At 66.7% G+C, this 115,343-nt stretch carries 80 protein-coding genes and 1 pseudogene (2 of these 81 cut by a window edge); 44 read left to right on the top strand and 37 right to left on the bottom strand.

Annotated features, from left to right (window positions below):
- The 8 genes from ACZ48X_RS03695 to ACZ48X_RS03660 form a co-directional block, all read right to left on the bottom strand.
- Positions 1 to 21: the beginning of a TOMM precursor leader peptide-binding protein gene (locus ACZ48X_RS03695; protein ID WP_336351740.1), read on the bottom strand. Its footprint begins 1,119 nt before the window's first position; 21 of the gene's 1,140 nt are visible here — the first part of the coding sequence; its start codon is at positions 19 to 21; its stop codon lies beyond the left edge, outside the window.
- A complete protein-coding gene (locus ACZ48X_RS03690) occupies positions 18 to 1,034 on the bottom strand; it encodes a SagB/ThcOx family dehydrogenase (protein WP_336351741.1) in 1,017 nt (338 codons plus the stop codon). Before ACZ48X_RS03690 ends, ACZ48X_RS03695 begins: the two co-directional genes overlap by 4 nt.
- Positions 1,031 to 1,933, bottom strand: a complete 903-nt coding sequence (locus ACZ48X_RS03685; protein WP_336351742.1) for a phytanoyl-CoA dioxygenase family protein — start codon at positions 1,931 to 1,933, stop codon at positions 1,031 to 1,033. Before ACZ48X_RS03685 ends, ACZ48X_RS03690 begins: the two co-directional genes overlap by 4 nt.
- 145 nt (positions 1,934 to 2,078) lie before the next feature.
- Positions 2,079 to 2,573, bottom strand: a complete 495-nt coding sequence (locus ACZ48X_RS03680) for a hypothetical protein (protein ID WP_336351743.1) — start codon at positions 2,571 to 2,573, stop codon at positions 2,079 to 2,081.
- A 3-nt stretch (positions 2,574 to 2,576) separates the two neighbouring features.
- The gene (locus ACZ48X_RS03675) at positions 2,577 to 3,272 is read right to left on the bottom strand and encodes a nucleotidyltransferase domain-containing protein (RefSeq protein ID WP_336351744.1); all 696 of its coding nucleotides are present in this window, start codon (positions 3,270 to 3,272) and stop codon (positions 2,577 to 2,579) included.
- 77 nt (positions 3,273 to 3,349) lie between these two features.
- Complete coding sequence (locus ACZ48X_RS03670; protein WP_336351745.1) at positions 3,350 to 4,246, bottom strand: radical SAM protein; 897 nt, start codon at positions 4,244 to 4,246, stop codon at positions 3,350 to 3,352.
- Complete coding sequence (locus tag ACZ48X_RS03665) at positions 4,243 to 4,389, bottom strand: hypothetical protein (protein WP_336351746.1); 147 nt, start codon at positions 4,387 to 4,389, stop codon at positions 4,243 to 4,245. Before ACZ48X_RS03665 ends, ACZ48X_RS03670 begins: the two co-directional genes overlap by 4 nt.
- A 113-nt stretch (positions 4,390 to 4,502) precedes the next feature.
- Complete coding sequence (locus tag ACZ48X_RS03660) at positions 4,503 to 4,649, bottom strand: hypothetical protein (RefSeq protein ID WP_336351747.1); 147 nt, start codon at positions 4,647 to 4,649, stop codon at positions 4,503 to 4,505.
- Between the two features lie 98 nt (positions 4,650 to 4,747).
- On the opposite strand from ACZ48X_RS03660, the gene ACZ48X_RS03655 reads away from it, so the two are divergent.
- The 3 genes from ACZ48X_RS03655 (at position 4,748) to ACZ48X_RS03645 (ending at position 9,149) form a co-directional block, all read left to right on the top strand.
- Positions 4,748 to 7,228, top strand: coding sequence for a hypothetical protein (locus ACZ48X_RS03655; RefSeq protein ID WP_336351748.1), 2,481 nt, complete (start codon positions 4,748 to 4,750; stop codon positions 7,226 to 7,228).
- Positions 7,229 to 7,384: 156 nt separating this feature from the next.
- A complete protein-coding gene (locus tag ACZ48X_RS03650; protein WP_336351749.1) occupies positions 7,385 to 8,353 on the top strand; it encodes a biotin synthase BioB in 969 nt (322 codons plus the stop codon).
- An 88-nt stretch (positions 8,354 to 8,441) separates the two neighbouring features.
- Complete coding sequence (locus tag ACZ48X_RS03645; protein WP_336351750.1) at positions 8,442 to 9,149, top strand: hypothetical protein; 708 nt, start codon at positions 8,442 to 8,444, stop codon at positions 9,147 to 9,149.
- 67 nt (positions 9,150 to 9,216) lie between these two features.
- On the opposite strand, the gene ACZ48X_RS03640 is transcribed toward ACZ48X_RS03645, so the two are convergent.
- A complete protein-coding gene (locus ACZ48X_RS03640; protein WP_336351751.1) occupies positions 9,217 to 9,987 on the bottom strand; it encodes a creatininase family protein in 771 nt (256 codons plus the stop codon).
- Positions 9,988 to 10,096: 109 nt separating this feature from the next.
- Between ACZ48X_RS03640 and ACZ48X_RS03635 the strand changes: the two genes are divergently transcribed.
- The 4 genes from ACZ48X_RS03635 (at position 10,097) to ACZ48X_RS03620 (ending at position 12,790) form a co-directional block, all read left to right on the top strand.
- A complete protein-coding gene (locus ACZ48X_RS03635; RefSeq protein WP_336351752.1) occupies positions 10,097 to 11,209 on the top strand; it encodes an aminotransferase class V-fold PLP-dependent enzyme in 1,113 nt (370 codons plus the stop codon).
- A 120-nt stretch (positions 11,210 to 11,329) separates the two neighbouring features.
- Positions 11,330 to 11,902, top strand: a complete 573-nt coding sequence (locus ACZ48X_RS03630) for a hypothetical protein (RefSeq protein ID WP_336351753.1) — start codon at positions 11,330 to 11,332, stop codon at positions 11,900 to 11,902.
- 5 nt (positions 11,903 to 11,907) lie between these two features.
- Entirely contained in the window at positions 11,908 to 12,060 is a 153-nt protein-coding gene (locus tag ACZ48X_RS03625) for a hypothetical protein (protein WP_336351754.1), read from the top strand.
- A 70-nt stretch (positions 12,061 to 12,130) separates the two neighbouring features.
- Positions 12,131 to 12,790 carry a hypothetical protein gene (locus ACZ48X_RS03620; protein WP_336351755.1) on the top strand — a complete coding sequence of 220 codons (660 nt, stop codon included), beginning with the start codon at positions 12,131 to 12,133 and terminating at the stop codon, positions 12,788 to 12,790.
- A 39-nt stretch (positions 12,791 to 12,829) separates the two neighbouring features.
- Here the strand turns inward: ACZ48X_RS03620 and ACZ48X_RS03615 are convergent, their stop codons facing one another.
- From ACZ48X_RS03615 to ACZ48X_RS03600, 4 genes are all read right to left on the bottom strand, one after another.
- Complete coding sequence (locus ACZ48X_RS03615; RefSeq protein WP_336351756.1) at positions 12,830 to 17,542, bottom strand: HEAT repeat domain-containing protein; 4,713 nt, start codon at positions 17,540 to 17,542, stop codon at positions 12,830 to 12,832.
- Positions 17,543 to 17,740: 198 nt separating this feature from the next.
- A complete protein-coding gene (locus tag ACZ48X_RS03610) occupies positions 17,741 to 18,631 on the bottom strand; it encodes a DUF5794 domain-containing protein (protein WP_336351757.1) in 891 nt (296 codons plus the stop codon).
- 207 nt (positions 18,632 to 18,838) lie between these two features.
- Positions 18,839 to 21,400 carry a hypothetical protein gene (locus ACZ48X_RS03605; RefSeq protein WP_336351758.1) on the bottom strand — a complete coding sequence of 854 codons (2,562 nt, stop codon included), beginning with the start codon at positions 21,398 to 21,400 and terminating at the stop codon, positions 18,839 to 18,841.
- Positions 21,401 to 21,535: 135 nt separating this feature from the next.
- A complete protein-coding gene (locus ACZ48X_RS03600) occupies positions 21,536 to 22,387 on the bottom strand; it encodes a poly-gamma-glutamate hydrolase family protein (RefSeq protein WP_336351759.1) in 852 nt (283 codons plus the stop codon).
- 55 nt (positions 22,388 to 22,442) lie between these two features.
- Between ACZ48X_RS03600 and ACZ48X_RS03595 the strand changes: the two genes are divergently transcribed.
- Positions 22,443 to 23,633, top strand: coding sequence for an outer membrane protein assembly factor BamB family protein (locus ACZ48X_RS03595; protein ID WP_464379805.1), 1,191 nt, complete (start codon positions 22,443 to 22,445; stop codon positions 23,631 to 23,633).
- A gap of 16 nt (positions 23,634 to 23,649) precedes the next feature.
- Here the strand turns inward: ACZ48X_RS03595 and ACZ48X_RS03590 are convergent, their stop codons facing one another.
- The 3 genes from ACZ48X_RS03590 to ACZ48X_RS03580 form a co-directional block, all read right to left on the bottom strand.
- Positions 23,650 to 24,978 carry a hypothetical protein gene (locus ACZ48X_RS03590; protein WP_336351761.1) on the bottom strand — a complete coding sequence of 443 codons (1,329 nt, stop codon included), beginning with the start codon at positions 24,976 to 24,978 and terminating at the stop codon, positions 23,650 to 23,652.
- A gap of 127 nt (positions 24,979 to 25,105) precedes the next feature.
- Positions 25,106 to 25,732 carry an SIMPL domain-containing protein gene (locus ACZ48X_RS03585; protein WP_336351762.1) on the bottom strand — a complete coding sequence of 209 codons (627 nt, stop codon included), beginning with the start codon at positions 25,730 to 25,732 and terminating at the stop codon, positions 25,106 to 25,108.
- Between the two features lie 76 nt (positions 25,733 to 25,808).
- Positions 25,809 to 26,255, bottom strand: a complete 447-nt coding sequence (locus tag ACZ48X_RS03580; protein ID WP_336351763.1) for a hypothetical protein — start codon at positions 26,253 to 26,255, stop codon at positions 25,809 to 25,811.
- 296 nt (positions 26,256 to 26,551) lie between these two features.
- On the opposite strand from ACZ48X_RS03580, the gene ACZ48X_RS03575 reads away from it, so the two are divergent.
- The gene (locus ACZ48X_RS03575; RefSeq protein WP_336351764.1) at positions 26,552 to 27,232 is read left to right on the top strand and encodes a hypothetical protein; all 681 of its coding nucleotides are present in this window, start codon (positions 26,552 to 26,554) and stop codon (positions 27,230 to 27,232) included.
- Positions 27,233 to 27,356: 124 nt separating this feature from the next.
- Positions 27,357 to 28,037, top strand: a complete 681-nt coding sequence (locus ACZ48X_RS03570; RefSeq protein ID WP_336351765.1) for a metallophosphoesterase family protein — start codon at positions 27,357 to 27,359, stop codon at positions 28,035 to 28,037.
- Between the two features lie 31 nt (positions 28,038 to 28,068).
- On the opposite strand, the gene ACZ48X_RS03565 is transcribed toward ACZ48X_RS03570, so the two are convergent.
- The 3 genes from ACZ48X_RS03565 to ACZ48X_RS03555 all read right to left on the bottom strand — a co-directional run bounded on the left by ACZ48X_RS03565 (position 28,069) and on the right by ACZ48X_RS03555 (position 31,577).
- Positions 28,069 to 29,991: a hypothetical protein gene (locus tag ACZ48X_RS03565; protein WP_336351766.1), complete on the bottom strand. Its 1,923-nt coding sequence runs from the start codon at positions 29,989 to 29,991 to the stop codon at positions 28,069 to 28,071.
- On the bottom strand, positions 29,988 to 30,563 hold the full coding sequence (locus tag ACZ48X_RS03560) for a hypothetical protein (protein WP_336351767.1): 576 nt from the start codon (positions 30,561 to 30,563) through the stop codon (positions 29,988 to 29,990). The genes ACZ48X_RS03565 and ACZ48X_RS03560 overlap by 4 nt, the downstream gene beginning before the upstream one ends.
- Positions 30,564 to 30,659: 96 nt before the next feature.
- Positions 30,660 to 31,577 (bottom strand): hypothetical protein, encoded by a 918-nt coding sequence (locus tag ACZ48X_RS03555; RefSeq protein ID WP_336351768.1) that lies wholly within the window; start codon positions 31,575 to 31,577, stop codon positions 30,660 to 30,662.
- Between the two features lie 440 nt (positions 31,578 to 32,017).
- Between ACZ48X_RS03555 and ACZ48X_RS03550 the strand changes: the two genes are divergently transcribed.
- The 7 genes from ACZ48X_RS03550 to ACZ48X_RS03520 all read left to right on the top strand — a co-directional run bounded on the left by ACZ48X_RS03550 (position 32,018) and on the right by ACZ48X_RS03520 (position 40,678).
- Positions 32,018 to 32,812, top strand: coding sequence for a M14 family metallopeptidase (locus ACZ48X_RS03550; RefSeq protein WP_336351769.1), 795 nt, complete (start codon positions 32,018 to 32,020; stop codon positions 32,810 to 32,812).
- Positions 32,813 to 33,066: 254 nt separating this feature from the next.
- Positions 33,067 to 34,122, top strand: coding sequence for a tyrosine--tRNA ligase (locus tag ACZ48X_RS03545; protein WP_336351770.1), 1,056 nt, complete (start codon positions 33,067 to 33,069; stop codon positions 34,120 to 34,122).
- Between the two features lie 139 nt (positions 34,123 to 34,261).
- Positions 34,262 to 38,320: a serine/threonine-protein kinase gene (locus tag ACZ48X_RS03540; RefSeq protein WP_336351771.1), complete on the top strand. Its 4,059-nt coding sequence runs from the start codon at positions 34,262 to 34,264 to the stop codon at positions 38,318 to 38,320.
- A gap of 177 nt (positions 38,321 to 38,497) precedes the next feature.
- Positions 38,498 to 39,037 carry a hypothetical protein gene (locus ACZ48X_RS03535; RefSeq protein WP_336351772.1) on the top strand — a complete coding sequence of 180 codons (540 nt, stop codon included), beginning with the start codon at positions 38,498 to 38,500 and terminating at the stop codon, positions 39,035 to 39,037.
- 81 nt (positions 39,038 to 39,118) lie between these two features.
- Positions 39,119 to 39,592, top strand: coding sequence for a hypothetical protein (locus tag ACZ48X_RS03530; RefSeq protein WP_336351773.1), 474 nt, complete (start codon positions 39,119 to 39,121; stop codon positions 39,590 to 39,592).
- A gap of 337 nt (positions 39,593 to 39,929) precedes the next feature.
- A complete protein-coding gene (locus ACZ48X_RS03525) occupies positions 39,930 to 40,181 on the top strand; it encodes a hypothetical protein (protein ID WP_336351774.1) in 252 nt (83 codons plus the stop codon).
- A complete protein-coding gene (locus tag ACZ48X_RS03520; RefSeq protein ID WP_336351775.1) occupies positions 40,181 to 40,678 on the top strand; it encodes a hypothetical protein in 498 nt (165 codons plus the stop codon). Before ACZ48X_RS03525 ends, ACZ48X_RS03520 begins: the two co-directional genes overlap by 1 nt.
- 33 nt (positions 40,679 to 40,711) lie before the next feature.
- On the opposite strand, the gene ACZ48X_RS03515 is transcribed toward ACZ48X_RS03520, so the two are convergent.
- The 4 genes from ACZ48X_RS03515 to ACZ48X_RS03500 all read right to left on the bottom strand — a co-directional run bounded on the left by ACZ48X_RS03515 (position 40,712) and on the right by ACZ48X_RS03500 (position 49,342).
- A complete protein-coding gene (locus ACZ48X_RS03515; protein ID WP_336351776.1) occupies positions 40,712 to 43,372 on the bottom strand; it encodes a hypothetical protein in 2,661 nt (886 codons plus the stop codon).
- A 122-nt stretch (positions 43,373 to 43,494) separates the two neighbouring features.
- The gene (locus tag ACZ48X_RS03510) at positions 43,495 to 44,883 is read right to left on the bottom strand and encodes a hypothetical protein (RefSeq protein WP_336351777.1); all 1,389 of its coding nucleotides are present in this window, start codon (positions 44,881 to 44,883) and stop codon (positions 43,495 to 43,497) included.
- Between the two features lies 1 nt (position 44,884).
- Positions 44,885 to 46,477, bottom strand: coding sequence for a hypothetical protein (locus ACZ48X_RS03505; RefSeq protein WP_336351778.1), 1,593 nt, complete (start codon positions 46,475 to 46,477; stop codon positions 44,885 to 44,887).
- Between the two features lie 123 nt (positions 46,478 to 46,600).
- On the bottom strand, positions 46,601 to 49,342 hold the full coding sequence (locus ACZ48X_RS03500; protein ID WP_336351779.1) for a hypothetical protein: 2,742 nt from the start codon (positions 49,340 to 49,342) through the stop codon (positions 46,601 to 46,603).
- 130 nt (positions 49,343 to 49,472) lie between these two features.
- Here ACZ48X_RS03500 and ACZ48X_RS03495 point away from each other — a divergent pair, with 130 nt between their 5' ends.
- From ACZ48X_RS03495 to ACZ48X_RS03480, 4 genes are all read left to right on the top strand, one after another.
- Positions 49,473 to 50,156, top strand: a complete 684-nt coding sequence (locus tag ACZ48X_RS03495; protein ID WP_336351780.1) for a hypothetical protein — start codon at positions 49,473 to 49,475, stop codon at positions 50,154 to 50,156.
- Positions 50,157 to 50,184: 28 nt separating this feature from the next.
- Entirely contained in the window at positions 50,185 to 51,459 is a 1,275-nt protein-coding gene (locus ACZ48X_RS03490) for an ATP-binding protein (protein WP_336351781.1), read from the top strand.
- Positions 51,460 to 51,547: 88 nt separating this feature from the next.
- A complete protein-coding gene (locus ACZ48X_RS03485; RefSeq protein ID WP_336351782.1) occupies positions 51,548 to 51,733 on the top strand; it encodes a hypothetical protein in 186 nt (61 codons plus the stop codon).
- 71 nt (positions 51,734 to 51,804) lie between these two features.
- Entirely contained in the window at positions 51,805 to 53,706 is a 1,902-nt protein-coding gene (locus ACZ48X_RS03480; RefSeq protein ID WP_336351783.1) for a hypothetical protein, read from the top strand.
- Positions 53,707 to 53,850: 144 nt separating this feature from the next.
- On the opposite strand, the gene ACZ48X_RS03475 is transcribed toward ACZ48X_RS03480, so the two are convergent.
- Together ACZ48X_RS03475 and ACZ48X_RS03470 are read right to left on the bottom strand one after the other, a co-directional pair.
- The gene (locus tag ACZ48X_RS03475) at positions 53,851 to 54,486 is read right to left on the bottom strand and encodes a CAP domain-containing protein (protein ID WP_336351784.1); all 636 of its coding nucleotides are present in this window, start codon (positions 54,484 to 54,486) and stop codon (positions 53,851 to 53,853) included.
- Positions 54,483 to 54,929: a hypothetical protein gene (locus tag ACZ48X_RS03470; protein ID WP_336351785.1), complete on the bottom strand. Its 447-nt coding sequence runs from the start codon at positions 54,927 to 54,929 to the stop codon at positions 54,483 to 54,485. Before ACZ48X_RS03470 ends, ACZ48X_RS03475 begins: the two co-directional genes overlap by 4 nt.
- A 237-nt stretch (positions 54,930 to 55,166) precedes the next feature.
- On the opposite strand from ACZ48X_RS03470, the gene ACZ48X_RS03465 reads away from it, so the two are divergent.
- Positions 55,167 to 55,508: a DUF6176 family protein gene (locus ACZ48X_RS03465; protein ID WP_336351786.1), complete on the top strand. Its 342-nt coding sequence runs from the start codon at positions 55,167 to 55,169 to the stop codon at positions 55,506 to 55,508.
- Between the two features lie 82 nt (positions 55,509 to 55,590).
- On the opposite strand, the gene ACZ48X_RS03460 is transcribed toward ACZ48X_RS03465, so the two are convergent.
- Complete coding sequence (locus ACZ48X_RS03460; RefSeq protein ID WP_336351787.1) at positions 55,591 to 60,486, bottom strand: DUF4011 domain-containing protein; 4,896 nt, start codon at positions 60,484 to 60,486, stop codon at positions 55,591 to 55,593.
- 231 nt (positions 60,487 to 60,717) lie between these two features.
- On the opposite strand from ACZ48X_RS03460, the gene ACZ48X_RS03455 reads away from it, so the two are divergent.
- From ACZ48X_RS03455 to ACZ48X_RS03440, 4 genes are all read left to right on the top strand, one after another.
- Positions 60,718 to 61,299 (top strand): hypothetical protein, encoded by a 582-nt coding sequence (locus ACZ48X_RS03455; protein ID WP_336351788.1) that lies wholly within the window; start codon positions 60,718 to 60,720, stop codon positions 61,297 to 61,299.
- 771 nt (positions 61,300 to 62,070) lie between these two features.
- Complete coding sequence (locus ACZ48X_RS03450; protein WP_336351789.1) at positions 62,071 to 65,094, top strand: hypothetical protein; 3,024 nt, start codon at positions 62,071 to 62,073, stop codon at positions 65,092 to 65,094.
- Between the two features lie 138 nt (positions 65,095 to 65,232).
- Positions 65,233 to 68,001, top strand: coding sequence for a hypothetical protein (locus ACZ48X_RS03445; protein WP_336351790.1), 2,769 nt, complete (start codon positions 65,233 to 65,235; stop codon positions 67,999 to 68,001).
- 62 nt (positions 68,002 to 68,063) lie between these two features.
- Positions 68,064 to 68,570, top strand: a complete 507-nt coding sequence (locus tag ACZ48X_RS03440; protein ID WP_336351791.1) for a hypothetical protein — start codon at positions 68,064 to 68,066, stop codon at positions 68,568 to 68,570.
- Between the two features lie 27 nt (positions 68,571 to 68,597).
- Here the strand turns inward: ACZ48X_RS03440 and ACZ48X_RS03435 are convergent, their stop codons facing one another.
- From ACZ48X_RS03435 to ACZ48X_RS03425, 3 genes are all read right to left on the bottom strand, one after another.
- Positions 68,598 to 71,945, bottom strand: coding sequence for a hypothetical protein (locus ACZ48X_RS03435; RefSeq protein WP_336351792.1), 3,348 nt, complete (start codon positions 71,943 to 71,945; stop codon positions 68,598 to 68,600).
- Between the two features lie 312 nt (positions 71,946 to 72,257).
- On the bottom strand, positions 72,258 to 73,184 hold the full coding sequence (locus ACZ48X_RS03430; RefSeq protein WP_336351793.1) for an ADP-ribosylglycohydrolase family protein: 927 nt from the start codon (positions 73,182 to 73,184) through the stop codon (positions 72,258 to 72,260).
- Between the two features lie 376 nt (positions 73,185 to 73,560).
- Positions 73,561 to 74,757, bottom strand: a complete 1,197-nt coding sequence (locus ACZ48X_RS03425) for a Cdc6/Cdc18 family protein (protein ID WP_336351794.1) — start codon at positions 74,755 to 74,757, stop codon at positions 73,561 to 73,563.
- Positions 74,758 to 75,481: 724 nt separating this feature from the next.
- On the opposite strand from ACZ48X_RS03425, the gene ACZ48X_RS03420 reads away from it, so the two are divergent.
- Complete coding sequence (locus ACZ48X_RS03420; protein ID WP_336351795.1) at positions 75,482 to 78,199, top strand: hypothetical protein; 2,718 nt, start codon at positions 75,482 to 75,484, stop codon at positions 78,197 to 78,199.
- 69 nt (positions 78,200 to 78,268) lie between these two features.
- Here the strand turns inward: ACZ48X_RS03420 and ACZ48X_RS03415 are convergent, their stop codons facing one another.
- A complete protein-coding gene (locus ACZ48X_RS03415; protein WP_336351796.1) occupies positions 78,269 to 79,663 on the bottom strand; it encodes a HEAT repeat domain-containing protein in 1,395 nt (464 codons plus the stop codon).
- Between the two features lie 63 nt (positions 79,664 to 79,726).
- On the opposite strand from ACZ48X_RS03415, the gene ACZ48X_RS03410 reads away from it, so the two are divergent.
- Complete coding sequence (locus tag ACZ48X_RS03410; RefSeq protein ID WP_336351797.1) at positions 79,727 to 80,158, top strand: hypothetical protein; 432 nt, start codon at positions 79,727 to 79,729, stop codon at positions 80,156 to 80,158.
- A gap of 364 nt (positions 80,159 to 80,522) precedes the next feature.
- On the opposite strand, the gene ACZ48X_RS03405 is transcribed toward ACZ48X_RS03410, so the two are convergent.
- Positions 80,523 to 80,717: a hypothetical protein gene (locus tag ACZ48X_RS03405; RefSeq protein WP_336351798.1), complete on the bottom strand. Its 195-nt coding sequence runs from the start codon at positions 80,715 to 80,717 to the stop codon at positions 80,523 to 80,525.
- Positions 80,718 to 81,020: 303 nt separating this feature from the next.
- On the opposite strand from ACZ48X_RS03405, the gene ACZ48X_RS03400 reads away from it, so the two are divergent.
- Both ACZ48X_RS03400 and ACZ48X_RS03395 read left to right on the top strand, forming a co-directional pair.
- Positions 81,021 to 81,461: a hypothetical protein gene (locus tag ACZ48X_RS03400; protein WP_336351799.1), complete on the top strand. Its 441-nt coding sequence runs from the start codon at positions 81,021 to 81,023 to the stop codon at positions 81,459 to 81,461.
- Positions 81,462 to 81,558: 97 nt separating this feature from the next.
- Positions 81,559 to 81,996 (top strand): DUF1810 domain-containing protein, encoded by a 438-nt coding sequence (locus ACZ48X_RS03395; protein WP_336351800.1) that lies wholly within the window; start codon positions 81,559 to 81,561, stop codon positions 81,994 to 81,996.
- Positions 81,997 to 82,216: 220 nt separating this feature from the next.
- On the opposite strand, the gene ACZ48X_RS03390 is transcribed toward ACZ48X_RS03395, so the two are convergent.
- The gene (locus tag ACZ48X_RS03390; protein WP_336351801.1) at positions 82,217 to 82,783 is read right to left on the bottom strand and encodes a hypothetical protein; all 567 of its coding nucleotides are present in this window, start codon (positions 82,781 to 82,783) and stop codon (positions 82,217 to 82,219) included.
- Between the two features lie 221 nt (positions 82,784 to 83,004).
- On the opposite strand from ACZ48X_RS03390, the gene ACZ48X_RS03385 reads away from it, so the two are divergent.
- Together ACZ48X_RS03385 and ACZ48X_RS03380 are read left to right on the top strand one after the other, a co-directional pair.
- Complete coding sequence (locus tag ACZ48X_RS03385) at positions 83,005 to 83,619, top strand: hypothetical protein (protein WP_336351802.1); 615 nt, start codon at positions 83,005 to 83,007, stop codon at positions 83,617 to 83,619.
- A gap of 314 nt (positions 83,620 to 83,933) precedes the next feature.
- Positions 83,934 to 84,440, top strand: a complete 507-nt coding sequence (locus tag ACZ48X_RS03380) for a hypothetical protein (protein WP_336351803.1) — start codon at positions 83,934 to 83,936, stop codon at positions 84,438 to 84,440.
- Positions 84,441 to 84,679: 239 nt separating this feature from the next.
- On the opposite strand, the gene ACZ48X_RS03375 is transcribed toward ACZ48X_RS03380, so the two are convergent.
- Positions 84,680 to 85,735, bottom strand: a complete 1,056-nt coding sequence (locus tag ACZ48X_RS03375; RefSeq protein WP_336351804.1) for an alpha/beta hydrolase — start codon at positions 85,733 to 85,735, stop codon at positions 84,680 to 84,682.
- Positions 85,736 to 87,082: 1,347 nt separating this feature from the next.
- Here ACZ48X_RS03375 and ACZ48X_RS03370 point away from each other — a divergent pair.
- Complete coding sequence (locus tag ACZ48X_RS03370) at positions 87,083 to 88,462, top strand: Cdc6/Cdc18 family protein (RefSeq protein ID WP_336351805.1); 1,380 nt, start codon at positions 87,083 to 87,085, stop codon at positions 88,460 to 88,462.
- Positions 88,463 to 88,603: 141 nt separating this feature from the next.
- Here ACZ48X_RS03370 and ACZ48X_RS03365 read toward each other — a convergent pair whose 3' ends face one another.
- From ACZ48X_RS03365 to ACZ48X_RS03355, 3 genes are all read right to left on the bottom strand, one after another.
- Positions 88,604 to 89,839 carry an RNA-guided endonuclease InsQ/TnpB family protein gene (locus ACZ48X_RS03365; protein ID WP_336351806.1) on the bottom strand — a complete coding sequence of 412 codons (1,236 nt, stop codon included), beginning with the start codon at positions 89,837 to 89,839 and terminating at the stop codon, positions 88,604 to 88,606.
- Positions 89,836 to 90,225 (bottom strand): IS200/IS605 family transposase, encoded by a 390-nt coding sequence (gene tnpA / locus ACZ48X_RS03360; protein WP_336351807.1) that lies wholly within the window; start codon positions 90,223 to 90,225, stop codon positions 89,836 to 89,838. The genes ACZ48X_RS03365 and tnpA overlap by 4 nt, the downstream gene beginning before the upstream one ends.
- 257 nt (positions 90,226 to 90,482) lie before the next feature.
- A complete protein-coding gene (locus tag ACZ48X_RS03355; protein ID WP_336351808.1) occupies positions 90,483 to 91,307 on the bottom strand; it encodes an alpha/beta fold hydrolase in 825 nt (274 codons plus the stop codon).
- 700 nt (positions 91,308 to 92,007) lie between these two features.
- Between ACZ48X_RS03355 and ACZ48X_RS03350 the strand changes: the two genes are divergently transcribed.
- Entirely contained in the window at positions 92,008 to 93,069 is a 1,062-nt protein-coding gene (locus ACZ48X_RS03350) for a GNAT family N-acetyltransferase (RefSeq protein WP_336351809.1), read from the top strand.
- A gap of 122 nt (positions 93,070 to 93,191) precedes the next feature.
- Here the strand turns inward: ACZ48X_RS03350 and ACZ48X_RS03345 are convergent, their stop codons facing one another.
- Positions 93,192 to 96,839: a transcriptional regulator FilR1 domain-containing protein gene (locus ACZ48X_RS03345; protein WP_336351810.1), complete on the bottom strand. Its 3,648-nt coding sequence runs from the start codon at positions 96,837 to 96,839 to the stop codon at positions 93,192 to 93,194.
- A 238-nt stretch (positions 96,840 to 97,077) separates the two neighbouring features.
- Between ACZ48X_RS03345 and ACZ48X_RS03340 the strand changes: the two genes are divergently transcribed.
- From ACZ48X_RS03340 to ACZ48X_RS03295, 10 genes and pseudogenes are all read left to right on the top strand, one after another.
- Positions 97,078 to 98,556 carry an AMP phosphorylase gene (locus tag ACZ48X_RS03340; protein WP_336351811.1) on the top strand — a complete coding sequence of 493 codons (1,479 nt, stop codon included), beginning with the start codon at positions 97,078 to 97,080 and terminating at the stop codon, positions 98,554 to 98,556.
- 321 nt (positions 98,557 to 98,877) lie between these two features.
- Positions 98,878 to 99,279, top strand: a pseudogene (locus ACZ48X_RS03335) (zinc ribbon domain-containing protein); the annotation flags it as partial.
- Positions 99,280 to 99,507: 228 nt separating this feature from the next.
- Positions 99,508 to 102,354, top strand: a complete 2,847-nt coding sequence (locus ACZ48X_RS03330) for a hypothetical protein (RefSeq protein ID WP_336351961.1) — start codon at positions 99,508 to 99,510, stop codon at positions 102,352 to 102,354.
- 392 nt (positions 102,355 to 102,746) lie between these two features.
- Complete coding sequence (locus ACZ48X_RS03325; RefSeq protein ID WP_336351812.1) at positions 102,747 to 103,013, top strand: hypothetical protein; 267 nt, start codon at positions 102,747 to 102,749, stop codon at positions 103,011 to 103,013.
- On the top strand, positions 103,010 to 103,495 hold the full coding sequence (locus ACZ48X_RS03320) for a hypothetical protein (protein WP_336351813.1): 486 nt from the start codon (positions 103,010 to 103,012) through the stop codon (positions 103,493 to 103,495). Before ACZ48X_RS03325 ends, ACZ48X_RS03320 begins: the two co-directional genes overlap by 4 nt.
- Positions 103,496 to 103,825: 330 nt before the next feature.
- Entirely contained in the window at positions 103,826 to 105,646 is a 1,821-nt protein-coding gene (locus ACZ48X_RS03315) for a DUF8186 domain-containing protein (RefSeq protein WP_336351814.1), read from the top strand.
- Positions 105,647 to 105,650: 4 nt separating this feature from the next.
- On the top strand, positions 105,651 to 106,559 hold the full coding sequence (locus tag ACZ48X_RS03310) for a hypothetical protein (RefSeq protein ID WP_336351815.1): 909 nt from the start codon (positions 105,651 to 105,653) through the stop codon (positions 106,557 to 106,559).
- A 3-nt stretch (positions 106,560 to 106,562) separates the two neighbouring features.
- Positions 106,563 to 108,341, top strand: a complete 1,779-nt coding sequence (locus ACZ48X_RS03305; RefSeq protein ID WP_336351816.1) for a hypothetical protein — start codon at positions 106,563 to 106,565, stop codon at positions 108,339 to 108,341.
- Positions 108,341 to 112,111, top strand: coding sequence for a VirB4 family type IV secretion system protein (locus ACZ48X_RS03300; protein ID WP_336351817.1), 3,771 nt, complete (start codon positions 108,341 to 108,343; stop codon positions 112,109 to 112,111). The genes ACZ48X_RS03305 and ACZ48X_RS03300 overlap by 1 nt, the downstream gene beginning before the upstream one ends.
- Positions 112,111 to 115,343: the 5' portion of a hypothetical protein gene (locus ACZ48X_RS03295; protein WP_336351818.1), read on the top strand. 820 nt of this gene lie beyond the right edge of the window; 3,233 of the gene's 4,053 nt are visible here — the first part of the coding sequence; the start codon lies at positions 112,111 to 112,113; its stop codon lies off the right edge, out of view. Before ACZ48X_RS03300 ends, ACZ48X_RS03295 begins: the two co-directional genes overlap by 1 nt.

Raw genomic sequence — 115,343 nt, 5'->3', positions numbered from 1 at the left:
GGGATGGGTCGTGTCAGTCATGAGTCTGCGAACTGGGTCTCGTCGCGGGTGTCTGCGTCGCCGGTGCTCTGGTCGCTACTGGCGGGGTGGCCGAGTGCGAGCGGGTAGAGGGCGGCTTCGTCGGTGCCGTCGACGCCGAGGAACGCGTCGAGGGCGTCGTCGAGGAAGCTCCCGAGCGGGACGCCACCGAGGTCGAGCGCGGTCGCGGCGAGCAGGAGGTTCTGGGCGACGTGCCCGGCTTCCTCCAGGGCGAACCGGTAGCCGACGGGGCCGTACTTCGCGGCGACGCGACTCAGACACCCCGAGAGCACGACCGTCACGGGCGCGCCGCGGACGACGCCAGCGGCGAACGGTTCGTCCATGAAGCACTCGGTGAACCCCTCGCCGCTCCCGCCGCGTTCGAGGACGCGGAGGGCGTGCTCGCGGGGCGCGTAGTAGTACGTCCCCGCGTCGAGGTCCACGCCGTCGCGCACGACGACGTACGCCTCGATGGGGAACAAGCCACCCGCAGAGGGATACGGACGCGACGTCTCGGTGACGACCCCGGTATCGCGCTCGCGGGTCGGCGCCATCGCGTGCCCGAGTAGCGTCGACAGCGTTTGCAGGGAGATGCCGCGGTCCGCGAACTCGCGGACGCTCCGCCGCCGCGCGAGCGCAGCGCCGAGACCGCAGTCCAGCGCGTCGGGCGCCGGGAGCGACACCGTCTCCCTCCCGGGGTAATCCTGCTCGATAGCGCCGAACCCGTCGGGGAGGTCGCTCGACGTCATCGCGGACCGCGCGAGGTGCGCGCGGTCGAACTTCGAGTTCTCGTGGAACAGCGCCGCGACGCTCCCCTCGCGGAACCCGCGCTCGCGGAACGATTCGACCTGGGACGTCGTCCCCGCCAGGTCCACGCGGCCCGCCGGATGCTCCTGAGCCGCCAGCGACAACCGCGCCTCGCGCTCGGCTCGGTCGGCGCGGCCCCCACGCCCACCGTGCTCGCCGCCGGGGTCGCTGCCGCGGTGCTCCTCGCGCTCGCTGCTATCGCCCGTCATAGCCCCCACTCCGCGCGACGTTCGGCGATCGGTTCGAGGTCCGCGGGCGCCCAGTCGTCGAGGTTGTACTGGCCGACGGGGTCGGCGCCGACCCACCGCGGGTCCGCGGGCTCCTCGATGGACTGGTAGCGCGTGTCCACGCTGATGCGGAACCTATCAGTGCGGTTCGTCAGCGACCCGTGGAGGAGGTACGTGTCGAAGATGAGCGCGTCCCCGGGCCGGAAGTTCGCGGTCGCGAGCGGCCCGCCGATGGTGTCGATGACGTCGCGTGCGTCCCGCGAGAAGAACGGCTCCACCTTGTCCCGGTCGACGTCGAGCTGGCCGTACGTCTCGCGGAGGCGGTCGTGGCGATGCGACCCGGGCGCGACGACGAGCGGCCCCATCTCCACCGGGCACGCGCCCACCGGCCGCCAGCACGTGTACAGCGACTCCGTGCCGCGCCCCATGAAGATGCGGTCCACGTGGAACCCCGTGAAGTACCCCGTCGCCTTCGCCCGCCCGCGCTTGCGGTCGAGCACGAACGGCTTCGCGTCCAGGAACCGCTCGAAGAACCGCATCACGCCCTCGCCCGCGATGAGACGCTCGAGGTTCGGGTACATCGTCCAGTCCGCCCCGCTCATGTCGAACTCCTCGGTCCCCCACTCCGGATGCACCTTTCCCGCCTCCACCGGCGCGTCCGGGTCGAGCAATCCCTCCGCGTCGAGATGCGCGAGGACGTCCCGGCGCGCTCGCTGTACGAGGTCCTCGTCGTGGAACCCCCGGATGAAGAGGTAGCCGTCCTCCGCCAGACGCTCCCGGAGCGTCTCGACGTCGTCCAGGCAATCGCTGCTGTCCCGGAGCGCGACCAGCTCGCTACCACCGAACTCGAACTCGCGCTCGCCGATCTGAACCGTCGTCATCACCACCAGCTACCCCACCACCACACAAAGCCCCCGTCGAGCGATTACGAGACGTGTAAACGACGATACGAACGGGAGAATTAACGGAGCGAGCTGCGTTTCAGAGATTGTAGGAAAACGCCCACGACTTCAGGCGCGGGAATGGTCAGTTGCAGAGATATTCATGACGAACCCCAGTCAAGTTGATAATTTGATGATGGATTCGGTTCGCGAGTGCGATAATAGCCGTCGCTCGTTCTTCGGTGGCGATACCGTCTTGGTAGTACGTCTGGGCTCGGTTCTCGACCCAGAGTTCTTCCAGTCGCGTTGCCACTGGTTGGCTGAGGAATCCGACTTCCTCACTCCGTTTGATTGCCGTCGTGTGTGACTGTGGCGGGTTCGACGGGTCTTGATGCCCTTCGTCGATCAGCCAGAAGAGGAACGTCTTCTCGATGGAGGTGAACGCAGCTTCGATTGTCAGCGTGTAGTAGCCGCTTTCGAGTAGTTGGTCAGCCCCGGTCAACGACCGGCAGGCCTTCCGGAGTTGCACGAGTCCAGCATCGGCAACGTCCAGGCCCGTTTCTGCGGTCTGCCCACCGAATCGAAACGCGTCTTCAGCTGCTTCGAGTTCCGACTCGATGTCGTCGATATCGATTGGCATCGGTCAGGAACCCTCCTCCTCGTGTTCTTGCTCTTCGAAGAACAACCCATCACGAACCTGTTTCAGTCCGTCAGTGCGTTTCAACACGATACCGTCTCGGAACAGCTCTCTAAGTTGGTCGCCGTGTGATAGTGCAGAGTCGGGAGTCTCGACGAGTACTTCGAATTCGTACCGTTCACCCTCGAACTTGCGGTCTTCGAGCTCTCGTGCGGTCTTAGTGCCGAGCCGGCGGGCGAGCGTCAGATCACCGTCCACGACGAGGAGGAGGTCGATGTCACTGCTTCTGTCCGCAGTCCCGCGAGCGACGCTCCCGAAGAGGACGACACCGAGGAGTTCTGCGATCTCATCGGCTTCCCCGATCTCTGATTCGAGTTCGTCCAGAAACGCCTGAAGCGGCGCCCGGAATTCTTCTTGCGGGACCGAGAACAGCGGGTCTTCGCGTTCGAGGTGGTCCTGACTGATCCGGATTCGTGTTGGAACGCCTTCTTTGATCTCGAGGACGCCGAGTTTTTCGATGAGGTCGACAGCGCGGGAGACTGAAGAGATATCAGCGCCGGTCATGCCTGCGAGTTCCTTCTGCGTGAACCACTCTGTGGGGTTGTTCACGAGGTGATGCAAGATGTCTTGCATCGCCTGATACCGGAACACCCGCTCCTCGGGGAACGGCAACTCGAGCAACAATCGCGCCTTGGTTTGCATGATATGCAACTTATTGTGTGATATGCAAAAGGATGCCGGTCGGTGTTCTTCACCCCACACTCACCGAGACCCCACCTTCACTCGAAGAAGCAGACGCAGGAGGCGTTGAAGCACTCTTCGTTCCGGATGGTGGCGCCGCGGTCGACGACGCGGTCGAGGACCTTGCGGGGTGGATGGTCGGTGACGTTGCCGGCGGCGAGGTCGGGGCGGTCGAAGCACGGTTGGACGCGGCCGTCGTGATAGAGGACGAATCGGCTCTCGCCCATCACGCAGCGCTCCTCGGGGATGCCGCCGTCGAGGAGGCTGTCGGCCATGATCTCGAGGTTGCGTTGGCAGTCGAACTCCTGGGCCCACGGTTCGAGCGCGTCGAGGAGTTCGTGCGTTTCGGCGTCGGGGAGGTCGGTGATGGCGAGGTCGCCGTCGTCGTGGGGGATGTACGCGGGCTGGAAGAACATGCCGTCGACGTCGAGTTCGAGGAGTGTGTCGAAGATTTCGCCGACGTCCTCGTAGTTGTTCTGCGTGAGGACGCACGTGACGCGGACGTCGACGTCGCGGTCGACGAGGTCCTCGAGGGTGTCGATGACGGCGCCGAACCCGCCGCGCTGGCCGTCGTGCTGTTCGGCGTGGACGTGGTCGATGGACGTGTTCACTTGTGCGACGTGGTCCTCGAGGAGCCCGTACTGGTCCTCGCGGATGGGGATGAGGTTCGAGTTCACGACCGGGGTGGCGCCCTGGGCGTCGAGGTACCGGATGATCGCCTCGATGTCGGGGTGGAGGAACGGTTCGCCGCCCGTGATGCTCGGGCGGTCCCCGAGCTGGCTCCACCCGGACTCGTACACGGCCTCGATGACGTCGAGGTCGATGTACTCGGGCTGGAAGTCGGGGAACTCGTCCATCTGGTCGGTGTAGTAGCAGTAGCTACACCGGAGGTTGCACTCCGGGGTGACCTCGATGAGCGGCGAGAACTCGGTCATGTGAACGCGAGCACCTCGCCGCAGTCCGGGCATTGCTTGATCGCGGTGGCGGTGCTGAGCGGGTGGGCGCCCCCGGCGTCGATGACCTGGAAGTCGGGGACGACCCGCACCTGGCAGCGGTCGCACGTGAAGTCGTCTGACATACCTCGACCGACGCCTTCGGCCCTCTAAATCCACCAGTAGCGGTTACAGAGCTCGTGAACCGGGTCTAGGAGTGTTCTGCGTGCCTGGGCTCGGATGGCGATGGAGCGATGGTTCACGTCGCGATGCCACTGGTTCCGACGTCCCTGAAGCGGGCTGTGGAGCGCTTCGAGGGAATCGTCGCGATCTCCTCCAGGACCACGAACGGCAGGTCGAACGCGCGATGCACGAGCGTTACCCGGCTCCACTCGGCTAGCTTCACGACGAACCGGCGTGTGTGGAGAGGCGGTGAGTGCCACGCCGACGCAACCCCAGTAGTGAAACCGGCTCCGGCCGTGGAGGGTCGCTAGAGGAGAAGCCATGACTGGTTCGACGCCCGACTGGGAGAGTTCGCTGGCGGACCTACCCGCTGCCCTCGAGGGAGAACTGTCGGAGCGAGAGCGAGCGGCGCTCCTCGCACCGGAAGGTGGCGACCTGGCTGGGCCGTCAGTCGTATTGTATCGACGTCAGGCGACTGCGACGCTGCTGGCTATGCTTGAGCGGGACGGAGCGCCGGTCGGTCGGCTGGTTCCGGTTCTGGCGTCGGTACTGGCTCGAGAGTTCGACCAGTCACGCCAGCAGCGTGTCACGGACCTGTTCAATGTCGGGACGGTGTCTCGGCAAATCTGTACGGAGATCGTGGAGTCGTTGGCCGGCCTGGACCCTGATGCAGTGATTTCGACGGTGCAGCGACGACACGCGGAACAGCTCTTTTTGGCGCTCGTTCCCGGGACGGCGCCGGACAGGTGCAGCGCCCTCAGGCGGGCAACCATGGAGGTCCTGGTCGCACTGACGAGGCAGCATCCCGACCTGATAGCGGAGGTATCGGTCACCCGGCGGCGCGAGGTCCTGCAGAATGCCGTCGAGCAACTGACGGCTATCGGGGAGCTGCCCGAGGTGACGGCGAACGAGGCGCAGCGACCGACCGACTACTTCGTCGTCAAACTCGTCGGCGGCGTCGCCGTCCGCTCTCCCGAGCGCGTGCTCACAGAAGCGGAGCGAGACCGAGTGCTCTCCATCGCGTCGGACGTGAACTCCATCGAAGTGCAGGCGTGGGGGCTGTTGAGCAGACTCGGAGCGACAGCGGGCGACGCCACGACTGATTCAGCGACGGTCGAGCGGGTACTCGTCGGTCTCTGCCCGCCAGCACCAGGCCGAGACGTCTCGTACTACGACGCCTCGCTTCGTGTCTTCCACGAACTACTGCAACTGGACGTGGTCCCACCCCAGTACGTCGATGCGATCGTGAGCGCCGTTCGGACGAGCGTGGTCGACCGACCAATCGGTAGCTACGGGATCGTCCGCGTGCAGTGGGCGCTTACCGTTCTGGTCGAGCTCGCCACGCACGAGGAGGCGACCGCCGGTCACGTCGACGTGATGCGGTCGTTCATGCTCGAACTGGCGAGGGAGTCCGGGGACTCGGACGGTGACACGACCCGCGAGGTCGTGGCCTCGAAACTCGAAGCGCTCGAGGCGGCGACAGACGGTGGTGACGCGTGGTACGCAGACACCGTCGACTCGATACTCCAGGAGCTTCGGGTCGACGATGGCGAGCGCCAGCGGCGCGCTCTCAGGGCGGGGAGCGTGCTCGCGCGCGTCCAGTGCCTCGACGACGAGAGCCGAACCAGGCTATTGGAGCGGTACTGCGGGCTATTGGAGCTTCCAGACGCCCCCAGAGCGGCTGTCGCGGTCGGGATTCGGGAGGTGGTCGGGTCGGGCGCGCTCAGGGCCGCGCAGTTCCGGCTGGTATTCGATGTGGTCCGAACGACCGTTCACTCGCTGCCAGCGGACGTGGCGGAGCACCTCTTCGCGGTCTATCAGCGAGCAGAGCAACTCACGGACGAACAGGCGAGTGCCGCGTTCGACGACCTCATCGAAGCCATGGAGCGCGAAAGCCAAGCGCTCCGGGACGTCGCGGTCACCACTCTCAGGACGCTCGTCGACCACGGACGAGTCCCGGTGGAATCTCTCGGCCCGCACATCGAGGCCCTGTGCACCGCATCGCGTGATGGCATCCGGAAGCCCGCCCGGTTCGACCTCGTCGACCGGTTCGTCGCTACGGTCACGCTCGAGACCGACACCGTCGAGACCATCGAGCATGCGGTCTGGCAGACGATACGGCCAGCCACGCAGGACGAAGCGTCCGCAGCAACCCATATCGAGGTCAGGGACGGTGCGGGGCAAGCGTGTAGTATCCTGTCGAGGCTACTGCTCGCGGAGCACTCACTGACGGTCCCGAGAAGCGAACTCGTCCGGGGCATCGCAGCGGTCTGCGCTCATGCCAACGATCAGCGGGGCGACGACGCCGCCTCGCACGCGATCGACGCGGCGAACCGACTGCTGTGCGCCGGTAGCCTCTCCGAGTCCGAGTGCAGGGAGGTGGTCTCGGGGCTCGTCGCTGCCCTCCGTGCTGGCGGCGCACGAAAAGCAGGGGCCGCCGCCGAGGCACTACGAGCCGCCGTCGATTCGGGGGTCGATACGACCACGATCGTAACCGACCTGCTGCCCCTCGACACGTACCACTTCACCGATTACGCCTCGCACACGAATGCGCTCCTCGTCTCGAACCGACCACGGGGACGTGACAGCCCGCCAGATCCGCCACAGGAAGACTCCGAGAAGTGGGATGCAGTCGTCCCGTTGCTCGAGACACTGACGCGAGAGGACGGAGAGCTCGCAGCCGACCTCGACGACGACCTCCGCGGGGTGCTCGCCGACGTCGGTGTCGCGCCGAGCACTCGACTGGACTGCGTCTCGGTTCTCTCCAGGACGCCTGCTGGCGCCGCTGGACACCGACCGTGACGAGCCGCCGCGGCCGCTCGATGGCCCCTGGCCGACGGCGACAGTCGACGGCCTTCGGCAGACCACGGAGTCGAGGACTGTAGCGACGGGAGTAGGCCTTACAGGGTCTGTGGAGGCGTGCGGATGCCCTTTACGACCGATGCCATCCGTACTGGTATGTCCCAGTGGACGGGTAACGAGACGGTCGACGAAGCGGTCGCACGAACGCTCGCGGGCGAGGCCCTGACTCGCGAGGAGTGCCTGGCGCTCCTCGACGAGTCGGTGGACGCGCTCACCGAGGGCGCGGCGGTCGTCCGCGACGAACTGGCGGGGGAGGGCGTGACGACGCGCGGCCTCGGGTACGTGACCCGTGGTATCTGCAGTCAGGACTGCGGATTCTGCGCGTACTCGGCGCGGCACGACGCGGACGTCGAGCAGCACGGCGTCATCGAGCGCGAGAAGCTCCGGGACGCGGCGAAGCGCGCCGAGCGCAAGGGCGCGGAGCGGTTCAATATCGTGTCGACGCGCCGGGGCGCGGACAGCGCGCTCCGCACCGACGAGTGGCAGGAGGTCCTGGGCGCTATCGAGACCATCCGCGAGGAGACCGACCTCGAGGTCGACGCGTGCCTCGGGTTCCTCGAGCCCGACGAGGCCGAGCGCCTCGCGGGCGAGGGCGTAAAGCACTACGTGCACATGGTGGAGACGTCGCCGCGGTACTTCGAGGAGATCACGAGCACGCACACGTTCGAGGAGCGCCGGCGGACGCTCGAGGTCGCGCGCGAGGCCGGCATCGACCTCATCTCCGGCATCATCGTCGGCATGGGCGAGACCCCAGTGGACCGCGTGGACGCGGCGCGCGAGCTCCGCGACATCGGCATCGACGTGTTCTCGCTGAACGTCCTCTCCCCGGTCGCCGGCACGCCCGTCGCCGAGGAGGTCGGGACGACGCCCGACATCACGCGCGAGGGCATCCTCCAGACGCTCGCGGTCGTCCGGTTCGTCCACCCCGAGATCCGCATCGACACGAACACCGCTCGCGCCCCCATCACGCGCGAGGAGTTCCTCGAGGCCAGCGGGAACAGCATCCAGCTCGGCGACATGATCCACTACGGCGACTACCCCGTGAGCGAGCGCGAAAGCGCCTGAATCGCGACGTCGTCATCGACCGATGGCGGTGCGGTACAGGTCCTGTAGGCCTCGAATCTCCTTTTTGCGTCGGTGCTGCGTGCTACCGATGAAGATGTTCGCGAGGACGCTCTCGACGATGCAGGCGCGACTGTTCGGGGACGCCGACGGCGTGGACGACCTGAGTGACGTCGATAGGGAGACGGTCGCGCGGCGACTCCGCGAGGTCGAGCGCGAGAAACGCGAGGTACGCGAGGAACTCGAGTCCCTGCACGCTCGCTACCAGCGGGTCGTGGCCAGGGCCGAACGCGCCGACGAGACGGCGCTGGACGTGGTCCGCGGTGACCTGTCGCGGGTCGTCGAGGCGGCCGCGGTGGCGCGAGCGAGGCACCGGCGGACGAGGCTGCAGCATCGGTTCCTGTTGTTAGTCGCAGCTCCCGACCGCTCGCCGCGCTCGCTCGCGGACTTGGACGTCGACCTCCACGACGAGTCCACGGGCGTTCGCGCCCCGCTCTGGGTGGCACCGGGGCACCTGGACCCACCCCGAGTCAGGAACGACGACCCAATCGACGGCGACGACCTGGCCGCTCGCGTTCGTGGCGAACTCGGCGACGTCGACGCCGCGGTCGAAGCCGTAGTGACGGCCGGGCGGACCGACGCGCCGGTGCCGACGCTTCCCGAGCTCCTCGACGCGGACGCCGGCGACGACTGCGACGAGTACCTGATTACGGAAGCAGCCGGGAGCGTCGACGACGAGGAAACCGAGGGGGCGCCGAGTCGCGTGCTGGCGTCGCGTCAGGACGAACGCGAGTCGTAGGTGGCCCAGACTCCGAGTCCTGGGACGTCGGTGACGAGCGTTCTGGCGGTGAGCGGGAGCCGAGCTCTCAGCGGTGCGGTTCGGGCATGAGCGCCTGGAACTCCTGGGCGGCGAGCCAGTCGCAGAGGTCGACGAGTTGCTCGGTCGCGGCCTCGAACAGCTGTTCGCCTTTGGCGGCGGTGGCGTCGGTCTGGTCGCCGATGACGCCGTTGGGGGTGTTGTCGATGGCGTCGTAGTACGTGCGGGCGCCGTTGACGATGGTGTCGTTGGTGGTGACGTCGACGACGCCGCCGTCGCGGGCGTCCGCGAGGCGGTCGTCGTGGACGAGGTCGGGGGCGAGGTGCTGGACGAGCGCGGTCTCCTTCGGGCCGCCGTGCGGGCCGGGGTGCTCGAACAGGTCGTCGACGAGGTCGGGGATGCTCTCGTTCCACATCCACTCGATGGCGTAGAGGGCGTGGTCGTCGCGGAGGCGGCGACCGACCTCGCGGAGCGGGTCGACGTTGCTCCCGTGGGCGTTCACGTAGACGACGCGGTCGACGCCGTGCTCGGTGAGGTTGCGCGTGATGGATTCGACGTAGTCGCGGAACGCGGGGGCGTCGGCCCACATCGTCCCGTGGAACTGGCGGTGGTGCGTGCTGACGCCGACCGTGACGGGGGGCGTGCAGAGGTAGCCGGCGCGGTCGGCGGCCTCGCGAGCGAACGCCTCCGCGATCAGGTGGTCGGTCGACTCGGGGAGGTGCGGGCCGTGCTGTTCGGTCGAGCCGACCGGCACGAGCGCGAGCGATTCCGTCTCGAAGTACGACTCCAAATCCGGCCACGCCTCGTCACCCAGGTACATACACGGAGCACGCGTCGGCGTCGGCTTCAACACCGCCCGGCGGGTACAGGTCGTGTACGCGGCGTCGGGCGTCCTTGTGGGCTGACGTCCTGCGTGCGGTCGAGAGACGATGGACACAGCGGAACTGCGGGAGTCGATTCCGGCGGTGGAGGCGGCGACGTACCTGAACACCGGCGCGAGCGGGCCGTCGCCGCGACCCGTCGTCGACGCCGCCGTCGACGCGCTCCGCGAGCACGCCTACCGGGCGCCCGCCGAGGACGGAATGTACGCGTTCGGCGAGCGCGTGTTCGACGCGGCGCGCGAAGCGGTGGCCGACCACCTGGGGACGGTCCCGGGGAACGTCGCGCTCACGAACAGTACGGGCGACGGGCTCGCGCGAATCGCGGCGGCCGTGGACTGGGCGCCCGGCGACGTCGTGGTCCGCCTCGACCACGAGCACGCCGCGAACGTCCTGCCGTGGGCGCGCCTCGAACGCGAGGCCGACGTCGAGGTCCGAGTTGTGGAGACGCACGGCGGGCGCGTCGACCGCGGCGCGTTCGCGGACGCGGTCGCCGACGCCCGACTGGTCGCGTTCAGCTCTCTCTGCTGGACGAACGGCGTCCACCTCGACGTCCCCGAGCTGACAGCTATCGCGCAGGCGTCGGGGACGCGGGTGGTCGTGGACGCGGTGCAGTCGGTCGGCCAGCACGCGGTCGACGTCACCGAGTGGGGCGCGGACGCGGTCGTCGCGTCGGGCCACAAGTGGCTGCTCGGGGACTGGGGGAGCGGGTTCGTCTACGTCGACCCCGGGTTCGCCGACGAACTCCACCCCGCGGTCCTCGGGTACTTCGGCGTCGAGTACCCGCCGACGGCGGACTACGACCTGAAATCGGGCGCGCAGCGCTTCGAGACGGGGACGCGATCGGTCGCGCCGTACGCCGCGCTCACCGAGGCCATCGCGACCATCGAAGCCGTCGGTATCGACACCATTGAGGCCGAGATCGAGCGCCTCACCGACCACCTCAAGGCCGCAGTCCCCGTGGACGCGCTGCACTCGCCGCCGCCGTTCGAGTCCGGGCTCGTCGCGCTCAGCGTCGACGACCCCGCCGCGACCGTCGCGCGACTCGCCGCGAACGACGTCCACGTCAAGACCGTCCCCGGCCCACGCGGCGAACTCGTCCGCGTCTCGCTGCACGCGTTCAACACCATTCACGACGTGAACCAACTCCTCGCCGCGCTCTGAGCGTGATATCTGACCGCAACCGACGGGAGCACCCCCGCTGGCGAGGATGGAAACATCTCCGACCTACACGCGTCGGCAGCCGCCCCGAACGGTTTAGTCCGTCTCTCCGGACGTCGACGTATGGTCGACTATCTCGTCTCGGACCTCCACCTCGATCATCGGAACATCGTCGAGTACTGCAATCGCCCGTTCGACTCCGTCGAGGAGATGAACGACCAGCTCGTGTCGAACTGGCAGGCCGTCGTCGACCCCGACGACGTCGTGCTGTTCGGTGGCGACCTCACCATCCGCGAGTCCGCGAGCGCGCTCCTCAACTGGCTCGAGGCGCTCCCCGGCGAGATCGTGTTCGTCATCGGGAACCACGACGGCACGCTCCTCAGCGAACGCGATGACGTCTACTTCGTGGAGGAGTACCGCTTCGAGCACCGGAACGTCCCGTTCCGCGTCGTCCACGACCCCGCCGACGGCCCGTCGAACCAGACCGGCTGGCTCCTGCACGGCCACCACCACAACAACCACCCCGAGCAGTACCCGCTCGTCGCGCACGACACCAGGCGCGTGAACTTCTCCGTGGAACTCATCGACTACCGCCCGCTCGCGATGGACCGCCTCGTCGACTACCTCGTCTGCGGCGAACGCTTCGCGGACAAGGCCGCAGCCGAGCGCGCGCTCGACGCCCAAGACGAGGCGTAATCTGGATGGGGATTCCGACGCTTCACTGCCCGGAGTGCGGCGCGTACGTGCCGTGCTACAGCCAGATACCGGCCGACGTCGGCGACCCGACGGCCGAGGAGATAGAGAAGCGATGCGGCGACTGCGGGAACCGATTCACGGTCGCCGAGGGCATGTAGCCCGACGACTGCCAGGACGGCTACAATCGACGTGAGGCGGCTCCCGGTTTCAATACCGTCGCGTCCGTCGATGGCGGTACCTGGAGACATCTGGATGGCGACGAAACGCGAGTTGCAGGATATCTGCGTCGACGCGGCCGAACAGTTCCTCGAAACGTACGACGTCCAAGAGCGCCTCGCGGACTGGGAGGTGACCGACAATTTCCCGGTCGCCGCCATCGACGCGGGCGCCGACGAGCGGTTCCAGACGCGCTTCACGGTCGGCTCCGCGACCGACTCCGAGCCGCTATCGTTTTCTGCGAGGCGGTCGCGGGCCGACTTCGCGGTGTGGCTCGACACCGGCCACACGTACGGCGAGTTCGACGACGGCGCGTTCCAGCCTGACCGGGACGCTCCGGTCAGGGAGCCACTGCTGGTCGCGGAGATACTTGGCGATGACTACGTACAACGGAACTTCCAGTCGGCGGACGCGGACCCATTCGACGAGGCGGAGTCCCCGTACAGCCGTCGCACGAGCCTCCCACACTTCCAGCACCGGACGTCGTCGGCCGGCCTGCTCTTCATCAGCGACTTCGAGGTCGAGTTCGTGCCGGCGCACGCCGAGGCCGCCATCCTGGCGTCCGACGACGACATCACCGAACCGGACGTCAGGGACACCATCCGATTCTCGCTCTCAGAGGTCCTGTTCCGGGTCAGCGGCCGGGAGTTCGACGTCAGAGACGACGCGTAGCGGTGGTTCCGGGAGCGGATAGGGCGCGGCGGTTCCTCGTCACTGCGGCGTGGTGGCTGCGGTCGTGTCGGTGGCTGCGAGGAGGTCGATACCGACGACCCTCGTGCGCTGGTCGGCCTCGGTGGATAGCGTCTCCTGAACGACTGCGCGCTCGCCGGCGGTCAAGTCCACTGCGTCCTTGCGGGCTTGGAGGCAGTGGATGGCGGACCCGGCGGTCGTGTAGTCGTCCGCGGTGAGCAGGTCCCGGATGGGCTCAATCGGGACTGCGTCGGGGGTGTCCTTGGCGATGGCAGCGAGCGCCGCGGTTGCCTCGCCCCGGCGGTCGGGGTCGCCGGACTGGGTGGCGTCGAGGAGGACCGGCACCGTCTCCTCCGGTCTAGTGGCTTCGGTGTGGTAGACGGCGCCTTCGAGGAAGTCGGCCGCGGCTTCGCCGACGTCGGGGTCGTCGTCCGCGACGAGTGCCGTGGCGGTCGGGCGGACCGCTTGGATGGGGACGACGTCCGCGTAGACGAGCGCGGCGAGGAGGTCAAGTCCGCGCTTTCGACGGGTCGCGTCGACGGATTCGAGCGCGGTGACGGCCTCCTCGACGGTGCTGGCAACCGCGTCGGGGCGTTCGGTGGCAATCGTCTGCAGCGCGCCGCGGGCAGCGTGCACGGCGAGGGGCATCTCGTCGGCCGCCGTCTCGAAGAACACCTCGGCCAGCTCGGGGACGACGTCGACGGCGGCTGTTGGCTTCTCCTCGGCGATGGATTCGAGTATCGACGAGGTCACCCGGTTGGGATGACGGAGCCCGAGCTCCGTATTCTCGAGGCGGTTCCGGTGAAGTCGCATCCCCAGGGCCGGAACTAGCGATTGAAGCGCCGCCGGGACGTGCTCGGCGAGTTCGTCGACGACCCGGAGTGCGTCACCTGCCGAGTCGGTGTCGGGTCGCTGCAACTCGTCGCGGATGGGGTCCAGGCCGGCGTCGACGACGTCCTGCGGTCGGTTCCGAGCGATGACGGCAAGCAAGGAGAGCGCGGGGGCCGTGACGGCGTCGTCGGCGTTCGCGACGGCGTCGATGAGCGCCGCGGCGTCGAGGTCGCGGTCTGATGGCTCCGAGTGGAACTCGAGGGCGTCGGTCGCTGCCTGCCGAACGGTCTCGTCGTCGCTGGCGAGCGCTCGCGCGAGCCCTGGGAGCGCCGGGTCGAGCGGGTCCAGCTGGCGGGGCGCGTGCCCGATCGCTCGTGCGGCTTCCTCGCGGACGTCGGACGCGGGGTCGGTCAGGACCTTGCCGACTGCGGCGGTCGCCCGCTCGTTGCCCGTGGTTCGTGCTATCGCCCCAAGCCCGCCCACGGCTCCGGCGCGGACCGCTGAGTCCTGATGGTCGGCGCCGGCGAGGAGCGCCTCCACGCTCCCGGGGGTCGCGGCGAGCGTCTGAGTGCTGTCGTGAGTGACGAGGGTGAGCATCTCGATCGTCTCCTCGGCGAACGGGTGGGCCGGCTGCTCCAGGATCTCTCGTAGTACGGGTAGGGTGTCGGGGAGAGCTGTCTGGAGGCCCGTGAGTGCGAAGGCGGCGATCTGGCGTTCGAGGTCGGTGCCGTCGAGGAGCGACCGGAGCGCGGGTTCGGCGTCCTCGAGTGCGTTCGCGAGGCCGTCGTGGTCGGGCGCTTCGGTCCGTGCGACGGCGACCATGGCGAGGTAGGGGGCGCTTTGAACCCGTTCGCCGCGTGTCGGCGCGTCGAGCCCGTAGTGGACCCGGTCGACGAGCGGGATGACGCGTTCGGGCCTGGCGATGGTCGCTTCGACGAGCGCGTCGACGAGTGGGAACGCGAGGGCGTCGGTGAACCCCGACTCGGCGACGGTCGGCGTCGGACCCGTCGTGAGGACGCCGTCGACCAGTGCCGGGAGCGCCTCGGAGACGGGGTCGGGGTGAGATTCGGCGAGCATGTCGACGGCGCCGTAGAGCTGGAGGCGCGTCAGTCGCGGTTCGGTCTCGACGTGTGCGACGACGGCGTCGAGGAGCGAGACGGCGGCGTCCGGGTCGTCGGCTGCGAGCGTCCGGTACGCGAACGCGGCCTCGAAGCGCTCGGTGGCGTCGGTGGCGGCGAGGCCGCGCCGGACGGCGTCCGACGCGACGTCGGCGGTGAGGTCGACGTCGAGAAGGTCGACCGGGGAGTCGGTCGCCGAGGTCGGCAGCGCCGCTCGCGTCGCCGCCGGGTGGGCGGCGACGAGGTCCGCGAGGGCCTCAACCGCGGCGGTCGCGGCGGGTGTTTCGGTGGTCTCGAACAGGACTTCGACGGCGACCGGGACGACCGACTGGACGGCCGATTCGTCCGCAGCGGCGACGGCAGAGAGGGCGTCGAGTGCTCGAGCGACGAGCGCCGTGCGTTCGTCGAGGTCTTCAGTCGCAGCCACGTCGCGGAGCGCGGGCACGGCGACGGATACCGCCGCTGGGCGGCGCTTCGCGCACGCCGCGAGGGCATCGATGCGGTCGGTGGTCTCGAGGTCGCGCTCGCAGAGGCGTGGGACGAGTGCGTCCGCGGCCGCCGGCGCCTCCTCGACGACGGTCCGGACGTAGGTGGCAGCGGCGTTCGCCGCCATCGGCGTGCCGCGCTCGTAGACGGTCAGGAGGGCATCGCGAGCGGCCTGGGACTCCGTTGCGGCGACGCCAAGCGCCTCGAGCGCGTCCGAAGCGGTCTGGTCGAACTGGTGAGTCATCGTTCGACCGAGCGCCGCGAGCTCCTCGGTCACTGGCACGACGACCGTCGGGTCCGCGTCGACGACGTTCGACAGGACCGCCGCGAGGTGCCGGGTCACGTCGAGGGTGTCGTCGGGGTCGGCCGTCGGGGTGGTGTCGGCGAACGCTGTCAGGATGGCCTCGCGTTCGTCCAGGACTGCCGACGGCGCGTCCGTCGAGACGTTCGATAGGACCTGGGCGGCGGTGCGTCGCGTGTCGTCGTCATCAAGGCAGGCGGCGACGGCGGGCAGGAGCGGCGTCACGGCTTCGTGGTGTTCTGGCGTGACCTCGCTGGCGACCTCGAGCGCTGCGTTCACGACGACCGGGTCGTCGTCTGCGAGGCCGCGCTCGATGGCGTCCTCGAACGCGAGGACGGTGGTCGAGCCCTCGCTGGCGGCGGCGGTCACGACCTCGTAGCCGGCGACCCGGACGTGGGATTCGGTCGCGGTCAGTGCGTCCTCGACGTCGTCGTGGACGAACCGGAGTGCGTCCGGGTTGCGACCGAGTGTCGATGTGAGCGTGTCGACGGTGAGCTTGTGTGTCGACGACCCGAGCGCGTCGACGAGCGCGTGAAGGAGGCGTCGGTACGCGGGCGCCTCCTGGCGAGCGAGGTCCGTGCTGCTGGGAGCGTTGAGTATCGAATCGATCGCCTCGAGCGCGCCGACGCGGCGTTCGACGGGGTCCGCGTCGAGTCGGTCGACGAGTGCGTCCAGGATAGCGTCGAGGCGACCGGGGTCCCACTCGAGGACTGCTCGGAGGACTCGAGTGGCGTGGAGTTGCGTGAGTCCACCGGGGTCGCGGGTCGCGAGGTCGACGAGGGCCTCGACGGTGTCGGGGGCTGCGAGGGCGGGCGCGTGGTCGAGCGCGGCGTCGGTGTCCGCGACGGTCTCGAGGAACCCGGTCGCCGGCTCGAGGATGTCCGCGTCGGTCGCGTCGAGGACTGCGGTGACGCTGTCGACGACGTCGAGTACCGCGTCCGGGACCGCATCGGGGGAGTAGGCATCGCCCTTCGCGGCACTCGAGAGGACCTCGAGTGCGGGCGCCGTCCCTCGCAGGTCGTCGATGACGACGGCTGCGACGGCTGGGAGGATTTCCAGGACCGCCCCTTGCTCGCGGTATGCGACTGCCGACAGCGCTTCACCCGCGGTCTCTCTGACCCGCTCGTCGGAGTCGGTGAGGGCGTCGACGAGCGTCGACCGGTATGACGTGAGCGCTGCCGGTCGAGCAGTGGCGAGCGCGGCGAGCGCGTTCAGGAGCGGGGCACGCAGGTCGGCGTCCGAGGCCGTCCGGACGGCGTGAGCGACCCAGGGCGTTCCGGGGAGTGCGGCGTCCGGCGCCGCCCGCGCGACGGTGGCGTAGGCGCGTGCGGCGGCCTGACTGTCGGGGGCGTCGGCGTCGACGGCACTCACGGCGGCGGTGGCGACCGCGTCGACCGCCGCTGCGTCGCGGACGGCCGGTGGGGTCTCGGGCACTGATTCGGCGTCGCCGGCGTACGCGGCGGAGGGCTCCGTGGCGGCGTCCGACGGGAGCCAGGTCGTCGTCAGCTCGACGAGGTCTGCGACGAACGTGAATGCCGCGCTGCGCGCCTCGGCCTCTCCGTCGTCGACGACCTCGGCAGTGGCGCGACAGCAAGCCGCGAAGGCTGCGGGGTGCTCGCGCGCGAGGCTAGAGAGCGCCATCGCGGCGTCGTTCAGCGACCCGTCCTGCTCGATGGCGACCGCGGCCAAATCGCGTGCGTGGTCGAGAACGAACGACGGGCGCGAAAGAGAGATTTGCTCCAGCAACCTCGCTATCTGGTACTCGATGGCGTTCGCCCGCGACGTGTCGTGGACGAGCGCGTCCGCCGTACTCACCTCGCGGACCTGTCCAGCAAGCACGTCGACGAGAGCGCCGACGAGCGCTTCGGCCTCGTTGGCGTCGGCGCCGATACGGTCCGCCGCGGCCTCGACGGCGGCCTCGAGGTCGTCGTACTCGCCTCTCCTCGTCGCCGCCGCGTTCGCACGCAGCCGCTTCGCGATGTCGTCCGTCGCCGTCATCGACGAGTCGTCCTCCGGTTCATGGATGCATGTGTCGCGCGGTCGCTGGCGTTTCTGTGAGGCGTCTTGGTTGGAGCGTCCGCGAGCGCTCGCAAAAAAGCACCCGGCCGCTGGCTCGATTCGTAGGTCGCCCCACGGGCGTCGCCGTCGTCGTGCGACGACGACCGCTTCGACCGTGGACGACCCCGGTGGCTGGGGTCAGGTGTCGTCGCCGGTGTCGATGGCGAACGCGAGGGCGAGTGCGAAGACGGCGAGCGACGAGAGGCTGGGGAGGACGCCGGCGATGCTGAGCGGGACGAGCGCGAGCGCGATGCCGGCGCCGGTGCGGAAGGCGTCGCGGTCGAGGTGGTCGTCGACGCGCGGGCCGACGAACGCGCCGACGAGGGCGAGCGTGGTCGCGATTCCGGCGGCGCCCATCGCCTGCGCGACCACGAATGGCTCGACGATGACCGTGAGCGTAATCGGGGCTGGTTCGAGGAGCCGTGCGGCGACGCTCGCGACGAGTCCGGCGGCGAGGAGGTACTTCGGGGCGACGAGTTTCGCGGCGAGGACGTCGTTGGCGATGCTGGCGCCGACGGTGAGGACGATGAGCGCGCTGAAGACGTGGAAGACGCTCATGTCGAGGAGGCTCGCGAGCGTCGGCGCGGCGACCGCCTCGAGGCCCGCCGCGGGGACGACGAGGGCGGCGACCTTGAGGACGCGGAGGAGGCGAGTGCGGCGGTCGTCGCCCGCCATCTCCTCGAAGATGATGGTGAGCATCCACGGGCCGCCGAAGATGGTGCCGCCGACGACGAGCAGCCCGGGGACGGTGTCGAGGGCGCCGCCGAGGACGAGCGCGGGGAACACGCCGTCGACGAGCGGCAGCCCCATCGCGAGGAGGAGTGCGCGCGTCGCCGCGTTGCGCTCGGAGTCGGTGTAGTAGCCGTACGCCGCAAGGAGCGGCGCGATGAGTGCGAGGAGCCCGCGATACCCGCGACCGACCGCTTCCTCCGTGCCGCGATAGGCGCTCGCCGCGACCGCGACCGGGAACGGCGGCGTCTGGTCGGTCGACGATTCCGCCCGCGTCTGGAGTGGGTCTTGTTGACTCATACCAAGACGATGGACCCGACACTCCGGAGTGGCGGTGTTGGCAGATACCTAATCTCTCTGTTTATACCAGGGAAGATACTTGGAACGCGCGAGGGAACGACGGCTTCCCACAGCGCCCCACGTGCAGCGTGCTCCGCCCACGGACTGGGCGGACTCGTGGAGTCTGGAAGCCCGGTAGCTACGAGGGAGTCACGTTCGCGAACGCCGTCAGCGCTCGTGGCGCTCTCCGTCCCGAGTGCTGGTCGCCGCCAGGGTCTGCGTCGTCGCGAGACGGTCGACGACGTCCACGCGTCGTCGCCGGTTCGATGGCAAGCGCGCTCGCTCTATCAGGGACTCCCGCCAGGCCTCGACCGGATCCGCAGTGGTCCCAGCGAGACCCCCGAGGGCATCGAAGACGGTCTCGTACGTGTCGCGCTCCCACTCGTCGATGACGCGAGTGCTCGCCGCCGTGTGCCAATCGAGCGAGGGACGTATCGCGTCGGGGTCGTGGAAGCGATCCAGGGCTCCTGGCGTGCTCTCGCAGCCGGCCAGTTCGTCCTGGTTCGCGGCGTACCCCGCAGTGACGAGCGCGTGCAGCGCCGTCGCCGCAGCGGGAGCGGCACCGTCCGACCGACCGCGGACGAACTTCTCGACGCCCATCCGAGCCTCGGGTGGCGACTCCAGGAGGAGAACCCCGAGAAGCTCCCAGAACGCGGTGGGACCGGCCTCTCGGGGCAGGAGCGAGCCGGAAGCCAGTGCCTCGATCGCCTCGACTGCTGCCGTTCGCACGTCCAAGTGCGTGGCCCGAGACCCGTACACGAGGACTGGAACGAACTCGCGCACCGACGCCTCGGACATCCCGCCTGCACGGGCACAGGCAGCGAGCGTCCGGAACGCCGTCGCCCTGTGCTCGGGGTTTGGACTTCGGACGCTCCAGGCCAGCGGCGACCGGAGTCGCCGGGTGTCGACGGGCACGTCCGCGGCGTCGTCGAGGAGTGCCGAGAGCGTCTCGAATGCCCGTACTCGCGACGCTCCACGGGTCTCGACAGCGGCGCGCTCGAGAGCGGCGACGACCGCCCGTATCCTCACCTGGCTGCATCGAGCGTCCCCGTGGAGGACCGTGAGACACGTCGCGACGCCGTCGGGCACGTACGCGTCCCCGTCGTCGATGGCGCGTTCGAGCGACCGGAGCACGGCCTCGAAGAGCGCGTCGGTCGGCATCCCCGCATCGATGAGCGCCTCGATTGCCGCGTCGAGGAATCGCATCGCGAAGCCGTTGAGGCCGTCCTCATTGACGATCAGGGCTTCGACCAGGTCGACGACCGAATCAGTGCATTCGGCTATCGTCGCCGGCGGGGTCGTCTTCGCGAACGTCTCGAAGGCCTCGGCGGTGACGTCGGAGTACTCCGTCGACGCGGCCACTTCGGTCAGGATATCGAGAACGTCCCGGATTCGGGGTATCGAGAGGTCGACGGCCGACAGGAGACCCTCGGCGGCGACGGCCACCTTCACCGGTGCGCGGGTGTCGTGCGCGGTGACGGCTTCCGCGAGGAGGTCGACGACGCGCGACCCGTGTCCGGGAGCGAGTGCCTCGTTCGAGACGACGTCCACGAGCAATCTGGCGACGTAGAACGCGTCTTTCTCGGGCTCCTCGGTCTCGAAGGCGTCGAGGTCTTCGAGAATGGCCGAGAGGTGTGCGACGGTCAACTGCTCGGATTCGAGGAGCGTCGTATAGCACTCCTGGACGGCCCGTCGGTCCCGCTTCGTCGAGTTCGCGAACCCGAACGAGGGCGTCTCGAGTATCGTATCGACCACGGTCGGCGGAAGGATGCCCGCCGCGAGCAGGCTCTCCAGTCCGGTCGCTGCGACCCACTGGTCGCCGTCGTCCCGGCCGCCGCTCCCCTCGAGGAGCGAAGTGGCGACGCCTCGCAACGTCTCCGCTGAGACGTCGTTCAGCGACTCCAGGTCCGACAGGACCCCGACGGCACCCTCGCGGATGCGCGGGTCGGGACTCGTCGAGGCGCGCTCCGCGAGCAACGCGACGACCTCGTCGGTTCCTTCCGGGACGGGTGCGTCGGACGGGCGCGCGTCGACGCCCGTGCAGCGAGTCAGGAGCGCCCACGCGTATAGTTGCGGGTACTTCGACTCGGCCGCCGCCGAAAGCAGCGGCGAGAGGTCGTCGAGCGGCGGGAGCTTCTCGGGCGCTTTCCGGGCGACGATTGCCAGCAGTCGGACGACCGCCGAGCCCGTGGACGTGTGCTCGTCGGGGTCGATTCGCGCCCAGCATTCGAGCGTCCGCGCGAGCACGTCGGGGCTGACCGCGGTGGCCGTTTCGGTCGGTGCCGCGACGGCGAGGTCGGCGAGCCCTCGAATCCCGACGTGGTCCACGCGATGCCGCGACACGGTACCCTCGACGTTCACGCTAACCGCGAACGCTCGCACGAGCGCCCGCACCGCGTCTGCGTCCGCGGGAGTGTCGAGGAATCTCGGGAAGTCGAGCGCCGCCAACGCCCGGGTCGCGTCGAGTTGTACCTGGCGGACAGCCGACCCGACGCCGAACACGTCCGTCCCCGTGCTCCGAGAGAACGCTGCCGTGTCGATGAGGACGCCCGCGAGCGACGGAACGAGGCGTCCGGCAGCAGTCGGTTCGTCCTCGACGACTGAGCGGGCGTCCGAGACGGCGCGTCTGGTCTGCAGCGTCGCCGAGGGCGTCGTACCGACGGCTGGCAACGCCGCTAATCGCTCGCGAACGTCCGCGACTCGGTCCTCGTTCCTCGCGTTCGCGGTCATGGCACGATTGTCAGCAGGGTCACGACCATCGCCGTCCAAGCCACGTCCGTACCTACGGAACCCATGGACAAGTATCCGTGCGACGGACGATGGGACGGCCGGTACTCGGTGAGGCGTCCCCGATGTCGCGGAGCGTCAGTCAACATAGACGTCGAGGATGGCGCGGGCGACGCGCTTCCGATACCGGTAGCACGTGACGGGGGTGAGTTCGAGGTGGAGGCCTCCCGATTGGGCGAGGTAGTTGACGGAGTTGGTCGTGCTACGGCCGGCGAGTTTCATCTCGTCGAGGTCGGTGACGACGCGCTTGGAGTCGGGGAGGCGCTCGCGGAGTGCGTCGCCGACGGCGTGCCGGACGTCGTCGTCGACGCGCCCGCCGACCCCGACGTGGTCGGCGTTCTGCATGTGGACGCTGACGGCGTGCTCGAACCGTCGGTCGATAATCTCCGAGAGTCCCGGATAGGACTCGGGCGACTGGCAGGGTTCGGGGACGTGCCAGCGGTCGAACGCGTCCGGCTGGAAGCCCTGGCACGCCCAGAGCGTGCACGGCAAGCCGGCGTCTCGGAGGCCGCGGTACACGCGGATACCGGCGTCGACGGTCCCGAACTCGACGTCGCCGCCGTGGCACGCGGACACGAGGAAGCGGTCGCTGTCGCCGTCGTCCCAGAGGGTCTCCGCGAACCCGCCGACGCGACGCGCGGTCATCACGTCCTCGCGGGGCACCAGCCCCGAGACGTACACCGGACTGCGCTCGCGGACCTGTAGGCGGTCGCGCCCCGGTTCGGCGAGCGCGAGCGTCGGCCGCTCCCCGCGGTAGATGTCCTCGACGACGACGAACGCCCGCGTCGCCTCGCTCTCCACCCGCAGATGGCGGTCCGTCGAGACGTCCAGGCGGTCCGCGAGCGCAGTCGAAACCGCACACCGATACGCCGGGTCCGCGAGCGACGCCTCGAGCGCGTCCGGCGGGGCCCGTACGACCGCTCCGATCACGGCTGGTTCACCGACATACCCCTCCCGGGGCGTCGAACGCGCAAAAGGGAGCGCGTTGACCTACACGCGTTGGAGACAGTCACTCGCGGAAAGATATTTAATAGCGACAGTCCAGTGTGGTTACAGGACTATGGATGGAGACCAGTGGCCGATGTTCGGACCCGATCCGTCGAACACCGGCTACACAGATTCGACAGCGCCGACGGCTCCGGTGACCGAACGCTGGCGGTTCGAGACCGACTACCGCATCAGTTCGTCGCCAGCAGTGGTCGACGGCACCGTCTACCTCGCTGACGACGCCGACACTGCCCTCCCGGAGCGCGAGCAGAGTCATCTCCACGCGCTGGACGCCGAAACCGGAACCGAGCAGTGGCGCTACCCGTCTGGGTCAGTGACGTTCTCGTCGCCGGCGGTCGTCGACGACAAGGTCTTCCTGGGGGAGAGCTTCGGCCCGCACGGCGAAGAGACGGGGTCGCTCACCGCACTCGATCGTGCGGACGGATCGGTCGTCTGGCAGTTCGACGTCGACGGCGTCGTCTTCGGTGCGCCGAAGGTCGTCGACGGAACGGTGTATTTCGGTAGTCACGACAGGCGACTGTACGCCGTGGACGCCGAATCAGGTACCGAGAGGTGGCGGTTCCAGACCGGCTCAGAAGTCTGGACCGCCCCAGCAGTGGCAGATGGCACGGTCTACATCGGCAGCGGGTTCCAGGACGGGCACGTCTATGCCGTGAGCGCAGACGACGGCGAGGAACAGTGGCGGTTCAAGACAGCGGACCACGACGGATACGATCAGTTCGATGAGGGCGGCGTCTTCGACGGTATCGCCGTCTCCGACGGCACCGTCTACGCCGGGAGTCACGACGGGCGGTTGTACGCGCTCGATGCGACGGACGGAACGGAGCGCTGGCACTTCGAGAACGAAGGCGTCCCCGCGTCACCGGCCGTCCACGACGGAACGGTGTACGTGGCAACCTGGGACGACGCTCTCTTCGCGCTCGACGCCGCCGACGGGACCGAGAAGTGGCAAGTGTCGGTCGGCCGCGTCGACCACACGCACCCCGTCATCGCCGAGCATACCGTGTACATCGGGACGAGGAAGTTGTACGCGTTCGACGCTGCGACCGGCACCGAACGATGGTCCGCCGACATCGATAGCAACGCGAAATCCGCTCCCGTCATCGTGGACGGTACCGCGTACATCGGCACGATAGGCAAGACCCTGCACGCGTTCGAAGCGGAGTGAGACGGTCGGTTCCCGGTCAGCGACCCACGGTCTGGACGGCGTCGACGAGTGCGGGTGCGCGGTCGCGGAACGCGGCGAGTTGGTCGGCGAACGCGCAGTCGTCGCCGCCGCAGCGGTCGGTCGAGAGCGCGCACAGCGGACAGGTGAGGCGTTCGTTGCCGCGGCCGATGTCGGCGGCGCGGTCGAGGAGGCGCGCGGTGAGGCGGTCGGTGACGAACGCGCGCTCCCAGACGGCCGCGTAGGACTCGCCGCCGTGGACGGCGTCGCTGGCGACGTAGGGGCTGACGAGCCAGTTCGGGTCGCCGCCGCGGCGCTGGTAGAGGACGGCGCCGAACCCGGCGGCCTCGTACGCTTGCGCGAACAGCCACGCTTGTCCGGTGGGGTAGCCGACGCTGTCCTGGTGGTCGCGCGCGGTCCGGTCGTCGGGGCGAGCGCGGTGCGGTTCGGCGAGCAGCGGGAGGTCCGCGACGGCGGTCTGGGTCGCCCAGCTCCCCGCCGCAGTGGCCGGTGCGAGGCCGCCGTCGGCGGGATCCCCGATGGCCTCGCGGAGGCCGGTGTGGAAGGCGGCGAGTGCGCGGTCGGCGCCCGTCTCGGTGTCCAGATCGGCGACCGCGTCGAGCACGCGATGGGCGCGCGCCTCGAGGTCGTGCGTCGAGAGGACCCTGGGAGCGCCGGGGCCCTCGCGGTCGTGGCTCGCGCGTCGTCCGTCCGCCGGCGGGTGCTCGAGGCCGGTGGTGGACAGCGGTGGGTCGAGCGCGACGTCGATGGCGGTCTCGAACGCGCCGAGACCGTGGCGGTCGAGGACGTCGCGGTACTCGCCGGCGAGCGTGGCGACGGCGCCGCCGCGGCCCGCGCCGCGGCCGAGGGTCTCGATGGCGTCGCGGAGCGCGTCAGGTTCGGCGAACGAGTCGTTCTCTGCGTAGCTGTCGACGTACCAGTCGACGTACGCCTCGTCCTCGACGAGCCAGGAGAGGAACGCGTGGAGGCCGGCGCGCGTCACCGTACTGAACCCGGCCTGGAGGTCGGTGAGCGCGCGGTCGTGGCCGACGAGTCGCCGCGCCCCCGAGTCGAGCGGTTCGTCGCCGTCGACCACGGCGCGGGCGGTCCGGCAGAGGTCGCGCTTGTGAACGCGGAACGCAGCGCCCGCGGCGGTACGCGACCGATACCCCGCGAAGACGACGGGGAACTGGAGGACGCCGACGGTGTTCCCGAGCACGTCCTGGACGCGCGGCGGGACGCTGAGCGCGTTCAGTCCGGGACTCACCTGGACGCGCGCGTCGGTCTCGGTACTCGCCTGCGGGAGCGGGAAGCCATGCCGGTCGTGGAACGGATACTCGAAGCTCATATTGATTGGTGCCGTCAGAGCGACGGCCCGTTCGACACCTGGACGGCCGACCGCCCAGCGGCGGCGTTGCCGTCGCGACCGAACGGTGGATTCAAGTATGGAACGAGGACGCCCGCGGCGGGCGGCGTCAGGCGTCGTCGCCGGTCGGGGTGATGGCGTACGTCACGTCGACGGCGACGCCGATCTCGACCACCCCCGCCTCGTGCTCGAAGCCCCCGTCGAAGAAGCCGTCGTCCCCGCCGAGCGCGTCGAACGGCCCCGACTCGCGCGTCTCCATGGCGTCCAGGCCGGCGATCTCGTGGCCGGCGGCCGCCGCGGTGCGTTCGGCGTCCTCGCGAGCGCGCTCGGTCGCCGCCTCGAGGAGGTCGCCGCGGACCGCCGCTCGCGTCGTGCTCGACGCGGCCGGGTCGACGTCCTCGAGGAGCGCGCCCGACTGCACGCCCGCCGCGACGACGTCCTCGACGACGTCGGTCGGGCAATGCACCTCGACGGTGCGTCGCGCCACGAACGCCGCGTCCTCGTCCGCGTCGAACATGCTCGCTGACTCCCCCACGAACCCCGAGCGGAGGTCGACCGACACCGCGTCCGAGACCGCCTCGATGGCGTCGGTCACCGTCCCCTGCCGGTCGTTCGCGCGAGCCCGCGCGTCGTTCGCCCGGTCGGCTTCGGCCTCTATCTCGAACTCCAACTCGTACGACTCCGCCTCGACGTCCTTGCGCGCACGTCCAGTCACCTCGATGGTCGGATTCGACATACACCACACCCCGAACCCGGGGCGTAAAAACACCTACACCCACCTACAAGACCCGGAGGCGACCGCAGCGAGGCCCTCAGATCTCGTTCGACCCGGCGCCGTTGCACGTGTTGCAGCGGTGCTTGCGCTTACTGTGCGTCTTGCCGTACCCGGGGTACTTCTGGCCGGTACCGTCGCAGTTCCCGCACTCGAGGCGGCCGGTGGCGAGCGCGAGCACGCCGTGCCCGCTACACGTCGGACACTGGTACTCGCGCTTGCTATGCGTGCCGCTGTACCCGGGGTACTTCTGGCCGCTCGCCCGGCAATGCTGGCACTTGAACAGGCCCTCGCCGCTGCCGACCGAGATGCGGTTCGCGCCCTTCCCACCGCACGTCGGGCACTCGTACTTCGACTTGCTGTGCGTGTCGCTGTACCCCGGGTACTTCTGGCCGCTCCCCCGACAGTGCTGGCACTCGACGATCCAGTCCGTCGACCCCTTCTCGATGACGACCTTCGTGTACGTCGTGACCTTCCGTTTTCCCATTGCACTCGATCAGTCTCCCAGTACCACAATGGGTCGAGCGTTGGGCTACAGTCCCTGTAGCCCGCGATTTCGTTCGTGGCGCTCGCTGCAGGGGCATTCGAGAGAGGGGACTGCCCTGTGACCGCGCCGGACTGGCGTCGCGTCGGTCCCGTTGTCACTCGGTTTGACGTCGGTGAACGAGAAGGCGCATACCCGGACCCTGACGGCGCACCCGCCGATAGGTGCCGGCGGCGAGTTACACGTTCGGTACCTCGGGGTCGCCGTTCATACTCGCTCGACGAACTGGAACGACTAGGATGCTCGCTTCGATACTCTCGAAGGCGAAGGCGTGGCTGTTCGACGACCCCGAGGACACCGACGACCTCACCGATCTCGGCGAGATGGAGCTCCAGCAGCGGATCAGGGAGCTCGAGCGACGGACGACCGGCCGCCGCGAACAGCTCGAGTCGCTCCGGGACCGCTACCGGTCGGCCGTCGACAGGGCCGGGCGCGTCGAGGAGCCCGAACTCGTTTCGGTTCGCGCGGACCTGACGGCGGTCCTCGAGCGGACCGCGTTCACGCGAGCGAAGTTCCTCCAGGCGATACGTGCGAAGGGCTTCCTGAGTCGACTCGCGCTCGCGAAGCGCTCGGACGCGTCAATCGAGGGATTCGACTTCGACCGGGATGCGGTCCCCACCGTCGTCCGCGACCCAGTCGGGAACGGCCTGCAACCTGACGGCCGCACTCCGACGGTCGGATTCGACCCGCCATCGGACCCCGAAGACCTCGACGCGTGGGGGACCCGCGAGCTCGGTGACGTCGAATCGTACGTCGATGACGTGGTGGCGGCAGCGCGAGGCGACGACCCGGTCCCGGCGCTGCTCGAACTGATCGAGACGGACGAGGACGAGGAGTTCGACGAGTTCCTTGACGACCAGACCGACGACGACAGTGGTGAGGCACCCGGACCGGAGGGGAGGGCTCCGGTGACGGACTGACAACGGCGAGTCGAGCGAGACCGACGGGAACGCGACTGCAGCGGCGACGGATTGAGGACTGCGACGCTACACGACGTGTGGCCGTGCCCCGTTCTTTACTTGTGGGACGGTCGACCGTGTGCGTATGCGAATAGCGTTGATCTCGGACGTCCATGGGAACCTGCCGGCGCTCGAGGCGGTGCTCGACGACGTCGACGACGACGACGCGGTGGACGCGACGGTGTGTGCCGGGGACGTCGTGGGGTACGGGCCGTGGCCGAGCGAGTGCGTCGAGCGCGTCCGCGAGACGTGCTCGGTGGTCGTGCAGGGGAATCACGACCGGACGGTGGAGACGCCCGCGGAGTACAGTCACAACGAGATGGCGATGCGGGGTCTGGAGTACGCGAAGCGCGAACTCTCCGACGCGCAACGCGAGTGGCTCGCCGCGTTGCCGCCGCGGACGACCATCGCTCGCGACCGGTTCCGCCTCGTGCACAGTCACCCGGACCCCGACCAGCTCGGTCGGTACGTTCGACCGCGCGGGTTCCCGGAGATGCGACCGTACCTCGACGACCACGACGGCCTCGTGCTCGGGCACACGCACCTCCAGCATCGCGCCAAGGTCGATGGGAAGCTCATCGTGAACCCGGGAAGCGTCGGCCAGCCGCGCGACGGCGACCCGGACGCGGCGTACGCGGTGCTCGACGTCGAGGACGCGACCGTGGAACTCCGGCGCGTCGAGTACGACGTCGACCGCGTCATCAAGCGCGTCGAGGACGAGGGGCTGCCGCGACGCATCGGGACGCGACTGCTCGACGGGAGCTGAAACCGTCCACGCGAACCGAAGTCGAGAAGCCTTACTGGTGGCCGGCGCGCTCCAGCCGGAGGTATTCGTCGAGGAGTGCGGGGAGGTGCGCGTCGTAGGACGCGCGGACGTCGGCGGTGACGCACGCGTCGCCGCCGCAGGGGTCGGCGATGATGGCACACAGCGGACACTCGACGTCGTCGAAGGCGTCGGCGTCGATCGGTATCGGCTCGACCTCGTCGAGTTGGGCCGCGGCCGTCCGGAGTTCGTCGAGCGAGTACGCGTCGAGGACCGCGTTCATCCGAGCCGCGGCGTCCGGGTCGTCGGCGGTACCCTCGCCGTTCGTCTCTCCGTCGTCGCTCCCCCCGATGTCTTGCTCGGCGAGCCCTTCGCGGAAGGAATCGTCGAGGCCGTCCAGGTTCTTCGCGGCGAGCCCGGAGTCCGGGCCGAGCGCGGCCGTCGGGTCCTCGGCGGCGTCGGGCGTCTCGACGGCGTCGTAGTCGACGGAGTCGAGCGCGGCTTCGAGCGCGTACTTGTCCGGGAATCCGTCGCGGAACGCCTCGCGGACGCGGTCCTCGTACTCGTGCCGGCGGATGAATAGCGTGTTCAGGAGTTCCTTCCCGACGAAGTAGTGCTCCCAGAGCGCCTGATAGCTGTCGACGCCGTCCGGGACGCCCGGATGGTCGACGAGGTCGTCGGTGTCGACGGCGTGATAGTTGAGTTGGCGTTTGGTCTCGTCGCTGGTCGGCTGGAAGACGACCGCGCCGAACGACCCGTGCTGTTCGAACGCCTCGATGAGGACCTTCGGCAGCGGTTCCTTCTCGACGCCGATGAGGTCCTGGTCGGGGACGTCCGTGGTCGCCGCAGCGGGAACCTCGAGGAGTGGCGTCGGTCGGTCGAGCATCGTCTCGGCCGCGTCGATGTCGACGCCGTGCACGCGCTCGCTCAATCGCTGGCGGAGGTCGTCGGCGTCGAGCTCGTGGACGCGCTCGTCGATCTCGTCGTCGAGCGCTTCGAGCGCCTGGAGCGTCGACACGAACACGTGGTCGAGCCACGTGTCCGCGTACGCGTCCACGTCCGTCCCGAGCGCCGCCTGGACGTCGTCGTCCTCGATGGCGTCGGCGTGCGCGAGCAGGTACTCGTCGATGTCCTCGTCCGCGACCCGGTAGCGGTCCTCGAGCGCGCCGGGGTCGATGGGGTCGACGTCGAGACCCTCGACGCAGAGCGCGTCGAAATCGGCGTCCGGGCCGAGCGGCGCGATGGGGTAGGGGACGTCGAGCGTAACCTGGGCGACGGTCTCGGCGACGCTCCGACGCTGCGAGAGCCGGTTGAGTTCGCGCTGTGCGTCGCTGGCCGCCGCGTCGTCGCTGTCGGTGCCAGTGGCGTGACTGAGCGCGTGATAGTACAGGGGGTTGACGTAGAGCGCGCCGTCGCTCTCGGCGTGAACGGCGCCGCGAGCGATCGCCGTCTGCGTCTCGATCTCCGAGAGCAGGCGGTCGTGTATCTCGTCGGCGTCGTGCTCGTCGCCGTACACGGCGTCGAACGTGCTCTGTATCTTCGCGGGGAACTCGGCGTCGTCGTACACCACCGAGAGAATCTGGAGTTTGTCCACGGCCTCCTGGAACGGTTCGACGGCCGCCTCGACGGTCTGAGCGGTGAGCCAGGCGTCGTAGAGCGTCCGCAAGCGGTCCGCCCTGACCGTCGGGTCGTCGAGCGCGTCGTAGAGCGCGTCGATGCTCGCGAGTTTCAGCCGCGAGAGCGAGTTCACGAGGCCGACGGACCACTCGCCGTGCATGAACTCCTCGCGGGAGACGAGCGCGTGGATGAGCGTCATCCCGATGGGGTCGTCGGCGGCCTCGTGCACCCGGAGCGTGTTCGTGGTGTAGTCAGCGCGCGCCATCACGTGCTCCTCGCCGTCCTCGGTGAGCGTCTCCGCCTTGAACGCGTCGCGGAACGCGGCGAACTCCTCCGTCATTCCGTCCGCTCCTCCTCCTCCAGGCGTTCGAGCGCGGCGTACAGGTCCGCGGTCTCGAGTTCATACTCGGTCATGACGTCGTCGAGGACGGTCGCGATCCGGGCGATGTCGTCCTCGTCGAGGCTGCTCTCGGCGGCGCGCGCCGCCGCCGCGGACTTGTACGGTTGTGCGAGGTCCGGTTGGCCGACGCCCCGACTCGCCCCTGCAGTACCCTCCTTCCCGTTCCCGGTCGCCGTGACGCGGTCGTACGGCTGGTCGAGGGTTGCGTCGGGGAGCGCCGCCGGCCCGGAGTGGACGCCGCGGAGGGCGTCCTCGAGCGCGCCGACGAGCTGGTGTTCGACGCGCGCCGGGTCCTTGTCGTCGTCGAGGTACGTCTCGAACTCGGTGTTGGCGAGGGCGTCCTTGGCGATGTCGGGGACGTCCTCGATGTCGGGGATGTCTCGCGTGAGTGCGGGCGTTCCGAACGTGAGCGTCACGATGTCGTCGGCCTGGGCCTCGCTGACGCCGTTGCGCGCGAGGATGTCGCGCCAGACGTCCTCGATGGACCGGTCGTGGTCGTTGTCGGTAGTCATTGGCATACTGTGTTGGTTTCGTGGGGTGACGTGGTGTGATGGCGTGGCGTCGTGTGGTGAGCTGGTGGTGTGTCGTTCGGTTGCGTGGTCGTGCGGTCAGTTCTTGTCACGTTGGTAGAGTGCGGCGAGTTGGACGTGATTCGCGTCCGTGTCGACGGTGACGACGCTGTCGTAGAACGTCATCCGCGCGCTCACGGCCGGGTCGTCGACGCCCTCGGTGTCTGCATCCTTGCGTACGTGGTCTTTGCGTGTGGCGTGACTCGCCTCGGTCGTGAACTCCGCGTAGTCGTCGTAGAGCGCGGCCGCGAGGTACCCGACGAGTTCCGACTTGAACGCGTCCGCGAGTTCGTCGGGTGCATCGACCTCGAGGTTCCGGTACTCGACGTCGGCGAGGACGGCGAACTCGACGTACTGTTTGTCGAACTCGCCGAGGAGGAGCGGCGGCGAGTCGAACGGGTAGTCCGCGAGCCAGTCGGCGTCCTCGTCCGCTGGAGGCCGGCCGAACTGTCGGAACCGAACCGCGACCGCCGGGTCCTCGGCGTCGTCCTCGAGGGTGGCGTGCGACCGGAGTTTGGCGTACAGGCGTGCGGCGCGCGGGTCCGGGTCCTCGTCGTCGAGGACGGCGGACCCGAGGTAGCGCGTCTTCCGGCGGACGTCGTCGCTCGTCGCGTGCTCGAAGTAGCCCGGGGCGAGCGTGCGGATCATCGCGCCGTCGAGCTGGAGTGGGCGTCGGCTCTCGTTCCCGACGGCCTTGACCTTGTTCAGGGCGCCGGCGGTCCGGAGGTCCAGGGCGTCGCTGTCGGTGTTGAGGTACGGGCTGAGGTTGGTGTCGCCCCAGTCCGTGTCGATTCGGTCCTCGAGCGCGCCGAGGACGTCGCTCCCGTCGACGGTGAACTCGCGGTCGTCGACGAAGTCGACGAGGACCGAGAGGACGTCGAACGGCCGACCACCCCCTGGTCGGAGGTGCCAATCGTAGTATTCTTCTCCCTCGTCCCGGACGGTCACGAACCCCATGGCAGCGTCTTGTCGACGGCACGACCTAAAGCTACCTCCCGGTTCGGAGCCGACCGACGACGCGGTCGACCACGCGCTCCGGGACGGGGCTTTTCGGGTCGCGTCGCTCGGTGAGCGCGCACGCTTGGACGGGCCGCGTCCACCTGTCAGTTCGAGCTTGTGCATCGTGTCGAACCATCGCGTCCCCACGACACCCCACCTGGCGTCCACCACCCGACCCAACACAACCATTAAGTGCGGGCCGCTGTCGAGAACGGAAGCGCGACCTGCTCGTCGCCGGACGCCCGAGGTACTTGAACCGAGCGTTGGGGACGCGAGCGAACGCCGGAGCGGTGAACGCGGCGCGTCGACCACGACACGATGCCAGCACCCGACTCGAACCCACGACCGGCCGTGACCCAACGAGCGCTCTCGACGCCGCGTCCGGGGGTGCGTCGCTGATGTACTGCCTCGAGCGCGGCCCCGTCGACGACCGACGACCCATCGCAGTCGTCGCGGCGCTGCACGGCGACGAACCCTGCGGCGCGTACGCCATCGCGGACCTGCTCGCTACCGACCCCGCGTTCCAGCGGCGCGTGAAGTTCGTCGTCGCGAACGAGCGCGCGATGGAAGCCGGCGAGCGCTACGTCGACGACGACCTGAACCGCGCGTTCCCCGGCGATCCACACAGTCGGTCCCACGAGCGCCGGCTCGCCGCCAGGCTCCGCGAGGAACTCGCCGACGCCGAAGTCATCACGTTCCACTCGACGGACGCAGAACCGACGCCGTTCGCGCTCCTCCAGAACCCCAGCGAGACCACCGACGCGGTCGTGCGCGCCACCGGCCTCGAACAGATCGTCGACATCAGCTACGTCGACGGCGGCCTCGAGGACGTCGTCGACGGCGTCGCCGTCGAATGCGGCCCCATGCGCACCCGAGGCGCCGCCGAGAGCGCGCGCGGCATCCTCGAGCGATTCCTCACCGCCCGCGGCGCCCTCCCCGGAGCCGTCGAACCCGTCGACCTCGACGTCTACCGCGTCGACGGCGTCGTCGACCGCGGCGACCTCGCGTTCACCGGCCGGAACTTCCAACGCGTCCACGCCGGCGACGCCTTCGCCGTCGACACCACCGGCGACGACGGCGAGATAACGGCTCCCGAACCGTTCACGCCCGTCCTCATGGCGACCGACGGCTACGACGACATGCTCGGCTTCCAGGCCACGAACGTCGGGCCGCTCAGCGAACTCGAACCGTAGCCGCGTCGGTCGCGAGTCCGAACGAAACCAGTTCGAACGTGACTTCGAGTCATCATGAAAATCGTAAAACTGCCAGTCGATTCGTACGAATATGTTTCTGGATTTTGCTTTACGCCGGGGGTGAAGGGAAGTTCTCGACGCTGAGGGTCCACTCGAGGGAAGACGATGTCACGGGTCGATGGCATATAAAGACAGAGTTGGGTCGGAGGCCGAACGCGAGGACGACTGCGATGGGTGTTGTTCGTCGAATCGTGATGTCCGACGCAGACCCAGAGGTCGAGGACGCGTTCGAACTGATCACGAACAACGCGGTGGAGGCGGTGACGGAGTCCGAACTCCGCGAGCTGGCGGCGGACCCGGAGGGGGAGCGCGCGTACGTCGGCTACGAGCCGAGTGGCGTGCTCCACCTCGGGCACATGCTCACCGCGACGAAGCTCATGGAGCTCCAGGAGGCGGGGTTCGAGGTGGTGGTGCTGCTGGCGGACGTGCACGCGTACCTGAACGACAAGGGGTCGTTCGCGGAGATCCGCGAGACCGCCGAGCGCATGCAGGAGCAGTTCGTCGCGTTCGGCCTGAACCCCGAGCGGACCGAGTTCGTGCTCGGCTCCGAGTTCCAGCTCGACGAGGACTACGTGCTCGACCAACACGAACTCGGTCTGGAGACGTCGATGAACCGCGCGCAGCGGTCGATGGGTGAGATCGCGGGCGACGACGCCGAGCGCGTGAGTCACGTGAACTACCCGCTCATGCAGGCGCTCGACATCAAGTACCTGAACGTCGACCTCGCGGTCGGCGGGATGGAACAGCGGAAGGTCCACATGCTCGCGCGTGACGTCCTCCCGAAGCTCGACGAGCCGGCGCCGACGTGCCTGCACACGCCGCTCATCGCGGACCTCGAGACCGGCATCGGGAAGATGAGTTCGAGCGACGGCGTCACCATCAGCATGGAGGACTCGACGGCCGACATCGAGGCGAAGGTCGAGGCCGGGTTCTGTCCGCCCACCGCGGACCCGGACCCGGAGGCGCACCTGTCGAGCGACGACCTCCCCGAGGGCGTCGAGTCCGCGGACGTCCAGCTCGAGAACCCGGTCCTGCAGTTGTTCGAGTTCCACGTGTTCCCGCGGTTCGACGCGGTGACCGTCGAGCGCGAGGACCGCTTCGGCGGGGACGTGACCTTCGACTCGTACGCGGCGCTGGAGGCGGCCGTCGAAGCCGGCGACCTCCACCCCGACGACTGCAAGAGCGCACTGGCGGACGCGCTCGACCGCCTCGTCGACCCGGGCCGGCAGAAGTTGGCGGCCGCGGACTGAGGCCCGCGGAGCCCTTCGACGCGGCTGTCGCGTCCGATTCGAGCCCGACCGGTCGGGCCGAAGCACCGACGTGCCGGGGCGTCCACAGCGTTCGTATCGGGCCGGGACGAACACCTGCTATCACATCCTTCCACGACTCATGACCCACGAGGACGTTATCGACCGCATCGACGCGGCGCGCGAGCGCGACCGCTCGTTCGCCGGCCTGCAGGCGCGAGCGGCTGCTGCGCGCGCCGCGGCCAGCGCCGACAGGACAGAGACAGCCGCTATCGAGGCCGTCGCCGGGCTGCTCGACGCCGAACTGGACACGCCGGCCGCCGAGAGCGAGCGAATCACGGGCCTCGACGCCATCGCGACGGACGTCGAATCGGCGTGTGTCGACGCGCTCACGGCCGTGCCGCGGGACGACTCCGCGGCGTTGGCGGCGGCGCTCCCGGTGCTCGCGCGAGCGACTCACCGCGGACGCACTGCGGCGGTCCGCGAGGCAGCGGCCGAGGAGTGCCTGCACGCGATGGTCGAACCCGACGCGATACCCGCCGACGCGGTCCCGATCTCCGACCTCGAAGCGGGATTCGCGGCGGGCGAGCGCGACGTCCGCAGGCAGCTGGCGGCGACGCGCCGCGGCGTCGTCGGGAACGGCGGCGTGTTCGAGAAGGCGGCCGGGCAGGCCCCGGAACGCGCCCCGGGGCTCGTCCGCTGGTTGCTGCGGTTCGAGGACTTCGAGCTCGTCGACAACCGCCTCTCGTTCGAGTGGGGGGTCGCGCGGGCGCTGGAGTCGCTGGATGACGAACGCGCGTCGGCGGTCCTCGACGTCGTCCTCGACCACCTCGCTCACGAGAACGCGGACTACCGGCGGACGGCCGCGGGCGCGCTCTCGGAGTCCCACGAGGCGGTGCCCGAGGGGCGCGTTGGGGACGTCCTGGACGCGGTGGGTCGGCGATTCGATGACGAGGCGTTCGGTGTCCAGGAGGACGCGGTGGCGGTCGCGCTGGCGCTCCTGGAGCGCGTCCCCGGGGCAGCGGAGCGCACGTTCGACCGGCTGCGGACCGACGTTCCGGCGGGCGCGGTGGTCGATGGGTTGCGCGAGCTCGACGAGGCCGACCCCGCCGTCCGAGCGCCCGCGGTCGAGTTCCTGCTGGACGCGTGCGACGGCGAGGCGACCGGGCGGAGCGCGTCGCGACTCGGGAACTACCTCCTCGGCGGCGGCACGCATCGCTGGACGGGAGTCGGGCGGGCGCTCGTCGCGGGGGCAGTCGCCGAGGCGGCCGCCGACGACGCGGGTCGGGCACGCGCTTCGAGCCAGGTCGCCGCGCTCGCGCCTGGCGTCGACGGTGACGACGGGAACCGCGTTCGCGCGCTGGCAGCCGTCGCGACCGACGCCGGCGTCGAGCCACTACGGGTGTTCGTCGCGCTCGTTCCACCACCGGAGAGCGTCGACGCCGGCGTCGACCCCGGGGCGTGTCTCCGGGACGTGCTTTCGGCGTGCCTCCGGGCGGCCCGCGCGCCCGACTCGACGACCCGACAGCGCGCGCGACTCGCCGCCGAACTCCTCGCGGACGTCATACGGGCAGCGGAAGGAACTAGCAACGGCGACGACAGCGATCACAGCGAGAGTGAGGCCAGTGACGGCGACGCGACGGCGGCGGTGTGCGACGCGCTCCGTGCGGTCCGGAGTCCCGGGGCCGCGACCTCGGTGTCGGTGGCTGCGCGCACCCGGGTCGTCGCGGCGCTTCCGGTCTCGGCGCGCGTTCAGGACCCGGGGCCGGTCGCCGGACTGCTCGCGCATACGGACGCCACCGTCCGGGAGCGCGCGGTCGACCTCCTCGCGACCGGGCGCGTCGACGCGTCCGGGGACGGGACGGACGAACTGGTCGGGGCGTTCGGCGAGCGACTGACCGGGGACGTCGAGTCGGTCAGAGGGGCGGCGGTCGACGCGGCGCCCGCCGTCGTCGACGGGCTGCCCGCTGGCGCGGCCGGCGGCGTGGTCGACGGGTTGCTGGAGCGGGCGGGGAGCGAGGGCGAGCGCACGCAGCGGCGAGCGATCGCCGCGCTCGTCGACGTCGCGGACGCGGTCCCCGGGGAACGCGTCGAGCAGGTCGCGACCGTCGCGCTCCTCGGCCTGCAGAGCGCGGACACCGACACGCGCTCGGTGGCGGCGGACCTGCTGGCCGCCCTCGGCCCTCGATTGTCGGCCGAACGCGCGCCCGCCGTCGCGGCGGGCGTCGTCGCCGCCACTGAGGCGTACGCGGACGTCGTCTTCGACGGCCTCGACGTGCTCTGGGCGCTCGCCGAGGTACCCGGGACGGGCGACGCGGTCGCTCGTGCGTTCGCTCGAACGCTGGCGGCGAGCCGGGTCGCTCGCGACCACCTCGCGGACGCGTCGGTCGGGTTCGAGGCGACGCCCGCGCAGGTCCGGCGCGTCGTCGACGGCCTCCTCGACCTGGTCGCGGCGGACGACGCCGACGCGAGCGCGGACGCCGCGACCGCGCTCGACGTCGTCGCGACGACCCTCCCGGCGGACCGCATCGACGCGGTCGTCGACGCGCTCGCGACCGCAGCCACCGGCGCGGACGCGGCGGTCCGGTCGGCGGCGTACGACGCGCTCGAATCCGTCGCCACCGTCGCCGCCGACGCCCCCGCGTCCACGTGGACGCCGCTCGGCGCCCTCTTCGGCCACGAGGAGCAGCGGGTGCGTCGCGGAGCCATCAGGGTCCTCACCCGGGTGCTCGACGCTGGCGGTGACCCCTCCGGCGCGGCGGACAGCGCCTGCGACGCAGCCACCGACTCGGCGACGCCGGCCGCGATGTCGGGCGCGGACGGCGACGGGACCGCGCTCGAAGTCGTCCTGGTCGCTGGGCTCTCGGACCCCGCGGCCGACGTCCGCGTCGCCGCGTCCCGCGCCCTCGGCGCGGCCGCGACCGCACCGAACGGGCCGGGCACCGACTGGGCTATCGGCCGGCTCTGTGGCCGCACCGCCGACGACGCGGCGGCCGTTCGGCAGGCCGCAGTCGAGGGCATCCGGCGCGTGCTGGCGGCCGTCGACGCGGCCGCCGCGGACGAGCCCCGGTCGGTCCGGGACGTGCTCGCCGACCGCGTGGCGGAGGACCCGGACGCGGCCGTCCGCGAGGCGGCGGTCGCGGCGCTCCTCGGTCCCGGTGGCGCCATCCTGGACGTCGACGGCGGGCGCGCCCGCCTGGACGACGCGGCGGCCGCACTCGAGGACCACGTGACGTCTGTCCGCGAGACGGCGGTCGAGGCACTCCCGGGGTTCCTCGAGCGGATCGACGCGTCGCTCGGACTGCGGTCGCGCGCGGTCATCCACCTCGAAGAGCGAATCGAAGCCGACGAGTCGTCGACCGTCCGCCGTCGGGCCGCGGCCGCCGCCAGCGACGTCCTCGCGGCCGTCGTCGACGACTACGGCGCGTACGAGTACGGGAGCGACGAACACGTGGGCGAGTACCCGCCGGCGTCGTGGCTTCGGGAGGCGCTCTCGGACGTCGACCCGCGCGTCCACGCGGCGGTCGTCGACCGCCTGCCGGCGTTCGCCCCGACGCTCGACGATCGGACCGCGGGGGTCGCGGTCCGGAAACTCGTCGTCGCCCGACGGGCCCGCGAGGGCTGGCCGACCGACGGGGACCTCGCCGCGCTGACCGCGCTCGTCGACCGCCTCGACCCCGACCGGATGCGGAGCATCGAATCCCACATCGTCGCCGCGCTCAGCGACGCCGAGGGCGAACGACTGAGGACGCTGGCGGTCGCGCTCGCCGCCGCCGTCGAGGGCGAGGGCGGCGTGGAGAACGACGTCGTCGAGACGCTCCTCGACCGCATCGCGACCGCACGGAAACGGACAGGGCATTTCGGGGAACGCGTCCCGTCCCCGCAGGCCGACTCGGCACGCGACGTCCTCGTCGACCTCGTCGAGACGTCTCCCGAGGCGTTCGGGAAGCGCGTCGACGCCGAGACCCTCCGGTTCTACGTCGGACACGACCGCGAGGCGGTCCGGGCCGGCGCCGCCGCCGTCCTCGCCGCCGTCGTCGAGCACGGCGACGATCCCCGGGCGGCCGTCGCGACACGCGACGACCTCCGCGCGTCCCTCACCGTCGACGTCCTCTCGGGCCCGGCTCGACTCGCCGTCCTCGCGGCGCTCGCCGACGGGACGCTCCTCGCGCGCACCCACACCGCCGGAGACGACCGCTGACGGAGCGCCGCGACCCCGGCGCGTCGCTCCACGAACGCGAACCCGCCGTTCGGACCGTCGTCCATATCGAGGGATTCCGCGTCGACCGCCCGGGTCGACCCCCCTGGAGTACTTGAATGGAGCGTTTAGTCGCGAGTGAACACTCGGACCGGGAGGGTGGCGCGAGAGGGTTCGCGTATGTCGACGCAATCGACGACCCGATGCGAGTACTGTGGTCGCACCGACGACGCCGTCTCGACGCGCCGCGGTCGCGGCGCGCAGGCGCTCTGCGACGCCTGCGACGCGTGGATCACCGAGCGAATGGGAGAGATGACCGTCGCGGTCCCAGACGCACCCACTCGCGACAGCCGCGAGCGCGACGCCGACGTCGACGCGGACTCGGGGCGCGTGCTCGCGCTCGACCCCGACGCGGACGCGACGGCGGCCCTGGAGTACTCCAGTGGCGTCAGCTACGAGGTCATCGGCCAGCTCGAGGCCGCCGGCTTCGAGACCGTCGAGGACCTCTGGACCGCCACACGCGACGACCTCCTCGCGGTCCCCCACGTCGAACCGGCGGACGTCGACGCGATACTCGACAGCATCTCGACCCGGCCCACGCGCGGCTTCGTCGAGACCCTCGAGGAACTCGACGCCGAGGACGTCGACGCGCTCGGCGACACCGACGGGGGCCCCGGCGACGATGACGACCCCAGCGACGACGACGCCGAGATACTCTGACTGAACTTTTCCACGTCGAGTTCGACGCGAAAGAGCGAGTGCCCAGTTAGCTTTAGGTGTCAATATGACAAGAATAGAGTGATGCTCGGTCCGCTAGAACGCAGTCACCTCGAGAACAAAGTCCGGATGGTTCCCGAGTACGAACTCGATAGGTTGAGAGACAACTTCCGCTTGAACGGTCACTTCGACGCCATCGACGTGGTCACACGCGAGAAGAACCGTCGAGCGGCAATTCGAGAGGAGGAACGACGACGAGAGGAGGTCCTCAGGAGACAGGAACGGCGAAGCTCGAAAAAATCGGCCGAAACCCAGAGCAGCGAGATATCGCCCATACGGATGGGAGAGGGGCGGACTGGATGGGAGTGTGACGATTGCGGGAACGAACCAGAGAGGAATTATCAGCGTCTGATCTCAGGTCTGAAGGTACACACCGCAGAGTTGCTCGGATTGCTCGATTGGGAGTACACCTACGAAGAGGACACATGGGCGTACGAACAGCATTCGATAATCGAATGCCCGGAGTGCTCCAACTACTACGTCGCCTTCACCGATTGAACCGCTCGGTCGGCCCTCCATCTCAAGCACTCTGTCAAAATTGAGCGGTCGTCGGACGGCTTACGTGTGGCCGCCAGACGAACCGGACTACCTCTCGCGCAAGGTCTCGCCATCGAGCCACTGTTCCAAACTACGGGGCTTGGCCCCGTCGGGGAACGACTATTTAGACCCGGAAACGCCGAAGGCGCGGCCGTGGTGGGCTATCGAACGCAGTCTCGACCCGACTGCGGTCGAATAATCAACCGATCACAGGACATGAACACGCTCTGACTTAAAGAAACTGTTTGGTTACCACCTCGAGACCAGCACCGGGGAGTCGGCGGGCTACGTCTCGTGTATGTCGTGGCACAACCACTTCGAGCCGGAGTGCGAGAGCGGACACGAATCGACCGCGATGCGCGACGACGGCCCCGTCCACCACGGGCAGAGCCGGACGTACGTCTGCCCGGTCTGCGGGCGTGAGGTCCTCGCGTCGAACGTCCCCGGGGAGCGCGAGCCGTCCACGCGCCAGCTCCGCGCCGGCACGAAGCCGGCGACGGACGCCCGGGTCGACCGCGTCGGCGCTCGCGGCAACGGGGGTGGGGTCTGATGCGGACCACCGCGACGGACGCGCCGCGGGACGCCTCGGGCTGGAACTGGGTCGGCGTCGCCCCCGCCGACACCGCCGGCCGCGTGAAGCTCCCGCGTGCGCTCCTCGAGGAGGGCGTGTTCGACCAGCACGACGAGGCCTACTGGGGCCACGAGAAGAACACCGGAACGCTCGTCGTCTCCCCCGCTCCCCTCGAGCTCGAGGACTACCACAGCCTCTCCGAGTCCCGGAGCATCGGGAGCCGCGCCGACGGCCACCGCTGCACCGTCCCCCACCAGTACAAGCCCGGGACCTCCGGGCAGCTCCCCGAGGTCCTCCAGAACCAGGACCCCGCGTTCGACGGCGAGGAGCGCGTGCACTTCGTCTACCACGACGCCGTCCTGGAGCGTGACACCCCGTGGTGCTTCGTACTCCCCGAGAGCGACTTCGAGGAGCGCATGCTCGCGCCCGCCGACTGGCCCGAGACCGTGTTCCCGAAGTCCGAGCGCCTGCTCTGACTGGGGCGCGAAAACTATTTGACTTGTTTGTTTTTAGTATGTCTGCCTGATGGCGACTTTCTGGACACGTGTTCGGATTCGTAGCAATTTAAGCAGGTCCTCCTCATCATTTACTGTATTCGAAATTGCTCGGTCCAGAGACTGAGCAACAGAAGGGTCGGCCTGTTCAACCACGCCATTCCTCTCTAAAAGTGGTATTAGATCTGCAGCATGGGCTTCAAGAAGCGACGGATTACTTCGAGTAGTATCATTAAGGACGTCAACGATATCCGACGGCGAAATATTGCCGCTCTTACTTAATGCAACGAGAGCTTCTGTAATTGCCTCCAGATCGCCATCCAAACTAAGAGTCTCGCCGCTTCGATCTGCACTATTCTCAGTCGGTTCGAGTGCCAAAGCGCACTGCTCTAATCCGCCTTTGATTTTCCTTACTCCGAGCTGGTCGACGACTTGCGGAACCTGTAATAGAATCGCCACATTCTCTGGGTCGTCATGTAGGAGCGAACGAGCAAGTGAAACGACCGACTCGATTTGTTCATTGGTGAGCCAGTTGCGCTCCACGTACCCAGCAAGCACGTTGAGAGCAGTGCTACGGAACCCAGGTTGATTGTCGCCACATGAGATCTGCTCAACCAATGGGTGAACTAGTTGCTGGACGCTTGTTCCTGTCAGTGGTGGGATGCGTTGTTCGGTTTGCTCACGATAAGAGTCGAACTCCCTCGGAATAGAATCATTAAGTAAAGCTATGGTTTGATGTCTAATGTTCGGATTCTCACTCTGGATGCGTTCGACTAATGGAGTTAGCGACGCTGTCGAACCTGTTGCCGGTAATGCCTCAAAGACGTCATCAGGTACGGCAGACGGAGTGCCCTCGGTGTTAGATGCAGCGTCAATCCACAACCCTATAAATTCGATTCCCTCTTCGGGGTCCCCGAATGTTCGCAGAAGAGCTATGGACTCCAACGCGGCCCTGATAGCCCAGGATTCTTCCCAATCTGCATCTGGAATCCGGCTACCCAATGCGTCAATAAACGCGTCAAGGTCTAACTTCTCATGAGAATCGTAGTTAGAAATGATTGCGGCCGCCGCATGAGTAGCTTCCGCACCCGATGCGAGCTCAGTCGCTGAGTATTCGGAAAGGTATCGTTCGGCCAGCCCCGATCCAAGCAAATTCGCTTCTGCGGCATACCGGATTGCAGTATGTGAATGTTTTCTTTGAATATATTTCGAATCGAAAACAGCTTCGAGCAGATCTTCAAATGTATCATCAAACACCGTACGGTCTCGGTCAGTGATGGAAGCAACCTTACAGAGTAATTCACCAGGGTGGTTTAGCTCAACCTCCTCGATATTGCCATACAAAATTTTTCTTTTAAGTTCTCCGATTAAATGACGGCCAGGTCCTCTTTCTAAAGCATCGACAATCACGGGGAATGGTCCTTCCCCTGGCCCTTGGGTAGCTTTAACCAAAGAATCAAAATATAGAATATTTTTCATATTGGTCAGTCCTCCATCAATTTCGTCCCCCAATATTATGCTGTAAAATATAGAGTTAATGAACTGCTCAGTTGTGAGGCCTTTGTCCACAAGCGCTTGGAGCAATCGAATAGCAGCGGTTTTTGCGTGACTAAACGACGCAATCGCTGCCTGAAGCCTCTCGAAAAGTATTGGCAGGTCACGCTCAACCAAGACATCTGCCAAAGTGAGTATATAGAGTGTTTCGAATACCTCTAGATGAAGATCGTCGTTGCTGAATATTTTTATAGTTGATAACACATCAATCCAATCGTTTCGATATTCAGGATTTGACGTCTGTGCTATCGCTCGGCCCAATCCCCAAATAGCTACGGCATCGCGGTCGTCTTTGAACTTTTCTGCGGCGGCGATAGTCTCTTTGAGCCGGTTAACGAGATCGCGAGGTTGGGTCTTCCTGTCCTGGCTGAGTCTATCAGATAGTAAAGTCCTTATATAGCGTCCCCAGAACTGTACCAATGGTTCAGAAGCGGCCTCAAATTTGTCTATTACAGCGTTAGCTTGTTCAACTCCTCCCGTCCCAAGTTGAGGGTGTGTGAGCAAGACAGCTGCAGCGCGGGCGTCAGTACGATCGACATCGTCCGGTGTCGATTCTTTCAGTATACGGTTGATTACTGCATCGCGGGTCTCTTTCAGGACGTTTGAGTTTCTCCTCACAGTATTTGGACTTGCGGCGAAAAGAAGCTGATCGAGTACAGTAACAAGGATTTTTGATGTCGATGGCTGGTGGTCGAAAGTCGCATATCCAACCATTTCTTCCAAACTTGAGTCGACGATATTCCCCTGCTTGATCGTTTTTGAGAGGGCTCGCAAGAGCCGTTCGTCCCCAGCCAAGAGTCCGTTTGCAGCCAATCGGCGTTCGATATCAAATAGTCCAATCTGTCTGACGCAGTGTCGCTGAACCTCCTCGGAAGAACGAGCCATATCGAACAGGCTCGTAGCGTTGCTCATTGAGAAGGACACCTGTTCGCGAAGGACGACGGCGATGTCGGCTAGAAGTTCGGGAAACTCTTCGGCCTCACAAAGTGTCCAAGGTATCTTGGCAAGGGTAGCTTCACGGGTATATATAGTCGATGGCAACTGTCCCTTCCCTCGTGTGATCTCTGCCCGAATACGCTGAATTGCGATGTCTTCTTGTTTGCTTGGATGTCTTACACACATATGGTGTCAGTTTATGTATATTGATTGTTTGTTTCTATGAACTCGAACCTCATAGACATTTAGTAGGATACCGTGAAAAATTCTCTGGCTGTTAGGGATTCGACAGGTGTGCTGCTTTGCCGTTAGGTTCCCGCATAGATGAGGATGGCCGAGGACGCGAGCGCGAGGAGTGCGGCGACGACGGCGGCGGTGAGCGCTATCCGGCGGAGGTCCGAGCGCGCGGTCGACGGTCGGTGGGTGCGCTCGCGGGCGTCCGTGGAGCGGTGGCGGGCGACGGCGACGGCGGCGAGGACGAGCGCCGCTGCCCCGGGGACAGCGAGCGCGCCCGCGCCGCTGGCGGCGTCGAGGACGGCGGCGCGGACGACGCCGGGGTCGGTCGCGGCGAGGTCGCGGGCGGTCGTCTCGACGCGCCAGCCGGCGAGCCGAAGCGGTTCCCCGCCGAGGACGCCCACGAGGACGCCCACGAGGGCGGCGACGAGCGCGATACGGACGCGACGGTAGCGCGCTCGCCACTCGTCGACGATCGCGAGCGACGAGTGCGCGCCGAGGCGCGCGTCCAGGAGCTCGCGGAGCACGTCCTCGCCGGTGTCGTCGTCGACCGCCTCGTCCGTGGCCGCGTCGCGGTACGCGTCGCCGAGCGCCGCGACGGGCTCGACGAGGTGCTCGCGAGCGCGCTCCCGGGCGACCGCGTTCCGCTGGACGTCCAGTCGCTCGCGGGTGTCCGGGAGGGGCTCGACGCTGCTCCCCGCCGGCAGGTCGCCGTCCGGCCGTATCACGACGTCCACGTCGTCGATGGCGTCGACGCGGCCGGCCTTCGACACGGCGATCGTCACTCCGGTGTCCGCGAGCGCGTCGACGAGGAACGCGAAGAACCGCGTCGCGTCGTACGTCGACCGCGTCTCGAAGTCCAGTCCCGCTCCGCGAGCGGGCGCGGGCGGGCCGTCCACACGGACAGGACGGTCACCGTCGGCCGCGTCGTCGCGCTCGGGAGGGGAGTCGCCGTCGTCATCAGGGTCGCCGTTCGCGTCCGCGTCGTCGGCGTCGGCGAGCAGGAGGTCGTCGGCGACGTCGCCGAGCGACCATCCCTCGCCGGGGAACAACCGGCTGGGGAGCCAGGAGCGACCGCCCGCCTGGGCGTCCTCGGTCTCGACGAACCGCCTGACAGCGTCGTGCTGTGGATCCGCGAGCCAGAGCTGGTCCTCCGTGAGGCCGTCGAGCGCCCACCGCGCGCTCGCGGCGTTCTCCCTCGGCGCCGAAGACACCGATAACCCCGACGCGTCGACGCCCTCGAGCGCCGGCCGGACCCGAGAGAGGTCGATTTCGTCGTCGAACGTGCACTCGACGGTGCCCTGGACGGGCTGGCCGAGCCGACCCTCGAAGTACGAGCAGACGACGCCCGCGGCCGTGTCCGCGTACAGCAGGACGACGCCGGGGTCGATGTACTCGAGCGTCCGCGAGTCCTCCCCGAACAGCGCCTCGCCGTCGTTCCGGAACACCTGGACGTCCGGCATCCTACGCACCTCCCTTGATGCGGCGGAGGAGCGACCGCGCGCCGTTCACGGTGATCGGGCGGTCCGGGACGGGCTCGCCGGCCTCCAGGGACGCGTCGTGGTCGAGGTCGTAGTAGACGGGGTGGACGCGGTCGACCTGCGCCTGGTTCACGAGCGGCCCGAGCTTCTCCCGGCCCTCCGGCGACTCCAGGAGGTAGTAGTTCACCCACTGGAAGAAGTCCAGGCGCGTGTCGACGGTCCGGTAGAGCTGGTAGAGGTAGTCCGACTTCGTCACCACCAGCACGACCTCCTTCTCCTCGAGCAGGCTCTCGTCGACGTGCCGGAGGATCTGGACGTACGTCTCCAGGTACGACGACAGGTCGTCCTGCATCCGGTAGTCCTCGTCGCCGTAAGGGACCTCCGGGACGAGGCTGCCGGCGTCGACGATCACGCAGAGCGTGTCCGAGTGCACGATCTGCTTCGCCATCAGGCGCTGGATCTCCGCGGAGTCCAGCCCCTCGGCTTTCTCCGGAATCGAAGGCAGGCCGCGCACGGACTCGTAGACGTACACGACCCACGCCAGCGACAGCTTCCGCGACGGCGCGAACGCCTTCACGTACTCGACGAGTTTCGCGCCGACGTACTCGCCCGCGTAGTCGAGGACGTCCACGTTGACGTACTCCTTGAACAGGGCGCCGTCGAGCGACCGGAACCGGTGGAGGTGCGTCTCGCCCTTCTCGGTCGGCCCGGTGTAGTCGTCGTCCCCGAACCCGTCGACGGCGTCGTCGTCGCCGTGAATCGAGCTCGACAGCGACGTGAGCGGCTCGGACGGGTTCAGGCGCGTGTTCGGCGACTCCTGTTCGGCGGCCTTGTAGAGCGCCGCGGCGAGCATCGTCTTCCCGGCGCGTTGCACGCCGAGAACGAACACGTCGCGCTGCGCGCGATAGCTCGTGAACAGGTGCGCGCCGATGACGAGGACGGAAGCGGCGACGAAGTCCGTGAAGAGGTCCGCGCCGACGAACGTGACGTTCGTGACGGCGGCGGCGGTCTGGAGGCGGCCGTCGGCGAACGACACCGGCGTCGTGTACGACAGGTGGCGTTCGAGGAACCCGACGGTGACGATGGTCGCCACCACCCAGAACAATGCGGCGGTCGCCGCCCGGAACTCGTACGGGGGCTTCCCGTTTCGCAGGCGGCGACCGCCCGCGAGCACGAACGAGAGCGCGAACCCGGCCGCGAGGACCGGCGCGTTCTCGACGGGCTGCAGGGACGTCAGGAGGCCGTTCGACCGGAACCCGACGAACGCGATGGCCGACGCGACCACGAGCAGGACGCCCTGCACGCGCTTGATGTCGTCGAACAACAACAACGCGACCAGGCCAGCGTACGCGCCGAGCCAGAACAGCACGAACTCCAGGTGACTCACCCCGACCAGTTCCTCGAGCGTGACGACCAGCGTCCGACTGAGGCCGCCGGACTGCCACGCCGCACTCACCATCTTCGTCGCCGCCGGCGTCACCACCGCGATGAGCGCCAGATAGACGACGAGGTCTACCTTCTCCCAGAACGCGTCGAGACCCTCGTGGTCTCGCTCGGAAACAGTTGGTTGCTGCATGCACCACTGGCTTCCGGTGAAACCACCCTAAACCGGAGGCTGCGGGTACAGGTTTCGTAATTCGGAGTCGTTCGAGCCGAGGTGTGCTCGAAGAGCGGGTCCTCTGGCCGCCAGTGAAAGCCGTTACCGAGAACTCGCTGGACTGTCGGTCTCGGCCAGCAGTGAAACGACCCGCAGTTTCGATTCGACCGACGAAACTCGGTCCACGTGACGAACCAGCTGGTCGGCTATCGGTTCCGGCAACGGCTGAACGCCCGAGAGTGTCGAAACCAGATCGATAACTGCCTCCTGAGTCCGCTCGATTCCGTCCAGCGCGTTCTCGACGAGCGGACGGTCTTCGTCGGGGTTCGATCGAAGAAGCAGGTCGAGGGCTCTGTTGGGTTCGATAGCACCAGCACGGAGTGCCGACTCGAGCAACTCGAATCCGGCCTTCGACCCGCCTTCTTCGTGAAGGGAATCCTCGAACCGTAACCTGTCGCGGGAGTCCGAGTGGCGGAATGCTCGCGCGCGAAGCGCTCCCAGTTCTTCGGCATACGTTCGTTTTCTCCGAGTCCGAACCCGTGACTTGGCGTGCTCGATGAGTGGGTCGTCCGCGCCCCAGTCCGAGTACGCGGTGACGATGCCCAGTACCTCGGGCGTCTTGGCTAGCTGTGCGGTAATCGTGTCGCTATCCCCGTGCGCGAGTGCGATTGCGTACCCGGTCGCGCCGTACAGGCGGCGTGGTCGTTCCACGGGTGAGTCCGGTGAGCGAACCGCGTTCCATATTCGACGCGAGGCACCCTCCAGGAACTGTGGCGCTCCGTGTCCAGCGACAAACGCGAGCGCTGCTGCCTCCGGTTTGGTGCGGGTGCTTGGCTCGTTGGCCAGCCGTTCGGTCAGGGTGTCGAGCGCTTCCCGTCTCTTGGACCGGTGTGTGACTCGTTCGAGTTCACCGGCAATTCTTGCTGCAGGACGTGTCTTCAGGCCCCCCTCCCCGTCGGTGACCGCCCGCAGACCAGCGAGTTCCGCGGACGAGTACGCGGTGTCGTCCACGAGCACTATCCAGCCGCAGAGTTCGGACGCGACGTCGTCGTTGACCGCTTCGAGGTCCCACTCCACATCGCCGAGAGACAGCTGTTTGACGCGTGATTCCCTCGCCGCTGCTCGAAGCCGTCGCACGGCTTGGACGGAATCGCCGCCATTCGCGACGACGAAGCCGAGCGCTTGCGATGCGCGCTCGTTCGCCGAGGGCCCGCCAGTCCGGACGTGGTCAGCGAGTCGTCCGGCCGCGGAGTCTCGGATACTGTCGTCGAATGCCGATAGCGTTCCGAGTGCAGTCGCGGCTCTGCGACAGCCGGGCGTGTCACTGGCCTGAACGATTTCAGCCAAGCCCGCAGAGAGCGACACGTCGTCGACCTTGAAACTGAACGCGACGAGTAACCCGAGTCGTTTGGCGACCTCGGACTCGATTCGAGCGGTCTCAGGGGCGACGGAATCCATCACTCGTCGGACCGACTGTGGTGGACTGTAGGTGTCGGCAGCGGCGACTACGACGCCGAGGGCTGCCTGTGCTTTCTCGGGCCAAAACGTTGGCTCTTCGAAGGCGTCGGCGATGTGGCGGGCGAGCCCTCGAACCGTTTCGCGTTCGTCGTAGGGGTCGCCGTAGGCCGAGATGTAGCCGAGAACACTCTCCGGATTTGCGAGCGGTAGTCTATCGCTGGGACGAGACTCGTCTCTGAGGGAGGCCGCGAGTTCGTCGACGACGTCGAACGTGTCGTCTGAATCGAGGTAGCCCGTCGCCCGGCCGAGTATCGGGAGGAGTTCTTGATGGCCGATCGACGCTGTTCGGACGCGTGCTGCTAGGGCATCGAGGTCGACTCCGGTTCGCGAGAGTGCGCCGGTTGCGATGAGGTTGCCGAGGACCTCGGCCGCCCGCTTCCACGGGTATGCAGGTCGGGCACGGACATCGCCGCAGAGCCCCTCGACCACGTGACTCTCAGTATCGGCATCCGAGAACAGGGTGAACAAGAGTCCGAGAGTCTCAGCGGCCTCCGCTCGGTCGAAGCTAGTTCCGGTGCTCACGAAACGTCCGAGAGTCTCGAAGATGACCGACATCGACACCTCCGCCTCGAAGTCCGTCGCCCGAGAGACTGCTGCCAGACCGATTGCGCCCCACAATATCTCAGCGTCTCGACCGTTAGCACCGTAGCCTCGTAGTTCGTCGAAGGGTTCGGCCGCCAGTTGCAGTACCGCCACTACTGACGAGCATGTCGCGACGGCTCTGGGTTGGTGTAGAGCGACGAGTGCGAGGAACCGGATAGCAGCGGGAGTCGACTGAACCGTTGAACGAGCGGGCCCCGGTCCACGAAGGTCGTCGATGACGTGTTCGGCGACCGAATCGGCGGTCGTGTGAATGTCGATTCGGTCAATCACGAAGGCCGGTTCACGGAGTGCGAACCCGTCGAGGACGGTTAGCGCGTGGTCGACCACGGACGTAGCCGCTGTCTCGACCATCGTCGTTTCGAGTGCATCGAGAACGACGTGCTTCTCGGACGTATCTAATCGGACCACGAGAGTGTCGATATCGAAGGCGGCGAGCGTGGCGGCGAGGAGTCGACGGCTGTCCGCGAGTACGTCGGACACCCCGAACACGGCGGCCGCTGAATCCGGGGCCGGACGAGTGAGCAGCCTCTGCAACTGGTCGGCGACCGTTGCGGGGAGATGGTGAGAGTCCGGATTCTCTCGCGCGTACTGGAGAGCCCGTTCGCATACGGTTCGACCGTGGAGGACTGTCGACGGCCCGGGATTGTGCGGGAACGCGGTCTCGAGTTCATCGACGATCTCCGGGACGTCCGTTCCGGCCGTATTCGGAGAGCGCCGCGTCATGAATCGTACATCTCGTTTCGTGGCGTTCTATCAAAATAGCACGGGTCCTTCCTCGTGTGGTCCGGTCGGTTACAGGTCGTGTGAGCGGCCGGCCCCGCCTTTTACCATCGGGGGGTTTTCTCCGAGTGCGATGCTCCGACGCATCATCTCGAAGACGAAGCGATGGGTGAGCGTGAACGTCATCGGACGCAACCCCATCGAGAACATGAGTTCGCTGGAGCTCGAGCGGCGCATCCGGAAGCTCGAGCGCCAGAAGAAGGAGTACAAGAGCGATATGACCAAAGCGAAGCAGCAGTACGACGAGAAGATCCACCAGGCTCAGGAGGCCGACGAGACGCGCGTCCCGGAGATCAAGTCCGAGGCGTCGCGGCTCCTCTCGAAGTACGAGGCCATCCGCTCGCAGTGGATGGAGACCCTCGTCGGCCTGCGGTTCATGCAGCAGGCGGCGCTCGGGAAGCAGATCAGCGCGGACGGTCCGGATGCGCTGCCGTCGAACATGAACCCCCGCCAGTTCGAGGGGGCCGCTCAGATCATCGAGAAGAAGATCGAGGATCGCGAGGACGGCATCGACCGCTGGAACGTGGCGGCCCAGCGCATGGAGGGCATCAGCAAGGGCGGGTCGGCGCACATGGACGCGATGGCGGACGAGCGCGTCGAGGCTGCGGTCGACGCGGCTCGCGACGGCGACGACGTCCCGACGCTCGAGGAGCTCGCCGACGAGACGTTCAGCGACGTCGAGGAGACGGTGTCCGAGGCGGAAGCGAGCGCGTCCGCGTCCGCCGGCCAGCGCGCCGGCGAGGGCGAGCGCTTCTGAACTGACCGCGGTTACCCATTTTTCAGTCATGACGCACGATGCTTACCGGATAGAGATACTACGAGAACAGTACGAGGACTCCTTCGAGTCCGCCCAAGAGCACCGGCGGGAGGGCCGCAAGCAGGCGGCGGCGCGAGCCTACGTGGACGCGGCGGAGACGCTCGCGAAGCTCGACGAGGCGACCGACAGCGACCGCGCGCACCAGGTCGAGCGCCTGGAGCGGGCGGCGGAGATCCTCGAGCGCGGCGAGGACCTCGAGGACCACTTCAAGCGCAACCAGGAACCGGCTGGGGACGGGCCCTCGGGTGGTGTCGATGGCCCGCCGCCGGGCGCCGGCGGTGAGGGCGACGAGGAGATGCGCGCGCAGATGGAGTCGTTCATCGCGGAGACGTCGACGACGTGGCAGGACATCGGCGGCCTGGACGACGTCCAGCACGACCTGAAGCGTGCGGTGGCGCTCGGGTCGGTCGCGAACAAGCCGGACGCGGTGTCCGCGACCGAGCGCATCCTCATGTTCGGCCCTCCAGGTACTGGCAAGACGCTGCTCGCGAGCGCGGTGGCTGGGTCGCTCGACGCGACGTTCTTCAAGGTCGAGCTCGGGAACCTGCTGTCGAAGTGGTACGGGGAGTCCTCGAAGCAGATATCGGCCTTGTTCGAGACGGCGGCGGAGTTGAGTCCGAGCGTCGTGTTCCTCGACGAGGTGGACTCGCTCGCGCAGTCTCGAGACGGTGACATGAACGAGACGTCGCGGCGCGTCCTGGACACGCTGCTCGCCGAGCTCGATGGCGTGGACAAGGAGAGCGACGACTTCGTGCTCACGTTGGCCGCGACCAACACCCCCTGGCATCTTGACAGTGCGATTAGAAGTCGGTTCCCGAAGCGCATCCACGTCCCCCTCCCCGGGGTCGACGCCGCCACCGAGATCATCCGCATCCACACCGTCCACGGTGGCGTCGACTTCGACGGCCACCCCAGCGCGTTCGTCGACGACCCCCAACAGGCCCACGGCGCCGACAGCCCCGAGCGCGCCATCGCCCAGCGCTGCGTCGCCGACGGCTACACCGGCCGCGACATGGAAGCCCTCTGCAGCGCCGCCGTCAACAACATGGTCACGCGCCACAACCCCAACCTCGCCCGCCTCGTCGACGACAGCGTCAAACGCCTCCGCTCGCACACCCTCGACGTCGGCGCCATTCTGCCCCAGGACGTCACCCACGCGTTCGCCACCACCTCGCCCTCCCTCCCCGAGGAGGACGTCGCGCGCTTCTACGACTGGAACGACGAATACGGCTCGCAAACCTGACCCCCCAGTCGCACCACGCACCCTTCTTCCGCTACAACGCTCGTAGCCGAACTCCAAGCCTATCGAACCCGCCCGCGAACGACGAGGTATGTCCCAGCGCGACCGCGAGTTCTGGACCAGCGACCACCGGTACGAGGACCTCGCCAAGCAGTTCGAGCGGAACATCGAGATCCGCTACCCCGAGGCGTTCCGGAACTGCTGCTGTGGCTTCCCGTACTGCACGTTCGACGCCTCCACCGTCACCTACTACGAGTACCGGGGCAGCGCCATCTGATGCCGCGGCCAGGACGGAGTCCGGCACCCGGGCCCTGGTCTTTTCTACGCCTGTCCCCATAGACGACTACGATGACCGACCTCCGGCTGGGTGTCCTGGACGGTTCAGAGTGGAGCGGCGAGACCCAGCAATTGCTCTCCGTGGCGGAGACGCTACTGGAGCCGGAGTCCGCGCCGGGTTCCGGGCCAGTGACGGCGCTCCACCGTCGGAAGGAAGCGTGTCAAACGCTCGGTGGGTTCGTCGAGATGGATCAGCGAGTCGGTGTCGCCTCGCTCCCGGTCGTCCGTACCGTACTTCGGGAAGAAATCGAGCGGTCCTTTGACGCGTCCGCCGACGACATGTTCAAGCGACCGCTCTCGAACGCAATCGAGTCGAAGCTCCTCGCGATACTCGTGAACACGACCACACCGGAGTCAGTAGCGGCGTTCGAGGACGACTTCCTGTCCCTCGTGGACCTCCTCGGTCGGGCGCTAGTGGCGGTCGATTCGAGAGAGTCTCGGATCGACTGTATCGAAGGCCTGAACACCGTCAGCTGGGTGTTCCCGGCCGAGATTGTCGAGCTCGTGGCCGTTCCAGCGGTCGTCCGCGAACTGGTCGCACTCCTGCCCGAGCTCTCGACCGAGACGACCCGGCGGACGGTGCTGCACCTGTTGGCCGTCCTCACGACGAGGGACGATGACGTCGTGAACGACCCAGAAGACTTGTTCGCGCGCATCGAAGTGGCCGCTCCGTTCAGCGATTACCGCTGTCAGGCGTTCGCCCTCGCGATAGCAGAGGCACTGGACATCACGACGACGGGGATAGAGTTGAACGTTCGCAACGGGAACCCGATCGCGGTGCTTCGGGAAGCATTTATCAGGAACGACGACCTCGGCGGACGGCGGTTGCGAGCGCAAGCCCTGGGGGAGCTCGTCGCCACGTGTCCAACGTACTACCCGGACGCTCCGTCTGAGTTGGTCGACCGGGTGAGGGTCGGTACCGACAGGTCTCGGTCAACTTTGGCTCGGGCGCTGGGGTTCGTCGTCGTCTCCGACAACGTCGATGAGGATGGAATACCGAGAGCGGTGTACGATGCGTTGCAGCACGACCGCGGCTATCCGCTATCAATCAACACGAGTGCGATAGCAGCGGTGCTCGAACACCAGGACGAGTCGACCTTCCCGGAACGGATGCTCTCCGATGTGGTCGAGGCGAGCGGTGACCGGAGGCGTGAAATAGCCAGGGCCCTCGGGAAGGTCGCGCTCGAGGTGGACGAGGATCAGCAGGAAGTCCCGGAGCATCTGGCGGACCAGATAACGGACGAGAACCCGGTCCGGCGGAGCAAGGCCAGGCGTGCCATCGGGGAGTTGGTCGCTGCAAGCGCCTTCGGTCGTGAGGGCGCGGAGTCGCTGCGAGCGGAGATAGCGGACAAAGACGGATACCGTGATCTCGAAGCGCTCGTGGTAGCGCTCGGAGAGGTGACGACGGAACGCCAGTTCTACGAGGACGCGGTGCTCGATGCAGTGGTCAGCGAGCTACGGGACAGTTCAGGAACGAGACGGCTCGCTGGTGACTACGTTCTCGGCCGACTGGTGCTGGGCGACGCGCCGCTCGACGTCCTCTCGACCGAGTTCCCCGACAGAGCAGACGAGGACTCATTCAAATCGAAATACGGCAACGGCTGGGGAGCACGCCACCTGAGACTCCGGTTCGTCTCGGAAACTGCACCCATCGACGTGGGCGAGTTCGCCAACTTCCTGTCCGAGTGGGATTCGGAATCGGAGCCCTCCAAGTACGAGGTGTTGGACTGGGAAGCACTCGAGGCCCGTGCTTGCGAGGCGGTCCTGGAGGTGTCGCATGCGGTGGTAGCGAACTCCCCTGTTCCACGACATCCGGCATTGAAGACCGACCTTCGGCGATTCGTCACCGACGGCGACGGCGTTCCCGACAGGAGTAGGCTCGCTGCCGTTCTCGTCCTGTCGGTGCTGGAGTGAGCGTCGTCGAAACCGAGTGACGGCTATCTGAGCGGAGGGAGACTGGGTGTGTCAGGGAGAGAGGGTCTTGGCGAAACGTGCACGGCAGCGAGCCGGTGGCGGTGGCCGAATCGGCCTCCGGAAGATTGGTGCGGCGACGAGTTGTTACGCGACGTTCTGGGTGGCGAGGACGGCGCCGTCGGTGGCGTAGTCGACGCCGATGCCCTCGACGCGCCAGTCGGGTTCGAGGAGGTTCTCGCGGTGGCCGGGCGAGTCGAGCCAGCCTTCGACGATCTCGCGAGCGATGACGGTGGCGTCGTCGAGGTCGTCCGGGTAGTGCTTGGCGACGTTCTCGCCGCATTGCCGCCAGTCGTAGCCCGCGCGGTCGTACCGGTCGGTGAGCGTACGTCCGTCGGGAGTCTCGTGGCCGGAGAAGTCGGCGTCGACCATGTGCGTGCTGTGACTGCGGGCGATGGTCGCGAGGTGCGGGTCGGCGTCGAGCGCGTCCAGGCCGTGGCTGCGGCGGGCGTGGTTCGTGGCGTCGTGGATGGCTGCTTCGAGGGCTCGTCGGGAGACGCTCGGGCTGAAGTCGACGGGCATCGCGCGTGCTTCGACGGTGACGTCGCCGCCGCAGTCCCCGCACGTGGTGGCTGGGCGGATGGGTGCGCCGCAGCGACTGCACTCGTGGTCGCCGTCGACGACGACGACGAGCCCGTCGCACGTCCGGTGGTCGTGGTGCGAGCGGCGACTGACGCGCCCGCAGTCTACACAGGTATGCACGGGCGTCAGGACGCTCGTCATTCGTCATCACGGCCGAAGGGGCCGGCGCGAATCGCTTCGACGACGGGCCGCGCGACCTTGCGGGCGCTGTCTCCCACCGCGTCGGCCCGCTGTCGGGTCGCGTCCGCGGCGCGCTCCAGTTCGTATCGTGCGCGCAGGAGCGACAGGTCACCGCGGGGCTGGAGGTCCTCCACCGAATCGGCGTCGACCGTCTGGAAGCCGTCGACGAGTGACTTGCCCGGGGTGCTTGGGCCAGTCAGAAGGATGGTGTCGTCGTCGCCCCGGAACGGGTGTCCGGCGACGTGGTCGGGGCCCGTGTGCGCCCGGAGCCAGCGCCGGCACCGGCGTGCGGCCGTCCGCCAGTAGTGACGCGCGTACAACAGCGGAAGCAGTGGGGTGGGGTGGTCCGCTCTCGAGGGCGGCTCGTCGAACGTCGACAGCTCGTACTGTCTGTGTGAATCCATACCCCGACCGTCGAGCCACAGCTACCTAAGGACGCACGCCGTCTTACAGCGAGCGTAAGCAACGTCGACTCGACATTGCGAGCGGTCGTGGTCGACGCACGGACGCCACCACGGAATCTGTCCGGCGCGTTACCCGTCGAATTCACGGGCGGACCTGAACCTCGCGGTGACACACTTTCCGCGTCCCCCGGAAACTGGAGGGGAGTTATTACGTGCAGTGACGATTGGTGGAGGACGATGACGGAAGTCCAACTGGCTAGATGTGAGGTTCGTTCGGGGAAGGAGGACCGGATTCGTGACTGGTACGAGACGCTCGCCAACGATCGGTTCAGCGAGACGGCAGCATCGCTGGTCAGCGAGGGGACGCTCACCGAGTCGGCCTTCCTCCAACAGAACGAGGGCGGCGCGTCCTACCTCTACGTCCTGATGGAGTGGACGGACTCCGACGACGCGCCCCCATCGGCCGACGAGACGCTGGCTATCGTCGAAGAGCATCACGACGTCCTGGCGGAAACCCTGGTCGGTGAGGACTGGGAGGAGCTAGAGCCCCTCGGCCACATGGTCAACCCCGAGCGGTGACCGCGTCTCCCGCACAGCTGTTGCAGTGGGGGAAGTTGTCGAGACGGGATGCGGTCGACGGGCACGAAGGGACGAGGGTCGGCTACTGGTAGATGTTCGCTTCGAGTCGTTCGTCGACGTCGACGTCGTGGACGGCTTCCACCCGGTCGCCGGTGCTGGTGGCGGCGTCGTGGTCGAGGAGGTGGTCGATGGCGTCCTCGAGGTGGTCCTCGATGCGGGCGCCGACGCGCTCGTAGCCGAAGCGGCGTGCGGCCTCGAGGACGAGGTCGTCGCGGGTCATGGCGCCGCCGTTGGCGAGGAGGACGTAGCACGCCTTCGCGAGTTCGGCGCGCGGGACCTCGGTTATCTCGCGGCGTGCGTCGCTGTCGGGGTCGGCGTCGTCGTGGTCGCGGAGCGGGAGGTCGGCGGCGTCGCGGGGCGGCCAGAGGAAGCCGTCGTGGACGTGGAGGTGGCCGGCGTCGGCCACGGACTGGGCCTGAGCTTCCAGGCGCTCGCGGAGGCGGGGGTCGAGGCGGTCGGCGTCCAGCGCCTCCGCCAGGGTGCGGTACGCGGCCGTCTCGCTGATGGGGCCGGCGTCGGCGACGACTGCGAGGAGGCCGCGCTGGACCTCTCGCGGCGGGACGCCGTCGTCGTCCCCGTCGAGGTCCGGGACCGTCGGTGGTTCGTAGGTCGCGAACGGGTCGCCGCCGTCGGACTGCACGACCTGCGCGTCACCGTCCGCGTCGGCGGCGTCGGGGGTTTCGGCGTCGGTGCCTGGGGCGGTCCGGTCGCGGTCGCTGGGCGGATGGGTGAGCGTCGACGCCGTCGCGGTCTCGTGCTCGGCGTCGGCGTCCCCGTGGACGCGCTCCCTGATGCGGTCGAGTTCTCGCTGGGGGTCGGTCGCCCACGCCTGCGCCCAGACGCGGTGGACGGCCCAGTCGCGGTCCGCGAGGACGAGCTGGCGGAGGCGCTCGCGGTCCCGCGTCGCGTCGGCGTGGCGCGCGGCGGCGCCGTCGAGTTCGACGCCGAGCGCGTACCGCTCCGGGTCGTCGGGGTCGCGGACGGCCATGTCGAGGACGTACCCCGCGGTCCCGAGGTCGACGTCGACGTCGAACCCGGCGTCGGTGAGCGTCTCGTAGACGTCCCGCGCTAGCGGCGAGTCGAACGACTCGGCGTCCTGACACGGAGAGTGGGCGTCCCCGTCGATGTCGCTCGCGCGGGCGTCGGACTCCGTCTCGCTCGCGGCCGGGGTGTCGATTGTCGGGTCGTGGTCGCGGACGTGTGCGAGGTAGCGCTTGAAGTCGGCGACGCCGCGGTGCGTGACGCCGGTGACGTCGACGTCCTCGGGCTGGAGCGAGGAGACGACGGTGACCTGGCGGCGGGCGCGCGTGATGGCGACGTTGAGGCGGCGGTGGCCGCCGCTGTCGTTCAGCGGCCCGAAGTTCGCGGTCACCTCGCCGTCGGCGTCGGGCCCGTAGCCGACGCTGAAGACGATGCGGTCGCGCTCGTCGCCCTGCACGACCTCGAGGCTCTTGACGAAGAACCCCTCCTGGACGTCGTCGCGGTCGACGAACGCGTCGAGCGCCGGGTCCTCGGGGCGGCGGTCGGCGAGCGCGTCGCGGATAGCGCGCTCCTGGGCGCGACTGAACGCGACCACGCCGAGGCTCTCCTCGGGGCGCTCGTCGGCGTGGGCGGCGACGACGTCGACGACGCGCTCGGCCTCGCGCTCGTTCCGACGGGTGTCGCCGCGGTCGTAGACGCCGTCCTCGACGTACTCGAACGCGAGCCCCGTGGTCGGGTCGCCGGGCGCCGGCGTGGGGAACGTGCGGAGGCGACTGTCGTAGTAGCGGTCGTTCGAGAACGCGACCAGGGACGGGTCGGCGCTCCGGTAGTGCCACGTGAGGTAGTGCTCGGGGAGGACGGCCGCGGCCTCGTCGAGGACGCTCTCCAGGTCGGTGCGGCCGCCGGCGTCGTCGACGACGTCGGTGTCGAAGAACGACGTCGGCGGGAGCTGGTTCGCGTCGCCGGCGACGATGACCTGGTCGGCGCGGACGAGCGCGCTCGCGGCCTTCGCGGGCGGTATCTGGCTCGCCTCGTCGAAGACGACCGCGTCGAACTCGATGGCGTCCAGTGCGAGCGACTCCGCGACGGTGCGCGGACTCATCATGAAGCACGGCTTGAGCTGCTGGACGACCTCGCCGGCGTCCGCGAACAGTTCGCGGAGCGGGCGCTGGTGGTGGCTCTTCCCGATCTCGCGCTTGAGGACGACCTGCGCGGCGCTGTCGGCGTGCTCGAGTTCGACGCTCGGACGCCGGCTCGTGACGGCGTGGCGGACGGCCGCGGCGTCGTGCTCGCGGAGCGCGGCGTCGCGCTCGCGGAACGTCGCGAGGTGGTGCGCGTACGTCTCGGCGTTGAACGCGTCGATGTCCGTTGCGTCGTAGAGCGCGTTCAGCCACTGGCGGTAGAACTCGCGTTCGAACGCGCTCGCGACGTGCTCGGGGTCGTGGCCGGCGTCGAGGAAGGCGTCGAGGTAGTCGCCAGCCAAGGTGTCGGCGACGCGTTCGCGAGCGTCCTGGAACGCGACCCAGTCCCGGAGGCGGTCGAGGTTCGCGCGGAGCGACTCGAGGACCTCGCGCTGAGCGGCCCACGACGCCTGGGGGAACGCGGTGCCGTCGGCGTCGAGGGCGTCCAGCGCGACGAACGACGCGAGTTCGTCGCGCGCGCGCTGGAAGCGTTCACGCTCAACGGTGAGTTCGAAGCGGAGGTCGTCGGCTGCAGGGATTGCATCGTCGTCGAGCCAGCCGTCGGCGCGCTCGGGGTCGACGACGCCGGTGTCCGCGAGCGTTCGCACCCAGTCCGCGACGCCCTGGAGGCGCTCCCAGTCCACGGCTCCCTGCACGCGCTCGACGTCCACGCGCCCCCAGCCCAGTTCCGTGTCCTCGCCATCGCCGTCCACGAAGGGCGTGAGGTAACGGGCGTCCACGTCGACCTCGGCGATGGTGTCCTCGGCGGCCTGCAGCGCGCGGAGGCGGCGGGCGTCCTCGCGGAGCGCGTCGAGGTCGGGGTCGTAGCCGTCGCGCGCGTGACTGACGAGCCGGCGCTTCAGGCGCCGGTAGCTCGGCCGGACGAATCGGAACAGCCCGTACGCGCTGAGGGCCTCGTGGAGTTCGCGGCCGTCCTCGTCGAAGATGCTGGACGCGTATCGCTCGCGGAGATGGGACTCGTGCTCGGCGCGCTCGATGGCGGCGGCGGCGAGTCGCCCGACGGGACCGTCGGGCGCGTGGAACGCGGGGTCGAGGAGGTCGTCGGGGAGCGAGTCGACCGGGGCCGCCGCGAGTCGGTCGAGCGCGCGTTCGACGTCCTCGATCGCGCTCGCGTCGCGGAGGTCGACGCCGAGGGTCGAGGAGAGTCGGTCGGCGAGGTCGCGCATGGCGTCGACGGCGGTGAGCTGGGCGTCGATGGCGTCGGCGACGCGCTCGCGGGTGTCGACGCGCCACTCGTCGACGGTCGTCGCCCGCCACGGGTGCGAGTCGTGGTCCGCGATGGCGTCCTCGAACGCGGCGAGTTCGCGGAGGGCGGCGATGGCGTCGTCGACCGCCGTCTGCCCGACCGCGAGCGGGTCGTCGACGTCGACGTCGACCCTGGGTTCGTCGCGGCCGGCGGCGACGATGCCCAGCGCCTCGTACGGCGTCACCGCGAACCCATCGGGTGGCGTCGTCAGGCGGTCCGCGTGCGCGTCGAGCGTCTCCGCCGCATCGTCTCGGCGCTCCCGGCACGCCTCCCGGGCCGCGGGCGGATCAGTGTGGTCAGCGCGGAGTTCGCGGCCGAGCGCGTCCAGGACGTTCGACTTGGTGGCGTGCTGGCCGTGAGCCTCGAGGCAGAACCGCCCGAGGCCGACCTCGTCGAGCCGCGACTTCACGACCCCCAGCGCCGCTTGCTTCTCGCTGACGAACAGGACGCGTTCGCCCCGCGCCAGCTTCGCCGCGACGACGTTCGCGATCGTCTGGCTCTTGCCCGTCCCCGGCGGACCCTGGAGAACGAAGCTCTCGCCGTCGAGGGCCGCGTCGATGGCCGCTTGCTGGCTCGGGTCCGCCTCCAGTACCTGCGTGGGCGAGTCGTCGGCGTCGCCAGTCGCTCGCTCGCCGCGCCCTGGGTCGGCCTGGAGGGCGTCGAGGGCGTCGGTGTCGCCGGCGATGGCGCGGACGAGCGGGTCGCTCGCGATGGCGTCGCGGTTCCGGTCGAGGTCCTCGTAGAGGCTGACCGTCGCGAAGTCGAAGATGCAGACCGCGAGTTCGCGCGAGACCGTCCAGTCGGGGAACGAGTCCGCGATGGCGGCGACCGCGTCGAAGGCGGCTTCGAGGTCGTCGACGGCGACGTCGCCGTCGCCGGGGAGGTCGAGGTCGCGTTCTGCCTGGACCTTCCGGCGGAGCGCGGGGTTGACGACGAGCGGGTCGCCGTCGTACGCCACGACGTGCGCGTGGACGTCCTCGGCCGTCGCCGGACGGTGCTCGAGTTCGACCGGCAGGAGGAACAGCGGCGACTCGTAGGGGTCGTCGTCGCCGGGCTCGGTCCACGCGAGGCGGCCGACGGAGAGGAACAGCGTGTCCGCGCCGCGCTCGCGGAGGTACTGGCGGTGATAGCGCGCGATGGATTCGAGCGACTCGGTCGCCACCTCGGGCGCCCGGGCCGCGACCGCCGCCCCCGCGTCCACGCTCCCGTCGTCGGCGGACCCGCGCGCGACCGCCGGGTCCGTCCGTGCCGTCTCTGGCGGGTCGTCGGTCGTCGCTTTCCCGAGTTCGACCGCGCCCGTCTTGCGGAGACGGTCGACGACGGGCCCGGCAGCCGCCGCGAGCGGGAGCGACTTCGTCTTCGTCGGCGAGAAGTCAACGAGCGCGTTCCGGCGCGTCAAATCCAGGAGTTGCTCCTGCCACCCCTCGACGACGGATTCCACGTCCGCGTTCGACTTCACGTCGACGTCCTCGGAAGCGTCCGCGGTCATTCCGCCACCGCCTCCGAGCCGGTGTCGGGTCGCGATTCCTCCGCCGGTCGACTGTCGAGCGTCGCGAGCGTCATCTCACCCGAAGGTCGCACGGCCAGCCTTTAGGTGGCGTTCGCGACGCACAACTCCTGTAACGGCCCGCTGCGGGTAGCCGCCGCGACCCGCTACACGCCCTGTAGGCACGCTCAGGGCCCTATCCCGCTAGCGGCCGACCGTCCTCGTGAGTCACTCATGCACGAGAGACCACGTGATTCGGCGTTCTACGAGACGATCATCGAACACCTCGTCGACGACTGCCCGTGGGTCGCCGTCGACGGCGAGATCAGGCCGAGCGAGGTCGCCGCGACCGCGGCCGACCCCACGACCGTCGCCGAACTCCAGTTGACGCACCTCTACACCGACGCGGAACTGTACTGCAAGCTCCCGGACCCGGGCGAGGGCGCGGCCGCGCACCTCGTCCTCTACCAGGGATTGGACCGCGCCATCGACGGCCGCGGCGACGCGAGCGACGACGGGTTCGTCGAAGCGCTCGCCACCGCCCACGAGACCATCGCCAGCGTTCACGCGAGCGAGTACGTCACGCCCGCCGCCGACCCCACCGTCGTCCTCGAAGCCCACGTCCCCCACAGCTACACCGAGGGGAAACTGTACTCGATGATGACCGCCATCACGGCCACCGCACTCCGCGTACAACGCCTTCACGGCGACCTCAGGGCGACCGTGAACGCCGTCTCGAACGTCGAGTCCGACGGCGGCCACCGGCGCTCACCCCTGGCCTTTGAATCCAGCGTCGGGTCGGCGTGCCAACGGTAGCTTCGCCACACACCCAGTCCTCCACACGCGGATGCGCACCGACCTGGCGGCCATCGAGGTCGCGACCGACCAGTGCGAGACGGTTCCGCTTCGGCGACGCCTGGACGAGACCTGAAGCAGGGCGTTCGAACCGTCGACTGACTCCATCACCACCACGAATGGGAGTCGCACTCCAGACGGCTTCGTTCCCTTCGAACCGAACCTCTGCACCGATTTGTAACGAGTGTTTGCAACAGCTGTTACAAACGCAGCTCTGTGAGATATGTCGAATTCGTCGCGCCGTCGAAGCCACTCGCCAAGGGGTCGTCGACGAGAATCGGCTCGCGGGGGCCGGCCGGTGTCGCTGGCGGGTGCCAGCGTCCCCGCGAGCGCGAGCCAGCGAGTGTCACCGTGGTGTCGGCTGGGACAGCGTGCCGGCCGGCGTGTCAGTGCTGCCGTGGCGGGCGGTTCGTCGCCGACCCGGTCGGCCACGAGCCCCATTCCCCCTACCGTGGGCGACCGGGCGGCGCAGCGAGCGGTGCATGGGTCGTCGGTCCGTCCGACCACCCACTCGAAACGAGGAGAGCGTTCGCAAAAGAACGACGCCGGCGTCCACGGGACGTGTAGTCGGCTGGGGTGGGAAAGGTCGGCGACCAGCACGCTGAAGCGGCGGGCTCGCGTGCGTCAGGACAACGAGATGCATCGACTCCCACCCTACCGGGTCGGTATGCGGCCTCGCGACTGCGGGGCGCTCGTGGTAGCCACCGTCCTAGCCGTCTGGAGGCGAGCAGGATGAGGGCGTTCGATGCGTCCGCCGTGGGAGACGTCGCCGGCATCGACCTCCCGGTCGACGACGAGGTCCGGGAGCTGGCGGCGACGATAGACGCCGGGGTCTCGACGTCGAGCGCGGTCGGCGAGCAGTTCGAGGTCATCCAGGCAGCGACGGATCTCTGGGGGCGTGCGACGGAGGCGCCGGCGAGCGTCCGAGCGGTCGCGCCGACGCTCGAACGCGCGCTCAGAGCGCCCGAGCGCGGCGGCGGTGACGCCACCGTGACGGACCTCTACGTGTCCGGGGTTCGCGAGCGGCGCCGCGAGACCGTTTCAGCGACGCTGGAGTCGATCGCTGGGCCCGCGCTCGTTCGCGGGTACGAGGCGAGCGAGTACTCGCTGCGCGAGTCGGTCGGTGCGCTGGGTGAGACGCTGGTGGCGACGACCACGCCCGTCGTCCGCAAGCAGTGTCTGCGGACGCTCGCCGCGGTCGCTCGTGCGCGACCGGGCGTCGTCCGGTCGGGGCTGGACGCGGACGCGGTCCGGGTCGCCGTCGAGTGGCTGCACGCCAACGAGGACGCCATGCAGTGGGAAGCGACCGCCGTCGCGGAGCTCCTCGTCGTCGCGCTGCCGACGCACCCGTCGGTCTGGGACGCGGCGCCGGTCCCGGTTGTCCTCGAGCGGTTGCTCGAGCACGAGGCGGCGGTCCCGCGAGCGCTCGCCCAGGTCCTGCGGTCTCGTGCACCCGAGGGCGTCGACGTCGCGTCGAACGAATCGACGGACCGTCAGTCGTTCCCGGCGCTCCGACGACTCGCCGTCACTGACTCGCTCGACGAAGAGAGCGAGCGTCGCGAGCACCTGCGAGCGCTCGGTCGCTGCATCGCACTCGCCCCGGACCTCGTCCCGAACCCACCCGGAGCGCTCGTCGAGCGCGTCCGCATGGCGCCGCGAGAGGACCGCGCGGTGGCGGCGACCGCGCTCGCCGAGGTCGTCGCGCACTCCCGGACAGACGAAAGGCGAGTGGAAGCGACGCTGGTCGACCGGATTCGCGCGGCCGAGGACGACGCCAGGGACCGTCGCGTGCGAGCGCTAGGCGAGGTCGCCGTCGCGTGTCCCGAGCGCCTCGAGTGGGTCCCGGACCGGTTCCGCGAGCGCGTTGGCGCGGCTCCGGTGCCCTCTCGGAGCGCGGTGCGAGCAGTCGGCGAGACCGTGGTCGCTGCGAGCGACGGCGAGCGCGTTCTCGACGCGCTCCGTCGCCGCGTTCGGACCGAGACCGGTCCAGCGGCAGAGCGAGCAACGACCGCACTCGGCGAGTGGGTCGCGCACGTCCCCGGCGTGGTCGACGCCCCGGTCGAATCGCTTGCCTCGACCGTCCGGGATGCGAGCGAGGACGAGCGCGTGGATGCGGCCGCGGTCCTCGGTGCGTCCGCGGTCGTCGCGATCGACGGCCTGGCCGTTCGCGAGGTCGTCGACGGTTCGGAGTCGGTCCGCGCGGCACGCGTTCGCGGCGAGCGCGCCCTCGCTGGAGGCGTCGATGCCGTCGAGTTGGACGCGGAAACGAGGGCGCGCGTTCGTGGGTTGCGTGGCCGCCAGCGGCGGTATGCGACGCGAGCGCTCGGCGTGGCGACCGGGTCGGGACCCGCTACTGGCGGGTCGGTGACGAGTGCGCTCCGTGAGGCGGTGACAACGAGTCCGTTCACCGACCGTCCGACTCGGCTCCGGCTCCTCGGCGAGTGGGTCGCCGCGACCCGAACCGGCGACCGAGGTGACGGACGAGCGACCGGCGCGCTCGCGGAACGCGTTCGCGAGACGACCGGACGGGACCGCGAGCGCGCCGCTCGCGCCCTCGGCCTGGCGACGATGGAGTGCGATAGCGACGGAGGCGGGGGCTACGAGGGCGTCGTGGCCGAGGTCGTCGCGAGGCTGACGGTCCGCGACGAGGCACGGTCCGCGACGCGTCGCGCAGTCGAGCGTGCGACGGTCGCGGGGACGGCGACCCGGGAATCGCTTCCGTCGGGTGTGCCCGCGGGCGACCGCGACTGGTCGGTTCGCGCGCTCGGTGAACTGGTCGCGGTCGCGCCGGGGTCGACGCCGTCCGGCGCTGCGTCCCTCGCCGAGACCGTCGCAGCGGCTGCTGGGTGGGACCGCCAGAGTGCGGCGCGCGCACTCGGCGTGGCGGTCCTCCTCGACGCGCACGGCGCGGCGGGCATCAACGCGTGGACGCGAGACGGGCTCGCCGCGGCCGTACCGGACCGCGGCGCGCTGATGTACGTCCTCGGCGAGGTCGCCGCCGTCCACCCCGAGCAATTCCCGGGGGTTCCGGACGCGTTCGTCGCGAGCGTCCGCGACGCAACCGAGGACGTACGGACGACGACGGCGCGCGCGCTCGGCGAGTACGTCTGTCAGCCCACGCTGAGCGAGCCGAGTTCGGCGCGGGCACTCGGAGCGGCCGCGGCAGCCGCGTCGGGAGACACTCGAGAGACGCTGACGTGCGCACTCGGCGAGACCCTCGTTGCGGTCCCAGAGGTGAACGCGGACGTCCCTGCATCGCTCGTCGACGCCGTCGCGGCCCCAGTCGACCAGGACCGGCGGGCGCTCGCACGTCTCCTCGGCGAACTCGCCGTCAGCGACGACCCCTGCGACGTTCTCGAGCGCATGGCCCCCACCAGCGAAGACGACCACGTGTTCGAGCGCGCACGCCGCAGCCGCATGACCCGAGCGCTCGCCGCCACGGACGCGATCGACGTCGACGACCTCCTCGGCGCCGTCCCCGTCGCCGCCCTCCTGTCCGTCGACGGCCCCACGGGAGCCGGGGAGGGCTTCCAGAACGACGACGTGCCCTTCGACCCCACGTCACCGATACGGAATCCCCTCCTCGGCGCGCTCACCGCGACCCTCGAACGCGACGGGACGGCCGCACCGGACGACCTCTCCCGTCGACTCGACGCCTGGCTACGCGACGCGACCGACGCGGCCCCCACCGCCAGACTCCACGCGATGGCCGCCCGCAGCACGCTCGACACCACCGCCGCCGGCACCGACCCGTAGCACGAGCACGTCCCGTGTCGGAGACGGCCGAGTTCTCGCGAGCCGCTACACTGATTGGGACCCGGAGAGTCGAGCCGACCGAAGGCTTCGGTCGCGGGCGCGCGTCGCCGTCCCCAGACCGAGGTCGCCACCCCTCGTATGTCCGACGCGAACGACCGGGCGGCGGACGTCCGTGATTCCGTCGCCGCGCTCGAGACGCGCCTGCGCGCCGACCCCGGGAGCGTCGTCTCCACCGTCATCGAGCGTCGCGAAGCCGTCGGCGAACTCCGCTCGCTCGTCCGGTCGACGGACGTCACCGTCCACGACCCGGAGCCGCTCGCTCCCGAGACCGTCGGGTCGCTCGTCGACGCGCTCGTCGACGCGTTCGAGCACGCCCACGCCGTCCAGACCGGGTCGCGAGCGACCGCACTGTTCAACGTCACGACGCACGCACGCGACCTCCAGACCGACGTGCTGGCGACGCTTGCCCGCCTGCTCGACGTCTCCGCGGATGGTGCGCCGCCGATGCCCCGTGTCGACGGCGGGTCGCGGCCGCCGGCACTCGCCGGCGAGGCCGACGGGCGTCGTCGACTCGAAGCGCTCGCGGCGGCCGGTGCGAGCGCCCTGTCGGCACCACCGTCACACGACGCCGTCAAGCCCGCGATATCCCTGCTCGGTGCGGTGAGCGTCCTCGACCCGGCAGCTGTCGGGTCGCGCGAGGACGTCGCCTCCGTCGCCCCCACGCTCGCGGGTGGCTTCCGGGCGACCGACGCGACCAACGTCCGCCTCCCAATCCTCCGCGCGCTCCACGCCGTCTGCGAGCACCACCACCCCGGAGTGCCGGCGCGACCGGACCTCGTGAACGTGGTCGACACCGCGCGAGCGGCCGACGACCACGTCGTGCGCGCCGGCGGCCTCGCCCTCGCAACCACGCTCGAAGGACGGCCAGGGTCCGACGCGACCCAGACGGCGACCGGGACAGTGACCGTCGAGGACGGCGACGTCGCGGCGTTCCTCGACGCGGTCGTTGCAGGCGTGGACGCCAGCGGGCCGCCGCTCCGCTACGCGGCGCTCGTCGAAGCGATCGACAGCGGCGTCGTCGCGAGCGTCGACGAGCGCAGCTTCCAACGCCTGGTCGACGTCGTCGCAGCGGACGAGGAGCTGGTCGACATCGGCGGCCCCGTCCCCATCCCCGTCGACTCGTTCGAGGAGCTCCGCGAGCAGGCGGTCGCCGCCATCGACCACCTCGTCGACGCCGACTGCGTCCCGTCGTCGACGACCGTCGACGCCGCCGAGGTCGTAGGCGCGCTCGCGGCCCGCGACCGCGGGCACGAGACGTACGCACGAGCGCTCGCTCGACTGGCAGAAGCCGACCTCGTCGAGCCGGACCCCCAGCGGCTCGCGGCCGCCGTCAGGTCGCTGACCGACGACACCCACCTCCGGCTCCTCTCGACGACCGCGCTCCGCCGGCTCGTCGACGCCGACCTCGCGGCCAGACGCGACGTCATCCGGCTGCGCGACCGACTCGTCGAGGCGATCGCGACCGAGCGGAGTCACTGGGCCGCCGAGGCCCTCGGCGAGCTCGCCGCAGACTTCCCCGCCGTCGACGTCAGCGACCCGCTTCCGGTGGCGTCGCTCGTCGCCGACGTCCGCGCAGTGTCCGGGTCGAAGTCGGTGCTCGCCGCGAAGACGCTCACGGTCCTCGTCGACGCCGGCGTCCGCACCGAGGCGATAGACGTCTCCCTGCGGACGCTCCGACGCGCCGCTCGCGCGCCCGAGATGGGCGACACGGGCGCCGTCCGGTCGCTGCTCGAGACGCTCGCCGACGAAGGGCTCGCGCCCACGCTCCCCGACGCGGTCCGCAGGCAGTACGCGTTCCTCGTCCGCAAGGACCCCGGACTGACGCCCGATGACGGCCTCCGAGCCATCGAAGCCAGCGCCAGCGAGGTCACCGGGACGACCGAGGGCCTCGAGGAGGTGGCGAATGCGGCCGCGGCGGTCGTTCCCCGGGCGAGTGCCGACGCGTGCCGGCACGCTGCCGCTATCGTCGTCGCGTGTATGCCCCCGGCGGCAGACGGCGTCGACCTTTCGGGCGTCGTCGAGTCACTCGCCGCCGCGGTCCCGGCACTGGGTCCGAGCGCTCGCAATCATCAGTACGAACTCCTGGTCGACCTTCTGGAAGCCGGGGCCAGCGGCGTCGATGCGATTCCAGTGTCGGCGGTCGTGCGGGACGTGCGCGAGCGGACCATCGCGGACGATACCGCCGTCGACCTGCTCGCCGTCCTCGTCGCCCGGCAGGCGAGCGAGGTGTCGGGGTCGCGCCTGGAGTCGACGCTGTGGTTCGCGCTCGAGGAGGTGACCGGGGGCGCCGACCAGGCCGTCGAGGCGCTCGTCGAACTCGCCAGGCAGGACGCCGTGCCAGCGGCGCGCGTCGCGAAGGGGTTTACCGCGGCCGTCCGAGCGGACGACCGCCGGCCGGCGAGTGGCATCGTCCGGCATCGAGCGCTGGGCGGCCTCGGCGTCCTCGCGACGACCGGCGAGCTGTCGACCGCGCCATCCGCCTTGCGGACGACGCTCGTCGCCACGTTCCTCGAACACGGCCGCGACTCGATGGCTGGCGTCCTGGAGACCCTTGTCGAATCGAACGCCTTCCCGCCGGCCGACCTCGCCGCTCGACTTGCTCATCGCGCGCCCGCGACGCGAGCGCTGACCGCGCCGTCCTGGTTGGACTCGCCAACGCCCGGGACGCTCGCCCTCCTCGAAACGGCGACCGCACGGGACCCGGACGCCTTCCAGCGGTACGCGCCAGCACTCAGACGGCTCCTCCGCGGTGACGCGCTCGACCCCTCCGAGCGGGTCACCGTCATCCGTATCCTGCAACGGCTCACCGCGACCGCCAGCAACCCACGAACCGCCACCCCCATATAAACAGAGAGTTCAGAGCGGTGGGCAACGACCGATCGGTGATGGTGGCACCACACTGTCGAGATATGGCAGCAAGCCAGGATGCGGACGGCGAGGACAGCACCGACATCGAGAACGCGGCGGACGCCAACGGCGACGAGGACGGCGGGTTCGACGTCAAGGCGCTGCTCGACGCGCAGTTCGAGGCCATCGAGGAAGACGGCGAGCAGATCGTGGAGCTCGTGAAGGCGGCGCACTTCCGCCTCGGCGTCGACGGCGACACGAGCGAGGAGGTCCAGGGTGCGCTCCGCGCGCTCATGCAGGAGATTATGAGCGAGCACGACGAGGTGTCGACCGCGGAGGTCGTGGACGCGATGTGGTCCGAGCTCCTGTACATCAGCAGCAAGCTCCAGGAGGACCCCGAGGAGAACGAGGCCGCCGGCGACCGCGAGGCCGACGCCGACGCGGACGGCGAAGGCGACGGCGACGAGCAGGCGAGCCTCGACGACATCGCGGCGATGGCCACCGGCGACGACGAGGGCGACGGCGAGGTCGGCGAGTCCGGCGCCAGCCACGACCCCGCGTTCCAGTAGCGAGGGTCGCGCGCCCCCTCGGCCGCCTCACTTCTCGTTCTGCGCGACCGCGGTCGTCGGGAGCGACGCGAGTGCGTCGACCGCGGTGACGCGCGTATCTGCTGGGTGGTCGCTGGACGTTGCGAGCGCGTCCCGGATATCCGTACGGACCGCGGCGACCGCCGTCGCGTCACCGGGGTCGCGTGCGGTCGCGAGTGCCTCGAGCAGGGTCGCGTCGAGGCCTCCCGCGTCGTCGCGAAGGCGCGTGCGTCGACCGGTGTTCTCGGTCGACGCGCTGTCCACGGTGAGTGCCTCGACGAGTGCTCGTGCGGGTAGGACGCCGGCCTCGGCGGCATCGGCGACGATCCGTGCAACGGCCGTACCAGAGTGGCCGTTCGGCGGCGCCTCGATTCCCTCGAGGAGATCCTCGGCCAGCGCCGTCGGGTCTCGAGCGGCGACAGCGACGCCGAGACCCCAGGCCCCCAGGCTTCGCTCGTGTTCGCTCTCGGACCGAACCCGGGCGGCGAGTGTCGGTATCGCGAACGCGTCGTCCACGGCGTCCGTCACGGCAGCGGCGGTCCCGAGTGCGCGAGCCGCGAGCCTGCCATCGGACGCGCCACCCGACCGGACCGCGTCCCGTAGTCGAGACTCGAGTCTGGATGGGACGCCTTCGTCGCCGGTCGTGGCGGCGATAGCGAGGCCGAGCGCTTCCGCTGCCAGCGGGCCACGCGAATCGTCCCGCCCCACGAGGTCCACGAGCGCGGCCGCCAGGCCGTTACTGGACTCCGCTGTGGTCCTGATCGAGTCCGTGAGTGCGACGCGATCGCCGAGGGCGCGTCCAATCAGCGCTCGTTCCACGCCGACGTTCGCATGGATGCTCCTGACGAGTACCGCCGTCCTCTCGGGTCGACGACGGAGGTCGGCGAATATCATTGCCGCGCTGACTCGTGTACTCGGGTCCGTCGGCGCCGTGACGCCGTCGACTAGCGACGGCGAGACCGGTGGGTTCGGGTGGTCGTCGATAGCAGCGAGCGTCTCCGCGAGGGCCTTTCCGGACCGGATCTTTTCCATGTCAGTTGCGGACGTGACGCGACCGCAGAGTGCGTCGACGACGTCGACCGATGGGTCGTCGCGTTCGGCGAGCACCGCTTCGCCCACCGCGCGAACACACGACGTCCGCTGTGTCCCCGTCCTTCTGCGAGCGTGCGCTACCAGCCACGACGGTGGGGTCTGGGTTCCCAACAGCGTCGGCGGAGCGGAGAGGACGAGTTCCCCGAGCGCCCTGACACTGCGTGCCCTGTCGAGGTCGGTACTCGCCGCCGCCAGGTCTTCGAACACGTCCACGAGATTCACCGAATCATCGCCGCGAGCGAGCGCCTCGCCGAGAGCTCGAGTCAGCCGACGTCGCCGCGACCCGGACGCCTCGGCCGCTCGCTCTCGGAGCGCCACCGAGTCCTGACGCGTCCGACCGCGGGTTGCGGTAGCCTTCGGCGCGTCGGCCGCAATCGCTGTTTCGGCGAGCGACCGCGCCGTGCGGTCGCGGTCTATCCCCGCCGCGCGCCGAACCCGGGCGGCGAGCGCATCGTAGATCGCCGGGGTTTCCGGCGACGCACCCCCGAGGAGTGCCTCACCGAGCACCCGCGCTGCGCGACGCCGGCTCTCGTCGCCGGCATTGCGAACGCGCTCGGCCAGCGTTCCGGGACCCACCTCGCGGTCGGGCGCGAGGTCGACGATTGCGATGCCGAGCGCACGACACACCGCATCTCGCTCGGACTCCGGGACGTTCCCGAGTGCGTCCGAGACCGCCGAGACTGCCGCTGCGTCGGCGTCCGTGCCAGCGACCAACGGGCCGACCTCGTCGTCGACGCTATCCAGGGGTTCGCCGGACGTGGGATTCCCGCGACGTGAGCCGTCGGGGACCCCGGTCGAGTCGGCGACCGTCCAGAGGGCGCGGGCGGCCCGGTCGCGTGGCGTGCTGCTCGTCGCGTCCCTGACGCGCCGGCCGAGTGCGGCGGTGAGCGACCGCTCGGTCGTCTCGTAGCCGGTGGCTATCGCCTCGCCGAGAACCTGCATCGCGTGGTCGCGGTCCGCGCCCGTAGCGCGCTCGACGCGATCGACCAGGCGTCTTGGGACAGATGCGTCGATGCGACCGGGTGCGACCACGGCGATGGCGCCGAGCGCTTGCGCGGACTGCACGTACTCGACGCCCGTGGTGTGAGCGACCCGGTCGGCGAGCGATTCGACGCCGACCGTCGGCGATAGCGATGCAGCGAGTGCCTCGCCGAGCGCTCTTGCAGCACGCTCGCGCTCGCTGTCGTCCGACGCGCGGACGCGAGCCACCAGTTCGAGCGGGAGTTCCGCCGCAGGTTCCTCGGCGTCGGCGCCACCGTTCGCGTGCCTGACGGCCGTCGCGACGTCACCGTGGCCAACGACCGCAGCGGCTTCACCGACCGCTCGCGCGTACCGTTCGCGTTCGGTTCCGACGCTGTCCTGGACCACCGCTGCGAACTCCTCGAGCGAATCCATCCGTGCGCTCAGGCCGTCCGCGTGTCCCTCACTCGCGTCCGAATCCTTCCGTGGAGCGACCGTCCGTTTGGCCGCGAGTTCGTAGGTGACGTATCCAGTCATGCGAACGGACGCAGCCGGTGTCGGGGCGGAGGCATCGAGGCGTCCGCGAACGCGATTCACACGTTCCGCGTTCGGGTCGTGTGCGATGACCGCGAACGCGAGCGACAAGGTGGCGGTCTTGGGCTCCGACGGGGTCGACGCCAGGCAGTCGTCGAGGAGCGCACGCACGGTGTCGTCGAGGGCGTGCGCGTCAGCGAGCCCCTCGATGACGGTCTCGGGGCGTGCCATCGCCACGCTCCCAAGCGCCTCGACCACTGTGTCGTGGTATCGGTCGTGACGTCTCTCACGGAGTACCAGTGCGAGCGTCTCGACTATGGATTCCAGCGGCCGCCCAGCAGCCTCGTAGGCCGTCGCTAGTTTGGGGTCGCTCACGGCGCCGACCGCGTCCAGTGCAGTGGCGAGCGTCCGCTCGGCGACGTCCGCGAGCAGCAGCGACTCGACCGTCGCTCCCTCGCGGTCCATCGCCTCGCGAACGACCGCCAGAACGCACGGCGCCAACCGACGCGCAGCCGCCGGCGCCTCGGTCGCGAGGTCGCACACCCGCTCGCACGCTTCGCATGTTTGGATGACCTCCCGGAACCCAACTGCCGACCCCGAGAGCAGCCCGTCGCTAGCGAGACGGGCCGCAAGTTCATCGACGTCGACCGTCGAACCCGAGTCGGCCTCGCCACCGGACGAGTCGGTCGAGCCGAGTTCCTCGCGACCCGCTGGTGGGTCGCCGCACGCGGGCCGGTCGCTCAAATCGAGCGGGTCACTGGAGTACGTCATGCGTATCGTCGCCGGAGAGTGCGCGCGCTCGTACTGCTTTCTCCGGGCGCCGTCGTCTTAACCGTTCGACCGGGAGTCCGCCACCCCGGAGCCCGCCACGGGCGAGGGCGTTCGCTCTGGTCGAGTGTGCGCTCGTCGCGACGTCCACCGACGACACGCAGTGTAGCTCGACGCCGGTTCTTGAGTCCCGAAGGCGCTACAAGGGGTACAATGAGAGACCCTTCGGAGCGTCAAGGGCGAGGACTCCGACTCGCGGGCGGTGGCGCGTGATGGGCGAGCGCGAGGCGGTCAGTGGCGAGAACTCAAAGACTGTTAGGCGAGTGCGTGGAGGTCGTCGGCGAGCGCTTCGAGTTCCTCGCGTTCGTCGATGGCGCTCAGCCAGCGGTCGGGGAGGTCGCTGGCGCCGAAGCGAGCGCCGGCGACGGCGCCGGCGATGGCGCCGATGGTGTCCGCGTCGCCGCCGCGGTTGACCGCGACGACGATCGCGTCCCGCGCGCTAACGGCCGTGAGCGCGTCGTGGAGTGCCGTCTGGAGCGAGTGCACGACGTACCCCGACGACTCCAGCGAACTCGGGCGCTCGCCCGCGGCGATAGGTTCCAACGCGTCGACGAGCTCGGTCGGGGCGTCGTCGACCGCGTCGAGCGCGTCCCGGAGTGCCCGTGCGGGGTCGTCGACCGCGGATTCTGTGTCTTCGAGGAGGCCGGCGATGGTGTGGTTCAGGATGGCGGCCCCGGCCGTGCATCGTGGGTCGGCGTGCGTGATCTGCGAGGACTGCCGGCTGACCTCGGCGAGCCGGTCGCGGTCCGCGGCGTACGGGATGGCGAGCGGCGGGCACCGCATCACGCTCCCGTTCCCCGCGTTCTGCCCCTCGGCGCTCGCCTCCCACACTCGCTGCCCGGCCTCCTCCCACGCGTCGCCGTCCCGGAGGCGGCGGAGCGACCGCGCCGTCATCCGCCCGACGTCGAACGGCCCCGCTTCGTACCACTCGACGAACCGCGCCGCGACGTCCGCCGGCTCGAACCCGCCTTCCGCGACGACACTCCGCGCGATGCACAACGCCTGATCCGTATCGTCCGTGATCGTGCCAGCCGGCTGATTCCACGTCCCGTGCCCGACCATCTCGTCCAAGTGGCCGTACTCGGCGCTGATCGCAGTCGGTGAGGAGAACTCGACCGGACGACCGAGCGCGTCCCCACACGCCAACCCCAGCAGTACGCCGCGTGCAGCGTCGCGATTCATACCACCAGCGACACCGAGCAACCCCAAAAACACGGGGGATGCCTACACTCGTCGTGACCGGCCGTCGGTCGCGTGACCGAATCGTCGGTGACGGGACAACCGCCGTCCAGAATCGGTCGATCGTCCGGCAGGGGAGGAGTAGTCAGAGATTCGTCCCTCAGGGGGTCGTCCGGCAGGGGGGTCGTCCGTCAGGGGGGTCGTCCGGCAGGGGTCGTCCGTCTGCGGGTCGTCTGTCAGGACGTCTCCCAGTGGAGGACGTTCCGGACGTCCGTGGATAGGCAGCGCGAACTGCTTGGGGTCAAGGTCCGAGGGACTCGATGTGCCCCGCCTGTAGAGACCGCCATCGGCCACTGAGAGAACGCGATCGACAGGCGTCTTAAAACGTGGTGGCGAAGAGCTCGTCGCAAGTGCCGAAGACGACGTCGGGAGTCATGTCGAGTTCGTATTCGTGATAGACGCCGCCGCCTCGCCCCTCGTTGACCTGATTCTGGGTGAGGAATCCGAGCATTGTGAGATCGCTGAGGTGGTTCTGGACGCTCTTGAGCGTGGAGAGAGGTTCCTGCTCGCGATCGACGGCCACCTCCTGGTAGACCGACATCACTTCTTTCGAACGGGCTGGTGTGTCGCCGCGGTTTTCGATGCGCGCCATGGCTTCGAGGACGAGCTGGGCGTGCGTGGATTGGTCGGATATCTTGTCTTTCAGGCGGCCGCGTCGGACGGCGTCGCGGGCGGCGTCGATATGGTGTTCGGTGACAGTGGAGTCGTCGTTACGCTCGGCGATCTCGCCGCCCTTGCGAAGGAGGTCAAGGGCTTGGCGGGCGCTGCCGTTGTCTTTGGCGGCGAGGGCTGCTGCTAGCCGGATAGCGGATTCGTCGAAGCCGTCGTCGACGAGTGCTTTTTCGGCGCGGTCGCGGAGGATATTCTGGAGTTCGTTGGCGGTGTACGTGGAGAAGGCAATCTCGTCTTCGTTGAGGGCGTCGCGGACCTTCGAGGAGAGGCGGTCGCGGAACTTGTAGTTGTTCGAGATTCCGATGATACCGATTCGGGCGTCTTCGAGGTCGCCTTTGGCGCGAGCGCGAGGGATGTCGTAGAGGAGGGTGTTCGCGTCTTCGAGGTGGTCCAGTTCGTCGAAGACGACGAGATGAGTGCCGCCGACGCGTTCGAGTTGGCTGTAGAACTCTTCGAGGGCGTCGCTGGTGGAGAGACCACGTTTGGGGAAGTCGGCGGCGTGTGCTGGGAGCAGTTGGTTGACGAGAGCACGGACTGTGGAGAAGACGGTTTCTCCGTTGCAATTGAATCGGTGAACGTGGACGTCAGAGGTTTCGTCCCGAGTTTCGGCTTCGGCTTGCAGCTCGTTGAGAACGTACGTTGTGACGGCTGTCTTGCCGACCCCGGCTTTGCCGTAGAGCATGACGTTAGTGGGGTTTCGACCGAATAGGACGTCTTTGAGAGTGTGTTTGTACTGACCGATTTCGTCGTCGCGTTCGAGGATCTCGTCGGGCTGGTATTCCTCGGCGAGGACGTCCTTGTCGTCGAAGATGGTATCGTCGATGTCTTCGAAGAGACTGCCCATCGGTTGTTTGGTTTTCAGACCAATACCACTTAAAGATTGGTTTCTTCTGTTTCTTCTGTTCTAGTGAAAGTGCTAGTGAGAGAGAGTACGTTTCGTCTGTTAAGTCGTGATAGGGGGGGACAAAAGCTCCAATAATAGTGTATTGCCGCTACCCAAAAGCATATCATTTAGTTAACTTCGAACAGACGAAATGCACTCTCTGTGGCATGATACGCAAGACCAATATTGTCACCACAACAGACGAAACGCACTCTCTCCAACCATTCCCTCCACTCCGATTCCGAGAACAGACGAAATCCACCCTCACTCTCCACCAACCCACCCCATCCTACAAACAAGAACAGACGAAACGTACTCTCTCTCACCAAACTCGAATGGAAGCCTCCACGATACGAACCACGGTCCACTACTCGATCATCCCGCCAGAACAGACGAAACGTACTCTCCTCACCCCATCCACAACCGAAGCAACACGCTGAGTCCCTACAGTGAGCGTTTCGACGAGAGTCACGCGACGGCTGCAAGCGTAGTCAGGACCTGACCGATCCGAGAACTACAACATTCGTGTCCATACACACAGTCCTTTGCACCCACAGCACAGATAGAACTGTAGATACGTGGACCACTCAGGCGTGCCCCCGTTCCGCCCTCGAACACTGACCCCACGAGCACATCCTCTCGCTGTACCCTCGGTCACTGTGCACTCCGGGGAGGAGAGCGAGCGATGACCGACGAGAGCCGCTCACTGCCCGACGTCGACGCCGTCGTCGACGTACTCACCACGGCACTCCCCACGGACCCCACTCCATCGGAGGTTCGTACACACCGGCGCGCGTGCAAGGACGCACGACGCTTGCTCGACGCGGACCCGACGCTCGCCCGCTCACTTGCGGTTCCACTCGCCACGACCCTCAGGGACGATCTCGTCCACCGAGACGTCGCGGGGGCGTCGGCGATGTTCGGTATCGGCCTCTACGCCCGCGAAGCAGCGACGGCAGCGGCGAGAGCACTGGAGGCGATTCCGGTCTGGCGACTCGTCGACACCGACGCTCTGGAACCGTTCGTCGCAGCAATCGCCACGGTCGCTGCAGCCACGGGGCAGGACCGCGGGCGTGTCGCTGCCGCCACGGCACTCGAACGCGCGAGCGTCTACGCGCCCACCGCTGTCGCCACCGTGCTCGACGACACCGGCCTCGGCGACGACCTCATCGACGCTGTCACCCCGCTTCCCGACCCGACCGCACTCGACTCAACGACCGCCCGCCTAATCGTCGCACTCGTCCACACCGACCGTACAGCAGCCCTCCCCGATATTGGGGCTCTCATCGAATCCGGATACGACGAGTCAGACGACCGCGACGACCCAGCGGTCACCACACGACTCGACCCAGCGGTCGCCACACGACTCGCGGTGCTCGACGCGACGACGTCCACGGCCCGTCCCCGAGAGTCCAACGCGAGCGACGAGGTCGACGGACCGATCGCCCGTCTCCGCGAGCTCGCACCAGGACTGAGCGAGGACGCTGGCGCGCTCGACAGCGATGCTGGAACCGCGGACGCCCCCGTCGACCCGAAGCAGACCGATGCCTCCGTCGACGATGCATCCGCCGATGACGCGCTTTCGGACGACACGCAGACCGGTGACGCTCTTTCGGACGACACGCAGACCGGTGACGACGACGCACCGTCTGTCACGCCGCCACATCGACCGGGGTCACTCATCAACGACGACGACGACGACACACCGCGAACCGCCACCTCGGAAGACGACGAATCCGAGAAGGGGACGATATCGTTCTTCGACGAGGAGGAACCGACCGACGCCGGGGACGCATCTGACTCGCGTCTCGACGTCGAGACGGTCGTTGAACCGCTCGCGCTCGTCGTCGCGAGCGACCGAGCGTCGACGGCCACCCGCTCGGACGCGTTCGACGCGCTCCTCGCAGCCACCGACGAGACAACACGGGGTGCCTTCCACGAACTGGGCGTCCTCACCGCTCTGGACGCTCTCTCGCCGCCTGCTCGGAACCGGCTCCGCGAGACCGTCGTCGAACACCTTGAAGCCGCGCACTTCTTCGGTGCGCGCGCAACCCGCGGCCGACGCGTCGCGTTCATGGAGCACCACGACGTCCGCCCCGCAGCCCTCGCCGCCCCAGACGAACGGGCACCGGTCACGCCGCTCGTTCTCGAGACGGACCTCCTGACGACCGGCGAATACGAGCGCGTCGCCGAGACGCTCATCGATGCGATCAGCCACGATTCGGTCTCGGTCGACGAGCGGCGAACCCTCGGTTGGCTACACGTCCACGGCAGCCTCCCCGAACCACTACTCGCGCGCTTGCGGTCGACGCTCACTGAGCGGCTCGACGGCGACGAGGACGACCGGGACTGGGCGCTCGAAACGGTCACCGGGCTCGCTGGCTACGGGATACTCGACACCGACACCGCCACAGACGTGCTCGACGCGACGATCGGCGTTGTCACGGCCACGCCCGTCGCAGACGTGCCGGGGAACGCCGGCCGCGCCGTCAGCGCCCTCCTCACCGCCAGCGAGCTGACGGACGCACACGTCACGCGACTCGTCGATCGGCTGCCGGACCTCCTGCAGGCCGACGCCGTTCCACCGGCGCGAACTGGCGCGCGCGTGCTCGCCGCCCTCGCCGCAACCGAGCGTCTCCCCAGTGACCTAGTCGCGGACGTCCTCGGCGTCACGGTTCAGCTCTGCACCGTCGACGTCGGGTTCGCCGAGCGCGTCTCCCTCAGGGTCGCCGCCGTCCACGCACTCCAGGGCCTCGCGACCAACTACCACATCCCCCGGGAGTACCGCGAACACGTCCTCGGCGCCCTCTCCATCGTCGCCCGCGGCGACGAACGGCGCGTCGACCAAAGCCGTCGCGCCGCACTCGAGAGCTACCGCGTGATCACCGACGAGATGCCCCTCCCCGAGTTCGACGCCGACATCGTCCTCCCCGTACTCGAGACGGCACTCGTCCAACTCCTCCCCGGCGAGCGCTTCGAGGAACCTTCCCGCGACGGCACCGGCCCCGGCCCCCAACACTCCCGGTTCACCACCCGCGCCGCCGAGACCCTCCGCGACGTGGTCGACACCGGCCTCATCGATGCCGAGCTGTTCGCTGGCGTCCTGTCTACCGAGGCCGCCGACGCGACGTGGCTCAAGAACTATCCGCCCGCCGTGGTGCGCATGAATCAGGCACCGCAGCTCGGTCGGTTCCTCGCACCCGACAACCCCGCGGTCCCACCGTTGCTCGCCGCCGTCGCCACCGCCACGACCCAGCACCCCGACGCGTTCACGGACGTCCGCCCGACCCTCGAGCGGTTCCTCGCACGCACCGACCCGAACCCGGAGACAACCGCGAGCGTCTTGGACGTCATCTCCCGACTTCCGGCACCCAACGCCACGGCCAGCACGATCCGGCGATGACCGACGCCGAGCAGCGACGGTTCGCACGGCAACGATTCGTCGATGGAGAAATGAGACGGTGAACGACCGTTAGAGAGCGTCGCGAGCGGCTGTTCGGACGGCTTCGGGGGTTCTCGGGTCGGTCTCGAGGTCGTGGAGGGTTCGCTCGACGGCGTCGGGGATGGTATCGTCGTGGAGGTAGCGGTTGTGGAGGGCGTGGATGCAGGCGACCCGAACGTCGACGTCCGTGACGGCCTCGAGTGCGTCGAGGAGGGCTTCGCCGGTGTCCTCGCGGTATCTGGAACCCGTGTTGGTGTCGCTCTTGAAGTGGCCACGTTGGACGACCGCTCGCTTGCGGACCTCGGTGGGGAGGTTGGACCGGTGGATTGTGTCGGTGAGTGCGCTGGCAACGGCGTCGCCCTGCCTGGGGAGGAGCTTGACGAGTGCGAGCTGTCCGGCAGCGGTCGTACTGCGGTCGAGGTAGGTCCGGAAGGTGCTCGCTGTGAGTTGGTCGTCGAGGCCGTATCGAACCTCGCGGCAGACGTCCTCGTGGGGTTCGTCAGCGAGGTGGTCCAGGAGGATGTCGTCGGTGCCGTCGAGGTCGCAGCCGCCAATGGCGGTGACGACCGCAGTGCGAACCGTCTCATCGTCGGTGTCGAGCGCGGTGGCGAGGGCCTCGAGCGCGTCAGGAGCGCTGATTCGGCCGAGGCTCAGCGCCGCGATCGGACGGAGCTCGCGGGGGCCAGCCGTAAGTGTGTCGCGGAGTGCTGGAACAGCGGCGACGGTTTCGTGGTGACCGAGGAGGGCGATAGCGCGACGGCGGTCCGACACTGACCCGGAGTCGAGGATGTCCAACCAGACTGCTGGGTCCTCGGCGTCGAGCCCCTCGGTTTCCTGATGATGGCTGTCGGTGGCGGTGACCCGCGTGGGGTCGAGGGCGATGGCGTGGACGGTGTAGCAGTCGCCGCGTTCGACACCGACCTTGTGACCGTTCCGGCAGACCGTATTCACTGCATTGCCGGGCGGCCCGCAGCATCCGGTTTCGGCGGTGTAGTCGTAGTCCGTCCCCACCACGTTTTCGGGGTTGAGGACTGGCCAGCCGGTGTCGTCGTCGGGGACGGCGTAGTCGGCGGTGTCGTTCGTGATCTGGAAGCCTTGCGGGACCATGTCGGGGTTGCCGGTCTGGTCGGAGAACTGGAAGTCGTCGGGGTCGGTCTGGAGGAGGGTGGTGTCGGTGAGGGTGACGACAGAGTGTGAGATCCGACCGTCACATTCCGCGCAACGATAGACGACCATGCCTTTGCGTGGTCTGTGAGGGAACGTAAGGAGTGGGGTGGTGTGGGTGGGGATATCGGGGTCCGTGAGTTGGACGTCGTTGTGGTATTGGAATAGTGGCCTTGTTGAAACCCTCAGTCGGTGACGGGTTTCAGTAGTCCTGCTGAATACAACACGCGAAGGAGCTATGAGAGATCTCCGCGTCAGCAATTGTCCGAAGTGGTAGAGACAGGCGAAGAATCTTCCAATGTCGAAGACAGACTGGTTCTATAAATGATTGAAGTTCAGCTCATCGATAATTTCGGGGGTTGGGGCTATATGTTCGCCCCGGACGATATCGAGATAGAAGTTGAGAGCGAGGGACGAAGGAAATCGCTCACGCTTTCTGGACAAGATCTCTTGCTAGTTTACGATCGGCTGTCTCAACAGAAGCAGGACGCTGTCGTCCTTGGGATGGGCCATACACTTGGAATCTCGTTTCCGGATTCCAGCAGGGTTCACATCCAATTCAGCGAGATAGAGATGACTGCCTCACGAGCTCAATTGAGTGATGAAATTGAGGCTCTCTTACAGTCGGTGTTCGAAGAGAACGATTCAGTCAGTACAGGCGCTGAGCGGACACAGGCGCTGTCTGATATGCAGGGGTGGCTCGATGCGAGGGATGCAACGTTAACAGTCGAAGAGCTGTACCAGACACTCTGTTAGCTGGTTTTAGATTCTAAACGGTGTTAGAGAGACACGACACTCCGTACTGAATCTCTCTCAGTTCAGACTATCCTCCCAAGGAATATCCGTTCAGTACGCAGTTCTAACTAACGGCTGTTTCAGCGGGGGAGATGTCGATGGAATAGGATTTCAACAGAGCCGGAATAGTTATCTGTTGGGCCGGTTGTGGTGGTATGTATCATTCTAAGTTTACTTGTTAATATTTTAGTCTGATACTTTGTAGTCGGTTCGTGGCATGTGGAAGTCGGTCGGTGAGATGGCGGGTTCCCCGGAAGATACCATATATTTCCTAGAAAAACCAAACACTATACATATAGAAGGGAGGAGCTGGAAGTGAGGGGAGCTATCTCGTGGACTTGGTGGTTCCGAAATAGTGATCGTCGAGTCGATATGCGATGTAGCTGACACCAACAGTCAGTGCGATCGTGATGGTCATCCCGAGGAGACTTGTCGGGTCTGGGGCGATTGCTCCTGCGCCGGCGGCCCCGATGAGGAGGCCGAGTACGATGATGGCTATCGTACGGAGGGTATCGAGCACGACCGACCATCACGCACACAGACACATAATTTTCCTGTTGGGACAACAATCAGCATGATGACTTGAACTCGGCGCGTGCTGGTCGATCCCCCAGCCACCCCCACAAAATGACCTCGATCCCCCAACAACCTGTCGTGGTCTCTGGTAGCAACCAGCGGGCCCCATCTGAACGAACCGCCTTACGATTCCTGAGGTAGATCGCTGCACTGAAATCGGAGGCCTCGTCGTCGTGGAGGTCGGTGAGTGGATGTCGCCCGTAGGCCTATACGTTAGTAGTACGTACTAACGTGTGTGGCGAACTCGTTGAAGCACTCCGCCGATGGCCTCGCGCTCCAGATCACGAAGGCGGCCCGCGCCGCCGACCTCGTCGAGGAACGCGACACACCCGACGGGAAGACGCCGACCTACAGGGCCGAGACGCGAGTGCATGCGTTCGCTGGCCTCCTACTGGTCGTCGACACCGAGCGGGTTCCGGACGATGAGGAAGCAGAACTGGTCGCGGCGACGGCTCGCGATACGCAGACTGCGTACCAATCGATGACCGCGAAAGTGCAGATTGCGGGCAACGGCTACCAGCTTCAACTCCCGCCGGCCGCTGACGCAGGGCTCCGCAAAGGTGACAGACCCGCACTCAGAATCGCCCCAGGCGTCCTCGTCATCGCCAACGACGACATCGACGGCAGAGTCCGACCCACGCGAGTCGCCGAAGACCTGGTCACGATACGGCGCGACCAAGCGGACTGAGCGATACCGATAGCCGGCAGGGCACTCCGAACGCCAACGTTTGTAGTCCCATTGGAGTACTTATTGGTTCCTGGCGACCGTATAGATTGAAAGAGCAATGACGGGTGACGCTGACCCCGACGACCTGGAACGGTTCGTCTCGGCACAGGAGCAGGTTATCGGTAGCGTGAAGCGGGAGCTCCGGGGCGGACGGAAGCGCTCGCACTGGATGTGGTTCGTGTTCCCCCAGATCGCTGGGTTGGGACGCAGTGAGATGGCCCAACGGTACGCCATCGATTCGCTCGAGGAGGCGAAGGCATATCTCGCGCATCCAGTCTTGGGACCGCGGCTCCGTGACTGCACGGAGCTCGTGCTGGATATCGAAGACAAGACGGCGAACGAGGTATTCGGGTCGCCAGACGACCTGAAGTTCCGGTCGTCGATGACGTTGTTCGAGATCGCTGCGGATGACGGCGCGCTCTTCGCCGACGCATTGGAGAAGTACTACGACGGTGACCGGGACGCCAAGACACTCGAGCTGGTGGACGACAACTGAGAGCACGGGAATCGGGGAGCGAACCTCGGAACCCCGAGCGAGGGTCGCACAGTACCGGACGCGCGTAGGTTTTGGGTTCTAATCGGTGGAGAGTTTCGCCAGAAGAGACGGCGGTTGCGACCTGCCTATCGAGGGTGCTGAGGCGGTCCGTGGGAACCAGTGCAAGACGAAAACTGGACCAGCTGGGACGAGTTCCCGTTGCGAGTTCGGCCCTCGTTCGTTATGGCGGTTCGTCGAGGGTGACGGTCTCGATGCCGTCGTCCATATCGGTGGGGCCGCCTGTCACGTACTGGACGTCGCGACGTCCCCAGAGTGGGTCGGTGTCACGTCGTGTGGGGACGTCGGCTGGCGGTGCAGCGATGATCGTCCTCGGTACCGAGATGGTCTTGCCCGGTTCCCAGTCGTATGCGAGTTCGCCGGCGATTCCGATCCTGGCTGGCGTCCCATGCGGGGACTCTTCGGGCATCGTGATGCTGAACGCTGCCTCGTGCGTTCCCTCTGGAAGGGGGTCGGTGATGTTCCAGAAGGCGAGTGCTGGCCCGGATTCGGGGCGGATGACGTCGCTCGTGGCGCCGACAGCGTTCCCGTCAACGCGAAGCGTGCCGTCGAGCGCCGTCAGTCCGGGGTGCAGAGCTGGCCGTTCAGTGTCGGGGGCTGCAGCGGATGCGTCCCGCGAAGGGAGTGAGACGGCGGGACACCACTGCAAGAGGTGAGTGTCCGCTGGAACACGGGTCGTCGTTCCCGCCGACACAATGTATGCTACCGCAACCGGGACGACATCGTCCATACCACTCGCTCGGGCGCTCTCGGCATGAACGTGTTGCACGTTCGGGCTGCAGGTGGTTGCTGTCGATAGAACACCCGAGCGTTCTTCCGCAGTCCGGTGTTCGGTGTCGTATGGTCGGCGACTGGAGTCCGACGTTCGATGGCATCAACGGAGCGCAGTCGTTCCTGGACGTCGACCGGGAAGCGTCCACTGCCGAGATAGAACAGGCGTTCCACCGAGCATTGGAGGAGTCCGACAGAGCGACCGCGATCGAGGCCCGTGAACTCGTTCTCGCAGACTCACGCTACGTCGGGCAGGCTGTGGCGAGAATACTCTGCGAGCGGCTTCACCCCGACGACGTGACTTCCGTGCTGGACGCACAATCACTGCTCGGCGGCACGGCACCACCAGCGGACGGTGCAGCTGGCTATCATAGCGGTGTCGCGCGAACCGCAGACCAGACCGTCGCTCGCCTCGAGGAACTCCGTGACTCAAATCCCGACGTGACGAGCGAGAGCATCCAGACCGTTCGCGTGGCGCAGTACGCGCTCCGGTATCGCGACGTCGAAGCCGGCCGGAAGTACGTTCTCGGCAGTGATGCGAATGCGGAGGACGAATCGGGGTGGCGGGGACCGCTCTCCCCGAGTTGGAAGTACAGCGTGAACACAGGCGATGGCACGGAGTTCTACGTCCACGGCGACCGACAGATCGAACTTCATCAGGAAGAGGATGGAGCCCCGTACTCGACGCGGTTCCTCCACGACGGAGAACTCGTCGAGGAAGCGAGGTTCCATCGGTACGGCGAAGCAAACCGGATGGTGAAACGCTGGGTGACCGACCCTCCGGAAATCGAATAGGCACCTCCTGCAAAGAAGCATAGGGCATCACTGTAGGCTGGGTTTCCGACTGTTTCGCGAGTCAGTGAGGAAAGCGCGCTCGGGTCGTCAGGTGCGTTTATTGAGTTCGTCGGTGAGCGCTTGGAGTTCGTCGCGTTCGTCGATGGCGGTGAGTCAGCGTTCGGGGAGGGCGCTGGCGCCGAAGTTGGCGCGGCGACGGCGCGAGCGATAGCGCCGCTGGTGTCGGTGTCGCCAGCGCGACCACTGTGGTAGCGATAGTCAGTGCTGTACGTTCGCACCACAGAGTTATTATCACCAAATGGGAATGAAGCCGTATGGATCGTCGTGCCCTCCTCCCCGGTGGCGTTGCCATCGCCGGGACGCTCGCTATCGTGATCGGGGTTCACACGGAATTACTGACCATGCGGCCGGGTACCGCCGGGACCATTGAGACTGGATGGGGCGGGAGTCTCAACCACGAGGAAGAACTCCTCGCGGGGTTGAGTGTCGTGGCCACCAGCAGTGCATTCGCCGCGATTCGCTGGCGGCGGGCGGCTCTCCTCGCGCAGGCGGTCGGCGGTGTCGTCCTGTTCTATGCACTCAGAGCGGTCGTGGGGTACTCGTTCGATCCGACACTGGGTATCTACACGGGCCTCCCCGTGCTCGACGGGACCAACGGTCGGGTCATCTTCGGGGCCGAACCGTACCTGCTGGTCCTCGGCGGTCTCCTCTTGATTGTCGCGGGTGTACTCGGGTTCCGCGGCTGGCCCCGTGCTGGAGACCCAGATACGGTCGCGGAGAACACAAGGGACCACAGCCTCTCGGAGTCGGCAGAGACGTAGGCTGCCGCCGAATCCGAGGGAAGCAACGCTAGCGAAGACATCGAAACACAGATTCTGGAGATGTGAGAGGAAAACTAAGGGGTGACCTATTGCAATCGCTCCGCGCATCTGAGGGCAGCGGCGTCAACTGGGTCGTGTTCGTACGCTACGATCACGACACCGGCGCCGTCGGCGTAGACAGATGAAGCCCTCTCGAAGGGGTCACGTGAGTTGATGGTGGTTCGTGGGTCAGGGCGGAGTCAGTCTACGAGGAACTCGAGGAGTATCGACTGGAAGCGTTCGGGACGTTCGATGTGTGGGGAGTGGCCGACGGCTTCGAAGCGTTCCTCGTGGTAGGTGCCGCCGGCGTCCGCGTAGGCGTCGAGGACGTCGCGGGTCTGTGCGGTCATCGGTTGTGGTGGGTACGCGTCGTCGCCGGGCCAGTCGGGGAGTTGGCCGGCTTGGCCGAGGAAGCCGGCGTCGAAGAACGACGTGTCGGAGACGATCTGGTCGCTGTCGCCGTGCACCCAGAGGATCGGTGGCTTCTGGTCGATGTCGACGAGGTCGGTGGTGTCGAAGTACTTCGGTGAGACGGCGTTGAGGACGCCGTGGTCGCCGGGTGCGACGCCGGGCCAGTTGTCGGACGGTTCGGCGTCACCGGGGTAGTTGTCGTCGCCGACGGCGGTGGCGCACATCGCCTGGACGTAGGCGTCGGCGGTGGCGGGGTCGAACTCGTGGTCCGGGCCGACGTAGAACGATTCCATGACGGTGCGTGGCGACGCGTCGGCGGTGGCGGTGGTGTCGCCGACGGCGAGCTGGTCGACGAACTCGTCGTTCGCGAGACCGCCGCCGGTGCCGGCGTAGTCGGGTTGACACGGGCTCCCGTCGCGGGTGGTGCCGCCGAATCCGTACGGGGACATCGTGCTCTCGAGGCAGACGGCGGTGAGGCGTTCGGGATGGTCGATGGCGTACTGCATGGCGACGCCGCCGCCGATTGACCAGCCGACGAGCGCGATGTCGTCGAGGTCGAGGGCGTCGAAGAGCGCGTGGAGGTCGTCGCTGAAGTCGCGGACGCCGCGGGTGGCGTCGACGGGTTTGGTCTCGGAGTCGCCGTACCCGCGAAGGTCGGGGGCGATCACGCGGTAGGTGTCCGGGAGGTCCGTCATGAGCTCGGCGAAGAATCGCGACGAGGAGACGTTCCCGTGGACGAGGACCAGCGGGGTTCCGTCGGGGTCACCGGCGGTGAGGACCGCCGTGTCGAGGCGGCCTGTCGATACGCGGTCGGCTGTCACGCCAGCTGGGAGGTCAACGTCCATGGGGCTTGATACGGCTGACGGCCTCATCAAGTTACACGTTACCGAGACGCAAGTTCGGGGGTTGGTGCTTGAGAACGGCGTCTGGTTGGGGCGAGGATGGTAGGCGGCGCGGTGGTCGGGCGTGGGTGGATGCCAGCCCGACACCGGATTTCAAATGAATTTGTGCGACGGTGTGCCAAGTTGCTCGTGAGTGACCAGCGGGAAGTTCTGAGACCGTGGTCGAAAGGTCGGTGGGAATCGCTTGGACTGTGTCGGAGGTGACGCTCGAAGTGTGTCGGTGTCGAGGGATTCGGTGGTCGTGTTCTGGACACCCCCACACCGGATTTCAAATGAAATCGGCGTACTGTGTGGCGGTTCTGAGAGGCGGAATCCCCCAGTGATTACCGCCGATATAGCGAGCACGGGCGGTTGGACAGTCGTTTGTCGGGATTAATGGGTCTCGTGGGTAGGCGGGAGTGCTATGGTCGGTTCGAGTGAGTTGTGTGGGCGTTCGAAGCTGGGTGTGGAAGGGGTGTATTTGAACTCGACCGTCTGGGATTCTAGATCGTTCGGACTTGGTCGCTGTGTGGTCTGTACCTTCCCTTTCTTCTTCTTCTTCTTGCCTAGAACCCTAGTTATATAATAACGCGAGTATGGAACCGGGTTCCAGTTGAAGCTAATCGTCAGAAACCAGCAGCTAGATGAGCTATACCGCTGGAATCCCGTTGTAGAAGACGAGCGAAAGCGACCCCCAGCCCGACCCCCTCCCCTTCCATTAGAACCGATTTCATTTGAAATCCGGTGTGGGGGTGTAGTGAGTCATGCCACTCTCCCCCGGCAGTCTGGTGCCACCCGAGATAGCAAGCGTGTCATCGAGTCGCCGTCAGGCCAGCAGGGTGTCGTCACTGGAACGTGCTCGGTCTCGGTCTCGAACTTGGGCAGCCACTGTGTCGTGGTGGAGTGGCGTCTGTGTCGCGGTGGATTTCATTCGAAATCCGGTGTCCGTGACGCTGCGGTCTCGAGAACCAGCCGGGAATTCATTTGAAAGACGGTGTCGGATTCGAGACGGGCCTTTCTCATCCATGCAGCCGATACGGAGCCATTCGACACTGCGTGACAGGCTCCCAGTCCCGGTCCACTCGGCCCCACAACTCCGTTCCGCACGACAGAAATTCATCTGAAATCCGGTGTCAGACGCACGCCCCAACCACTCAGCATACACGGGGAATCATTCGAAACACGCCCCCATCCGCACCACACCCCCTAGGCGACCCTCACACGAGCCTCGAACCCGCGAACAAGGCCTCTACCGGAAGAATAGACGTTCGACGGAAAGAACTAAGGGCATTTCATTTGAAAGGTGGTGGTATGTCTACCGACGGTGACACGCTCGGGGATTTCGCCACCGCCCACGGCGCCGTCGCCCACTCGCGCGCCACCAGCCCACCCCGAGACGACCCTCTCTCAGTCCTCGACGAACCAGACCCCATCTTCACCGACGAAAGCCTCCTCGACCCCAACGTCGTCCCCGACGAAGAGAAGATCGTCGGCCGCAACGAACAGATCGAGACCGTCGCACACCGCCTCAAACCCGCCATCAACGGCGCCTCCGGCAAAGGAACACTCATCCTCGGCAAATCCGGGTCCGGCAAGACACTCGTCACGAAGTACGTCGGTCGGGAAGTCGTTCAACGCGGCCACGACGCCGACGTCGACATCGGTCTCGTCGTCATCGACTGCGCGCAACGCCGCAGCGAAACACAGACCGTCATCCGACTCGCCTCCCAACTCAACGACCCCACCAAGACCAACGTCACCATCCCCCACTCCGGCATCTCCACCGGCGCCTACTACGACCGCCTCTGGACCATCATCAACCAACTCTACGACGCCATCATCATCGTCCTCGACGAGATCGACCGCCTCGCCCCCAACGAAGCCCTCCAGAGCAACGTCACACCCGAGGAAGCCGACGACTCCAAACTCCTCATGCAGCTCTCCCGAGCCGGCGAAGAAGACGACATCGACGCCGGCCTCACCGTCATCGGCATCAGCAACGACCTCAAGTACGGCGACCGCCTCGACACCCGCGTCACCTCCAGCTTCGCCCCCGACGACCTCGTCTTCGACGCTTACGACGCCAACCAACTCCGCGACATCCTCAACCGTCGCGCCGACGCCTTCCGCGACGGCGTCCTCAGCGACGACGTCCTCCCGCTGTGTGCCGCATTCGCCGCCCAGGAACACGGCGACGCCCGTCGCGCCATCGACCTCCTCCGACTCGCCGGCGAGGTCGCGCGCGACGAAGGCACCGAGCAGGTCACCGAAGACCACGTCCGCGCCGCCAACGACGACGCCGAAGTCACTCGACTCCGCGACCTCATCCGCGGGTGCCCCACGCAAGCGAAGATCGCGATGGCCGCACTCGCAGCGATGGAGCACTTCACCGACCGCTCGTACTTCAAAGCCACCGAGATGTACCGCGTCTACCGCGCGTTCGCCGACGCGATCAGCGCCGACGCGCTCGGCCAGAAACGCATCACGGACCAACTCCGCGAATACGAAACCCTCAAAATCGTCGATATGAACCGGACGAGCGACGGCTACCGCGAAGGCACCCACCTCGAACTCTCACTCCTCGACGACCCCAGCCTCATCCTGCAATCCGTCGGCCTCGACGACCGCCTCAGCGACATCCCCATCAACGACGCCATGCAACACCGCATCCAACGCGCCATCGAATCCTGACAGCCAACGCGAACCACTGCACGGACTGATAGAACCGGAGCGAGACCACCCGCCACGAACCGATTGACCTCCTCCCGCGCCTGAAGACGCGGGAATCCCGCCACGGGATTTCAGGCCGAGCGTCTGCTCGGCCCTGTGGTTTCAAGACGCATATGGTCCAAGCGTCTCTTGCGTGGTAGCATCGGCTTGGCTGTCTTGTGGCGCGGCCAAACACGCCCCATCCTCAGCCGAGTCATCGTCGTTCTCGTGTTCTCTGGAACAACTCTCTCCACTGAGGTAGCGGTCTGCGATGTTCACCGCTCCGTTCACGTCCGCTTGATACTCGCCCATCCAGCATGCGTCGTTCGTACACGTGAACGTCGCCTGCTTCGGACGATACCCCACCTCACCGCACGCGTGGCACTCCTTCGACGTGTTGCGCGGATTCACCGTTTCGACGGGGATACCCTTCTCAACGGCTTTGTAGCGTATCTGCGCGTGGAGTTTGGCGAACCCCCATCCGTGGAGACGCCGGTTCATATACTCGCCGTAGTCCATCGACTCCCGTATGTACGTCAGGTCCTCCAGAACGAGGACGGGGTCCTCGACGGACTCGGCGTACTCCACGACTTCGCGGGTGACGCGGTGGAACACCTCGTCTATCCGCTTCCACAGGTCGTCGCCAAACGATTCAGAGATACGCTCACTTCCGCGCGTCTGGAGTCGTCTCGTGGCGGTGAAGTAGGTCTTGCGGAGCCGACGAACAGTCTTGCCCTCGTCGGCCCACAGTTCGGGATCGGTCGGAGAACCGTGCCCGTCGCGGTGACACACCGTGACGAGCGACGCTTCCCCGATATCCACTCCGATGGGCGTCCGTTCTTCGGCGGACACCTCGGAACCATCCTCAACGTCGCGGGTAGCGGTGACGTGGAGATACCACGTCCCGTCTCGCTCGAACAGCCGACCCTCGCCCATCGTGGCATCTCCCGCGTTCAACGCTTCCAACCAGTCACGCTGGTCGGGATTCGGTTGTGCTGGCAGCCAGAGGTGGTAGTCCTCATGGTGCGGAATCTTGACGTACCACTCGATTGCGTTCTCGGGCTTGTGGTCAAACCGTAGCCCCTCGTTCGTGAAGCGAACAGGGTGGTCGTCGTGAAGGTCGCCCGCGTTGTACGTCGTCGTGAGTTGCGGGACGTACTTCTTGAGCGCGTTCTTCGCATATCCACTCAGATCGTAGTTGACCACTATATCGTTCGCTTCGGTCTGTGTGGTACATCCGGCGTCGAAGGCGTGGTGAAGGGCCTGTTGGTACACTTCTCGTGTCTCGCAGAGTTTTCTCCGCTTGTTCGCGTTCGGCTCTACCAGTTTCAGTTCCAGCGTCTTCGTGAGTTCGGTCACGAATCGCCCTCCTTGTGTTGCTGGATATAGTTCTCGACAGTTTCACTAGATACGTTGCCCGCCGTTCCTGCATAGTAGCCTCGCCCCCATCGAATCTTCTCGCCGTCGTGGTCGGCGTATCTGTGGTTGTACTTCCGCGAGGAGATACCCTTGAACCAGTTGGCGAGAAGCGACGGCGCGTGCTTCGGTGGGCTACTGACGAACAGGTGGATGTGGTCGGGTTGTACGGTCAGGTCGAGTATCTCGAGGCCCTTGTCGTCGGCTATTTCGTAGAGGATGGTTCGCACACGGTCTGCGACTTCGTTGACGAGTACCGAGTTGCGGTACTTCGGCAACCACACTATGTGGTAGTTGAGGTTATATATCGCGTGCCGTGTGGTCTTCATCCGTATTGCACACTATAGGTCAAGTTGTGATAATACTGACGGTGAATCGGTTGGAAATCCAGCCGTCGCGTCGTCGCTGAGGGGTACGCTATTGTCCGCTTGACCCCCGCCTAAAGACGGGGGTATGCGCTCGTAACTTTATCAACGAAGCCGACGATGAGTTCCTGGATTTCGTCGTCGCCTCTCGCGAGCCCGGCTCTAGTACTTCGAAACCGATGACACGACCCGTAGCGAGCACCTCGACGACGATGTTGACCTCAATGATTGTCGAACCCGGAGTGGAACTCTTGTAGTTCCTCGATGATGAACTCGGGGTTGTCGACGTGCGAATTGTGGGTCGCATCAGGGATCTCCCTGACACGACACTCCTCGAGAACCGAATCGAGGTACTCAGTATGCCGGTCGATGAAGGGCTCGTTCTCGCCGTACATCGCAAGCACGGGGACGTCGATGCGGTCCCACTCCAATTGCGAACCGATATACGATTGGACGCCCCGCATCACCTTTTCGCGTTCGCTGGCCTGCATTTCCGGGGCATCGCAGGCGTGAGAGTCGCGTATCTCCTCGAGGTCGTCCATGTCGACGGTGGTACTGTCGCGGAAAAGCTGCTCCCACACCCAGTCGATGGTTCGCATCAGCCGGTCGTTCCCCATGATGGGGGTGAGAAGTTTCGCAACGTCGACTCTGGTGAGGCGTTCGCCGAGGGTGAACGTCTGTGGGGTTGGTGCGCCGACCGTGGCTAGTGCCGATAGCTGTTCTGGATAGTTGGCTGCAAACTGATACCCGATCATCCCACCCGTCGACAGTCCACAGACGGTCGGTCGCTCCAAACCAAGTGTGTCGATGAAGGCGGCGAGGTCGTCGGCGTAGCGTTCGATTGTGTATCTCTTGTGTGTCGACCCTTCTGACTGACCATGCCCGCGGAGGTCGTAGACGATTACTCTGAGCGAATCTGTGAGGGGTTGGAGTTGCTCGGCCCAGAGTTGATGATCGCTTGTTGCACCGTGAAGAACGACGAGTGGCGGCCCGTCTCCGTATTCTTCGTAGTACGTGGAGACACCGTTAATCTCGACCGAGGACATGGAAATCAAATCTCTATCCATTTACTTGTATGTTCGTAGACATCATGCAATCGTACATGGAAAGTCGGGAGTCCTGCCCGATGGTGGCACTCGCGGTTCCCCCGAACCGTGAGGCCACCTTGGGGTACGACGAATGGTGGGCATCCTGAGTTGAATGAAATCGCAATGCGACTCACAGATTGGTGGACCTGTGGCTCCAGATTGCACGCATGTGATTGCGAGACTTGGCGTTGCATGGGAGCTCATCGCCGGTGTGCGTGAGCGTCACGTGGAACGTATTCGTGGACGCGGCGTACCCGACGACGTGGACGTCGTACGCGGCGTCGCTGGGCGGGTCCAGCCGGATTTCGCAGTCATCTGCGCTCAACTCGGGCGAGGTGGCTGCACTCGCGGTTGCAGGCAGCCCGCCGAACACGAGACAGAGCACCAGACAGCCCACGATGATTCGCCGATGGCCAGCGTGTCTTGCTCCATACAACGGTCCAAGGTCGATCGACATGCAGTTCGATATAGTGGTGGAAGCCCCCTGGTTTCGAGCCGTGACCCGGTGGCTCAGGGAGTGAGCAAGGCAGGTCGAATCCACGACCCGGGGCTCGATCACCTATCAGTCGGTGTGACGGCTGATCGCTGCTGGCTCGGTCCGTGAGCCAGTGGGTCGTGGGATGATACCTCGGGATTTCCCGACGTCGTTAGGAGTGAAATGTCGATTGATTCCCAACCGGCTGACGATGCGTTCGACGTGCGACCGGCGACGGCTGACGACGGCGACGAGCTCGCGGCCCTCTACGCGAATAGTCCGGATACCGGCGACATCGGGATGGCGCCTCGATTCAAGATCGACCCCTACGTTGCCTACACGGAGATAGACCCGGCAACGGATACGCACGGCATCGTCGCCGAAACGCGAGACGGTGACCTTGCAGGTGCGGGATTCGTCTCCTTCACCGACGCCCGCGTGGGCGGAGAGATTCGGCCGATGGCCTACCTGGTCGGGTTGGCCGTTCACGAGGAGTACCGCGGGCGCGGTCTCGGGAAACGACTCGCTGCCGAGCGCGTCCAGTACGCCGAGGACCACCGTGGCGATGACTGCGTGGTGTTCGCCCAGATTCAGACCGGGAACGAACCGTCGAAGGCGGTTGCGGAAACGTGGGCCGACGGCTTCCCGTATCAGACGGTGATGGTTCCGATGCAACCGCTCGACGAAGCGCCGCGTCGAGACGAATACACCGTTCGACCAGTGACGGACGCGGAGCACGATACCGTCGTGCGGGAAACGGACGAGTTCTATGCGGACGCCGAGCTGTACGCGCCTCACACCGTCGACGAACTACGCCAGCGGTTGGCGGAGTCACCGATAGGGGAGCCGATAGCGGACTACTTCGTGGTCGTCTCGGAGGGGGAACTCGTGGCTGGCGCCGGCGTCATCAACTCGCACAAGCTGATGTGGAACAAGCTCGAGACCCTCCCGCCCGAACTCGAAGACGCGGACGAGCTCCCGCCGGCGTTCCCGGAGAGCCGTGAGATCAAGCCGACCGGTATCGCCGACCTCTGGTATGCGCCCGGTCACGAGGCGGCCGGAGAGGCACTCATCGAATCGATCCGGGCACATCCGGACGTCGGGAATCGTATCGGTATCGGTATCGACCCCGACGGGCCCGTCGGACGCATCGTCGATACTGGCGGCCAAACGTGGGATACCTACATTGCGGTTCGGGGCCTGGAAGACCCCATGGAGGAGACGTTCGTCGCGCCATCGATCTGACCGCAACAGTTCCCGGGCCTTCCGGAGATATCGACTGCCCATCGGTGACGACGCCTCGGTTCGAAATCCCATCGAGTGATGCGAACGGCGCTGATCGGGGACGGAGGAACTGACGAGAGTCGTCACGGGCTATCGGCTGCTGGATTGGTATCAAGAGCGGCGATGTCGTTCCTGATGGATTGAACTCGTTCCTCGTCGCCCAGTCGAGCGGCGATATCGAGGGCTGACTCGAGATGATTCCGGGCACTCTGTGGGTCCTGTCTCGTGAGTTCCAGACGAGCGAGAGCCGTGTGCAGTTCGGCGGTTCGAGTGACCACGCCACTCTCCTTGGCCGCCTCGAGCCCCGCCAGAAGGTAGTCTGCGCTGGATTCGATGTGGTCGCGTTCTAACGCTGTCAGCCCGAGTAGCCTGAGGCAGCCGGCAGCGTCGCTGGTCGTGTCGTACTCTCGGCACCGGTCGAGCGCTTGGCGAGCGTACTCTTCTGCTTCATCCTCCTTCCCACGCGCGAGTTCGAGGCGTGCGCGGAGCCGATTGCACTTGGCGGCCAACAACGGATTGTCGAGCGTTCGGCTCGCCTCTCTACACCGTACGAGGTGTGCTTCGGCGTCTTCGTAGCTGTCCTCGCGGAGCGCGATGCGAGCTAGCGTTCGCGAGACGTCGGCCATCTCGATTGGGGCTGAATCATCCGCTGCCGCTTCCAGGCCCTTCCTCGCGAGCGACTCAGATCTGTCGAGGTTGCCGCGGTCGAACGCCACGTCGGCCAATACGGCGTGGATTGGGGCGACGAGGGACGGAACGCCACGTCCGTGTTCTGACGCGCGCTCGAGGTGGCTCTCGGCGTCTTCCAGACGGCCTTCCAAGTGCGCAACCCGTCCGAGTGAGGCGTGGACTTGAGATTCCACCATCGAGGCTCCGGACGACCGACTGGTCGCCATTGCACGGCTCAGATGGGATTTCGCCGTCTCGAAGTCGTCTTCGACGATTGCGATTCGACCGAGATGGTATCTCGCTGACGCCTCTTCGGGGGTGCTGTCAGCGTCCTCAATACGGTCGAGGTACTCACGCAGTCGTTCCTTCGCCTGTTGGTGAGCTCCCTGCAGAAACGAACAGCGCGCCCCTTCCAATGCTGTCCCCGCATATGTTGGTGACTGGTGCTCGTCTGCCAGTTCTCGGAACCGTTCGTACTGTGCTTGTGCCTCCTCGAGGTTGTTACGCTCGATCTCGACGTGCGTGATGATGGCTCGCGCTTGGGCCATCTTCTTCACGTCCTCCAGTTCCTCCGCCAGCGCGAGGCTACGCCGAGCGTGGTCGATCGCCGTCTCGTAGTCGCCGTTGATAGCGGAGAAGTGCCAGATGCCGCCGTGTCCACGATAGCGGAGCCGTTTCGCTTCACGCTCGGTCAAGCCGTCGGGCGACGAGTCGGCGTCCAGCAACTGTTCTATCTCGGCTTTCCCTCGCCGGAGGTTCCCCTGGAGGCGGTTCATCTCTCCCCGCCAGTAGTGCTGTTTCTGTCGGATGAACTCTGAGCAGGCGTCCGGAACCGCAATCGTACCGTCGTCTGTCTCGCCGTACAACGGTGCGAGACCAGCATTCGTATGGCCGAGCCTGAAGATCCGTTCCACGAGTTCGTCGCCCCACCCGCCAGGGTCAGACTCGATCCGGTGAAGGTGGGGTGCCGTCCGGTTGAGTTGCCGCTCGATGCGGTTTCGTCGATCGGCGTCGTCGGCGAGCGACAACAGCCGAGAGGTACATCGGCCGAATATTGCTCGTGCGCGGTCCTCGGAGAGGAGTTCGAGGAACCGCTCGAGGAACCGCCGCGACCACGTCTCGTGGTGGGTGCGGTACTCCATCCTGGGAGCGGTCACGCCGCGATGCTCGAACAGGACGCGCCCCTCCAGGACGGAGATTGCGGCTTCGATATCGCCGCACCGGTCCGGTTCGGCGATGCCGTAGAGGTACTCGGTCGCGACGGGGATACCAGCGGCATTGCAGAGACTGGCCAGCACAGCGAGCTCCGTCGCGTACTCCGGGTCCGCATCGAGAAGCGACTGACAGGTCTCGCGGACGTCGGCGTCGAGCGCGTTCGGCACCGTACCGTCTGGGTCGGCGACCGTGTCGACGCGCCTGGAGAGGTGTGTCTGGGCGAGCAGGGCTCTTCCGGGAGGCCGCGTATCGGCGGGGGCGGATAGTGCACCGTCCGCCACCGCCGACTGGAGTTCCGTACCGGAGGCGTCGATGTCCTCGGCGATGAGCGACCGGAAGTGATCGACGAACCGTTCGCACCCGTCCGCGTCCAGTTCGGGGACGGGTACTTGCTCGACCGACCGTCGTCGATAGGCGTCGACACGCGGGTCACCCACGAGGTCGTCCGACGCGTTCCACTCGCTCGTTCGCGAGTCGAGCAGGAACGTCACGTCGTCTCGGCCCTTGAGCGACAGCATCACGTCGAAGATGCCGTTTGCTTCCGTCCGAATCGCGTCCTCGACGACGACGAGTGCGTGGTCGTCGGTCTGGCGGAGGTACGCTTCCAGGAGCGATGGCGACGAGAACTCCCCGCCAGCGCCGCGCTCGCGATACACGACCGGCCCGATCTGTTGGTCGTACCACTCGCACGCGACGGACATGCAAGCCGTACTCTTCCCGGCTCCTGGCGGTCCGAGAACGACGTGGTCGGGGCCTGCCTGTAGCGCCGAGAGCATCCGGTCGACGAAGTTCCGGTCCTCGTCGTCGAATCGGTCGACTGCGTGCCCCCCGCGCACTTCCGAGAGCGTGAAGCCAGTCCGCCAACTGACTTCGGGGCGGGCCTGCTCGCGTGACTCGAAGTACTCCTTCGAGAGGCGGGTGAAACCCTCTCGTTCGAGGTCCAGTGGCAGTGCGTGACCGGCGAACCCGCCGTCGCGTTCGAGGTTCCCGGTACGCGAGTCCGACGAGTCAGCCGGCTCGAGGTCCGACGGTCCGAGTTCGACGGCTCCGGCCAGCGCGTCGAACTCGGCTGTCACGGCCGATGCCGAGTCCTTGAGCCGTTCGAACCGGTCTCGCGCCCACTCGACGGCCGAGTCGGAGTCGTTGACGATCGCCCCCTTGACGCCGCTGTCGCCATCGTAGACCACGACCGACGCCGTGGCCGCGCCGCCCTTCGTCGTGAGAAGCAGCGCGTGCCGCGGCCCGTCCGCTGTGAACGCCGAGAACGCGTCCGCCGCGCCCATCTCCGCGAGCAACTGCGGATACTGCCCTTTTAGAAGCGTCAGCAGTTCCTCGTCGAAGAGCCCCACCGACTCCATACCTTCGGCTCGCACCTTCCGGTGCCAGACTCGCAGCAACGACGGATTCACCAGCGTCGGGAGATACGCCTGCACGGAGTCGGCCTCGCGGACTCGGCTCACTACCTCCTCGAGCGGCCTGAACGGCGCGGATTCGTCAGCGAGATACGTCTCGCCGCCGGTGAGGAACGCCGGGTCGAACTCGCTGGGGTCGACGAGCGGGTCGAGGAGCTCTTTCGCCCGCAAGATAGCTCGACTCGCCGCCTCGTGGCGTCGGAACTCCTCGACGGCCATCACACCCGTGACCGTCGCAGCGTACCCACCATCTCGATTTTCGACGAGCCCCGCATCGCAGAGTTCTCGCAGCGCCCGAGTGACCGTCGACCGAGAGTGGGCGAGCTCGTCCACGATGTCAGCTGGATTCAAAACCCCCTCGTCCTCGAGTAACTCGACGAATTCCGCCCGTCGGGCGACAGTCTCTCGCCGTTCTGCCACCTCACCCGGTTCCATACGTTCCCTTGACACAGACGGCGAGTACAAAAATACGGTGGCGGTGGCCGTAACCCCCGAAACCGCTTCCCTCGACAAGCACCGCCGCATCCTGCAATCCGTCGGCCTCGACGACCGCCTCAGCGACACCCCCTCAACGACAGCATGCACCACCGCAGCCAACGCGCTTCGTATGTTGACGACTCGAAGAGTCCCGACGACCGCGTCGTTCTATTATGAGTGAGCGTGACATACTCGTATGGAGCTCGTCGCCAAAGCGATCGATATCGGGACCCGAACGCACACGGTCCTCCTCAACTCGAGCGACGCGAGCGAACTGGGCGTGCACCCGCTCGACCGCATCCGCATCCGACACGATGACCGCGCCAGCACCGGCATCGTCGAGATCACCGACGAACTCGTCGCCCCGGGCACGCTCGGCGTCACCCGCTCGCTCGGACACATCACGGGCGACGTGGCGGTGTCCATCGCACCGCGCCCCGACTCCGTCGCGTACCTCACGAAGAAACTCAACGACGTCGAGCTCGAGATGCACGAGATCGGCGCCATCGTCCGCGACATCAACCAAGACCGACTGAACGACGTCGAACTCAGCGCGTTCGTCGCCGGCGTCTACGCCAATGGCCTCTCTCGCGAGGAGATAATGTGTCTCACCACCTGCATGGTGGACGTCGGCGAGACCATCGACTGGGGACGCGACCCGATCGTCGACAAGCATTCCATCGGTGGGGTGGCTGGGAACCGCGTCACGCCGATCGTGGTTCCGATCGTTGCGGCCGCGGGCCTCACCATCCCGAAGACCTCCTCGCGTGCAGTGACCTCCGCAGCAGGAACCGCCGACACGATGGAGGTCTTCTGTGACGTCGCGTTCTCCCTCGACGAGGTCAAAGCCATCGTCGACGAGACGAACGGCTGTATGGTCTGGGGTGGAGCGGTGAACCTGTCGCCCGTCGACGACAAGATCATTCGCGCGGAGACGCCGCTCTCGCTCGACCCACCCGGACAAGTGATCGCGTCCGTGCTCTCGAAGAAGAAGAGTGCCGGCGCGACCCACGTCGTCATCGACCTCCCTTACGGGGAGAGTGCGAAGGTCGAGAGCCTCTCGGAAGCCCGGGAGATGGCGGAGGACTTCAGTCGCGTCGGCACGAACCTCGGGATGCACATCGAGTGTGCCATCACGCGCGGCGAACAACCGATCGGACGCGGGATCGGACCGGTACTCGAAGCCCGCGACGTCCTCGCCGTCCTCGAAGGCACGGGCCCTCGAGACCTCCGCGTGAAAAGCGAGTGCATCGCACAGGTCTTACTGGACGAAGCAGGTGTCGACGAGACAGCGACCGAACTTCTCGAATCGGGCGACGCGGCAGCGAAGTTCCGCGAGATCATCGCCGCACAGAACGGCGACCCCGATATCTCGCTTTCGGACCTCACTCCCGGACGACGTCGGTCGACGGTTCACGCCTCCAACGGCGGTGTCGTCACGCACGTCGACAACCGCCAGGTGAACGAACTGGCACGACGAGCAGGAGCCCCGAAAGATCGAGCGGCAGGCATCGCGCTCCACTGCCAGCTCGGTGACGAGGTCCAGCGCGACGACTCGCTCTTCACGATTCACGCCGAGAAGGAGGAGAAACTTGAGCAAGCACGCTCGTTCGCAGACCGCTCCCGGCCCGTGCACGTGTTACCCCCGGACGAAGCGCTGGTCGAACAAGTGTGACTCGAATTTTGGTTCCATGGCGGTCGTCAGGTAGTGCTGGTTGAATGGGAACTTTGATGCGGGAACATATTGGAATAGTGATTAATGTCGAAGCCGCCTCGGTTGGTCGTTGATGCGCACGACGAGTGGAAGATTCGCGCGTCGTTCCCGAACCTCGCTACCGGTTCACCCTCCAACCCAGCGCCGAGACACTCCTCCGTGACGAGCTAGGGTATCAGGAGTCAGAGATTGGCCCCTGGCGACCATCCGTCTTTAGCGAAGAGAAGAACCGCAGTACAGCAGTAGCGTATCGAGGCTTCTTTTCGAGAGGAATGCGACTGCCACACACTCTCCAAACACGTCGTTCAGCGGTGTGTTGACGAGGGTGTTGGAACGATTGCCGTGGGCGACCTCTCCGGCATCCGTGAGGACGAGGCGAACGGTGAGTCGAAGAACTGGGTCAGGCACGGCAACCCCGATCTGCACTCGTGAGCGTTCGACCGCTTCACTGACTTCCCCACGTACAAGGCCGAGATGGAAGGGATCTCGGTTGAAGAAGTATCTGCGTGGGATACGTCGAAGTCGCGTTCGTACTGTGGTCGGAAGCGTGACGCAAACCGTGTTGAGCGTGGGTTGTACGTCTGCGATTCGTGTGATACGGTGGCGAACGCGGACGTGAATGGTGATGAGAACATTCGGCAGAAAGTATCTCCGAGTCTCGCCGGTGATGAGGGAGAGAGGAGTTACCGACTGACCCCGCGACCCCGTTCCACGATGAGGCGCCGGTGGCCGTGGCACCCTGCTGGCGTCGCCAGAACGCGGTGCGGGCGCTCGCGACCACGCGGTCGTCGCGGAGCCGCGTGCGCTCGTTCGTCGTTCGAGCCGCGTCCGAGGTCCAGAGCCGGTGGTGCGCCGTTCCTGGAGCCGATATCGTTAGGTGGCTCCCGGGAATATCTGGAACGAAACCGCTGTATGCAGGCGGACACCCGCCCACAGACGGACCGGGACGCGCGCCTCGCTATGACGAACGGAACCGATCGACAGCTGGACGTCCAAACCGCCGTCGCCGAGCTCGAAGCACGCCTCGACAAGGACACCGATGGCGTCCCGTTCACGCTCATCGAACAGCGGGACGCTGTTGCCGAACTCCGGGAGCTGGCACGGACCACCGGATTCACCGTCCAGGAGCCGACGCCACTCGCTGGCGAGCGCGTCCGCTCGCTCGTCGACGCGCTCGTGGGTACGTTCGAGAACGTGCACGGAAAGGGACCTGACTCGCGGGCGACGGCACTGTTCGACCTCGGACACCATGCGAAACAGCTCGAGGAGATGGTGGTTGCGTCGCTGGCGGAAATGTTCCGCAGTCGGGACGGGGTGACGCTGTCGACGCTCGCGGAGATCCCCGACGACCTGACCGGTTCAGTGGTCGGGGTCGGTCGCGTGGTGGCGCCACCGACTGCTGCTACCGTCCGTGGGTCGGCCCGCAGTGACCGCCGGCTGAACGCGCTCGTGGACGTTGCCAGCAGTGCAGTCTCGGCCCCTGTCTCGCCAGTGGCCGCCCGATGCGGCCTGTCGCTGCTTGGCATGCTGAGCGTCGTCGACCCGTGTCAGGTCGGCAACCACGAAGGCGCGTCCGTGCTCGTCCCGGATCTCCTGCGGGCGTACCGTGCGACGGACGAAGCGAGTGATCGGGTCGCGGCACTCAGGGCGGTTCGCTGCATCGTCGAGTACCACGAGTCCAATATTCAGGAGCCAGACACGCTGGTGAGCGTTGTCGAGAGTGCCTGCCAGGCAGAGGACTGTCTCGTCCGCGCCAGCGGGCTCGCCGTCGCGGACGCGGTCGCCGACCGGACGTCGTTCCCTGGCGACGCGACCCCCGCCGTGGCGGCTTCGGGAGTCGAAGCGTTCGTCGACTCGGTCGTCACGGGCCTAGAGTCGAACGAGTTCCCGGTGCAGGCGGCCGTGGCTTTCGCCGACGTGCTCGAGACAGGCGTCGTCACTGCGGTCACGGAACCGATGTGCCAGCGGATAGTCGACGTCGTCGCCGCCGACGAGAAGTGGACGGACGCCGACGATTTCATCATCAAGAAGCGGGAGTCGCGTGCAACCGCCCGTCGAATGGCCGTGGAGTGCATCCGGTTGGTGGTCGAGGCGGACGCAGTCCCGCCGTCGGCAACCCTCGACTGTGCCGGACTCGTGGCGGCGCTGTCGAACCGCAACCAGGGACACGAGACGTACGCGACAGCGCTCGCACGCCTCGTAGAGGGCGGCTACGCTGACCCGAGCCCCGAGCTGAGAACAGACGCCGTCGCCGCGATAACACAGAACGCCCAGCACCGGTTCGTTTCGACGGCCGCGCTTGGCCACCTGGTCGACGCCGGAATCGCATCGAGAGCGGACGTCGAACGGCTCCGCGACCGACTGATCGCGGAGACGGCGGCCGACCCCGGCCACGGGGCGGCGGACGTCCTCGACGAACTCGCTGCCGACTTCCCGCAACTCCCCGTTACCGACGCCATTCCGGTCGACGAACTCGTCGACGACGTCCAAGCACTCCGAGGGTCGGAGTCGGCTCGCGCCGCAAGAGCGCTCACCGTGCTCGTCGAGGAAGGCATCCTCACCGAGCCACTGGACGTCCCACTGGAGACGATCCGACGTGCCCGGCGGAGCGCAGAACTGGAGACCACGGAGGCGGCGCTCCAGTCGCTCTTGTTCACCCTCGCGGACGCAGGTGCGGAGCGTGAGTTCCTCCCGGCGGTCCGCCGCGAGTACGGGCACCTCGTCGGCAAAGATCCCGACCTGTCGCCCGCGGACGGCCTCGCCGCCATCGAGCGGCTGGCAGCCGACGTCGATCGGGCCGAGGGGAGGGTGGCGCTCGCTCGCGCCGCAGCAGCCGTCGTTCCGGTGGCGGCGCCGGCGGCACGCAAGCACGCCGCACGCATTGCAATCGAATGCGTCGGCCCTTCACTCGACGGCGTCGACGGAGCCCGAGTCGTCGACCCACTCGCCGCGGTGATCCCGGAGCTCCCTGCCCATTCGCGGCACGAGTCGTACGAGCTCCTGGTGACGCTCCTTCGGGCGGATTCCGGACGGGCCGACGCGGTACCAGTGTACCCGCTCGTCGACGACGTGCACGAGGGAGGGGGGCCGCGGAACTACGCCGCCGTGGAACTGCTCGCCGTCGTCGTCGACGCCGCATGCGTCGAATGCCCGATCTCGCTACTCGAATCGACGCTGCTGTACGCTTTGAACAACGTACTCGGTGGCAGAGAGCACGCGGTCGACGCACTCGTCGCACTCGCAGAACGGGAGTGGTTGTCGCCGGCCAGAGTCGCAGTCGGACTCGTGGCGGCAGCGGTTCGAGTCGACGAACGACGGCCCGATACGCTGGACGTCAGCTCGCACGCGTTCCGCGGTATCCGTGACCTAATCGATGCGAGGCTGCTGTGGACAGTTCCGGCCGCCGCCCGGGCGGCGCTCGTCGACATCTTCCGCGATGACGTCCACCAGCCGACGGCGAGCCTGCTGACGGCGCTCGTCGACGGGAACGCACTCGCACCGGCCGACCTGGCCGACCAGCTGGCCGTGAGCGACCACGATCGGTCTGGTGGAAGCCGCCCCTCGTGGCTGGAGTCACCGACGAGTGACGCGCTCGAGTTCCTGGAACTCGCGAGCGAACGGAAGCCCGGCGCGTTCGAGCGGTACGCCCCAGCGCTCCGTGACCTGCTCCGAACCGAAGCCCTCGACGGCAACGATCGATTGCTCGTCGTCCAGACCATTACACACATCACCAGGACCGCCACGGCAGCAGACCGGTGAGACGACATCGATTCTCCCCCCCGTCGTCCATCGCTTCGCCGCTACTGCGCTCTCGAGAGAAGTGGCGCTGTGACGTGCACGCTCCGTCCCCGGTGGGACCGACGTTCGTCGCTGAGGGCGGGTATCACGGTTACACTTCGAACACGGAGTGTGCGATCAGTGGCGAGACCGAGCAGACCTTCATAGTCAGGGACGAGTTACACCGTCGAACGTGCGGACGAGTCTGGACCTTGGCTTGCTATTTCTTTTCACGAGTGAATCTAACTAGCGCGATTCTTTGAAACCCGGTGAGGGGAGCGCCTACACATATTTTCACACACGAACAATACAACCAAAAGGGTTTAATGGCAATCTCCGATACCAATATTTCATAGAATGGATGTGAAATAAACATGGGTGGGGTGCCAGACAAGCAATCCACGACGGTCACGATCGACCTTGCAGACTACGTCTACCTCACCTGGGCAGACGACATCAACCGCTCCGGGCTCTTCCGCAACGCCGTCCGCCGACGCATGCGCGACGACGGCATCACACCCACACACCTCCAGGACCGACTCACCGACGCCCTCGACGCCGGCGTCACCAAGCAAGCGCTCCTGGACACGAACAACCAGTACGAACTCGACCGCCTCCTCTCAGACGAACCCAACGAATGACCCCGACACGCTCCACACCCAGTACCTCGAATCGAATCTACACCACAGCACTCATCGCGTGTATCGCACTCACTGCCGTCCTCGCACTCGCCGTCCCGGGCGTCGCCGCGATGCCCGATAGTGACGGCGACGGTGTCAGCAATGGGAACGACAAGTGCCCGAATCAGGCCGGTGCGAAGGCCAACGGCTGCGTCGTCAACGTCAACATCTGTGACACCGGCTTCCTCCCACAGATCGCGAACGCCATCATCCAACTGTGTATCTACGGTGGCGGCGCGGGCGCGTTCCTCACCGTCATGGCAACCAGCGCCATGGAGAGCCTCCCCAGTCTCGGCGAAGAACAACGCCAGAACCTCAAACGCGCCCGCCGGTTCTCCATCAGCGCCGGCGGAAAACTCTTCGCTATCGGTCCGATCTCCATCCTCATCATCGAAGCCACCGGGATGCCCTGGGCGCAGTGCATCAACCTCTTCCCGTTCTAACCAACCACCCCCTCGAACCCTACGCTGCCTGGTCACGCCACTCCCGAAACCCTCCCACAACACTCGACGCCTGGAATGTCATCGACGTCACTAATCGTCCGACTCACAACCGCAGGCAGACTCACCGCTCGAGTCCTGCTCATCGCCGTCCTCCTCACCAGTGTCCTCGCCACCGCTATCGCTCCAACGACTGCGGTCCCTTCCACACCTGAGCCCCCACAGGACTCTCCAGTCGTCGACGCCAACGCCGACGCAGCTGCCGAACCCAAGCTATCGAGTGCCGTTCCCGGGGGTCGTCCTGACGAGAGCTCGAACGAGACAGAGCATCCGATGTGCCAGCATTACGGCGAGAATGGCCTCGCGATCAACGTGTCGGCGGCGTTGTTCAGTCGGGACGTCGACCAGCTCGACGGCCAGGGTTACACTGGAACCGAGTACATCGAGGACTGTGGGCACGAACCAACGTGGGCGACCAATCGCACGCTCGAGTTCGACTACACGAGCATGCAGGCATTCCCGGAAGTAGGAACGTGGAACCGCCGTGACGTCGGTGACGTCCCGTTCCCAGAGCCTCGCGGGCAGGTGAGTCTCCACCCAGAAGGCGAATCGACGTACGACGCGGGCTATCTCAAGGACGCAACCGCGAGCGTCTTCGCCGTCACACCCAGTGTGGCACTCCGAGACGAAGCCCGCGGCGGCACCACCCTCCTCATCCGCGACAATACCACCATCCACGGGACCCAGTCCTACCGCACACAGCTCCCTTTGGGATTGAACGATACGAGTGGGCGTACGCACGTCACCTACGATATCGAACGCCACCGCGTCGTCGGCGCGTGCCTCCTTGACGGCGACTATCGCAGCGACGCCGGTAAGCTGCACGAGAACGAATCAGCGACGCTCTGTCGGAACGAGACGCCGCTCGCGACGGGCGCCGGTCTGAACACTGGCGGCCCCCAGGATCCAGCCGCCCGCCGGAATGCGTCGCTGTCGTTCACGTACACGACCGCGATGAACGACTCGCTGTCGTACGTCGCAACGTTCGAGTTCCGACTCCAACGGACCGAGACGGTCTGCACTGACTGGAACGGCACCTCGAACACGTGTAATGGGACATACGTCCTCGAAGAGTTCTCGGAAACGAGCCAGTACACGTCGGCCATCGACCACCTCGACGTCGAGTACTACAGCCAGCCAACCCCGACCGCCGAGGTCGCCCGCTATCCAGACGACAGTACGGAGTTCATCCTCGAAGCACGCAACACGTACGGCTACCGGCTCGGCTGGGATGGCCTCTTCTCAGGCGTCCGCTTCCCGGCGTCGAACAGTCAGGCCGGGTGGACGTGGCGCGTGTTCTCCGCTGAACGACCAGGGTGGCGCTATCTCATCAATGAGTCTCGAACGACGCGAACGAGAGGGCGGTCGCCAGCGCATCCACTCCAGAACTACGCCATCCCAGTCGCAACGACGACCGAGGACGCGACAGGGACGCGCCTCAGCACACAGGGCAGAATCCGCGTCCAGGAGATCCTTCGGTCGAGTCCTGCGGTCACGACGCCGAGCATCGACGACAACATCCTCATCTCCGCCCCAGAACCCCAGTACCGACTCCCGTACGCCGTCGTCTACGAATCACCACAAGCGCTCAATTTCTCGCAAGCAGAAGTCATCGGCCTCCTGAACGACACGAACACCACCGGCATCTACGTCCAGCGTGCAGTCGACGTCCGCGCGACGAACCTGAGCGCGACCGTCGACCGCATCAACGACACGCATCTACGCACGACGGTCTCGCTCGCCAGCATCCGCGAGACCGCGAACGGCCAGACTGAGACGCCGCTGTCAACACAGCCGACACTCGGATACGTCGTCGTGAACGGTGAGCGCATCCAGACCAGAGCCGACGGCACGGCAACCGTCACGGTCCGGGATGCCGCGTACGTCGACGCCCGCTACAAGCCAGCGGGCTGGAAACAGCATCGTCGCGACGTCGGCTACCTCTCGAGCACGCGGAGCGTTCGCGTCCCTGACCCTGGAGCCGGATTCCTCCTGCAACTCGTGAGCGAGCTCATCCTGCTGTTCTTTCCGTTCCTCCTGGTGTTTGTAACGCTCCGGCATATCGCCAGCAGCAACCCCAACACGATTCACTAACAACATGACCTCACGCTCACCCGAAACGACCGACAACACACACCCACAGACGACGCGACGACGCACTTTCACCACCCTCGCCAGCACAACTACTGCACTCATTGCCACCGCCGGGTGTCTCACTGGGAACACGAGTGATAACACAAACAACAGCAGTGATAGCGACGAAGACACTCAGATTCCAGGCACTCTCGACCGGGTAACTGTTGGCACGTACGAGGTCACCGTCGACGTCGCGAATCCCGAAGAACTGGACTCCATAGCGCTCCGACGACCCACGAGTGGCGTCATCGACCGCCAACAGGTGCAAGGTACACACACGTTCCCGCTGATGGAATCGGTCGAATTGTACGACCCAGGAGAGTTTGTCATTGAGGCGAAGGCTGGCTCAGATGTCGTCGCAGAGCACACGCTTGAGATAGCACCTGATCTCCAGATCACGAAGATAGAACTGCTCAAAGAGAGTGGCCAAGAGAAGTTGACCTCGACGAGAGGGGAGAACGAGGGTACGACATGCGCTGAGAAGCCACATCAGCATCTATTCACGATCGAGAACCGTGGTTCTGGTCCAGCCGCTCTGGGGAAACTCAAGGCAGAGCTTCCAGAGGACATCAGTGGGTATCATCGCAATCGCTGGGAGACACCGAGTTACATCGAGTGCCACTCAAGAGGCCGTAGTGAATGGACTACTGACCCGGTGCTTGCCCCTGGTCAGAGTCTGACGTTCGCTCCCGTCTGGAGCGAAACTGGATATCGGAGTCAGACACCAGGCGACGAATACACGGTACCTATCTCGGTTTTGGAAAATGCTTCAGAGGACTGGTTCTCGCAGGACGTCGAACTCACGTTCATCGAAGTCGGTGATGGGAATCTTGCCCCTGTGTTCGAGGTCATCCAGGAGACCGGGAACTAGGCTATGAGTGAGACACTCACCGCGGTCTTGCAACACGTGATTCTCCAGGTTGGGATTAGCTGGGACTCCGTGTTCGATATCTTCACCGACCAACTCCCGGAGATGTACAAGTCGTTCGTGCGCTGGGGGCTCGACGCAGTTGTTGAGAACTTCTTCGGCAATGAAGGACTGTTCCGGGTCCTACTCCGGACGCCCTCGCCAGAAATGCGGAATGGTGGCATCCTGTTCGGAACACCAAAACAACCGATCTGGAGTCATCTGAAGACGCTGTACTGGAGCAAGTTCCTTCCAGTTGGCTACCTTGTGTTGTTCCTCTCGGTGATGGTGAGTAACTTCGGGAAGGCGTGGGGAGTCGGTCAGAGCAAGGCCAACGAGCGGAAAGTTGGACTCCTCGTCGGACTCTTCCTCATTCCCGGTGGGTGGTATCTAGCCGTCGCATACCTGAAGCTCATGAATCTCTTCGCGTTGAGCGTCCTTCCTGCGCCTGCTCAACTTCAAACAATCAGTGTCCAGACCATGTCGAACGTAGTCAGCGGAGAGATTGTAACGTCGAGTGCTATCGGCGGCATCGCTGTGGTCGCGTATCTGTTAGCGGTTGTCGTTCATATGATTCGGCTGTTCGCAATCTGGGTGCTTGTCCCAACACTCCCACTCGTGATGGGATTCGACCTTGGCGAATTCCCCATCCTCGGGAAGTTTTCTCGACGGGCCTACAGCGCGTTCATCGTCCTCGGTGCGGTACCAATCCCGATCGGAATCGGGACCAGAATCATGCTCTCGTTTCAGGCCATGGCGGACAGAGGCGGGGACGTGGTGTTTGCTGGGATTGCTGATATGATGTTCGTGTTGGTGGTGCCGACGTTTGCGGCGTTGGTTCCCATCTATGTGTTCTCGCAGGCTGCGGACTATGCGACGATTCGTGGCGTATCCGCTGCGCTCTCCATCATCAGTACTCCAGCGAGCATGGCCGCTTCGGGCTGGAAGGCTGCAGGCAAGAAAGGCCTCTCCAAGATGTTCGGTTCAGACTCTACTGATGAGGATGGCGACGATGATGGTGGGGACGATGACGGTGGTGGGCATGGTGATTCTGGGCCTCGCCCATCGAGTGACGACTCTGGTCGTGGAGATGGACACGGCCGGGGTGGGCTCCCGAAACGCCGGCCGTCTGGCGCTCGTCCGGATACACGAGGTGGACCGAAGCCGAACCCAGCGTCCGACATCGACGCTTCGAACTGGAACCCAGGGGCGGGTCGCGCTCGATCCACGACCGTGGATGGCGAGCAGCCTGCACTTCCAGGATACCAGCACACGCATCCTGCGAGTGCGTATCCAGAGGTCACGTCTGCGGAAGCAGACGCAGCCGGCGATCCGCTCGTCGGCGACAGCGCGCGAGCAGACTACGTTGCCGGAGGACCCGCTCGCTCGGATGTCGATTACGTGAGTGACGGCCGGATGGTCGACCCGGAGGTGTCGTTCGCGACGCACGCTGACCGCGAGTTCGCGCGCTCGCAAGTCATCGCGACCGGGGCCGCCAGCCCCTACTATCGAACCCAGGCACCCACCAACCAGGGAACACCCCGCGGGTCGAGCGATGCCAGTGGCGGCGGTATCGAACAATCGGACGGCAGCGAGACGCCTGCAATCGTCGACGAGGCAGCCGCGAGAGCGCGACGCCGCCGCAGGAAGCAGCCAGCCCAGACGAATCGAGCAGTCAAACAGCACGAACGGCGACGGCGCCGGCAAGCCACCCTCCGCGACCAGTACTACGGTGACGATTCCTGATGACAGACACGTACGCGACCGCGACGCTCGATGGTACCGACGAACCAGACATCATCCCATTCCTGGGAATTCCGACGAGTGACCTCTGGCTCCTCATCGGCATCCCTGGCCTCGTCCTGTTCAGTGGACTCGCGCTCGACCAGCGCGTGCTCGGCATCCTGTTGGGTGCCGCCGCCTTCGCGGGGGTTGGCGCCGTCGTCTACGCGACGCCATCGTTCCTGACCACACGAGACTGGCTCAACGTCCTCAGAGCACACTACACGACCGCGAGTACGCACGAGAACCGTGTCGTTCGTGACGTCGACCTCGGGGACCCGGGGTCGTTCTTCGAGCGGTTCCAGACCGACCAGAGCACGCGCAAACTCACGCACATCGAGCACGTCTATCCCGGCCGTGGCGTCGTCGAGCGCGACGACGGCCAGCTCGTCGCCGCACTCGAACTCGACCCGCCGAATCAGGACTTCGCAGGGTCTCGAGAGTGGGAACACGTCGCCGCCCAGGCTGCGGAGTTCGCGAACAACGCGCTTGATTTCGACCTGCAGGTGTACCTCACCACCCAGCAGTTCGACATCGAGGACTACACGAGCACGCTCGCCGAGCGACTCGAGGACGACGAGGTCCGCGACCACGCCATCCTGAACGCGGTCGTCCAGGACACCATCGAATCCCGCCCGCGAGAGCTCGAGGATGCCGGCACGTCGCCAGTTCACGCGTACCTCATCGTGAGTGTCGACCGCACGGACGTCATCATGGACTCCGGGAGCACGGAGTCGAGCGGGTTCGCGAAACTCGGTGACATCCCACTGCTGGGGATTCCGTTCCAGATTGCGTCCTCGATGCGGGAGGGGCTGAGTGACGCTCGCGAGCACGCGCTCATGTTGAGTCGACTCGACAGTCGACTCACGACGATACGGACGGAGTACGTCAACGAGATCGAGGGCGCGGACGCCCGCCAGCTCACGACTGGGGAGTGGCTGGCGCTCGCCGAGACGTACTGGCAGGGAAGCGAGCGCCACGACCACCCCGAGAAACTCGCCCGGAGGAGTCCCGCCATCACCGCCAGTCCTGGGCAAGCCACCGCTCATGTCGACTCGTATTCTGAGGAGGTGGCGTCTGGCCAGCGTCCGAGCGTCGACGGCGACCTCTCGCTGGGCACACCGAACTCGGAAGGCGGCGGCGAGGAAAGCGAGGCGGACACACCCCCTGAAACGAGTAAAACCGGTGATATGTTCGAGGTGGACGAAGACGACTGGCAAGACATCGACGAGGCCGCCACCGACGACGCAACTGACGACCCAGAGGCATCCGCTTCGGAGAGCAAATCAGGCCTGACACCCCTCCCCACTGGGTCGCGCTGGGCATTCCTGCCGTGGGTCGAATCAACCGAGGCCTCCGACGAAGAGAAACTCACAACCGTCGACGACGACCTCGACCGCGACCTCCCACCCAACCCCACTACTTCCAGTGTTAGCGAGACCGGTGACCCCACTGCTTCCAGTGTTAGCGATACCGATGCGGACCCCACGATTTCCAGTGAAATCCCCGCGACTGAAGCACTGCAGGGACGCGAAATCGCGCCCGAGGGAATCGAGCGCGAGTACGACCACGCGAAGGTTGGCGAGCAGTATCGGCGCGCGATGTTCGCGCACGGGTGGCCCGACGAGATCGAACCGGGCGCACTCCGGCATCTCATCGGCGCCACGCCACACCTCGAGTTCGACATGAGTCTCCACTTCGCACCGCGAGACCGCGGTCGAGTACAGAAACAATTGGAGCGGCGCGCGCAGGGAATGTCGGCGGAGTCGAACGCGAACGACGACCTCGTCGACGGATTCTTCGCGCACGACCAGCGCGAGCGCGTCGAGCGGACCGCCGCGATGCGCGACAACGTCCGTGACGGCGAACGCCCATTCGACGTCTCACTCTACGTGAGCGCACGAGCCGACGACAAGGACACACTCGACGACGACACCGAAGCGCTACGGAAGGCCCTCCAGGACAAGCACTCGTTCCTGGGGATGAAGACGGTTACGGGCAAGCAACTGCGGACGCTCGAGTCCATCGCCCCCATCGGCAAGGACTACCTACGGAGAGAGCCGGAGTTGGACCCGAGCCAGCTCGCGCTCGGTGGTGGCGTCGGCGCGCTTCTTGGGTCGCTCACGCGGAGCGAGCTCCTCGAGGACGACGGCGTCGAGATGGGCGAGCACGCGTTCAACGGGACGCCACTCATCAAGGACCCCTTCGAGTCCGAGACGAACTACAACTGGGTCGTCATCGGCGACAGCGGCAGCGGGAAATCCTACCAGACGAAGCTCAACGCGTTGCGGACGCGAGCGGTCAAGGAGAACACGAAGGTCATCATCCTCGACCCGATGCAGGGCTTCAACGGCATCGCGAAAGCGATGGGCGCCAAACGCATCACACTCGGCGGGTCTCGCGGACTGAACCCGCTCGAGATTCGTGCGCCAACGGAAGCCAGCCGGCGCGCAGCCGGCGAGGACATCGACCCACTCTCGGAGAAGATCCGGGACGTAATGAGTTTCTTCGATAACTTCGCGCACCGCGAAGGCATCGACCTCGGCCCGGAACGGATGACACTCACCACCGCCATCACCGAAGCCTACGCCCGCAAGGGTATCACGACGGACCTCGACACCCACAGCAACCCGAGCCCGACGCTCGTCGACGTCCTCGACGTTCTGGAGGAGATGGCGACCGAACCCGAGGAGTTCATCGTCCGCATCGAGAGTGAAGCCGAGGAGATTGCGGCGAATGCGACCGACCTCATCAACCTGTTCCGGCCGTTCATCGACGGCCAGTACCAGAACCTCGCCGAACCCAGCGAGTTCGACCTCCGCAACGAGGATGTCGTCTACCTCGACCTCTCCCAGCAGGAGAAACGCCAGAGTGGTGGCGGGCTGATGATGCAACTCGTGTTCTCGCTGGTGTACGAGCGCGCGAAGGAAACCACGGACAACGTGGTGTTCATCATCGACGAAGCGCGGTTCCTGATGCGTGACGCCGCGAACCTCGAATTCCTCGGCCAGCGCGTCCGCCACAGTCGCCACTACGACACGAGTATTCGGTTCATCACGCAGGAGGTGAACGACTTCTTCGACCACGAGGAAGCGGAGGCGATCATCAACAACTCGTTCGTGAAACTCCTCCACCGCACCCAGGAGATCGGGCAGTGGGGGGATGCCTTCGGCCTGAACAGGCAACAGGTCGGGTTCGTGAAGAACGCGAACACGGGCACGAACGGGTACTCGGAGGCGCTCGCGGAGATCGACGGCACGTGGTATCCGATCCAGTTGTTCTCGACGCCCGCCGAGCACGCGGTGGTCGACTTCGACGAGCGCGAAGATTCCGTCGATGACCTCCCTGGAATGGGTGATGAGACGCGGTCGCCGCTCGTTGAACGCCTCCGGCATACGCTCCGGATGAAGCCCTACGATGCGGTGGACGACCCACAGCGAGTGCCGGCCCCACCGGGGTCGTCGACACACCGGCAGTTCCACGCACTGAGTGACCGCCAGCAAGAGTACCTGTCGTTGCTGTCGGACACGGAGATCCTGAGCGTCCTCGAAGCCATCGACGCCGGCCGCGACCCAGTCGCGGCCATCGCGACGCCGGTGACGGAGAAGCTCAACCGCCTGTTCGGTGGTGTCGACGAACGCGATATCCGGGATGTCCTCAAATCCGCGGGACGTGACGAGGGCTCGCGGTCGGGACAGTCGTCGGATGCGCCGGTCGTGGAGGGTGACGATTGATGCTCGAAGACCGCCCGTACATTCGGGTGACGCCGTCGAACGACACGCTCGACGACGCGGCGTCGCCGCCACCGGCGGCGTTCCGGAGTCTGCACTCGCTCACGGGTGAGGGCAGTCGTGGCTTCATCGACTCTCGAGACCCACCTGCCGTGTTCGAGGTCCTCGTCATGTCGCGTGGGGAGGACGCACCGGTCGAACTCTACTACGGGGTGGATACGAACGCGCACGTGGAGACGATGAAGCGGAATCTCCGCGATATCTATCCAGAGACATTCAAGATCGAGCGCGTGATGCGAGCGCCCTGGAAGCGCGTGCTGACGCCGATTCGACTCAGTAGCGAGGAATTCGTCGACCGCCTCCGAGCCGACGACCTCCTCGTCGACGTTGAGGAGATCGCCGTCGGCTCACCTTCGCCGGTCCCGGACGATGCGGAGCATCCCACTCGCGATGTCGAGTTCGTCGTCGATGGCACGCACGTCGCGGTGTCGCCACCGAGCCAGTTCGAGGGCCGCGACGACGAATCACTGCTCTCGTTGACGTGGCCGACACTCGCGCCCTCGGGCGCCATCTACGCCCGGCCCGCCATCGATACCGTAGACGCTCGCGGTGTTCGGTGGGAGTCGAGCGCGCAACGCAAGCACGACTGGATGACGTGCTTCGAGACCACCACCATCGGGCGCGAGACCGACGACGTCCACATCGACTGGGCGCAATCGGGAACACCGGCGCTGCAGTCGCTCATCACGACCGTCGGCGGCGCCAGCGTCCCCACGGCGGTCCAGCTCGTGTTCGAGCCAAAGGACGACTGGACGGCCGAGGCCGAGTCACGCAAGCGTCGGATCCGCGACCAACGCGACACCATCACCCAGCGCGTCATGGGGACCATCATCCCCTCCGGCGACGAGAACCGGTCCGACACCGAATATCCAGATGGCGTCCGTCGTCGCCTCGCGCACCTGTCGGCGAAGCACCCGAAACGAACGTTCACCCTGAACATCCGAGCCACCACCGTTCCAACCCGACCAGCATGGGAACACGACGACGACGTCGACGATGCGCCCGCGGAAATCCAGGAACGCGAGCGTGTGCTCGACGCACTGGAGACGAGTCTGGACGCGTTCGCCGGCGAATACATCGAACTGAAAACGAACCGCATCCACGAGGAATCCTCACCAACAGCGACCACGCTCACCCGCCGACTGCTTGGTCGAGACCTCGTGACCGCTGGCGACGATGGCCTCGCCAAGCGCGTCCTTTCGAGTAGCCGCCGGCGTGCGGGTATCGTCGTGAACCCGAGCGAACTCGCCCGGCTTGCAACTGTTCCCTCCGGCCAGAATCTCCCCGTCGAAGTCTCCCGGGACGCACGAACGCGCAAACAGGAATCGGTCCCGCTTCCACGGCCGCTCCCGGAGCACGTCGACCCGTTCACCGGCACCGGAATGGCGGTCGGGGACGCGCTTGACGAAGCAGGCCGGCCATGCGAGCGCATCCAGATTCCCGAGGTCGTCCTCTCCCGGCATTACGCGCGCTTCGCAGCCAGCGGTGCCGGGAAGTCCGTCGGGATTCTGAACGACATGCTGACGTTGCACAGCGACACGTCTGGTCCGGTCGTGTTGATGGACCCGAAAGGCGACGGCATGAGTCAGGAATACCTCCAAGCGCACTATGCCGCGTACGACACGCTTGAGGACGTCTACGCGTTCACCATTCCCGAGGACGTTCCCGCTATCGGGTTCTTCGATATCCGTCCCGCACTCGCGGCTGGGCTCGACCGGGCGACTGCGATTAAGGACGTCGTGGAGCGCTTCCACGAGGTGCTGCGTGTCGTCATGGGCGAGGACTACGACCAGGCGTACGTCGCAACACAGATCCTCGGGAAACTCGTGACCGCGCTGTTCGACCCCGAGTACGGCCAGGACGCCTACACGCTCGACGACCTCCTGACCGCAGTCGACGACATGCAGCGCAGTCAAGCCCTCCCCGAGTTGAGCGGGGCGTTCGTGGACCTGGAGCAGTCGCTGGCGGCGCACTTCGAGAAGCCTGACCGTCAGTTCTTGACGACGATGGACGCCGCCCGAAACCGCCTCGAACAACTTGCGGACGACCCCCCGCTGGAGGCGTTGTTCAATCACGTCCCCGCGTTCGACTGGGAGACCGGGACGTACGCCACCGATGGGACCGGGTTCGACTTCCGACGACTCCTCGACGACGATGCCGTCGTCCTCTTCGACATGGGGCAGTTGCGGCCGAAGCCTCAGCGTGGGATGACGCTCGTGCTCGTGAGCGAGCTCTGGTATCGCATCCAACTCGAAGAACAAGCCTACGGTGGCTACGAGAAGCAGACGAACCTTATCATGGAGGAAGCTGCGGACGTTGTCGCGAGCGACCTCGTCACAGAGCAGTTGATCCCGAAGGCGCGGTCGTTCGGGCTGAGCCTGGGCTTGGTGATGCAGTATCCATCGCAGGTTCGCGAGGTCAGCGAGCGCGCGTACCAGGAGATGATGAACAACGTCCAGACCCGCCTCTATGGAAAACTCGCGAACGAAGCGGACGTCGAATCGATGCTCGCCTCCTCGCGCGTCGACCCGGCTGAGGTCCGGGACCGGTTGAATGCGATGCCACGCGGGGAGTGGATTGCTGAACTGCCGAGTCCACGTTATGGGTCCGAGCACCTGCGGCCGTTCTCGCTGTCAGCACTGGATATCCCCGCTGGGCACTCCGAAAGCGACGTACCCATCGATGTGTCCGACCCCGGGTTCGCGAACGCCCTCGACGAGATGACGAGGAACGTGGACGACTCACTGAGTGTGTCGCTCTCTCGATTGGAGACTGAGCCACGCAAGACAGTCACCGCACACACCACGAGCGATACCACAGCGAGTGCGACCGCGGCAACGGACGCGACGGCGAGTGAGTCCTCACGTCCCGATGCCGAGTTCGAAACCGACGGTACCGACTCCGAGGATGGCGATGCCGACGAGGATGATGAACCTGAGGACTGGCAGGAGGTGTTAGCAGCACGCGACAAACTGCGAGAGGGGGAAACCAGAGACACACGTCCCGGCGAGGAGATCGACGAGTCGAGTGAGGAAGCGGCGTCGGATCCACTGGATGGGCCGTGGAACACCATCGGAACCGACACCGACAGTGAGGACGAGTCGACCGCAGCGACCGAGCGCACGCCCAGAAAAGCGGACACGACGCGGTATGCAGCCCCACAGGACGGCGACGA

The organism is Halorubellus litoreus, assembly GCF_055378595.1.
The sequence above is the reverse complement of the archived record's forward strand: the minus strand, read 5'-3'. Positions and strand labels throughout refer to the sequence as shown.

Coding starts and splice junctions, on each gene's coding strand:
- ACZ48X_RS03690 (WP_336351741.1), bottom strand. CDS start 1,034: ATGACGGGCGATAGCAGCGAGCGCGAGGAGCACCGCGGCAGCGACCCC.
- ACZ48X_RS03685 (WP_336351742.1), bottom strand. CDS start 1,933: ATGACGACGGTTCAGATCGGCGAGCGCGAGTTCGAGTTCGGTGGTAGC.
- ACZ48X_RS03680 (WP_336351743.1), bottom strand. CDS start 2,573: ATGCCAATCGATATCGACGACATCGAGTCGGAACTCGAAGCAGCTGAA.
- ACZ48X_RS03675 (WP_336351744.1), bottom strand. CDS start 3,272: ATGCAAACCAAGGCGCGATTGTTGCTCGAGTTGCCGTTCCCCGAGGAG.
- ACZ48X_RS03670 (WP_336351745.1), bottom strand. CDS start 4,246: ATGACCGAGTTCTCGCCGCTCATCGAGGTCACCCCGGAGTGCAACCTC.
- ACZ48X_RS03665 (WP_336351746.1), bottom strand. CDS start 4,389: ATGTCAGACGACTTCACGTGCGACCGCTGCCAGGTGCGGGTCGTCCCC.
- ACZ48X_RS03655 (WP_336351748.1), top strand. CDS start 4,748: ATGACTGGTTCGACGCCCGACTGGGAGAGTTCGCTGGCGGACCTACCC.
- ACZ48X_RS03650 (WP_336351749.1), top strand. CDS start 7,385: ATGTCCCAGTGGACGGGTAACGAGACGGTCGACGAAGCGGTCGCACGA.
- ACZ48X_RS03645 (WP_336351750.1), top strand. CDS start 8,442: ATGAAGATGTTCGCGAGGACGCTCTCGACGATGCAGGCGCGACTGTTC.
- ACZ48X_RS03640 (WP_336351751.1), bottom strand. CDS start 9,987: ATGTACCTGGGTGACGAGGCGTGGCCGGATTTGGAGTCGTACTTCGAG.
- ACZ48X_RS03635 (WP_336351752.1), top strand. CDS start 10,097: ATGGACACAGCGGAACTGCGGGAGTCGATTCCGGCGGTGGAGGCGGCG.
- ACZ48X_RS03630 (WP_336351753.1), top strand. CDS start 11,330: ATGGTCGACTATCTCGTCTCGGACCTCCACCTCGATCATCGGAACATC.
- ACZ48X_RS03625 (WP_336351754.1), top strand. CDS start 11,908: ATGGGGATTCCGACGCTTCACTGCCCGGAGTGCGGCGCGTACGTGCCG.
- ACZ48X_RS03620 (WP_336351755.1), top strand. CDS start 12,131: ATGGCGGTACCTGGAGACATCTGGATGGCGACGAAACGCGAGTTGCAG.
- ACZ48X_RS03615 (WP_336351756.1), bottom strand. CDS start 17,542: ATGACGGCGACGGACGACATCGCGAAGCGGCTGCGTGCGAACGCGGCG.
- ACZ48X_RS03610 (WP_336351757.1), bottom strand. CDS start 18,631: ATGAGTCAACAAGACCCACTCCAGACGCGGGCGGAATCGTCGACCGAC.
- ACZ48X_RS03605 (WP_336351758.1), bottom strand. CDS start 21,400: ATGACCGCGAACGCGAGGAACGAGGACCGAGTCGCGGACGTTCGCGAG.
- ACZ48X_RS03590 (WP_336351761.1), bottom strand. CDS start 24,978: ATGAGCTTCGAGTATCCGTTCCACGACCGGCATGGCTTCCCGCTCCCG.
- ACZ48X_RS03585 (WP_336351762.1), bottom strand. CDS start 25,732: ATGTCGAATCCGACCATCGAGGTGACTGGACGTGCGCGCAAGGACGTC.
- ACZ48X_RS03580 (WP_336351763.1), bottom strand. CDS start 26,255: ATGGGAAAACGGAAGGTCACGACGTACACGAAGGTCGTCATCGAGAAG.
- ACZ48X_RS03575 (WP_336351764.1), top strand. CDS start 26,552: ATGCTCGCTTCGATACTCTCGAAGGCGAAGGCGTGGCTGTTCGACGAC.
- ACZ48X_RS03570 (WP_336351765.1), top strand. CDS start 27,357: ATGCGAATAGCGTTGATCTCGGACGTCCATGGGAACCTGCCGGCGCTC.
- ACZ48X_RS03565 (WP_336351766.1), bottom strand. CDS start 29,991: ATGACGGAGGAGTTCGCCGCGTTCCGCGACGCGTTCAAGGCGGAGACG.
- ACZ48X_RS03560 (WP_336351767.1), bottom strand. CDS start 30,563: ATGACTACCGACAACGACCACGACCGGTCCATCGAGGACGTCTGGCGC.
- ACZ48X_RS03555 (WP_336351768.1), bottom strand. CDS start 31,577: ATGGGGTTCGTGACCGTCCGGGACGAGGGAGAAGAATACTACGATTGG.
- ACZ48X_RS03550 (WP_336351769.1), top strand. CDS start 32,018: ATGTACTGCCTCGAGCGCGGCCCCGTCGACGACCGACGACCCATCGCA.
- ACZ48X_RS03545 (WP_336351770.1), top strand. CDS start 33,067: ATGTCCGACGCAGACCCAGAGGTCGAGGACGCGTTCGAACTGATCACG.
- ACZ48X_RS03540 (WP_336351771.1), top strand. CDS start 34,262: ATGACCCACGAGGACGTTATCGACCGCATCGACGCGGCGCGCGAGCGC.
- ACZ48X_RS03535 (WP_336351772.1), top strand. CDS start 38,498: ATGTCGACGCAATCGACGACCCGATGCGAGTACTGTGGTCGCACCGAC.
- ACZ48X_RS03530 (WP_336351773.1), top strand. CDS start 39,119: ATGCTCGGTCCGCTAGAACGCAGTCACCTCGAGAACAAAGTCCGGATG.
- ACZ48X_RS03525 (WP_336351774.1), top strand. CDS start 39,930: ATGTCGTGGCACAACCACTTCGAGCCGGAGTGCGAGAGCGGACACGAA.
- ACZ48X_RS03520 (WP_336351775.1), top strand. CDS start 40,181: ATGCGGACCACCGCGACGGACGCGCCGCGGGACGCCTCGGGCTGGAAC.
- ACZ48X_RS03515 (WP_336351776.1), bottom strand. CDS start 43,372: ATGTGTGTAAGACATCCAAGCAAACAAGAAGACATCGCAATTCAGCGT.
- ACZ48X_RS03510 (WP_336351777.1), bottom strand. CDS start 44,883: ATGCCGGACGTCCAGGTGTTCCGGAACGACGGCGAGGCGCTGTTCGGG.
- ACZ48X_RS03505 (WP_336351778.1), bottom strand. CDS start 46,477: ATGCAGCAACCAACTGTTTCCGAGCGAGACCACGAGGGTCTCGACGCG.
- ACZ48X_RS03500 (WP_336351779.1), bottom strand. CDS start 49,342: ATGACGCGGCGCTCTCCGAATACGGCCGGAACGGACGTCCCGGAGATC.
- ACZ48X_RS03495 (WP_336351780.1), top strand. CDS start 49,473: ATGCTCCGACGCATCATCTCGAAGACGAAGCGATGGGTGAGCGTGAAC.
- ACZ48X_RS03490 (WP_336351781.1), top strand. CDS start 50,185: ATGACGCACGATGCTTACCGGATAGAGATACTACGAGAACAGTACGAG.
- ACZ48X_RS03485 (WP_336351782.1), top strand. CDS start 51,548: ATGTCCCAGCGCGACCGCGAGTTCTGGACCAGCGACCACCGGTACGAG.
- ACZ48X_RS03480 (WP_336351783.1), top strand. CDS start 51,805: ATGACCGACCTCCGGCTGGGTGTCCTGGACGGTTCAGAGTGGAGCGGC.
- ACZ48X_RS03475 (WP_336351784.1), bottom strand. CDS start 54,486: ATGACGAGCGTCCTGACGCCCGTGCATACCTGTGTAGACTGCGGGCGC.
- ACZ48X_RS03470 (WP_336351785.1), bottom strand. CDS start 54,929: ATGGATTCACACAGACAGTACGAGCTGTCGACGTTCGACGAGCCGCCC.
- ACZ48X_RS03465 (WP_336351786.1), top strand. CDS start 55,167: ATGACGGAAGTCCAACTGGCTAGATGTGAGGTTCGTTCGGGGAAGGAG.
- ACZ48X_RS03460 (WP_336351787.1), bottom strand. CDS start 60,486: ATGACCGCGGACGCTTCCGAGGACGTCGACGTGAAGTCGAACGCGGAC.
- ACZ48X_RS03455 (WP_336351788.1), top strand. CDS start 60,718: ATGCACGAGAGACCACGTGATTCGGCGTTCTACGAGACGATCATCGAA.
- ACZ48X_RS03450 (WP_336351789.1), top strand. CDS start 62,071: ATGAGGGCGTTCGATGCGTCCGCCGTGGGAGACGTCGCCGGCATCGAC.
- ACZ48X_RS03445 (WP_336351790.1), top strand. CDS start 65,233: ATGTCCGACGCGAACGACCGGGCGGCGGACGTCCGTGATTCCGTCGCC.
- ACZ48X_RS03440 (WP_336351791.1), top strand. CDS start 68,064: ATGGCAGCAAGCCAGGATGCGGACGGCGAGGACAGCACCGACATCGAG.
- ACZ48X_RS03435 (WP_336351792.1), bottom strand. CDS start 71,945: ATGACGTACTCCAGTGACCCGCTCGATTTGAGCGACCGGCCCGCGTGC.
- ACZ48X_RS03430 (WP_336351793.1), bottom strand. CDS start 73,184: ATGAATCGCGACGCTGCACGCGGCGTACTGCTGGGGTTGGCGTGTGGG.
- ACZ48X_RS03425 (WP_336351794.1), bottom strand. CDS start 74,757: ATGGGCAGTCTCTTCGAAGACATCGACGATACCATCTTCGACGACAAG.
- ACZ48X_RS03420 (WP_336351795.1), top strand. CDS start 75,482: ATGACCGACGAGAGCCGCTCACTGCCCGACGTCGACGCCGTCGTCGAC.
- ACZ48X_RS03410 (WP_336351797.1), top strand. CDS start 79,727: ATGATTGAAGTTCAGCTCATCGATAATTTCGGGGGTTGGGGCTATATG.
- ACZ48X_RS03395 (WP_336351800.1), top strand. CDS start 81,559: ATGACGGGTGACGCTGACCCCGACGACCTGGAACGGTTCGTCTCGGCA.
- ACZ48X_RS03390 (WP_336351801.1), bottom strand. CDS start 82,783: ATGGACGATGTCGTCCCGGTTGCGGTAGCATACATTGTGTCGGCGGGA.
- ACZ48X_RS03380 (WP_336351803.1), top strand. CDS start 83,934: ATGGATCGTCGTGCCCTCCTCCCCGGTGGCGTTGCCATCGCCGGGACG.
- ACZ48X_RS03375 (WP_336351804.1), bottom strand. CDS start 85,735: ATGGACGTTGACCTCCCAGCTGGCGTGACAGCCGACCGCGTATCGACA.
- ACZ48X_RS03370 (WP_336351805.1), top strand. CDS start 87,083: ATGTCTACCGACGGTGACACGCTCGGGGATTTCGCCACCGCCCACGGC.
- tnpA (WP_336351807.1), bottom strand. CDS start 90,225: ATGAAGACCACACGGCACGCGATATATAACCTCAACTACCACATAGTG.
- ACZ48X_RS03355 (WP_336351808.1), bottom strand. CDS start 91,307: ATGTCCTCGGTCGAGATTAACGGTGTCTCCACGTACTACGAAGAATAC.
- ACZ48X_RS03350 (WP_336351809.1), top strand. CDS start 92,008: ATGTCGATTGATTCCCAACCGGCTGACGATGCGTTCGACGTGCGACCG.
- ACZ48X_RS03345 (WP_336351810.1), bottom strand. CDS start 96,839: ATGGAACCGGGTGAGGTGGCAGAACGGCGAGAGACTGTCGCCCGACGG.
- ACZ48X_RS03340 (WP_336351811.1), top strand. CDS start 97,078: ATGGAGCTCGTCGCCAAAGCGATCGATATCGGGACCCGAACGCACACG.
- ACZ48X_RS03330 (WP_336351961.1), top strand. CDS start 99,508: ATGCAGGCGGACACCCGCCCACAGACGGACCGGGACGCGCGCCTCGCT.
- ACZ48X_RS03325 (WP_336351812.1), top strand. CDS start 102,747: ATGGGTGGGGTGCCAGACAAGCAATCCACGACGGTCACGATCGACCTT.
- ACZ48X_RS03320 (WP_336351813.1), top strand. CDS start 103,010: ATGACCCCGACACGCTCCACACCCAGTACCTCGAATCGAATCTACACC.
- ACZ48X_RS03315 (WP_336351814.1), top strand. CDS start 103,826: ATGTGCCAGCATTACGGCGAGAATGGCCTCGCGATCAACGTGTCGGCG.
- ACZ48X_RS03310 (WP_336351815.1), top strand. CDS start 105,651: ATGACCTCACGCTCACCCGAAACGACCGACAACACACACCCACAGACG.
- ACZ48X_RS03305 (WP_336351816.1), top strand. CDS start 106,563: ATGAGTGAGACACTCACCGCGGTCTTGCAACACGTGATTCTCCAGGTT.
- ACZ48X_RS03300 (WP_336351817.1), top strand. CDS start 108,341: ATGACAGACACGTACGCGACCGCGACGCTCGATGGTACCGACGAACCA.